Source organism: Stieleria marina (genome assembly GCA_007741555.1).
In the GTDB taxonomy this organism is placed as follows: Bacteria; Planctomycetota; Planctomycetia; order Pirellulales; family Pirellulaceae; genus K23-9.
Genome location: CP036526.1, coordinates 1153429 through 1268771 on the forward strand (window position 1 = coordinate 1153429; position 115343 = coordinate 1268771).

The 115343-nt window shown below is 55.2% G+C and carries 78 protein-coding genes, 1 pseudogene and 1 riboswitch (2 of these 80 only partly in view); of the genes and pseudogenes, 37 read left to right on the plus strand and 42 right to left on the minus strand.

From position 1 onward, the window contains the following. The 3 genes from K239x_RS04140 to K239x_RS04150 form a co-directional block, all read right to left on the minus strand. On the minus strand, positions 1-353 hold the 5' portion of the coding sequence (locus K239x_RS04140; RefSeq protein WP_145416388.1) for a sensor histidine kinase. 1576 nt of this gene lie to the left of the window's left edge; 353 of the gene's 1929 nt are visible here — the first part of the coding sequence; its start codon is at positions 351-353; the stop codon falls past the left edge of the window. 85 nt (positions 354-438) lie between these two features. Further along, positions 439-1755: an ABC transporter substrate-binding protein gene (locus K239x_RS04145; protein ID WP_145416389.1), complete on the minus strand. Its 1317-nt coding sequence runs from the start codon at positions 1753-1755 to the stop codon at positions 439-441. Positions 1756-1819: 64 nt separating this feature from the next. Beyond that, entirely contained in the window at positions 1820-2404 is a 585-nt protein-coding gene (locus K239x_RS04150) for an HAD family hydrolase (protein WP_145416390.1), read from the minus strand. Positions 2405-2598: 194 nt separating this feature from the next. Here K239x_RS04150 and K239x_RS04155 point away from each other — a divergent pair, with 194 nt between their 5' ends. Then, positions 2599-4122, plus strand: a complete 1524-nt coding sequence (locus K239x_RS04155; RefSeq protein ID WP_419189651.1) for a pectate lyase — start codon at positions 2599-2601, stop codon at positions 4120-4122. 48 nt (positions 4123-4170) lie between these two features. Then, positions 4171-5622, plus strand: a complete 1452-nt coding sequence (locus tag K239x_RS04160; RefSeq protein WP_145416391.1) for an MSCRAMM family protein — start codon at positions 4171-4173, stop codon at positions 5620-5622. 172 nt (positions 5623-5794) lie between these two features. Here the strand turns inward: K239x_RS04160 and prmC are convergent, their stop codons facing one another. The 6 genes from prmC to rlmKL all read right to left on the minus strand — a co-directional run bounded on the left by prmC (position 5795) and on the right by rlmKL (position 14206). After that, positions 5795-6685: a peptide chain release factor N(5)-glutamine methyltransferase gene (gene prmC / locus K239x_RS04165; RefSeq protein ID WP_145416392.1), complete on the minus strand. Its 891-nt coding sequence runs from the start codon at positions 6683-6685 to the stop codon at positions 5795-5797. Positions 6686-6788: 103 nt separating this feature from the next. After that, on the minus strand, positions 6789-7868 hold the full coding sequence (prfA, locus tag K239x_RS04170; RefSeq protein WP_145416393.1) for a peptide chain release factor 1: 1080 nt from the start codon (positions 7866-7868) through the stop codon (positions 6789-6791). A 225-nt stretch (positions 7869-8093) separates the two neighbouring features. Continuing rightward, positions 8094-8342 (minus strand): 50S ribosomal protein L31, encoded by a 249-nt coding sequence (rpmE, locus tag K239x_RS04175; RefSeq protein WP_145416394.1) that lies wholly within the window; start codon positions 8340-8342, stop codon positions 8094-8096. A 237-nt stretch (positions 8343-8579) separates the two neighbouring features. Then, entirely contained in the window at positions 8580-11435 is a 2856-nt protein-coding gene (locus K239x_RS04180) for a M56 family metallopeptidase (RefSeq protein WP_145416395.1), read from the minus strand. After that, the gene (locus K239x_RS04185) at positions 11432-11821 is read right to left on the minus strand and encodes a BlaI/MecI/CopY family transcriptional regulator (protein ID WP_419189652.1); all 390 of its coding nucleotides are present in this window, start codon (positions 11819-11821) and stop codon (positions 11432-11434) included. The genes K239x_RS04180 and K239x_RS04185 overlap by 4 nt, the downstream gene beginning before the upstream one ends. Positions 11822-11938: 117 nt before the next feature. Then, positions 11939-14206: a bifunctional 23S rRNA (guanine(2069)-N(7))-methyltransferase RlmK/23S rRNA (guanine(2445)-N(2))-methyltransferase RlmL gene (gene rlmKL / locus K239x_RS04190; RefSeq protein ID WP_145416397.1), complete on the minus strand. Its 2268-nt coding sequence runs from the start codon at positions 14204-14206 to the stop codon at positions 11939-11941. Between the two features lie 283 nt (positions 14207-14489). On the opposite strand from rlmKL, the gene K239x_RS28245 reads away from it, so the two are divergent. The 4 genes from K239x_RS28245 (at position 14490) to K239x_RS04205 (ending at position 21510) form a co-directional block, all read left to right on the plus strand. After that, on the plus strand, positions 14490-14741 hold the full coding sequence (locus tag K239x_RS28245; protein WP_419189653.1) for a hypothetical protein: 252 nt from the start codon (positions 14490-14492) through the stop codon (positions 14739-14741). A 69-nt stretch (positions 14742-14810) separates the two neighbouring features. After that, positions 14811-15833 (plus strand): hypothetical protein, encoded by a 1023-nt coding sequence (locus tag K239x_RS04195; RefSeq protein ID WP_419189654.1) that lies wholly within the window; start codon positions 14811-14813, stop codon positions 15831-15833. 260 nt (positions 15834-16093) lie between these two features. Next, a complete protein-coding gene (locus K239x_RS04200; RefSeq protein WP_145416398.1) occupies positions 16094-19999 on the plus strand; it encodes a DUF4347 domain-containing protein in 3906 nt (1301 codons plus the stop codon). A 167-nt stretch (positions 20000-20166) separates the two neighbouring features. Then, complete coding sequence (locus K239x_RS04205; protein WP_145416399.1) at positions 20167-21510, plus strand: hypothetical protein; 1344 nt, start codon at positions 20167-20169, stop codon at positions 21508-21510. Positions 21511-21556: 46 nt separating this feature from the next. Here K239x_RS04205 and K239x_RS04210 read toward each other — a convergent pair whose 3' ends face one another. The 3 genes and pseudogenes from K239x_RS04210 to K239x_RS04220 all read right to left on the minus strand — a co-directional run bounded on the left by K239x_RS04210 (position 21557) and on the right by K239x_RS04220 (position 27811). Then, positions 21557-25201: a cytochrome c biogenesis protein gene (locus tag K239x_RS04210; RefSeq protein ID WP_145416400.1), complete on the minus strand. Its 3645-nt coding sequence runs from the start codon at positions 25199-25201 to the stop codon at positions 21557-21559. A 105-nt stretch (positions 25202-25306) separates the two neighbouring features. Continuing rightward, the gene (locus K239x_RS04215; RefSeq protein ID WP_419189655.1) at positions 25307-26323 is read right to left on the minus strand and encodes a hypothetical protein; all 1017 of its coding nucleotides are present in this window, start codon (positions 26321-26323) and stop codon (positions 25307-25309) included. Positions 26324-26689: 366 nt separating this feature from the next. Beyond that, positions 26690-27811: pseudogene (locus K239x_RS04220) on the minus strand (patatin-like phospholipase family protein). 451 nt (positions 27812-28262) lie between these two features. Here K239x_RS04220 and K239x_RS04225 point away from each other — a divergent pair. Both K239x_RS04225 and K239x_RS04230 read left to right on the plus strand, forming a co-directional pair. Then, a complete protein-coding gene (locus tag K239x_RS04225; protein ID WP_145416401.1) occupies positions 28263-28820 on the plus strand; it encodes an ECF-type sigma factor in 558 nt (185 codons plus the stop codon). Between the two features lie 174 nt (positions 28821-28994). Next, positions 28995-31430, plus strand: a complete 2436-nt coding sequence (locus tag K239x_RS04230) for a serine/threonine-protein kinase (protein WP_145416402.1) — start codon at positions 28995-28997, stop codon at positions 31428-31430. Between the two features lie 354 nt (positions 31431-31784). Here K239x_RS04230 and K239x_RS04235 read toward each other — a convergent pair whose 3' ends face one another. Beyond that, positions 31785-33584 carry a helix-turn-helix domain-containing protein gene (locus tag K239x_RS04235; RefSeq protein ID WP_145416403.1) on the minus strand — a complete coding sequence of 600 codons (1800 nt, stop codon included), beginning with the start codon at positions 33582-33584 and terminating at the stop codon, positions 31785-31787. A gap of 235 nt (positions 33585-33819) precedes the next feature. Further along, the gene (locus K239x_RS04240; RefSeq protein WP_145416404.1) at positions 33820-34515 is read right to left on the minus strand and encodes a RodZ family helix-turn-helix domain-containing protein; all 696 of its coding nucleotides are present in this window, start codon (positions 34513-34515) and stop codon (positions 33820-33822) included. Positions 34516-34814: 299 nt separating this feature from the next. Between K239x_RS04240 and K239x_RS04245 the strand changes: the two genes are divergently transcribed. The 7 genes from K239x_RS04245 (at position 34815) to K239x_RS04275 (ending at position 45213) form a co-directional block, all read left to right on the plus strand. Next, positions 34815-36317 carry a MotA/TolQ/ExbB proton channel family protein gene (locus K239x_RS04245; RefSeq protein WP_145416405.1) on the plus strand — a complete coding sequence of 501 codons (1503 nt, stop codon included), beginning with the start codon at positions 34815-34817 and terminating at the stop codon, positions 36315-36317. Further along, on the plus strand, positions 36314-38590 hold the full coding sequence (locus K239x_RS04250; RefSeq protein WP_145416406.1) for a RodZ family helix-turn-helix domain-containing protein: 2277 nt from the start codon (positions 36314-36316) through the stop codon (positions 38588-38590). Before K239x_RS04245 ends, K239x_RS04250 begins: the two co-directional genes overlap by 4 nt. Continuing rightward, positions 38587-39627, plus strand: a complete 1041-nt coding sequence (locus tag K239x_RS04255; RefSeq protein WP_145416407.1) for a hypothetical protein — start codon at positions 38587-38589, stop codon at positions 39625-39627. Before K239x_RS04250 ends, K239x_RS04255 begins: the two co-directional genes overlap by 4 nt. A gap of 451 nt (positions 39628-40078) precedes the next feature. After that, positions 40079-41488, plus strand: a complete 1410-nt coding sequence (locus K239x_RS04260) for an arylsulfatase (protein WP_145416408.1) — start codon at positions 40079-40081, stop codon at positions 41486-41488. Between the two features lie 47 nt (positions 41489-41535). Continuing rightward, positions 41536-41739: a hypothetical protein gene (locus K239x_RS04265; RefSeq protein WP_145416409.1), complete on the plus strand. Its 204-nt coding sequence runs from the start codon at positions 41536-41538 to the stop codon at positions 41737-41739. 58 nt (positions 41740-41797) lie between these two features. Continuing rightward, on the plus strand, positions 41798-44110 hold the full coding sequence (locus tag K239x_RS04270; RefSeq protein WP_145416410.1) for a hypothetical protein: 2313 nt from the start codon (positions 41798-41800) through the stop codon (positions 44108-44110). Between the two features lie 188 nt (positions 44111-44298). Further along, the gene (locus K239x_RS04275) at positions 44299-45213 is read left to right on the plus strand and encodes an endonuclease/exonuclease/phosphatase family protein (RefSeq protein ID WP_145416411.1); all 915 of its coding nucleotides are present in this window, start codon (positions 44299-44301) and stop codon (positions 45211-45213) included. 13 nt (positions 45214-45226) lie between these two features. Here K239x_RS04275 and K239x_RS04280 read toward each other — a convergent pair whose 3' ends face one another. The 4 genes from K239x_RS04280 to K239x_RS04295 form a co-directional block, all read right to left on the minus strand. After that, a complete protein-coding gene (locus K239x_RS04280; RefSeq protein WP_419190049.1) occupies positions 45227-47917 on the minus strand; it encodes a prenyltransferase/squalene oxidase repeat-containing protein in 2691 nt (896 codons plus the stop codon). Positions 47918-48026: 109 nt separating this feature from the next. Then, the gene (locus K239x_RS04285; RefSeq protein ID WP_145416413.1) at positions 48027-48449 is read right to left on the minus strand and encodes an ExbD/TolR family protein; all 423 of its coding nucleotides are present in this window, start codon (positions 48447-48449) and stop codon (positions 48027-48029) included. A gap of 2 nt (positions 48450-48451) precedes the next feature. Continuing rightward, positions 48452-49453 carry a MotA/TolQ/ExbB proton channel family protein gene (locus K239x_RS04290; RefSeq protein WP_419189656.1) on the minus strand — a complete coding sequence of 334 codons (1002 nt, stop codon included), beginning with the start codon at positions 49451-49453 and terminating at the stop codon, positions 48452-48454. Between the two features lie 77 nt (positions 49454-49530). Then, positions 49531-52872, minus strand: a complete 3342-nt coding sequence (locus K239x_RS04295; protein ID WP_145416414.1) for a tetratricopeptide repeat protein — start codon at positions 52870-52872, stop codon at positions 49531-49533. A gap of 518 nt (positions 52873-53390) precedes the next feature. Between K239x_RS04295 and K239x_RS04300 the strand changes: the two genes are divergently transcribed. The 7 genes from K239x_RS04300 (at position 53391) to K239x_RS04330 (ending at position 61603) form a co-directional block, all read left to right on the plus strand. Beyond that, positions 53391-54380, plus strand: coding sequence for an NAD-dependent epimerase/dehydratase family protein (locus K239x_RS04300; protein WP_145416415.1), 990 nt, complete (start codon positions 53391-53393; stop codon positions 54378-54380). A 473-nt stretch (positions 54381-54853) separates the two neighbouring features. Next, positions 54854-55186 (plus strand): hypothetical protein, encoded by a 333-nt coding sequence (locus K239x_RS28250; protein WP_419189657.1) that lies wholly within the window; start codon positions 54854-54856, stop codon positions 55184-55186. A 113-nt stretch (positions 55187-55299) separates the two neighbouring features. Further along, a complete protein-coding gene (locus tag K239x_RS04310) occupies positions 55300-56460 on the plus strand; it encodes a hypothetical protein (RefSeq protein ID WP_145416416.1) in 1161 nt (386 codons plus the stop codon). 456 nt (positions 56461-56916) lie between these two features. After that, a complete protein-coding gene (locus tag K239x_RS04315) occupies positions 56917-57945 on the plus strand; it encodes a DUF1559 domain-containing protein (protein WP_145422138.1) in 1029 nt (342 codons plus the stop codon). Between the two features lie 53 nt (positions 57946-57998). Continuing rightward, the gene (locus K239x_RS04320; RefSeq protein ID WP_145416417.1) at positions 57999-58448 is read left to right on the plus strand and encodes a hypothetical protein; all 450 of its coding nucleotides are present in this window, start codon (positions 57999-58001) and stop codon (positions 58446-58448) included. Beyond that, complete coding sequence (locus tag K239x_RS04325; RefSeq protein ID WP_145416418.1) at positions 58445-59803, plus strand: outer membrane protein assembly factor BamB family protein; 1359 nt, start codon at positions 58445-58447, stop codon at positions 59801-59803. The genes K239x_RS04320 and K239x_RS04325 overlap by 4 nt, the downstream gene beginning before the upstream one ends. 87 nt (positions 59804-59890) lie before the next feature. After that, complete coding sequence (locus tag K239x_RS04330) at positions 59891-61603, plus strand: Kelch repeat-containing protein (protein ID WP_145416419.1); 1713 nt, start codon at positions 59891-59893, stop codon at positions 61601-61603. A 92-nt stretch (positions 61604-61695) separates the two neighbouring features. Here the strand turns inward: K239x_RS04330 and K239x_RS04335 are convergent, their stop codons facing one another. The 3 genes from K239x_RS04335 to kdsB form a co-directional block, all read right to left on the minus strand. Further along, positions 61696-62196, minus strand: coding sequence for a DUF1844 domain-containing protein (locus K239x_RS04335; RefSeq protein WP_145416420.1), 501 nt, complete (start codon positions 62194-62196; stop codon positions 61696-61698). A gap of 117 nt (positions 62197-62313) precedes the next feature. Next, positions 62314-63957, minus strand: coding sequence for a CTP synthase (locus K239x_RS04340; RefSeq protein ID WP_145416421.1), 1644 nt, complete (start codon positions 63955-63957; stop codon positions 62314-62316). Positions 63958-64143: 186 nt separating this feature from the next. Continuing rightward, positions 64144-64917: a 3-deoxy-manno-octulosonate cytidylyltransferase gene (gene kdsB, locus K239x_RS04345; protein WP_145416422.1), complete on the minus strand. Its 774-nt coding sequence runs from the start codon at positions 64915-64917 to the stop codon at positions 64144-64146. A gap of 96 nt (positions 64918-65013) precedes the next feature. Next, a riboswitch (cobalamin riboswitch) is annotated at positions 65014-65263 on the plus strand. A gap of 121 nt (positions 65264-65384) precedes the next feature. On the opposite strand from kdsB, the gene K239x_RS04350 reads away from it, so the two are divergent. Further along, positions 65385-66302 (plus strand): DUF1559 domain-containing protein, encoded by a 918-nt coding sequence (locus K239x_RS04350; protein WP_145416423.1) that lies wholly within the window; start codon positions 65385-65387, stop codon positions 66300-66302. 49 nt (positions 66303-66351) lie between these two features. Next, positions 66352-72378, plus strand: coding sequence for a DUF4465 domain-containing protein (locus tag K239x_RS04355; RefSeq protein ID WP_145416424.1), 6027 nt, complete (start codon positions 66352-66354; stop codon positions 72376-72378). Positions 72379-72399: 21 nt separating this feature from the next. Here K239x_RS04355 and K239x_RS28255 read toward each other — a convergent pair whose 3' ends face one another. Next, positions 72400-72591, minus strand: a complete 192-nt coding sequence (locus tag K239x_RS28255; RefSeq protein ID WP_419189658.1) for a Flp family type IVb pilin — start codon at positions 72589-72591, stop codon at positions 72400-72402. Positions 72592-72771: 180 nt separating this feature from the next. On the opposite strand from K239x_RS28255, the gene K239x_RS04365 reads away from it, so the two are divergent. Genes K239x_RS04365 through K239x_RS04380 form a run of 4 tightly spaced genes read left to right on the plus strand, consistent with a single transcriptional unit; the run spans position 72772 to position 77045 of the window. Then, a complete protein-coding gene (locus tag K239x_RS04365; RefSeq protein ID WP_145416425.1) occupies positions 72772-73008 on the plus strand; it encodes a hypothetical protein in 237 nt (78 codons plus the stop codon). 46 nt (positions 73009-73054) lie between these two features. Then, positions 73055-74824, plus strand: coding sequence for an ABC transporter permease (locus tag K239x_RS04370; protein WP_145422140.1), 1770 nt, complete (start codon positions 73055-73057; stop codon positions 74822-74824). Further along, positions 74821-76107 (plus strand): CNNM domain-containing protein, encoded by a 1287-nt coding sequence (locus K239x_RS04375; RefSeq protein WP_419189659.1) that lies wholly within the window; start codon positions 74821-74823, stop codon positions 76105-76107. The genes K239x_RS04370 and K239x_RS04375 overlap by 4 nt, the downstream gene beginning before the upstream one ends. Then, positions 76104-77045: a CNNM domain-containing protein gene (locus tag K239x_RS04380; RefSeq protein ID WP_145416426.1), complete on the plus strand. Its 942-nt coding sequence runs from the start codon at positions 76104-76106 to the stop codon at positions 77043-77045. Before K239x_RS04375 ends, K239x_RS04380 begins: the two co-directional genes overlap by 4 nt. Positions 77046-77133: 88 nt before the next feature. Here K239x_RS04380 and K239x_RS04385 read toward each other — a convergent pair whose 3' ends face one another. Together K239x_RS04385 and K239x_RS04390 are read right to left on the minus strand one after the other, a co-directional pair. Next, a complete protein-coding gene (locus K239x_RS04385; protein ID WP_145416427.1) occupies positions 77134-77421 on the minus strand; it encodes a hypothetical protein in 288 nt (95 codons plus the stop codon). 277 nt (positions 77422-77698) lie between these two features. Next, entirely contained in the window at positions 77699-78637 is a 939-nt protein-coding gene (locus K239x_RS04390; RefSeq protein ID WP_145416428.1) for a tetratricopeptide repeat protein, read from the minus strand. 155 nt (positions 78638-78792) lie between these two features. On the opposite strand from K239x_RS04390, the gene K239x_RS04395 reads away from it, so the two are divergent. Then, a complete protein-coding gene (locus K239x_RS04395; protein WP_145416429.1) occupies positions 78793-79212 on the plus strand; it encodes a hypothetical protein in 420 nt (139 codons plus the stop codon). 28 nt (positions 79213-79240) lie between these two features. On the opposite strand, the gene K239x_RS04400 is transcribed toward K239x_RS04395, so the two are convergent. From K239x_RS04400 to K239x_RS04440, 9 genes are all read right to left on the minus strand, one after another. Then, positions 79241-79747, minus strand: a complete 507-nt coding sequence (locus tag K239x_RS04400) for a Fur family transcriptional regulator (protein WP_145416430.1) — start codon at positions 79745-79747, stop codon at positions 79241-79243. Positions 79748-80058: 311 nt separating this feature from the next. Then, the gene (locus K239x_RS04405) at positions 80059-80373 is read right to left on the minus strand and encodes a flagellar biosynthesis anti-sigma factor FlgM (protein ID WP_145416431.1); all 315 of its coding nucleotides are present in this window, start codon (positions 80371-80373) and stop codon (positions 80059-80061) included. 533 nt (positions 80374-80906) lie between these two features. Next, positions 80907-83021 (minus strand): fused MFS/spermidine synthase, encoded by a 2115-nt coding sequence (locus K239x_RS04410; RefSeq protein ID WP_145416432.1) that lies wholly within the window; start codon positions 83019-83021, stop codon positions 80907-80909. A 162-nt stretch (positions 83022-83183) separates the two neighbouring features. Then, on the minus strand, positions 83184-84257 hold the full coding sequence (locus K239x_RS04415; RefSeq protein ID WP_145416433.1) for an EscU/YscU/HrcU family type III secretion system export apparatus switch protein: 1074 nt from the start codon (positions 84255-84257) through the stop codon (positions 83184-83186). 6 nt (positions 84258-84263) lie between these two features. Beyond that, a complete protein-coding gene (locus K239x_RS04420) occupies positions 84264-85052 on the minus strand; it encodes a flagellar biosynthetic protein FliR (protein WP_419189660.1) in 789 nt (262 codons plus the stop codon). After that, complete coding sequence (fliQ, locus tag K239x_RS04425; protein WP_145416434.1) at positions 85049-85312, minus strand: flagellar biosynthesis protein FliQ; 264 nt, start codon at positions 85310-85312, stop codon at positions 85049-85051. The genes K239x_RS04420 and fliQ overlap by 4 nt, the downstream gene beginning before the upstream one ends. A gap of 115 nt (positions 85313-85427) precedes the next feature. After that, the gene (gene fliP, locus K239x_RS04430) at positions 85428-86345 is read right to left on the minus strand and encodes a flagellar type III secretion system pore protein FliP (protein ID WP_419189661.1); all 918 of its coding nucleotides are present in this window, start codon (positions 86343-86345) and stop codon (positions 85428-85430) included. Positions 86346-86530: 185 nt separating this feature from the next. Continuing rightward, positions 86531-86995, minus strand: coding sequence for a DUF420 domain-containing protein (locus tag K239x_RS04435; RefSeq protein WP_145416436.1), 465 nt, complete (start codon positions 86993-86995; stop codon positions 86531-86533). Between the two features lie 5 nt (positions 86996-87000). Continuing rightward, positions 87001-87765, minus strand: a complete 765-nt coding sequence (locus K239x_RS04440) for a hypothetical protein (RefSeq protein WP_419189662.1) — start codon at positions 87763-87765, stop codon at positions 87001-87003. 115 nt (positions 87766-87880) lie between these two features. Here K239x_RS04440 and scpB point away from each other — a divergent pair, with 115 nt between their 5' ends. Continuing rightward, entirely contained in the window at positions 87881-89197 is a 1317-nt protein-coding gene (gene scpB, locus K239x_RS04445) for an SMC-Scp complex subunit ScpB (RefSeq protein ID WP_145416437.1), read from the plus strand. A gap of 29 nt (positions 89198-89226) precedes the next feature. On the opposite strand, the gene hemA is transcribed toward scpB, so the two are convergent. The 3 genes from hemA to K239x_RS04460 all read right to left on the minus strand — a co-directional run bounded on the left by hemA (position 89227) and on the right by K239x_RS04460 (position 94344). Beyond that, entirely contained in the window at positions 89227-90507 is a 1281-nt protein-coding gene (gene hemA, locus K239x_RS04450; RefSeq protein ID WP_145416438.1) for a glutamyl-tRNA reductase, read from the minus strand. Then, positions 90504-91433 carry a cytochrome c biogenesis protein CcsA gene (locus tag K239x_RS04455; RefSeq protein WP_145416439.1) on the minus strand — a complete coding sequence of 310 codons (930 nt, stop codon included), beginning with the start codon at positions 91431-91433 and terminating at the stop codon, positions 90504-90506. The genes hemA and K239x_RS04455 overlap by 4 nt, the downstream gene beginning before the upstream one ends. A 163-nt stretch (positions 91434-91596) precedes the next feature. Then, complete coding sequence (locus K239x_RS04460) at positions 91597-94344, minus strand: DNA internalization-related competence protein ComEC/Rec2 (RefSeq protein ID WP_419189663.1); 2748 nt, start codon at positions 94342-94344, stop codon at positions 91597-91599. A gap of 39 nt (positions 94345-94383) precedes the next feature. Here K239x_RS04460 and K239x_RS04465 point away from each other — a divergent pair, with 39 nt between their 5' ends. The 6 genes from K239x_RS04465 to K239x_RS04490 all read left to right on the plus strand — a co-directional run bounded on the left by K239x_RS04465 (position 94384) and on the right by K239x_RS04490 (position 106286). Beyond that, complete coding sequence (locus K239x_RS04465; RefSeq protein ID WP_419189664.1) at positions 94384-96423, plus strand: prolyl oligopeptidase family serine peptidase; 2040 nt, start codon at positions 94384-94386, stop codon at positions 96421-96423. A gap of 170 nt (positions 96424-96593) precedes the next feature. Beyond that, entirely contained in the window at positions 96594-99458 is a 2865-nt protein-coding gene (locus K239x_RS04470) for a DUF1592 domain-containing protein (RefSeq protein WP_419189665.1), read from the plus strand. An 85-nt stretch (positions 99459-99543) separates the two neighbouring features. Beyond that, positions 99544-100941, plus strand: coding sequence for a DUF1552 domain-containing protein (locus tag K239x_RS04475; RefSeq protein WP_145416442.1), 1398 nt, complete (start codon positions 99544-99546; stop codon positions 100939-100941). Between the two features lie 111 nt (positions 100942-101052). Beyond that, positions 101053-101847, plus strand: coding sequence for a TrkA C-terminal domain-containing protein (locus K239x_RS04480; protein ID WP_145416443.1), 795 nt, complete (start codon positions 101053-101055; stop codon positions 101845-101847). Between the two features lie 263 nt (positions 101848-102110). Beyond that, entirely contained in the window at positions 102111-102962 is an 852-nt protein-coding gene (locus K239x_RS04485; protein WP_145416444.1) for a sugar phosphate nucleotidyltransferase, read from the plus strand. A gap of 3 nt (positions 102963-102965) precedes the next feature. Next, the gene (locus K239x_RS04490; RefSeq protein WP_145416445.1) at positions 102966-106286 is read left to right on the plus strand and encodes a UTP--glucose-1-phosphate uridylyltransferase; all 3321 of its coding nucleotides are present in this window, start codon (positions 102966-102968) and stop codon (positions 106284-106286) included. Between the two features lie 35 nt (positions 106287-106321). Here K239x_RS04490 and K239x_RS04495 read toward each other — a convergent pair whose 3' ends face one another. The 5 genes from K239x_RS04495 to K239x_RS04515 all read right to left on the minus strand — a co-directional run bounded on the left by K239x_RS04495 (position 106322) and on the right by K239x_RS04515 (position 113055). After that, complete coding sequence (locus K239x_RS04495; protein WP_145416446.1) at positions 106322-109000, minus strand: hypothetical protein; 2679 nt, start codon at positions 108998-109000, stop codon at positions 106322-106324. A gap of 339 nt (positions 109001-109339) precedes the next feature. Next, on the minus strand, positions 109340-109762 hold the full coding sequence (locus K239x_RS04500) for a hypothetical protein (RefSeq protein ID WP_145416447.1): 423 nt from the start codon (positions 109760-109762) through the stop codon (positions 109340-109342). A gap of 239 nt (positions 109763-110001) precedes the next feature. Beyond that, positions 110002-110436, minus strand: a complete 435-nt coding sequence (locus K239x_RS04505; RefSeq protein ID WP_419189666.1) for a hypothetical protein — start codon at positions 110434-110436, stop codon at positions 110002-110004. A gap of 246 nt (positions 110437-110682) precedes the next feature. Next, positions 110683-111480, minus strand: a complete 798-nt coding sequence (gene trpA, locus K239x_RS04510; RefSeq protein ID WP_145416448.1) for a tryptophan synthase subunit alpha — start codon at positions 111478-111480, stop codon at positions 110683-110685. Between the two features lie 231 nt (positions 111481-111711). After that, the gene (locus tag K239x_RS04515) at positions 111712-113055 is read right to left on the minus strand and encodes a hypothetical protein (RefSeq protein ID WP_145416449.1); all 1344 of its coding nucleotides are present in this window, start codon (positions 113053-113055) and stop codon (positions 111712-111714) included. 99 nt (positions 113056-113154) lie between these two features. Here K239x_RS04515 and gpmI point away from each other — a divergent pair, with 99 nt between their 5' ends. After that, positions 113155-114750, plus strand: coding sequence for a 2,3-bisphosphoglycerate-independent phosphoglycerate mutase (gene gpmI, locus K239x_RS04520; RefSeq protein WP_145416450.1), 1596 nt, complete (start codon positions 113155-113157; stop codon positions 114748-114750). A 41-nt stretch (positions 114751-114791) separates the two neighbouring features. Here the strand turns inward: gpmI and K239x_RS04525 are convergent, their stop codons facing one another. Continuing rightward, positions 114792-115343, minus strand: the final stretch of a protein-coding gene (locus K239x_RS04525; RefSeq protein ID WP_419189667.1) for an HTTM domain-containing protein. Its footprint extends 723 nt past the window's final position; the window shows 552 of its 1275 coding nt (coding positions 724-1275); its start codon lies beyond the right edge, outside the window — the gene reads right to left on this strand; the stop codon is at positions 114792-114794.

The window sequence follows — 115343 nt, forward strand, 5'->3', positions numbered from 1 at the left end:
GATTGTTTCATCTCGCTAAGCGTCTGATGCAAACCAGTCGCGTTGGTTTGCTGATTGACGTTGTCGATTTGGGAAAGCAGGCTGCGCTGAAGTCCCAGGGCGGTTGTGAGCTGAGATTTATTGCCCGTGCTGAGATATTTTTCCGACCGTGCTTTGAGTTCTTGCACGTTCCGATCGAGTTCACCCACCTTGCTGAGAGTCTGTTCGGATCGCTCGTAGACGGCAAAGAACTTGATCAGTTTGGTCTGGCCAATCCACCCAATTGCTGTGCTCAAGACGCACAACGCGACGAGCCCGACGCAGGTGCGATAGATTCGCCGGCGCAGGGACGGCTGGTGGTTGTCGCCGAGCATGGGGGAAAGGCTCTTGTTAATACGGAGTGAAAAACGATAAGCGGTTGATAAGGATTATCGGTCAGATAGTCAGATGTTTACGACGCTATCCCGACAAGAAATCGTTCCAGCGAAGCAAGCTGTGTTCGTACGTGTTCATCACGGTGTTCCATACCGCAATGTTGCTAAATCGACGTTTGTAAGATCCTCCATCGCGAATACTTCCTTCCGTGACCGCGGTTTCGCCAGACGTTCCCGGAAGGTCCTCGGATGCGGGTTTACCCTGATACCAATAATCCCACTCGGCTGGACTCAGCTCACTCTTGGACCGTTGGGGATTGGAAATGTAATAACCCTGGCGGGCGATGAATGCGCCGGGCCAGCCCGAGAGCCACCAATTCATGTATTCATATGCGGTGTCTTTTGTATCACCGTCCGTCGCAGACGAAAGGCACATCACGCCGTGCCAAGCCCGATAGCCTTCGCGCGGTGATGCGTAAACACAATCGATGCCCTGTTCACGCAGCTGAAAGACAGCAGGCGAAAACATGCTTGCGATGGTTGTCTCCCCTCGTTGCATCATTTTGACGGACGCTGGAACGCTGCTCCAAACGCCGCGAAAGTGGCCTTCACGTCGCATTTTCAGCAAGACCGTGAAGAGTTGATCCAGCTCTGCTTTGGTAATGTCACCGATGTCTGCGAACTTCATTAGGCCCTTTGCTTGGACGGCCAGTGCGAGGTCAAACAGCCCGATGGTTGGTTCGTTGACAATGGCAACTTTCCCGTGCTGCGTTTCATCCAGTAGCCATCCCCAGCTTTCGGATTCGTAGGGGGTTCCGCGTGGGATCACGTCCGCGTTGTAGCCAAACGAATCTACATTGTGGACGTAGGGAAGAAAGCTAACTCGCTTGGTTTCTTCGTTGCCCAATTGGTCCTTTTCTTGAACATACAAAATTCGATTAGGCGCGTCGCCCGCGCCTAGTTTGGCGTCCGGTGAAAGTCTGCCCGTTTTTGTCAGTTCGTTGATCTCCGACCAGTACCGGATGCGTGTGGTGTCGATCGACTGAATGGCTCCTGCTTGCCAGAGCACGCGGATGCTGTTGGACCATTGCTCGTACAGGTCAAACGATGCGGGTTGTGTCGACGCCTGATGAAGCACTTCTGCACTTCCGCCAGGTGAAAACTGGAGCTCGATTCCCAGGTCTGACTGAGCTCGCTGGCGAAGTTCTTCTTGGAGTGTCACGTGCGTGCCCAGCACACGTAGCACGCGGCGTTTCTTTACCAGTACAGTCGGCGCCTCGGCCGCCGGTGCGTTTTGTTTGGTCGCAGCGAGTCCGGTTGCAATGAGGCCCGTCGTAGCGAGCGACGACGTGATAGCGGTCGTCGATCTCTGCAGTGCTTCGCGACGATTGATTTTCTGCATCGCATCTTGCCTGGGAAAAAGTTTCTATCGACAGAGTGGGCTGCCAGTGCGGTGGGAACGGAGTTTAGCTTTGCGAGTGATCGATGCGAACGTCAACGTAATCCATGCTTGCCGCTGTGGCTGCTTGAAAACCGAGCGGCGAATCTTCGTAAACCAGGCAAGTGTCGGGGGCAACACCCAGACGCCGGGCTGCTTCGAGAAAAACGTCGGGTTCGGGTTTATGTAGCTGAGTGTCTTCTGCTGCAACGATCGCATCAAATAGCTGCGTCAATCCAATGATCTCCAATTGAGCCAAAACGACTTCGCGTTCACTGCCCGACGCAACCGCCATGGGCATTTCACCAGCGTAGTCTTTGGCGATCTGGCAAATGTCCGCTCGCGGCTCCAGTTGGCTGATATGGTTCATGAAAGCGGCCTCTTTTTCCGCGGCGACTGCGACGGAATCGATGCTGATGCCATGATCCTTGGACAGAATCGTCACGATTTTTTGTGTCCGCATTCCTCCCATCGCATAAAACCGCTCTTCGGTAAACTTGATGCCGTAGCGGTCCATGGTTTCGCGCCAGGCAAGAAAGTGCAAAGGCATCGAGTCGGTCAACGTACCGTCGCAATCAAAAATTAGCCCGCCGTATTGATCTCGTAGTTCCACTGTGGGGTCCAATGTCGATTAAGTTAAGTTAAATGATTCGAGTGAAGGATCATTGTTTGACAGGGGGCTGCTTTTGTGAAGTTTGGCCAGTCGTATATCACCCGCTGATTTTTTGCGGGTCTGTTTCAATGAGCCATTTTTTAGTGAGCCGTTTTCCAGTGAACGATTCGATGACCTGCAGGAACCCCCGCAAAATGAACTGCCCAGCCCAGTGGAAGATCCAGTGGAAGATTCTGTTCGCTGCCGTTTTGGCTGGAGTGTCAGTCACTCTTCACGCCGATGACAGCCCCCGAGTAAAAGAGTTGACGGTCGCCAAAAAAACGCTTGCCTCTGCCACGCAGTTTATGCGTGATCGCGTATCGGTTCACGGTGGGTACTCGTGGTTTTCCAGTGCGGATGGAAAATTAAGCCATGGCGAAGGTGTCGCCGGGCCCGAGCGTGTCTGGGTTCAGCCTCCTGGTGCGCCAGCAGTCGCAATGGCAATGTTAAAAGCTTATCGGGCGACAGGTGATCCCATTCATTTGCAGGCTGCCAGAGATGCGGGAGACGTGTTGATTGGTGGCCAGTTGCGCAGCGGTGGCTGGGGGTATTCCATCGAACTGGACGAAGAGGCTCGCAAGAAGATCCCGTACCGCGTTGGTCCAAATGGCGGGCGCGATAAGATTTTGCCTCATCAATGGCCTGGCGGGTGGGGAGTCTGGAAGACTCGTAAGTACAAGACAAACCGAACATTGATCGATGACGATACCACTCCGTCGGTGATTCGTTTTTTGGCTTCCCTTGATCAATCGCTTGAATTCAAGGACGCCGAAGTTCACGAAGCGGTCATGTACGCGCTGCGGTCGGTCATGGGATCACAGTATCCGATCGGTGCCTGGGGCCATAACTACGATCGCTTTCCACTGGAATCTCCCAGCAAAACTCACTATCCGATTGTGAAAGCATCGTACCCCGATCGTTGGACCAAGAAATCGCAGAACGATTTTACTGGTTGTTACATGCTGAATGATCGTCAAACGATGAACATGATCGAAACGATGATGCTGTGCGCAAAGATCTACAACGACGATCGTTTTTGGTATAGCGCGAAACAAGGTGGCGAATTTCTGATTCTGGCTCAGATGCCGGATCCACAACCTGCTTGGGCTCAGCAGTACAACCACATCATGCATCCCGTTTGGGATCGCAAGTTTGAACCGCCTGCGATCACCGGCGGTGAATCCCAAGATGCGATGCGGACTTTGATCCGACTTTACCGCGAAACGAAAGATAAAAAATTCTTAGAGCCGATCCCGCGAGCGTTGGCGTATTTGAAAACATGCTTGCGTGACGATGGAAAACTTGCACGCTACTACGAACTAAAAACCAATCGGCCTCTCTACTTTGATAAGGCTTACCAAATCACTTATGACGATGCCGACATGCCTGATCACTACGGGTTTATTCGGGAGTCGCAGTTGGATGAAATTGAGCGAGACTATTTGGCTGTGCTGAACGATCCCGACGCTCCGATTCAGTTCCAGTCAAATGCAGCCATTCGCGCTGCTGCGACGAAAGCAATGCAAACCCAAAACGACGACGGTGCTTGGCTGGAAAAAGGATTCGTACGCAATCAGGATGGCAAAAAAGTCATTCCACCCGAAGGTGTTGTTTCGTCACAAACCTATATCGACAACGTGGACGCAATTTGCGAACTGATACGTTTATTGAAAGAGTGATGTAGACCGACAGATTGGCTTGCCTGAGGCACGATGAGGAGGAATGAAGTGGATAAACGATCGGTTTTCGGATTGGTGTTGGGTTTTCTGAGTGTGCTCTCCCCTGCCCCGTTTTTAACTCAACTGCGTGGTCAGCCTGCAGGCAACAAAGGCGCGGCCGTTTTTTACGAGCCGATCACGGTCATCGGCTCGGCAACGAACGCGGATGGTGAACCGATCGAGGACGCAACGATCTATCTGGCCAGCGTGCGATTTCGACAACAATTGCTTGGCGAGACGACCACTGATGCTCAGGGCAACTATCGTTTCGCGAACGTCAGTCTGCCTGTGCAGCAGTCTGATCGTCGCGGCAGCGAAGATTATGGTGTGTTTGAAGTTTTCGGGGCGGCCAAGGGATACAGCACCACTTGGCGTGGTCAGCGTTGGTACTATCCGGATCGACGTCTTGGAGTCGGCGAACGCGACAATCCCACGGAGTTCGTGGGGGGCCAGCCTATTCGCCAAGATCTGATTTTCCGAACGCCAGCGAAACTGAGCGGACGTGTCATTGATGAAGATGGCGTCCCTATCGCGGGAACAAGGGTCGTTTTGTTCAATGCCCAATCGGTCTCAGTTGATGGGTACGACGGCGAAGTGGAAGGCGACACATACGTCGGGAGCGAAGACTTTACGGCGCTGTATCTTTCTCGCGTGATTCCCGCGGACATGCGGATGCGGACGACTGATCGTGAAGGACGATTTGCTTTCGACAATGCGAGAGCCGAGACGCACTACCGCATGTACGTTACGCCGCCAGGGTTTGCCAAACGGCAGGTCTATGCAGCGACGTCAGAACCAAGGAACGTTGCACATTTGGGGCGTGCAATTTTGTTTGACGGCATGACGATTGAGTTTCGCAAAAGGCAGCGAAGTCGGATCACGGTTCTCTACGACGATACGGGGAAGCCGGCCAAAAACGTTTTCGTCAATGTCTCGGGTGATGACGCTCATCAATCGGAAACGACGGACGCGAACGGCCAGATCGAAGTGCTTCTTCCCCCAGGCGAGTACAAAGTCGGTTATCGCACTGAGTATGGGACACCATACTATTCACGGCACGCGAGAGAAGGCAGAATCGTTCATCGGATCAGTGGAGATACCAATGGCAACCCGCTAACGATCCGGTTGGAACGCGTAGCGACACTCCAGATTACGGTCCTGAGTGATCCGACTGGCAGGCCACTCGAAGGTGTCGACATTTGGGTCAAAGGTGGTGACTACACCGGCAGTTACGCTTGGCGAAGTTGGAAGCCGCCCAATATTTCGTCCGTCGAACGGCCTCGCACGGATGCCGACGGGCAGATACAACTCTTTTTGCTCGCAGGAGTTTACCGAATTGGGGCAGGCGACCAGTTCGCACCTGTCAGGCACCAAATCGATACGAAGGGCAGCGAAGTGCAATTGCAAGCTGGGCAGAGCCAAGCCATCACGCTGAAATTGAAGCGTCGCGGCGCGCGTTGAAAATGCAAACAGGCAGCAGGTGCAATTCCCCGTGCCGCTGGCAATCTCTTGTGCCGCCGGCAATGTTTCGTGCCGTCCACTTACGGTTTCTTGACCAAGCCGGTGCTTGATAAAGCCCGTGCTCGTTAAAGCCCGGGGGATTTTCACGAGCGAGCGGCAAAGCGGAGTCTGCTTAGTGCTTTCGAGCGATTGAGAGAATCCGCTTATGACCCGCGAGGTCTTTGATGAAACGCAGGTCTTCGAGCTCCGAAATTTGGCCGACCAGTTCGGCGCAGGCTTCCGCGATCATCGGGCTTAGTTCGATGATCAGCCGGCCGCCGGGATTGAGCCGATCGTACGATTCCCCTAGCAAACGCTTGATGATTTCGGTTCCGTCGGGACCCGATACCAGAGCTTGGCGCGGCTCAAAATCGCGAACGCTGGGTAGGAGATCTTCGTATTCAGCTTCGCTGACGTACGGTGGGTTGCTGCAGATGATGTCGAACTTTGCGGGCGATTGGACTTCAGCCAGCAAGTCGCTTTCGATGAAGCGAATTCGTGAATCGACTTTGTGTTTTTCGGCGTTCCAGGTTGCGATTTTCAGTGCTTCGCTGCTTTGATCGATCGCCGTAAATTGGGCGTTGGGCAACGCGACGGCCAAAGCGATCGCGATTGCACCGCTGCCTGTGCCTACGTCAGCGATCTGTAGCGGCGCATCGGTTTTGTTGATCAACTTGGCGCAATCGAGTGCTTCGATGACCAAGTGTTCGGTTTCGGGACGCGGGATCAAGACGTGTTCGGTCACGCGAAACTTCAGCGAGTAAAATTCTTTGTAGCCGACCAGTTGGGCCACCGGCATGCCCTCGCCGCGGCGGCGAACCATTTCGCGGAAAGCGACCTTTTCTTCTTCGGTGGGAATTTCAGCAAACGAGGTATAGAGCTGGATTCGTTCGCAGTCTCTGGCATGCGCCAGTAGCACTTCGGCGTCGAGTCGGGCCGACGGGCTGCCGCGTTTCTTGAAGAAATCCGTCGTCCACTCCAACAGTCGCAAGACTGTCCACGCTTCTTCCTCGGTGTCGGACATGGTGTTGGTAAGCAAGGTAGATGGTAGTGGATCTTGCCAATGATCCGTCGGTGCAAGGATCTTTGGCAAGATCCACTACGGCAAGAATCGAAGTCGCGATTCGTTAGTCGACCATGTCGCCGCGAAGTTGATCGCGATCGTATTCGATCAAGGCATCAGTCACGGCTTGAACATCGCCGGTGATGATTTGATCAAGTTTGTAAAGCGTCAGGTTGATGCGGTGATCGGTCAGACGGTTTTGCGGAAAGTTGTAGGTGCGAATCCGTTGGCTGCGATCACCCGATCCAATCAAGCCTTTGCGTTGTTCGGCCTGCTTGGCGGCTTCTTCTTCGCGTTTCTTTTCGTAGATACGAGCCTTGAGTACCCGCAGTGCTTTGGCCAAGTTTTTGTGTTGGCTCTTTTCGTCTTGGCATTGCACCACGATTCCGGTTTCGTGGTGAGTCAGTCGGCATGCGGAGTCGGTTTTGTTGACGTGTTGTCCGCCCGGTCCGGATGCTCCGTAAAAGTCTTTTCGATAGTCGTCAGGTTTCAGGTCAATTTCGATGTCTTCGGGTTCCGGCATGACCGCGACGGTGGCCGCGGACGTATGGACGCGGCCCTGGGTCTCCGTTTCGGGCACACGTTGCACGCGGTGTCCGCCCGATTCGTAGGCCAAGTCGCGGTAGACGCTTTCGCCTTCGAGTGTCAGCGTGATTTCCTTGAAACCACCCATCTCGGTGGCGTTCATGTCCATTATCTCTGTCTTCCAGCCTTTGGCTTCGGCGTACCGCCGGTACATCTCAAACAAGTCGCGGGCAAACAAAGCGGCTTCGTCGCCGCCCGCACCGGCTCGGATTTCCATCACGCAACGAGTTCGGTGGCTGTCTTCGCCGCCAACGGTCAGTGAAAGTAGGTCTTCCCAAAGCGTTTCGCGTTGTTCGCGAAGTTCGGCCATTTCGGCTTCGGCCATGTCGCGTTCTTCGGAATCATCCGCGGCTTCGGCCATCTCCTGGCAACCGTGGATCTCGTCGGTTAGCCGTTTGAATTCGCGATACTTGGTCGCGACTTTGGCTAGTCCGCCGTGCTCGCGCGCAGTCGCGCTCATCCGCGCCCCGTCTGCCAAGACTTCGGGGTTGGACATGTCGCTTTCAAGCTTCTCGAAACGAGAGAGCTTTTCTTCCAGGGTATCGCGAATGGTGCTCATAGTGCTTGAAGTTTACCGGTCGCGGGAGAGATGTCACAGTAGCCCGTGTACTTTCGTAGTCACGCGACGTCGCTGGCGGGCATTGGGTCTATCAGTCGACGTCGTTTGAAGATCAGTCAAAGCGACTGACGTTGCTTTTGTTCCGCCAGCGGCGCCGCGGGACTACTAAAAAAGCCGCATGGGGGTTTCCCATGCGGCTGATTCGTTTGCGAAGAAATGAGAGCGCTACTTGCTCTTCTTCTTGGCTGGTTTTTTCTTTTGAAGGCTGCCGTAGGTACCAGCGGCGAACTTCTTTTGGAACTTATCAATACGACCGGCCGTGTCAACAAACTTCAGTTTGCCGGTGTAGAACGGGTGGCAGTCGTTACAAATATCGATTCGCAGCTCGTCTTTGACGCTGCGAGTTTGAAACGTGTTGCCACAACCGCAGGTCACGGTCGTGTCTTGGTAATTCGGGTGGATTCCCTCTTTCATCGGTCTTATCTCTTAAGTCTGGGGGGTATTGTCGGCTGGCAAAGTACAGCCTCCCGGGCCACGAAAGATACGCTAAATAGCGTGTTTTGGACAAGGCCTACGGGCCGTTTTCGCTTGAATCAGGCGTTTTTGCGGTCTGAGCGTCTGTCCCAAGGGACCGCACTGGCGGAAATCGGGGAATCAATCGCCATTTGATCAAGTCTTCGCGTCCCTTTAATTGGGGTTCAGGGTGCTTTGTTATGGCAGTTCTAGCAGCATGTCAGTTGGCAGATTTCTTAGGACGTTCAAAGGCGTGAACGATTCGTTGGTTGGGATATTGTCCGAATGTTCGCTATCGCCCGAAACGTTGTTCCCGATCGACCAGCCATAGTCTTTGGAAATCCTTGACTCGGAGTGAATCAAATTCCAATTGCGTGCTTGCTCCGTGAATCGACCGTGAGCGTCCGTCGTGGCGGTGAGAGATCGTCTACTGGTCCCGTTGTGAAACGCAATTGTTTTTCCCGCGACTGGTTTTCCCTGGCGGTCCCGGACCAATCCGCTGACGACTTGTTTGGGCGTGAAATAGAACGTCGGCAGTGTGAAGTCGGCACCGTCGGGAATCTCAATCATGGGCATGCGCGGATAGTCGTAGTCTTTGTAAAACGAGCGATCCGAACCCATTGATGTGACCTGCCGGATCGCTTTGCCCGGAGCGACGTAAAGCTCGAACCGGCCATCAGCATCCGTTTTTGTGGTTGAGCCGTTTAGAGGACTGCGCAAGCAATTCAAAAAGACCCGAGCCCCCGCAACCGGTTGCTTCGAATCACTCGTCAGCACTTCGCCGCGCACTTTGACGGCGGGCACTGTGGAAATGGTGAGCTGCAGTTCTTCGTTTTCCTTGACCGTCATCATCCGATCGGCCACTGGGTGCATCGGTAGTTTATTATCCCAGTACATTATGCAGTGGATTTTCTGTGCAGCAAACGCGTGGATATGAAATTCACCTTTGTCGTTGAGTTCGACTTTGGCCATCCCTTTTCCACCGCCATCAAAATGAACGCCGCGAATGAAAACCGTTTGACCCGCGATCTGATCAGGATGATCGTAGACAACGTTGCCGCGAATCGAACCGACTGGAGACAACCGAAGCTCCTGGCTGGTTTTGCGCACATAAAATTTCTGTTGTCCAAACTTATCAGACTGCACGATGACGTGGTCAAAATGCGTTTGTTGAAAGCTGGTCAGGGTCGCTTCGCCGTTGTGATTGGTGCGTACCGAAAGTGACTCAACCCATGATGCGGGGATCGGCGCTGAGAACATCGACTTCCCTTCGATCATCTCGCCACGAGGGCCTTGCTGCATTCGTAAGACATCCATCGACTCCGGGTAAACCATTGCTCCTGCTACAGGCAGGCCCTCTGGGCTTAACACACGTACGGCTACTTTGTCGCCTTTGGGCAGTCTAATGTCGGCATTGGCAATCGAAGTTGAGTCTCCGAACACGGGAGACATTGCAATCGATTGGTTTGAATCTTGCCCGCCGGAGATCCATGTCATGAAATACTCAAACGAAGTGTCTTGGCTAGGGTAAGTGATTGAGAATTCGCCGAGACGATTGGCGGTCTCTTGGATTGATCTGGTTTTACCGTTGTCGAACCAGTTGTGAAGGATTCTGGCTCCTGCGATGGTTTCGCCTTGTTCATTCAAGACGCGACCACTGAGCGTTTTCTCTTTGGGCGCCTGGCTAACCGTTTCAACCACAGGTTTAGGGTTTGCAGCCGGGACTTCCAGCGTTTCGACAGGCGATTTACCGTCTGGTGTCGATGGCAACGGTTGGTTTTTCGGCGTCTGAGGAGCGAGTTCTGCCGATTGTGGAGGAGTTGATTGTGTAGGCTCCGTGTCTTGAATGGTTGCGTCGGGATTTTCAGGCGATGATGTGACCGGCGGATCGGCGGCACGTACAACACTGAGGGCAATACACGAGCAGAGCGTGACCGCGATCGCTAGCATCGTGAAGTTGCGACTGAGCGGCTGGCGGTTTTGCTGGGGATTCATGACGCTGCGAATTCGATTTTCGATGGGTTTTCGATTGGCCATGGCAACACCGACGCACTGCCGTGGGACCGGACAGTAGGTGGCGACCGCATGCAGAAGCCCGTGGGCGTATTGGTGCGGGGCAAACCCGCCACGAAGCACCAAGTCGTCGCAGGCTTGTTCGCGATTTACTGCGCACTGATGGACGACAATCCAGTGCAAAGGGTGAAACCAGAAAAATGCTCGCGACAATTCAGCGATCAAATGCCAGAGAGGGTCACGGCGTGATAGGTGTCCCAGTTCGTGCAACACGATTGCATCGCGTGCGTTTGAATCAAGCTGCATGGCCGATTGCGGAAGCACGATTCGCTTCTTCCAGATTCCCACTGCCATCGGCATGATCTCGCGTTCCACCAAGGCGACTGTTGCGCCTTGGTCTTCTAATTGACGACTCGCCGATTTCGTCAAGATACGTGCACAATCGCCAGGGCTTAAATGTGTTGGTCGCAGCGAGAAAAGCCAGGTTGCCGATCCGATCAAACGCAGCAGACATGTTGCGACGCCCAGTAGCCAAAGGATGATCAACGTCGTTTTCCAATTCACGTTTGCAGTTCGTCGTGTTGGCTCCAGTTGTGTGGCGGTCAGCAGGGATCCAGATTTTGCCTGCACGTTCGCGTTCGAGTTTGCAGGCACAGGGATTTTGAACGACGCTTTGAAATCGTTGGCCAATGTCTCGCGGTGAAAATCGACGTCGGCTGTGACATCGTCGTGTGCGATCGGCTGCGGATTTCCGCTGAATACGCGTAGGGTTTCGGCCTTGCCAGAGGCCATCAAGACACGCGGAACGGGCGCGATCGTCCATGGTTGCAGTGTCAAAAGCAACACTGGCAACGTCAGCAAGCCGATCTGCCCGGTCGTATACCACGCATGTTTCATCGTTGCGCTACGGTGTCGTAGTAGCCAGCCGACGACGAAAATCAGCATCATCAGGATCGTGCCGCATAGTGTGAATTCGATGATCCACATTGCCCATGCACTTGTCGCGTCGCCAACGGTTTCGTTGTTGAGTGTCCACTTCATGACTGTGTCTCCTCATCGCGCAGGCGGTTGATCAGTGACTCCAGATGTTCGACATCGTCCTCGGTTAGTTTGCTACCTGGTCGATCCAAATGAGTCGCCAACGCGGATCCGATGGAGCCTTCGAAGAACGTTTCCAAGACATCACGTAGGGCTTTGACGCCTGCGACCGACTTGGATTGTTTGGCCAGATACACAAATTCGCGGCCAGACTTTTCGCGTTTTAAGTGGCCTTTTTCGGTCAAGATTGCCAGCATCCGGCGGACTGCCATCGGAGTCGGGCTGCCATCAAGCCGCTCGCAGATCTCGTGTACGGTTGCTTTCTTGAGCGAAAAGATAATCGACATGATCTGCCGCTCTCGTCGCGACAGCGTCGCCAAGTTAGTCATCGTGCGTCCCCGTGAAGGCCGTGCAAAACAGAAAACCATTACCGCTAAGAATTTAGCGGCAAGGGTTTCGTCAGTGCAAGAGGTAAACGCTAAGAAATGAGCGCAAAGGTTTTGCGGCTATTTCACAATCCGCCAGCAACGGTGGATGCGTTTATTGCGAAAATCCTCGGGGACGGTCTGCTTGCTGATCTCGTGGATTTGGGTGGCGGGGACCGATTCGGGGGCGAATTTGAAACGCCTGAAGTTGTTGGAAAAGAACACGATTCCGCCTTTGCGTACCAATGGCATCAGCTGATTGAGCAACGGAACACAATCGGTTTGGACGTTCCAGTCTTCTTCGGTTCGCTTGCTGTTGGAAAACGTTGGCGGATCCAGCAAAACGACATCGTACATTTCGCCCGGCTGGTGTTCGCCGATGAACTGCGTGACGTCGGCGGCGATGTAGCGATGTTCTTCACCCACGAAACCATTCAGTTTCATATTTCGTTGTGCCCAAGCCAGATAGTTTTTGGACAAGTCGACGGTGGTCGTTCGGCGGGCGCCCCCGGCGGCGGCATAGACGCTGAATGATCCCGTGTAAGCGAATAGATTCAAGAAGCTCTTCTTTTCACTCGCATCACGAACCATCTGCCGGGTGACGCGATGATCCAAAAAGAAACCGGTGTCGACATAGTCGCTTGGATTGATCAGAAATTTTAAGCCACCTTCGTTGATGATGTACTCGGTGCGTTGTTGGTCGACTTTTTCGTGTTGCGTCGATCCCCGTTGCCGCGCGCGTGTTTTCATGTACACGTTTTCTTGAGGGATCTCCAAGGTCTCGCCAGCTGTCTTTGCCATCAGTTCCAGCCAACTGGCGTGCTGCGACGGGTCGCGTTCGTGCGGCCGTTCGTATTCGGTGATATGTAAGTAGTTTTCGTAGCGATCGACCACCAGCGGGATTTCTGGCACGTCGCGTTCGTAAAGCCGAAAGCAAGTGATGCCACGCTTTGTGGGCCACTTGCGCAGGTGACGGGCTCGGTTGGTAAGTCTGGCTTTGAACAGGTCCGCTTGATGGAGAGCTTTGTCGTCCAAGTGGCCAAACGCGGCCGAGCCGACGGCGTGCACATAAGGCTTGGCTTTTGGTTTGACCGCGACTTTTACGTTTGCTTCGTTTTCGTCTGAGTCGTCAGTGGCTTTGACCGTCGATTCGACTAGCGGTTTGGGGCCGTGGAACTGGTAGTACGTGCATTCGATGCGGCCGTTGTAAAGTTTGCGACGGCGATCGGCTTGGCGGCCCATCGTTTTTTCGAACATCGGGTAGGCGGTCAAAAAGTAGTGTGACCACGTTGGCAAGTGACGCAGGACTTCGGGAATGCTGCGGTAGAGTTCGTCTAATTCCCAATCACGGTTTTCTTGTCCGGTGTAGACATTGCGGCCACTGATACGTCGACCGTAAGGCGGGTTGGTGATCAAGCATCCAAAGCGTCGTTTGCTGGTGACGTTCTCCATCGAAGCGTCTTGGAAATGAATGTCGTCGGCGACACCAGCACGCGCCGCATTGTCACGAGCAGCGCGTAGCACGCGGTAGTCGACGTCGCTGCCGATGATGCGTTCTTCGAGTGCAGGCAGTTCGGCGCTCTTGGCTGCTTCGCGCGCCGATTGCCAGATCTCGTCAGGAAACGACGGCCAGGATTCCGCGGCAAAATCACGGATCAAACCCGGAGCCATATTGCGACCGATCCGAGCGGCTTCGATCGGAATGGTTCCACTACCACAGAACGGGTCGATGAGCGGTTTGCCAGCACGCCAAAAACTGAGCAACACCATCGCCGCCGCGAGGGTTTCCTTCAGCGGTGCGGCGGAGATGTCCGTTCGATAACCGCGGCGATGAAGACTGCGGCCGGTCGTGTCCATCGTCAGCGTGGCGGTGTCTTTCAACAGCGCGATGTCGATCTTTTGTTCCGCACCGGTTTCGGGAAGTGTCGTGGTGTTGTGATCTCGCTGCAGCGCGTCAACGATCGCGCGTTTGACAGTTCGCTGGACGGCGGGCACGCTGGTCAGCTGCGATTTGACACTGCGGCCGGTGACCGGAAACGCAGCGTCGGCGGGCAGGATCTCGCTCCAGTTCAGTTCTTTGATCGTGTCAAAGAGGGCATCGAAATCGGGTGCGGGAAACTCGGCAATGCGGATCAGCACGCGGTCGGCTGTGCGTAGCCAGAGATTGGCGAGGCAGATCGTTTCATGGTCGCCACGAAAGTGAACGCGGCCGGATTCGCCGATCGTAGCTTCGATATTCAGAGCGGCTAGCTCACGCTTGACGACGGCTTCCAGCCCAAAGGCACAAGCGGCTATGAGATCGAATTTGGGAAGATCGGATTGGGGGGTGGGCACGAAGAGTTTTGGCATGATGGGGGTGGATGGTCCTCCGTGAGGTTAGCAAAAGCGAGACAAATACCGTAGTCCCGCGGTGCTGCGATTTCGCTTTGCACTGCGTTTGGGGGCTGCCGGGGGCAACTGGCGAAGAAGCTGTGAGTCCTGCGAGGTGGTTCGTCGGTTGCTGGGCTGGTTGCTGGGCTGTTTGCTGGCAGAATCGAATCGGCGCTGCCCTGAAGGCTTGGTTTTTGTAGTCTTGGCACCACCTGAGCGGCAATTCGCTTTCTTTTAACCAACCAACTTTGGAATCTACAGCGTGTTTTTTAAACCAAAGCCCAACTTGAGCGACGGCGAAAAGGCGCGCATCGAGTTTCATTTGCAGACCATCGCCGAAGCCATCGGCGCCGAACGGTTGACGCTTCCTGTGCTCGATCGCGAAGCGTTTTTGAGCAAATCGACGCCGCAAGAGATCATTCAGTTGGCCGGCGAACATTTGTCGTACGACGTCAATGCGATTCAGGTCACACCTGTCTTGCAGCAAGCCGGCCAGTGTGGCGGCGGCGGCTGAGGGGGCGGATCTTGCGAAGGTCCCGGCGGTCTGCCGGGCACATACGATGCACGAAGTCGCAGCATTAACTTGGAGGGCGATCTCCAAAGTGACCCGCAGTTGGTCGCGGCTGCTCTGGTCAATGGCGTGGTGAACGACCTGCTCTACCAAAGTCAGTTTGAACTTCCGCACTATCCCGAGTGGGTGGACTTGGCAGTCATTGCGACGGGACTGGGGACTTTGCGAAGCGGCATCGCGTTCGTCAAGAAGACTGGTCTGCATTGGGATTCGACCCAGTGGGGAGCGGCACCGCGACCGTTTCTGAATATCCCTTCGCTGGCATACGCCAACGCGATGGCTGCTTGGGTGCGAAGTGATTCGGCACCGTCATGGGCAAGCGATCTAAATAGCGAAATCAAACGTCCGATGCGGGTGGCACTGAAGTATCTGAACAAAACAAAGGATTCGTTTTTTCAAATATCGACCGCGTCGCAGGCAATCACGTCGATCGACCAAACCGATTGGTGGAAACGTTCTCGCAATGCTATGCCGTCGACCCAGGTGATCGCATTGGGGCGATTGATCGGCGACGCTGACCTGCCGAGCGACCAAGAGTCATCCCTCGTGCAGTCGTTGCGCAGCAACAACCGTGCGATTGTGTTGCACTCGATCGCGGCGGCCGAACGGATGCGAGTCGATTCCGACGTTGTTGCGGACGAACTACGTTCGTTGGTCAATGATCGCGACGACGAAGTGCGAGCCAAATCACTGTGCGCCGTGACTTCGTTGGGCAAACTAGACGATTCAACGATCCAGTCGACTGACGAGATGCTGGATAGTCATTTTAAGCACAACGTGTTCGCGGCCATCTACGCGCTGAGCACTTTGGATTCGATTCCCGAGTTCATTATGCCATCGGTACAACGTGCCTTTATGCGGGCCTTGAAATCTTGTGACTACGAGTTCGTCGGTTTGTTTGCGGCGGCGTACAACCATTGGTTTGATGACCCCCGTTCGCGGGTCGAAACCTTCTTGCAGGATTCACCTGAGCTGATGCCAATTGCGATCGACGCGATCGAAGGTGCTCCCAAAGAGACCGTCGCGATCGGATAATGGATTCGTGGCGACATACGATCCCGCCAGGCTTTGGCGGGATCTCTTGGCCAAATCGGGGACATGCTGAACATTCGCTGCCGTTAACTTCAGTGTCAAGCGAGGCGAATATGGACTTAACGCGGTGATATTCGCCGTAAAATCGTGGTTAGATCAATTTGCTGCTGCGGACCGCCTTCTTTTTTGAACGCGTGAATCGAACCCGATTACACTTCTACGCACGAAAATTGCCAAGTCAATCGCACGTAGAGAGGTCCGAAATGTTGAGTTCACGTCGGAGTGGATTAAAAGTTGCCAAATCACACGAGCAGTCAAATCGACGCCGCCGTGACCTGAGACGCCGTGATTTAAATTGGAGCCTAGCTTCTCTGGAACAGCGGATCATGTTGGCGGCCGATTGTGGTGCAGTGGCTTGTGAAGTGGCATCCCATTCCACTGGCCAGCAGAGTGCGACCGGTCAGAGCGTGGCCAGCCAAGCGGATGCGACGCCACAAGCCACGACGTCCGCGTCCCAGGTTGTCTTCATCGACGCAGCCGTTGACGACATCGATCATTTGGTTGCCGGGCTGAATGACGGGCACGAGCTAATTCTGCTGGGCGCAGACCAAAGTGGGCTCAGCCAGATCACCGACGCATTGTCTCAGCGGACCAACGTCAGCAGTGTTCACATCATCGCTCACGGCCAGTCCGGGCAAATCCAACTTGGCAATGGTGTCGTCGATCAAAGTGTCGTTCAGCAGCACGCCGGTCAAATCCAAAGCTGGTCCCGGGCGTTGACGTCCGATGCGGACATCTTGATTTACGGTTGTGAAACGGCCGCCGATGCGAGCGGTTTGGGGTTGATCCAGCAGATCGCTCAGCTCAGCGGAGCCGATGTTGCTGCGTCGACGGACAAGACCGGCGCTGCTAGCGACGGTGCTGACTGGGATTTGGAACGTCAAGTCGGATCCATTGAAGCGGGTTTGGCATTTGATTTTGCAACACGCAATTCCTATCAGTCCGTGATGCCGATCACGATTCGCGCGGCCGGCCAGACGGGCCAAGAGCAAATGTTGCTGCAGATCGATGGTGCAACGGTTGCCACGTTCAACAACGTTGGTGGTGATGCGTCGAATCGAAATTTTCAAACGTTCACCTACGGCGTTGACGGAGTCAGTGCGGATGATGTCCGTGTCCTGTTTACCAACGACGCCTACGATCCGGCCAACGGAATCGACCGCAATTTGATCGTCGACAGCATCAATATCGATGGCGTCACTTTCGAAACGGAAGCCGACAACGTGTTCTCCAGTGGCGTATGGGTTTCGGATGTTGGATTCGTCGATGGATTCCAAAACAGTGAAACTCTGGCGGGCAATGGGTACTTTCAGTATGCCAGTGGCGATACGCCGCCTCAGGAAGGGGCTTTCGCGATCATCAATGAAATTCACTACAACCCAGGGCCCGATGGCGTGGTGGATGGGGATGCGGAGTTCATTGAACTGTACAACCCTGGCGATCAGGACTTTGATCTCTCGGGGGTCTCGTTCACTGGTTTTGACCTGACGTTTGCCGAAGGAACGACTCTGGCGGCAGGACAATATGCGATCGTCGCTCCGTCGATATCGCTGGCACAGTCCACTTGGGGCGTCACCCCGATCGCCGAGTTTGCTGATGGTGGCATTTCCGGTGGAGGCGAGACCATTCAGTTGATCGCAGCCGACGGTGTCACGGTGATCGATGAAGTGACTTACACGGATGACGCGCCTTGGCCGGGGGCACCTGACGGAAACGGACCTTCGTTGGAACTGGTCAATCCATCCTTCGACAATAATGATTCCAGTAGCTGGCGTGCGTCAAATACCGATCCTACGCCAGCGGCGCAAAATTCGGTCTTTAGCGACGGCGTGATTTCCGATGTGACGAACATCACGTTGACGCCCGGAAAGCCGCAGCCCAATCAAGCATTCACGATTTCGGTGACGATCCCTGATGCATCGTTTGCAACGCTAACTTTCAAGGTCATGTTTGGCGAAGACCAGACAGTTCAGATGACGAACTCGGGTGGTGATGTTTGGCAAGCCACGGTTCCAGGCCAAGAAGCGGGAACTCTGGTTCGCTACCGAATCGATTCGGATGTAGCGACCGCTCCGTTTGAAGGCGACACCATTAATTATCTGGGCGTCGTCGTTGACGATCCGGATCTGGCAAACAACTCCTTGCCCGTATTTCAGTGGTTTGTCGATCCCGCTCAGTTCGATGAATTGATGACGGATCTGTTTGAAACGAATACCAAAATCCCAACCGTGATCGCGTTTGGTGATCAAGTGATTGACAATGCTGAGGTGCGTATTCGTGGTAGTGCTTCGCGGTTCTTTGACAAGAAAGGATTCAAGATTGAACTGCCCAAAGGTTACGAGCTAGATCTGGGCGATAACGCAACGCAGCCCGTCGACGAGTTCGGATTGGTGGCGGACTTCGCCGATTGGTCCGTCACGAGCGCTCAGATCTCGTGGGAGATTTTCAATGCAGAAACGGAGTCGCAAACGTCCACGTTCTTTACACGCGTCGAACAAAATGGTGATTTCTACGGCAACTACCGTTTCCAAGAGTTGTACGACGGCACTTGGCGTGATGCGAATGGATTTGGAGATGAAGGAGCCGAGTTCTATCAAGCCGAAGATGGCGCCTTCCAAAGCAACAATGGCTTTGACAAGAAAGAGCCGGGCGATGAAGACCTTACCAACATCAATGCTCTGCGTGAGATCGTAAATTCGGAGTCGTCAGCGGAAAAAACGCAGTGGGTCTACGACAACGTGGATATCCCTGCGACGATCAACCATATGGCCCTCGGTTCGCTGATGAGGCACTACGATCAGTCGGCGCACAACTTTTACGTTGGCCGCGATGCTGATACGGGACGCTGGTCACTCGTTGAATGGGACTTGGATTTGACGTGGCGTGATTCTTATGATTTCGGCGGCGGGCTTCCGCTGACCACTCCCGAAGCGATCGGCAATGCGTTCTTGGATTCCGTTTGGGAAATCCCAGAAATACAAGACATGTATTGGCAGCGACTGCAAACACTGGTTGATACGTATCTGTCGACCGATTACCTGATCAATCGCCGCGCCGAATTGGTGGCCGAAATCGGTGAAACCAACTCCGATTTGGAATTGGAAGCCTGGGGACGCGACAATATTTTTCGGTCGGACTACTTCGTCAACGATTGGCAACAAAACATTGATCTGAGACGCAGTGTTTTTGCTGAAGAATCACGCTTGCCGGGCAATTCGGTTGATGCTCCCAGCATTGTCATCAACGAATTGCACTACAACCCGGCCGGTGATGACGCAGAGTTCTTGGAGCTCTACAACGCTTCGAGCCAAGCTGTAGATCTGTCGGGCTGGAGTATCGACGGAGTCGATCTAGCGATCGCACCTGGGACAGTGATCCTGGCGGGTGACTTCATGGTCTTTACTGACAACGACGCTCAATTCCGTGCTCAAACCGAAGGCAATATTGTTGTCGGTCGCCAATACGATGGCGGACTCAGTGGCGGTGGCGAAGCGATCACATTGCTGGACGAAAATGCGAATGTGATCGACCAAGTTTCTTATGACGATTCAAGTCCTTGGCCGACGGAACCCGATGGCGATGGATTTACATTGGCCCTGCGGGATCCCAGTTTGGACAACAGTGATGCATCGAATTGGGCAGCCAGCCAACAGCTCGGTGGCACGCCGAACGCTAGCAATGGTTTGACATCCGAGACGACTCAAATCTCCATCTTTGCCACGGGAACGACCGCCAGTGAGATTATCGAACTCGAAATCGCGGGTGTGGTCGTTGCGACCTATGACTTGGGCGACAACGGCACGGTGATTGGAGACTACGCGGCTCGCAATTACATTGAACTGGTCTACCAGAGCGAAGGAGCGGTGGCGGCAGCGGACATTCGCGTGAATTTTGTCAATGATTTCTTTGATAGCGAAAACGGGATTGATTCCAATGTGCGAATCGACCGGATCGAAATCGATGGGGATGATTACCAGACCGAAGCACCCTCGGTTTTCTCCAGCGGCACTTGGTTGTCAGGCGTGGGAATTACACCTGGTTTTCGGCTGAGTGAAATTTTGCATGCAAACGGCTACTTCCAGTTTGATGCGATCCAGCCAATCGGTTAGTCGATTTGTTGCTAAGAATTGCGTGTTGATAGCAATTGCCGATGGGTTCGTCATTTCAAACGACCTATCGGCGAGTTGGCTCGTGAATCTAGGATGCGAAGGAACATTCTGCGTCGCAGAACGGATGCCCATTCGACTGCGAAACTGACCGCGAGAAAGGATTCTCGATGCATGAACGGACGGAGCGAGCGATAGCTCGGTTGTTGTTCGTTTTCTGCTGCGCGATTCCGACTTTTTTTACGTTCGCGATCGTCTTTGTTTCTTGGACGCCGTGGTATCACAATCGGCAATTGGCGGAGATCCAAGCCAGGTTGTCGCGCGAGACTGGCTTGGTGGTCACGGTCGACGATTTCGAGCAGATATCGCCCTACCGAATGTGCCTGCACCGAGTTTGCATCCACGAACCCGAAACCAATTTGGAAGTGGCAAAGGTCGAACGAATCACGTGGATCTGCGAAGACGAACGGATTGGAGTTCGGATCGAAAAGCCAGAGCTACAGTCACCCCAGCTGGCGCATGCCTGGCAGTTGGTGCACGACCGTTTCTTGTGCCGCCCGAAACTGACAAAAGTGCCGGTGAAGATCACTGCAAATGATCTGACGATTCACAGCGAGACGGGGTCGATGTCGATGTCAGATCTGTTAATGTGGATCAAGCCGAGACCTCATTCCGTCGAGGCCACATTGCAGTGTTTGACGCCGGGCCGCAATCGTTTTCCGGTCAATGTCACAGCCATACGTGATCGCAGTACCGACAAGCCCAAGACGCGGTGGACGTTGGAGACTGGCCCCACTGCCCTGCCCTGCTCTGCACTGGCCGGGTACTTGCCGCTGTTAAAACGCTTGGGATCGGATGCTGAATTCACCGGAAAACTCACCTGGGAATCGGAGTTCAGTGGTGGATGGTCGGTGGACTTGGGCGGAGCAAGGTTCAGCTCCATCGACCTAGGAAGTGTCTTTGAGGACCTGCCGCATTCCATTCGTGGCAAGGCCGACTTGGTGCTGGATCGTTGCCAGATCGTTCCGGGGCAATCCGTCAACTTGTCCGGCACGGTTCGGTCAACGAAGGGATGGATCCGATCGTCGCTGCTCAGTGCGATGGAAAATGAACTTGGCTTTGTGGTCGATCAACAGGCAGTGCAAAATCCGTCGGGAGAGGTGTTCTACGAACTGATGGCTTTGCACTTTCAGATGAACGGTTGGGACCTCAGTCTGCGAGGCGCTTGCAATAAAGAGAAGTTCTACGAATTCGTACGTCAGGACATCGCTCTGTATGGTCCGCGTCGCGAATTGGCACTATCGGATGGTCGCAGCATCGCAGCGATCCGCCTGGCCCATGCCATTGCTCCGCAGCACAGCGAAGTCGTACCGATCTCCAAGCAGACAGCGGGATTGGTGGAACTGTTCGTACCGCCTAGCCAGCCGGTTGCTCCAAACGAAGCAGGCGGACCGCCATCAGGAAACGTTCGAGCCGCTCACTGGTCCGATGGCCAGCCGATCGAACATCGATAGCTAGGCTCTGGTGCTTCGTTCGCCGATGGGGCGAAGCCCGGCAAACCTAGGCAGCAGGTGTGGGTGGTTTTCGACTGAACGCCATGCCAGCGATGATAAACGCCAATTGGCTGACGACGAAGACCGTTAACCAGAACAACACTCCGGACGTGAATCCGTAGCTGTGTTTTCCGATGCCTAGTTCATTGGTGCCGAACCAGCTCCATGCCGTGACGATATTGCCGCCGATGGCCAGTACCGAAAAACCGCGTGCCTTGACCATTCCATCCCAGCGAGCGTGGAGCATCAGGGCGTTCCAAATGACAATCAGCAGAGCACCGTTTTCTTTCGGGTCCCACCCCCAGAAACGTCCCCAGCTATCGTCCGCCCAAAGTCCGCCCAAGAGCGTGCCGACAAAGCTGAAGAGGATTCCGAAACACGCCGTGCCGTAACAGCAACGATAGAGTTGTCGCTGCGTCGCCTCTTTGGCGCCGATCCAGTTGGTCAGCAGATAGCCGATCCCAAAGAATCCGGCGACCAGCGTGGCGACGTATCCGAGCGAGACGCTGATCACGTGCGTGGTCAACCAAAACTGCGTGTCTAAAACGGCTTCCAAAACAGGCATCGTATCGCCCGTGTTCAGGCTCAGTCCGTACGCCACCAACAATGTCAGCGTGCCTGCGACGGCAGCCAATAGATTGCCTAGTCCGCGTCGGTAAATTGATTCGATGATCAATCCAAAACCGACGGCGGCCCAGCCGATAAACACGGCCGAAGAGTAAATGTTGATCACCGGGGCACGCTGAGTAATCATGATTCGACACGCGATCGCAATCGTGTGAATCACGAATGTGATGACAAGCATTCCCCAGATCGCGCGTCGCAATCTTGGTAGGCCCGTCGCTAGATACACCAGCCCTAACACAAAAGTGGCCAGGTACAAAAACATGGCTTGTCCGGTAGGCCATTTGGTTTGCATCCAGCGTTCCAGAGAGACCAATCGCGGTTGGTAGCCAGGAATCGCATAGCTTTGCACGGCTCCCAAATGATCGGTGACAGCTTTATTGAACGCGACTGGATCATTGTCTCCATAGGCGCTGATCATTTTGCCAAACGTTTTCACTCCGGGCCGAGTACTATCGTCCGAACCACCGCCTTGGATGCTGGCTTTGGCATCGTCGAAGAACGCAGGGCCAAATGCGGACCACTGCGGATTGTCGACCACGTCTTTGGCGACTTCGGCTGTCGGTGGAATGATATTGGGCGAACGCATCTGCTTGAGGGCTTCAAGACGCTTTTCTAGCTCTTGAATCATGAACACCTGAGCTTGCTCGCGACTAATTTGTGGAGGCAAGTTTTCGGGGACGGCTTCGGGAAGCGGTAATTGAAACGATGCCGACGCGAGGGTGTAGTTGCGTGTCCGGAGATCAAGTTCGATCAGTTTCTTTTCTTTGAAAGAACGCTCCGCATTGTCTTTGCCACCGGCGGCTTTGATCAATTTGTCGACGCGTTGCCAGTTTTCGCCAATGTCATTCAATGAATACAGTTTGGTCTTGTGAGCTGAAACGCCCAGCTCCGAACGGACCTCTTCGGCATCAATCCGAAACATCGGGACGTAACGAATTTTGGGTTCGTCGATCGCAACTTCCATCAACCACTGCATGGCAGAGATCTTCTTGGCGTCTTCACCGATTCGCGTTTTGAAACCGTCTGGCACGCCGTCCAGTGGGAGCGTTTCTTTGTTGCTCATGGCTTTGAGCGTTTGTCGCGCGTAGGCGTCAAGCGGCATCACACGACCACCGAATTGCACGGGGATGGCGCCCGCTGTTGCGAAGTCAAATTCCGCGCCGGCGTCCTTGGTTTTGCCCGCATCGTCTTTGTCTGCTGGCTGCTCGGTTTGTTTGTCTGTCGGGGTCGGGCCGACAATGCCGTAAGAAGTTGCTTTCCAAGGCTGAAGCATCCCCAACGCAATTAAGCTGTACACAGCGACGGAGGCGTAGACCGGCAATGGCGGCTGATGGGGAGTCAGCTGCTTGGCCATTTCGCGTTCGCGGCGGCTAAGGAATCGCTGTAGAGTGCCGAAGAAGTGAACCAGCATGCCCAAGGCTGTGATGCTACAAGCGACATAGGGAATCAGCCAACCGGAGTTGCGAACCACTTGCAAACTGGTCCACTCTTTGCCGTTGGGAAGCGATTCGTAGCTGGACTGAAAATACGTCTCGCCGCGGAAACGCAGCGGGTTATTCATCCAAACTCGTTCACGACGATCTTCGCCGCTGACGGGATCGACGATTCGGATAAACGACGAGTAATCGCGCGGCGTGTCGGTACCGCTGTAGGTGACCCGCCTGACGTCTTCCAACTGTACCCAGTACGGTTTGACTTCGCGGTGATATCTCAGGCCAACTTTGTATTCTTTGTCATTCGCCGTGATCTTGTCGTAGTCGTCGGGGGTTTTGGGGTTCAGTGTCAACGCTGCGTTGTCCGACAGCCATTGGCTGACCAAGTGCGTTCCGAGCGAATCGTCGGTGCCTTTGCCAAAGAGTTCGATGTACGCCGAAACGACGTTGATGCTGCTTTCGGCGCCGCCGCTTTTACGCTGTTCGGTCGCTTCAACTTCTAGCCCCAGTCCCTGCGTTGCAAGGTTTTCTTTGCCGGGGCGTTTCAGCTGCGAATTTTCGAGGAAGCGAACAACGGCGACATCGACGGGAAGCGACGGATCCGAAATCTTGTTTTTGTCGTTCGCGGCCTGTCGAAGACGACTGCCTGGTACAGCAACGACAATATCTTCGTCGCCGACCGTATTGATAAAGGTGAGTTCCACTTCATCCAAGTTGATCAGAGCGTTACTGGACTGGCCTTCAACCAGACTGAGACGCTGTTCCAACTGGCGGTCGCCAAAGACAAATTGACCGAACATGAGCAAAGCAACACCGAGGTGCAGCAAGACATTGCCGCCTTGTTTGGCGAAGATCAGCAAACAGCCAGCGAGCAAAATCACACCCGCGCCCAGGCCTTTGGAGAGCTGCCAGACGATTCGCAATCCTGGGTCACCGATGCGATAATCGTTGACGACCGTGTAGATCAATAGGCCCGTCAGAATCACTGTGAGGACGATGCTGGTCGTTCGTAGTAATCGATGTTTTGCCGATAGACAGGCGAGCACTGATGCGACGGCGCCAACACCCATGGCAACTTGGCAGCATCGCCAAAGTCCGCTGTAGCCGAGCCACTCCGGCGGATTGCCTTGCAGTCCATCACTGCTGTGGCCGGTCGACACGATCAATGCGGCAACCAACACGCCAAGCGCGATCAGGCAGATGCCGGCGGCCAAACGTGTTCCACCGGCGTGTACGCGAAAACGCGTCGCTTTGGCCGCGACCAAATTGACCATCAGCATCAGGCCGATCAGGGCGCCGCCGGGGAACGGAATCCGCAGCCGCAGCGGTTTGTCGTGAGGAAAAAATGCTTGCGGGAAAAAATCGTCGACGTGCATCATCGCGATCCACGAAGTGAAATACCTTTGTTTCACCTCGAACATGTTCATTTCGTCTTGCGCGAGCGTGCCCACCAGCACGATCACCAGCGAAAAGGCAAACAGCGCGACCGTCAGTTTCAGTGAAGCCAAGGTCCCGATGATTCCCGAACTAATCGAAAGAGATTCTTCCGGGCGAGCATCGTCGGCGTAGGGAGTGGTTGACGCAGTAGCCATGATTATTGCTTTTAAGAATTTGTTGTTGTTCCGCCTGTAGGCGGTTCACTGAGGTGGCGACCGCTTAAAGCCGGGGCACCGTCGATGCTTCATTATTGCCGAACGTCAAAATTTTAGGGATTCTAAAAATTCGACCATCGCGTCGTTTTGGTCGGACACCGTCGCAGCGGGGCCCGTCATTTTGACAAACATGCTGAATCCACCTTCAAGCGGGACGATCGTGGCGTCGATTGCGTCCCCTTCGTCGGCTTTCTCGCCGGTCAGGACGTAGCGTTTGGCGTCGCGGCCGGCGACTTTTACTTCTTGGGCATCGGCCATCGCTTGGTCGACGACGTCGTCAGGAACCTGCCCTTGTCGAATCTGGCCGATCCATCTCGCCACATTGGCTCGCAAATCACCGCCGGCCTGCATGACGGTAATGACGGCTTCAGTGTCTTCGGGACCGACGTTGAACGCAGCCAAACGCATCATGCTCTTTTTGCCGTCGCGCCAGCCTTCGGGAGTGTCAAACTTCAAACGGGAGTCCGCTTTGGGGGCGGCTGTTTCTTTGGCGGGCGAAGTGGATGGCGGTCCACCTGACATGGGGCCACCAGCCATTGAGCCGCTCATGGGCCCGCGTGCGAACGGAGGTGCCATCGAATTGGACGCTTTGGAAGGATCTCCGAGCATATCGACCCAGACAGATTGCCCATCCGCACTGGCGACGTCGATGGAGTCGCCTCCGGCCCATTTGTCTTCGGAAGACTCCAGGCCCAACTGCCCTCGCCAGCGATTGACGTTCATGGCGACATATTTGTCCCAGTCGTCTTGCTTGGAGAGTTTTGAAATACTGATGTCGAGTTGTTTGCCGGGGACCATCACGTCGATCGACGCATAGCGAAACGGTTTTTCGCCGCCACGCCGCCAGCCGTCTGGAAGTTCGGCGAGGTCGGGTTTGCCTGCGGAGAACTCAATCGATTTGACGAATGTCTCAAATGCTTTGTCAATCGTTGCAATGGACTCTTCTGGACCAGTGACTTTGAAGAACCAAACTTGGTCGTCTTTGGGGACCATCGCGGCCAACATTCGGTCTTTGCCAGGGAGCAATTGTTCAGGCACTTTGGTCGGTACACTGTAGGTCACGATCGGATCTGTCTTTTGACAGCCGACGAATGAGGTCAGAACGAGTGCAAGGCACCCAAGGTAGACACGGTGAGACATACAAACCTGGTATAGAGCAGACAAAGCGAATCCTTCGATCGCGGCATGCAACGGGACTGCCATGTCGTTTCGGGGCAACTTGGCTGGTTGCGTGGGGGGACCGCGTTTTCCAACTCTCCAGTATAAACGCTTGGCACTGGGTCTTCGTACCCGCCTAATTTCCCCCGTGACAGCTTGCCACGGGGAAAAGTGCCGTCAAATCACCCTGTGATGGTTAGGGCAAGTGGCGTTTGTCCACGAGTTCAGGATCGGAATCCTTCCAGATTTGCTGCTCGCAGCAACGATTTGCTACGCAGGGCGAAACGCGACATGGCTGGGCTGAACTCGCTGGAGCGTTTCGGTGCAATAAGACGACAAGGTTGCATCCGCCACCTCGAATCCGTGGCGAGACAGCAGGCTAAACTCGTTGTGAGTGAGCCGTCGCAGAGTGGTTTCGATGCCGGCTACTTCGCGAACTTCGTCGTCCGACAAAGTGGATTGACCGTTCAAATTGTTGCGTGAGTACACGCGTTTCGTGTTCAGCCCCAGTCGCAGGTACGCACCGCTGCCTGGGTTTTGTTTGAAGTAGTCCATCAGCATTTGCGCTCGCAAGCTGCGAACTTGGTCCGTTGCCACGTCGACCAATCGCATCGAAGCAGCCAAGTAACCCGGCCGCCATCTGGATTGACGAGTTTCGTTGGAAAGCGGTCGCGAGGCATCGCACACGATCAAAAAGTCTGTGCCCTCTCGCAAACCGTCGCCTGGTTTGAACAACGATTCGACGCCCAAATTGCCATACACACCGCCATCCCAAAGGTGCATCCGTTTGTACTTGGGGGCAATCGACTGCCATTGGTCGTCTTGATACTCGCTCCACTGGTAGTCACGCAACTTGGCGATCAGTGGGCCAATCAATCCGGGCACGCCAGCGGATGCGGCCAAAGCATGTGACAAACGAAAATCCGGATCATTGACGTATTTGGTCTGGTAGTCGCCCATTTCGTCGCGCTGGAACCGCCAGTTTTTGCCCGTTTGATAACAGGTCGCGTTGATGATCTAGCGCGGCGAAATCGGCAAATCAGCAGCTTGCCGGTAATCTTCCATTGCCGCTCCAGTTCGTTGCCCAGCACGCCGGCTCGCCCAGAGGCCAATCGCCACGGGAGCATCGACGACTTGATCGCATACATTCGTTGCAGATTTTTGGTCGTCAACATTGAGTGGATTTGCTGCACGATGTCGTGCAAGAATTCCGCACTTCCAAGCCAACGGTTGCCAGAGGACGCAAAGACGAGCCCGGCCGCCAAACTGCCACCCGAGACGCTGGAGATGATCTTCTACTTTGCTCAATGAGTCTTGGCGTGCCATCCGAGCCAACACACCCAAGTGAAACACGGTGGCACAAATGCCGTCGCCCGAAAATGCCAGTGCGATCTCAAGGTGTCACTTTGAATGGTTTGATCGATGCACTGCAAGCAAGTCACGGCACGTGTACTAGCGTTACAATCGACAATCACGAGCCGAATATTGAAAACAGCTTGGATGCGAGATGCCAGCATTCAATGCGACCTGAAAACGAGCGTTTTTCTTCGGCATCCATTCAAAATCATTGGGTGACAAACCAACCCGATCGCCAGCGATGGCAATGTTTTGGATTGGGCCTGTGAGTGCGTTGGGGATTCGCAGGGAATTCGCTGTACCGCAGCGAGGTGGCAGACGCGAATGGTTGGCGAGACGTATTGGAAACCCGAGGAATGCATCGTCGTTTGTTTTGGTGGCGTCCGGTTCGCAGGCTGTTGGTTGTTCGCAGTGACAACGCGGAGGTTCGTCGTTTCGACTATGCTGAAAGATCGGACGGTTTTGGTGGACCTATGCTGGGCATCCTATGAGCGAGCGAGATGACGTTACGCAAGTTTTAAATTCGCTTGAGAGTCGCGAGCACGAATCGGCAGACCTGCTGCCGTTGGTGTACCGGGAATTGCGTCGTTTGGCAGCCGATCGTTTGCGTAATGAACGGGCTGGGCAGACCCTGCAAGCGACAGCGCTGGTGCACGAAGCTTATTTACGTTTGGTCGATACCGAGCACCAACAAAGATGGGATTCTCGCCACCATTTCTTTGCAGCGGCGGCCGAATCGATGAGGCGAATCTTGATCGACAACGCCCGGCGTAAACAAACCGTCAAACATGGTGGTCAATGGACACGAAGTGATTTTGACGCCAATCAGATCGAAACGCCCGATGCTGAAATTGACTTGCTTTCGCTCGACGAAGCACTCGACCGACTTCAAGCAGAAGAACCCGACGCAGCGTTGCTGGTCAAGTTGCGATATTTCTCGGGTCTGACGGTCTCGCAGGCGGCGGAAGTCTTGGATGTGTCCACGCGTTCAGCCGAACGTTTATGGACGTTCGCTCGGGCATGGTTGTTTCAATCGATGGAATAGGCCGATCAAACCGTGCGTTGAACGATCCGGATCCGGTGTTAGTCCCAGTGTCCCGGTTCGTGGTCAATGACCTGTAGTCCTGTATCAAAAATTCTTGGCGGACCGTCAGGGATTCTCTCGCATTGGGTTCTGTGCGACAGATTCCACTCCGCCAGCAGGTATGATGCATCCGCTATGAACGAACGCGAAATTTTTACGATAGCACTCGAAAAGGCAACTCAAACCGCTCGGCGCGAGTACTTGGATCAAGTCTGTGGTGACGATCACGCTTTGCGTCAGCGCGTCGAAGATTTGTTACGTGCCGCGTCAGAGGTGGGTGAGTTTTTGGAAAACGATCCGCCGGGATTGGTCCTGACGGTTTGCAGCGATAGCCCACGCGTCTTCGGAGAGTCGCTTAGCGATTTGTCGCTTGATTTTCTAACGCCCAGTAACAAGCCAGGTTGCTTGGGAACGCTGGGGCAATACGAAGTCGTTGGTTTGGTTGGTCGGGGAGGATGCGGGCTGGTTTTTAGAGCGTACGACACCAGGCTTAATCGTATCGTTGCCATCAAAGTCATGGCTCCGGAGCTTGCCACAAATCCCACTGCGGTCAAACGCTTCTTGAGGGAGGCACAAGCTGCGGCCGCGGTGCGGCATGAACATGTCGTTACCATCCACGCGATCGAAGAAACCAGTCATCCACCGCTTATCGTCATGGAATACGTGGACGGGGTCTCCTTGAAAGACAGAGTGGACAGCGACGGTGAATTGGAGTTATCGGAAATCCTGCGAATTGGAAAACAGATTGCGTTAGGGTTGGTGGCCGCGCACGAGCAGGGGTTGGTTCACCGCGATATCAAGCCAGCGAATATCTTGCTGGAGAGCGGCGTCAACCGTGTTCAGATCACTGACTTTGGACTCGCTCGGGCGACCGATGATATCGGAATGACGCAGACGGGCATGATCGCTGGCACACCGCAATACATGTCGCCTGAGCAAAGCCTTGGAAACGCGATCGATTCGCGGAGCGATTTATTCAGTCTGGGAAGCGTTCTGTATACGTTGTGTACCGGCCGGCCCGCTTTTCGCGCGGATTCAACCGTTGCCACGCTCCGCCGAGTCTGCGACGACGTGCCGCGTTCGATTCGATCGGTGAATCCCGCGATTCCCGAATGGATGGAACAGATCGTGATGCGGTTGATGGCCAAGTCGCCCGACGATCGCTTTCAATCGGCGTCTGAAGTCGCGGAGTTATTGAACGACTGCATCGTCAATGATCGGGGCACGAACGCGAAGTTTGATTTTCCCGAGACAAACTCGGTGCCGTTTTTCTCCAGAGTCTCGACCAACGTTTCCACGTTCCGCGATTCCTGGTTCGTGCCGCTGGTCGCTTTGCAAATTTTGGGAATGGTGGTCGCTTTGCCGATGGCGTTGATCAACATCGAATCGATCGTCGTGACAGGGATTGTATTTGGCTTGGTCGTAGGCACTGCGGTCACCCTTTCGGCCTGGATGTCGGGATTGCGTTGGACGAGCATCGCATTTGGAGCGTCGTCGATCGTGTTTACATTGCTGCTGGCGTTCATCATCAAACTGTTTAGTCTTCGACCCTCTGATGTCGGTCCAATCGTGACTTTGATAACGCTGTTTGTTTTTGCAGCAGTTCCCTGGGGAGTCGTTGAGATCCGGCGGTTTTGGGCGAATCAGCGGGTGGGCACAAGAAGGCAGCTATCTGTTTTCCGGCCCCAGTCGTTTCTGGCGATCTATGCGTTGCAGCTGATTGCGATTGGGGCGGCATGCGTTGCGGCGACTTTGGAAGTTGAATCCGTCATCGCATCTGCACTCTTAGCGGGGTTGCTAATCGGCAGTGTGCTGTCTGTGTTTGCACTCAAAACGGGCCAGCATGTTGAGAGTCAGATCTTTGCTCTGTCGGCTCCTGTTTTTACGGTTTTTCTTAGCTTCGTCGTCTCGCTGTTCGACTGGAATACGCTGCATCACTATTTGCCGGACGCTGTTTGGATCGCGACGGCGATCTTTGTCTATGGCGCGATCGTGATTCCAATTGGGCTGATTGGATTCGCCAAAGAGCTTGACTTGTGGTCATCGAAGCAGAAGCCATATCGATTTCAAATTCGCACCGGATTGATTGCGACAGCGATCATCGCAGTCGCGTTTGCTGGCGCGCAACCTTGCCTAGCGTTTGGCGGCCTTTGCTACGCTGCGGGTGTGCTGTTTGCTCTGGCATTGGTTTCGATAGCGGCCATGGTTGGGTATCGAATCTACCTGAGTGACCAGCCCAAGCGGATTCCACGTTTGGCGACTTTGGGCACCGCGGCATTGGTTCTTCAAGTGGGCTTGATGGGATTGGTCGCCGCCTACGACCGAACGACGGATTATGGCTTTGTCCGAATTCGAACGGATGTGCCCGTCAAGCTTGTGGGGGTTCACGTGCCCAGTCAGAGAAGTTTTTTCAGCAACACGCTCGATGATGGTTCTGTATTTATGAACGTGATGAGCGGCGAAGTGCGACTGAGTGTCAGAGACCGACCGGATTTGACGGTGGTTCCTTCGACAGGCGTGCTGAGCCGAAACAAGCCACTGGAGGTTCGAATCGTGCCGGTTGAACCCTGATCATTTCAGCCCCGCGTCGAGTCACGGATGACTGCCAACTGGAGGTCGCGACCAAAATTGCTTTTGCGAGTCAGGTCTGATCGGCACACCAGCAGAGTAGCTGAGGCCACCAAACGCCAGGCAAGGTTGCGCATAAATATTCGCAGTGAACACTTGTCTCTAACCAAGCACTAGCTTTCGGGCTCAGCGATGGCCCCGCAGATAAACCCGCCAAAGTCAGAAAGTTGGCGCCCGGCCAACGCATGCAGATCAACCGTTGCCAGCAGCACTTGCCGACGCGTCGCGACTAGCTTTTGCCAGCGGACGCGTGTGCCGAAATTTGTTGCAGCGATCAGGCGTAGGCCGATACGTTGGCTACGACCAGCCCATCAAAGAAATCAATGCATCGGTCAGAGAACTGACGGGAGCAGATGGTTCGGTGTAAGTCCACATGTTGCGGATCAAGTCCGTCATCAGCATTCCGCCCAAACTCATCACGGCGATAATGCTCAGCAATGCCAAGCACTGCAGCAGGTTGAATGGAACTTCGTAGGTTCCGACGCCGCCAGCCGCTGCGATCGCAGAACTTCTGCGTGCGGAAGTGGTGTCCAGTCCGACAGGTGCGTCTTCGTCGACAGCCTCGGCGTCCATCGCTTCGGCTTCGTCGCCAAATCCTCCAGCGTCGTCCGTTGCAAACGCGTCGCCGACGGGAGCTTCTGCGTCGTCGAATTCAACCGCTTCGCCGATGGCTTCGGAATCTTCGACTTCGATTACCTGCGAACCGCTCTCGAAGTCGGCTTCGAGTCCGATTCCCGAAGGTGAAAGCTGGAATTCTTCGTCGGCTTGGAAGTCGACCATCGATCCGCTGGCGTCCGAACCCGCTTCGCCGACGTCCGAACCGTCAGCCAGTTCAGCGCCCAAGTCCAGAGCCGAAATGCTGCTGCCAGCCAAATCCAATGGCTCGCTTTCAAGCGACAAGCCACTGTCTGACGGGCTCATCAAGTTAATGCCACTATCGCCCGCCACGGAGATGTCGACACCGGAGCTGTCGATAACTAGATCATCGTCGTCATCGGCAATGACCAGGTCGTCATCGTCATCCAGTGCGTCGTCCAGTCCGCCCAAGACGTCGTCACCCAAGCTACTGCCTAGTCCGGATGACACGAGGAGATTGGCGCTGTCGCCGGAGATCAAACCGCTGCCACCGCTTTCGGCACTCAATAAATCAAGTTCGCTGAGCACATCGCCGGAGCTGTGTATTCCGCTTGCACTGGCCATGCCGGAACCTGAAAGCGGTCCGTTCAGTTCGTCCATTAGCTCCAAGCTGCTGGCGCCTGATCGCGAAGCGTTGGAATCCGAAAGCACGTCGCTGGCCAATGCGTCCATGCTGCTGTCGTCGTCGCCCAGGACCAGTTCGCCACTATCGTCATCGGGAACGACGCCGGTAAAGCTCAGGTCACCGGCGTCGCCCTTCGCCATGTCTTCGGGTTCGGCGCCCAGGTCAAGGCTGCCGGATGAATCCGCCATCGGGACGGAGCTCTTTTTGGCCGCGATCACCGGACCGGTGCTGCCGTCTTTGACTTCCAAGGACAGATCGATTTCGTCACTTGAATCGTGCAGTAAGGCTGGTTCGTCAATCTGAAGAATTTTTGAATCGATCTCTTGCAGTCCATCGTCGTCATCGATGGCAAAATCGTCTTCGCCTGCAAGCGGCGGTGTAGCGGTGCCCTTGCCAGAACTGTCGGACAATCCGCTGCTGCTGGGGACAAGCGACACATCGCTTCCGTCACCCAAGTCGGCAACCAGATTGACGTCGCTGCCATCGGTGGTTGATTTGGGGACCGCGCCGCCGATGCCCAAATCGCTACTGGCCAAATCCAAGTCGCTTTCGCCCTGGCCTAATTTGGAATCGTCGCCGCCGATAATGCTGCTGCCACCTTGGGAGATGGCCGAGCCGACTTCATTTTCGCTGATCAGAAGTCCGGAGCCGAATCCCGAGTCGGCACCGCTTGCGCCCAATTCGTCAGCAAGTCGGTCGATTTCGTTTTCGGGGAATTTCCAGCTGGCTCCGTCACGAAAGCCACGAATCTCTCCCTGACTTCGCATGTCTACCAACTTTTCAGTCGGGATGCCAAGTTTCTGGGCAGCTTCTTCGAGCGATAGGTAATCAGCCATTTCTCGTGATCGACTCCGATGGTCCTGCAGCGGCGTTCATGAGACGCCGGCTCAGCAAGAGTGTTGTGACATTAGTTGATAAGGGTGGCGGAACGATTACTGCGGAGCAGAGTTTTCTGCCAAACGATTGCATCGCGTCTTGGTAAAACCGTTTTCGTTTCGCCATGCGATGTATCGAAATTCACGCTGTGTTTCACGCAAACGACACGCTGCAAATCAACTCGCTGCTGCAGTGTCACCGTCGGCCCATCTCTCGTATATCATCGGGCAACGGCGACGTAGCATTGAGCTGCAACGCAAAGTCGGCGTCAATTGGCCGGCTGCTAACCAGCCGGATCGTTCCGGAACTATCAATATGATACACAGCCATCCACGATTTACCGGTATGAACTAGCGTAATTGTCTGACTTCCCGAACCGTCAGAGCTTGTGAAACCGATCATCTCGCCGGCGGCGCCCACACGAGCGATAGGACTGGTTTTACCCGTAAAAACCGGGGAAACCGAAGCCGCAGGTGTGTTCAAGCCAGCTTGGGCGACTACGGAAGACGCATTCGCCCGCGTGACAGGGGACCGGACGGGGGTGTTTTTGGTGTTCGGGGTGCCACCTAGCCAGGTAGCCGGAGCGTCCGACGCTAAATGGCTGGGCGATCGGTTGGACGGTGGGAAATTGGCTGGTGGGAAACTGGCCGGTGGGAGATTGCCGAACTGACTGGGGGTGTCGCTGGGCGTGTCGCTGGGCCGGTTGGCGAAGTCGCTGGTTGCATCGAATCGCTGCGACTCAGGTTGCGTCGGCGGTGTTTGGCTGTCTACCTGTGTGGCCATTGCGACTACCAGCACAGCCGCTAATCCCACGACGTGTTTCGGGCTTTGACCCAAGCGGACAAAAATCGAGAGTCGTTTGGGGGCGGAGCGCCGGATTGTCGTAGGCATTGATTCGTTCTTTCCACGCAGCGTCGAGTGGCGTTGATTTCTAGGGCCTTCTATACACACGCGATCCTACGAAGGACGAGCGAACAATCGCAAGGTAAAAACCTCGTTCCCGGCCACCTCACGAAGCAGCTTTGCTTTCAATGACCGAATGTGAGAATTTGACGATTAAGTCAAGTTCGCCGGTCGTAACGGTCGATCTGGTGATCTGCGGCTGTCTGTCGGCAATCAGGTTGCAGACGCTGCGCCAAATCTGAAGCAACGAGTTTTGAAGTATATAGGCCGCACCTAAAAGGTTCGACATGGTCAGTGGAAACGACGAACACTCCTCGGCAATCCCATCGGACAGCAATCACGCCGTTGGCGGTTCTTTGAAAAAGAACCCTTGGGCACTCAGTGACGACGCCTCGGGAAATTCGCTGCAAAGTGATTCCGTAGACGACAACGTCGTGTCGCAAGCCGGCAGTCTTGGTGGCGGTCTCTTGCCCCTCGTCGCCGGCGGCGTCGTGTCGATCTTGTTTTATGGCATTGTGCACGTCGTCCCGTGGCAACCACTGGAGCGGTACTTCTTGGGTCACCCGGTCGCTATCGCTGCGACCATTTTGTTTTGGGTTGCGACCGCGATCCTGTTGTTCAAATGGTGGTACGTCAATCAGCAGTGGAATTATCTGCACGCGATTCGTGACCGCGATTTGATCCCTCCGCAGTCGGATTCGACTCCGGCTGACAAATGGATCGCCGACAACGACGCTGGTTTCGTGGCACGTCGTTGGATGGCAACCATCGCGGCACTTCCCGCAGCCAGTCGCGCCAGCCAGTTAGTCCATCGCATCGAAGAATTGTTAACCAGGCAATCGCAACGCGGCACGTCCAAACACCTCGCCGATGACCTTCGCGAACTCTCAGGACGCGATGCCGATGCGGCTCACGATTCACTTGGCTTGGTTCGGATCATTGTCTGGGCCATTCCGATGCTCGGTTTTTTGGGCACGGTGATCGGGATCACGCAAACGCTTGGTGGTTTGGACTTTACCGATGGTACCGGCGCCGTGGATCGACTCAAAAGCGGGTTGTATGTCGCGTTTGATACGACCGCACTGGGATTGGTGCTGTCAGTCCTGGCGATCTTTATTCAGTTTCCAATCGAACGCAGCGAACAGCAGTTGTTGGCCACGATCGATCATCGCGTAGGTCACCTGATTTCGGCTTGTCTGCCCAGCGATGATGCTGTCGACAATCAAGTTTCGTTGGTCGCCGATTTGTGCAGCGGCATTAAAGCGGCCGTCGCGGAATCACTGGCGTCGCAAGCATCGCTTTGGCAAAAGACGATCGATGAAGCACACCAGACTTGGCAGGAAGTGCAATCTAACAACGCGAACCTGATTGCCGAAGCATTCCAAGGGACGCTGGCACCGGCGCTAAAGTCTCACGCTAGTGTGATGGCGCAATCCTCGGCGGTGACAACGACGACGCTGCAAAAGCAGACACAGCTTTGGGAGCAAACGATGACGACCAACGCGGCCGCGCTTGCGAACCATCATCAAAAAATGATCAAGCAGTGCGAACAGCTCGCCAGCGTTTCGACTCAGTCCAAAGCCATCACCACCTTGCAGCAGTCACTCGATACCAACTTGGAACGACTAGACGCCACTAACCGCGGCATCGATCGCAGTGTGGCGGCCGCAGCCGGTGAAGGCATGGCAGACGCGATGCGAACTTTGGCGCGAGCCGTGGACATTCTTTCGGCCCAGATGCCGGATGGAAAAAACGCAGCCAACCAAATTGTTCAAAGGCGTGCCGCATGAGTTCGCGACGCCGCAAAGCACTCTCGCCGTCGCTCTTTCCGTTTCTAGCTGTGTTGGTTTGCACGCTGGGCACGCTGATATTGCTGCTTGCGCTCGTTTCGCAAAACGCCGCAACCGCAGCGACTCAACAGGCCGAAGCGAAGCAAGCTGCCGAGTCAAAGTTGGCGGAAAAGACCGAGCCCGTTGTGCCACGCATGTCCGGAACCACGGCTGCTTCGTTGATCGCCGAAGAAGCGTTTCGCGTTGAGCAATTGGTTTCGTTTCGCGCCGAGCAAACTGCCGACATGGAACGCCGCCGAGATCAGCTGGGTCAGGTCGAATCGCACATGCAGCGTATCAAGGCAGAACTGAAACAGCTTAGTGATCAAGCCGACATTGCCACCGGCGAAACAGTGGCTTCGGAAGTCGATTCTGCGGAGCTAGAACGATTGCGGGCCAAGGAAAAAGCGGAGTCCGAGTCATTGGCGAAACTTACCGCAGACGGCACAGCCAAGGCGCCTCTGGTGGCATTGATTCCGCACAAAGGTCCCAATGGCACGGATCGACGACCGGTGTACTTGGAGTGTACTGCCGAGGGGCTGACGATTTGGCCCGAAGGTTCCAAGCTAACATCGACTCACTTGGAGGAGTCTGTCAGCGGAGCAAATCCGCTGGACGAAGCTTTGAAAGTGGTTCGCAACCATGTGATGCAAAACTACGGCGATGCGGTCCCACCGTATCCACTGTTGGTTGTTCGGCCCGATGGCATTGATACCTACGCGGCGGCCCGAATCGCCCTGCAAGACTGGGACGATCAGTTTGGCTACGAATTGGTTCCTGACGATGTCAATTTGGCTTACGGAACACCGGATCCATCTCTCAAGAAACGCGTCGACGAAGCGATTCGTGCGGCGGTCATCGATCAGCACGGTATGCGGGCGCTTGCTCAACGTGCCAAAAGTGGATTCGGACGCAGTCGGTACGGGCAAAGCGGGGCCATCGAAAGCAACAAGCGTTACCCGCGTCTGTCGGCCGCCGACATGGACCGCCGTGGTCGTTCGAGCGGGTTCAATGACCATCGCGATTTTAGTTCCAACGGTTCACTTTCCAGCGGCCGCTCGGGATCCCACTTTGGAGACAATCAAGGTAGTTCTGGGGCCGATATCGCAGAAGCTTTGGATCGTCGATTGCGTGAAGCAGCCGGCGAGCTTCAAGACGGAACCGGGATTAGTCAGAATCCTTACGCTGGCAGCAACGGACTTTCGCAGTCGCAATCTTCGTCCAGCACTCTTGGTGGTGATCAATCTGCCACGAATCAAAGCACGCAAAACCAGTCTGCTCGCAATCAAGCCACGCTGAATCCAGAAGCTGGTACTGCACTGGCTGCTTTGGGCGACCACATGCCCGAATCCTACCGTCGCGATGGCGTGCGGCCCAACCAGTTCGTCGACCCCAACACCGCGCGTGATGGAATGCTGAAACGACAGCCCAATCCATTCTCCTTGGGGGATGGACCGCAAAACGATCTGGCGGGCGGGCCGTCCGCGGATCAACCTAACGGTGCTCCGTCGAATCAGCAGTCACCCAGTGGCGGTGCTGAAGCTCCTTCTGACTTGGCGATGCTTCCGCCATCACATCAGGGAACGCCATCAAACAACTTTCGGATGCCGCCCTCCGCGTCGACTTCAAATCAGTCCATACCGAACCAGCCAGCTCCTGGGGGCGCGATGGGTGAATCCGGTGCCAATGCCTCGCAGCCGTCACTTTCGATGAATGATTCGGCGAAGCCATCGTTTGATGAATTGGCCCGCCAAGCAGAAATGGCGCAGCGAGCAGCTGAACAAGCCGCTGCCCAAGGATCGATGGATTCGCAAAATCAAAACCGAAATCAATCAGCCACTCGCGAGATGGCTACTCCCGATCGACAGCAGTGGGCATTGCCACGAAGCGTCGCGGCGTCGCGCGGCAATTCGATTGTGCGTACCATTCGCGTGCAGTGTTTCCCCGGGCGACTTGTTTTGGTTGCATCGGCACGCGGTGGTGCAACGGAAATGTTTGGCCTGGCCGACGACGATATGAATCGAGCAACGATCGAACTTGCCAGCGCGGTTCGCGATCGCATCGAACGCTGGGGAGCTGCACTTCCTGGTGGTCGCTGGCAGCCAAGGTTGGATGTCGAAGTCATGTCGGGCGGCGAAGACCGCTACTACCAGCTTCAGCGACTGATGTCTGATAGCGGAGTCGACGTCGTCGGCCGCCGCAGTGAAACATCGTCGACGGGAGGTTCCCAATGAGTCGTCGCAGAAGATCCACCCTGGAAATGGGACACGATTCCTTTTTGGATATCGTCGCGAATCTGGTCGGCATCTTGATCATCTTGGTGGTCATTTTGGGCACGCAGTCCCAAGCCGTGCTTCAGAGTGTCCAAGATACTCAAGAAGAGGAGCAAGCCGATGCGCCGGAGGCAACGTTTGCCACCGAGCAGCAGTTGACGGCCTTGGCATCGCACACGATGCGCGCCCAAGCTGCCCAAGCGGACTCGAATCGTTTCGAGAAGAAAATTCTTCTGATGGATGACGAACTGGAGGCTCGCAAACGGCAACGCGGCATGCTGCTGGATCTCCTTGCCCAGGCCAAGCTGGCGTACGAAGACATTAAGAAAAAATCGGACGCGGACAAGACACGAATTGCCGCGCAGCAAGCCGAAGTGCAATCGCTGATGAGCCGTATTTCGGATATTTCTGCGAAACGAAATCGTCTGGAAAGCGAAAAACAACCTGTCGTTGCGGTCGAACATTTGCCCACGCCCATGGCGAAGACGGTGTTTGGCGAGGAATTGCATTTTCGTTTGAAAGGGAATCGTCTCTCGTTGGTGCCGGTTGAAAAGCTGCTTGTAGAAATACGGCGTGACTTCGCACGTGCAGCCGCAGGACCACGCGATGGCAGAATCGATGCAGCGGTGGGACCCGTTCGCGGCTATGTGGCGAGATACATCATGGACAAACAACGCAAAATGGTTTCCAACGGTCGCGGTGTTTCGCCCGGGACGCAAATTCAATTAGTGCGAATGAAAGTGGAACCTTTGTCGGAGCCCTACGGTGAGCCGATTGAATCGGTGCTCAGCGGTGGCCAGATGCTGGACGTTGAACTTGCGGGGCGAAAACCTAATGCAACAACGATTACCGTATGGGTCTATCCGGACAGTTTTGCGGCATTCCGTCGCTTGAAAGAGCATCTCTACGCCAAAGGCTTTGCGACCGCGGCAAGGCCGTTGCCAATGGATCGGAGCATTACCGGCGGTCCTCAAGGCAGTCGTAGCGCCGCGCAGTAATCGTCGCAGCAGGTTGTAACGACAGCACGATTGTCGTCGCAGCGCGGCATCGAAGCCGTTGGCTATTTGTGCAACAGTGAAGATGCTTTCAGGGCTTTTCGTTGAAAGCATATTGGCCTAGTGGTTTGGTCTTGGCCCTGCGGAATGCAAGTTTGGTCAGTTCAAATTTGGTGTGTGCAAAGGGCGAAGGTTGCAGATTCTAGCCAGTATCGGTTCTCCAAATTGCAATCGTCATGTTATTGATTTAGTTGGGGGCTGATGGATTCCAGGTGCGGATCCTATCCGTCCGAATCGATGGATAGCCCCGTGGTGTGGGGGCCGATTATGACTGCATACTGTCATCGAAACCGAACTCGTTCGCTTTTCTCAGGTCGGCAAGACCTGCCGGACGCCAATGGTTAGAATTGATGGACTTCGATTTTCTAGTCTTATGACCCCACCAGCGACTTCCATGCTTCGATCTATCGCTCTGCTCACGTTGACGGCCTTTGTTTTGGCGGGACAAGCTGACGCCGCCCAACCCAACATCGTTTACATCTTGCTTGACGACGCCGGCTATGGTGACCTGTCTTGCTACGGGCAGCAAAAGTTTAAGACGCCCAATATCGACCGGATTGCCGCCGAGGGCATGAAGTTCACTGATCACTACAGCGGAAGTACTGTCTGTGCGCCGACCCGCTGTTCGTTGCTGACCGGCCTGCACACGGGGCACACGTTTGTACGCGGAAATCGCGAAGTCAAACCCGAAGGCCAAGCGGCCATGCCAGCGGAGATCATCACGATCCCGCGCCTGCTGCGTGACGCTGGCTACAAGACCGGTGCGTTCGGAAAATGGGGGCTTGGGTCGCCAGGTTCGACAAGTGATCCGGTGGAGCATTTTGACGAATTCTACGGCTACAACTGCCAGCGTGAAGCGCACAACTACTACCCCGATCACTTGTGGCACAACGCAGAACGAGTCCCCATGGATGGCAAGACTTATTCGGCAACCTTGATTCACGAGCAAGCCATTGGGTTCATTCGTGACAACAAAGATGGGCCCTTCTTTGCGTTTTTGCCCACACCGATTCCACACGCGGCGATGCACGCACCGGAAGAATTCAATCAGCCGTTTCGTAAGAAGTTTGCTCAGTTTGAGGACACTATCGGGAAATACAGCGGGCCTGAAGTCAAAAATCCCATCGCAGCCTTTGCCGGGATGATGACGTTGGTGGATCAGCAGGTCGGCGAAGTCTTGGACGTGCTGGAGGAACTTGGCATTGCTGACAATACCTTGGTGATGTTGACCAGTGACAATGGGCCACACAAAGAAGGCGGCCATGATCCAGTGTTTTTCGACAGCAACGGACCGCTGCAGGGTTTCAAGCGAGACCTTTACGAAGGTGGGATTCGGGCGCCGTTGTTGGCACGTTGGCCCGGAACGATCAAGCCAGGAACTGTCTCGGACCACGTTTCGGCTCACTGGGATATGTTGCCCACGTTCTGTGCGTTGGCGGGAGTGAAAGTGCCGGCCAAAACAGACGGCATTTCGATGGTTCCGACGCTCATGAGCGATCCTCAAAATCAACCTGCCCATCAATATCTCTACTGGGAGTTTTATGAACGTGGCGGCAAGCGTGCTGTCCGTTTCGGCGACTGGAAAGCCGTGCAGTTGAACTTGAACAAGGATCCCAACGCACCGATTCAGCTGTATCACCTGCCCAGTGACGTGGCAGAATCCAACGACGTGGCGGCGAAGCACCCAAAGCTGGTTGAGAAAGCGAAGTCGTTTTTCAAAGACGCCCACGTGCCTTCACAGTTCTGGAAATTTGGCCGACCGCAAAAGAAGCAAAAGAACGCCAAGCAGAAGTCCGCAGCGTAACCGCGCGGCAATTTTTCTTTTGACCCGTTCTGCAGAATAGAAAACCCATGTTCGCTAGTCATCTCTTGGGGCTTACCCTGCTCGTCGCCACCGCTAGTTTTGTGCTGGGGGTGTTCGTGGCGTACGCGGTATGGGGATACCGTTCCTTTGAAGTCCAAGACCTAGAAGCGTCAATCACCGCTTCGCGGGCTAAAGCGGTTCGATTGCGTGAAGAACAATCACGGTTGCACGCTCGACTACAGGAAGCGTAAACGCGCTTCGTTTGTCGTACTTCTCTCTTCAATATCCTGCCAAGCTGGGATCGATCTTATGACGCTCCAACGACTCTACGATTCGCTGACGCCGCTGGGTTTCTACTCTCTCATCGTTGGCGTCGCCTTTCTGTTGGGCGCGTTTTTGGGCTGGTGTTTGTGGTGGAGAAAGTCGCGGCAGCTTCGACAGACACAGGAGCTTTGCAAAGCAGCGGATGCTGAAGTGGATGGTTTGCGTTCCGCCAATCACGAGCTCACTGCCAGAGTTCAGCAAGCCGCGCGGCAGTCCGAACAGGCACTCAAAGCCAAAAGCGTCAACCAACATGAACGGGTGAGCCAGGTTGGATTGCAGGACAATACCCAGACAAAAAACATGGCTTGGGTGCCATTAGACGCATCGGCAGCACTGGAGCCGTTGACGTTTGTTGACAACGACGAACCCAATTCGGATTGGTCCAGCGTGGACGGAGTCGACGAGCGACTATCGGCGGAATTGAAGTTGATGGGCGTGCGAAATGAGCAGCAACTCCAAGAGTTGACGCCGCAACAACGCCGACTCTTCGATGCCAAGTTGGCTCGCAAGCAGCTGCGTTGGACTTGGAAAGATGACGAACCGCAATCGCAATTGCCACAAGAAGGTGCTGGACTTGCCGCTGCCCAGATGGGCTGTGATACGGCGAGCGGTGAGGGGCCAAGCGGTAGTGCGATGAGCGGAGCTGGGGTGGCAGGAACTGGGTTGGCAGGGGCCGGAATCGCTGCTGGCGTCGTCGCAGCGGTCGGGTTGTCCCATTCCGGCCAGTCGGATCACGGTCAGCAGGGTGCTTCGGCTGATGACAAACCTGAAAGCGCTTCTTCGACCAGTTCTGCGACAACAGCAGTCGGTGCGACACCGTTCGCATCATCAACAGCCGCTGTATCTTGGTTTGCCAATTCATTCTTGTCCGGAAGCAACCGGCTTCAGCGTCCGCCACACGTTTCATCTGCACGGGCAGCTGCACCGGCACAGCCGGCTGTGAGCAGCGTTGGCTCGTCAGCTGTTTCTGGCGTCACGTCTTCGCCTGAGTCTGACGAGGTTGCGGAAGTTCAATCGGCAGATGATCAACCGGATTTGAGCGATGACGAACTAAAGCATCTGGTCGCATCGTTGAACCTGTCAGACACCACGGATCCGGCAACCGATTGGCGAACGGTCACGGACATTGATCCGCTGTTGGCCGCTGAACTAGAGCGTTTGGAGATTCAAAACTGCGATCAGTTGAGCGGACTGAAGGATGACGGCCGAAAGCGTCTGCAGCAGTATCTCGATTCGCGAGGGATCCAAGCGGACATTGATCAAGTTATTTCGCAGGCTTCTTCGGAAACAAGCTGGCCACCTGAAACAAAAATTGCAGGTTTTTCTTCGGGCACGGGAATGACTGACGCGGGAATGTCGACCTCTGAATCTTCGGGCATGCAAACGCCAGCCGCGCAGATGTCCGCTAACGACGGACACACGACGCAGCGGCTATCTGACTTGGTTGCCGACGCTCCCAATGAAATGCCGGTCTTTGCAACCGAAGTGCCTCGCGTCAAAGATGATTTGACTTTGCTGGACGGGATAAATTCCATCGAAGCTGAAGAGCTGCATCGAATGGGGATTCACAATTTTGATCAGCTGCACGATTTGTCCAGCGACGATCGGCACCGTTTGAAGGCATGGTTTCGCCGCCGCGGATGGTACTTGGACATGGACCAGTGGCGTATCGCGTCGGAGGGCAACACATTGAACCCGACTTTGGAAGAGATCCAAAAGAAAGCCTTCGAGGTTTACCAGCACCGCGAGCGCGCGGGTCGACACGGAGCGGAAAACACCGACTGGGAACAGGCTGAATGGTCACTACGCGGCAATCCAATTTTTGACTACGGGGTTCCTCATCACGTTGACTATTTCGTCGAAACGGTGGATGGAATTACGCCCGCGGCGTGCGATGAACTGTACCGAATGGGGCTCTACAACATGCAGGAGATCCAGGCGTTGGATATTCATTCGCGTCGCTTATTGACTCGCTGGTTTGCTGGGCCGCGATTCAAGGTGGATTTGACCGCAGCTTTCGGTTGGCTCAGTTCGCTGGAGACGGTCCCCCACGAAAAAGATTTTGGGTTCGTGTTTTCGCAACGGCCAGATCATGTTGACGACCTTTCGGATATCAACGGTGTCGGGCCTGCAACGGAACGAGACCTAAATCGAATTGGGATTTATCATTTCAGCCAAGTGGCACAGTGGAGTGATTCCAACGTGCAGGCTATTCGCGAAACACTGAATCTGGGCGACCGAATTGAGAAAGACATGTGGGTCGTTCAGGCACAACGACTGTCAAACCATCAAGGTTAGCGATCCCACCCGTGGATCCGTGCTAAGAATTCAGCAGTTTTTCCAAGGACGCCAGTGTGACTGAGAACCGATCGAGAGAGGTCGACGCAGGCCCGGGTAACACATCACGTTCGGCAGCGAGTTTGAAATTCGTCGGATTTTTAAAGCGACGACTCATAACGGTTTCGCTGCTATTGATTTGTGTTTTGATGATGACGACCATCGCGACTTTGTTTTCGCGGGTCAATTGGCTGGCCGATCTATGTGCCAATCTGCGTGTTCAACAAATGATCGCGCTGGTGCCGTTGACCATTGTCGTTGTGCTTTTTCGGCGTTGGAGTTGGTTCGCGATTTGCATGGTATTGGTGGCAGTGCACGTGCCGGCATTTCGGACCGCTTGGAAAGTTCCTCCTGCCGGTGGCGTCCAGGGATCCAAAATTGTCGTGATGACAGCGAATGTTTGGACGCCAAATTCACAGCACGAATTGATTGTTCAGCAAATTCGTGACGCCGACCCCGACGTTTTCACAGTTCTGGAATTGGGGACGCCTCTAAAGCTCCGCTTAGAAAAGGAACTGGCGGCTCTGTATCCTCATCAGTTTGCGTTTCCGCAAGACGACGGGAATTTTGGAATTGGGCTGTATTCCAAGCATCCCTTGGAGGGCACAACTTCATTTGCGTTGAACAACGATAGAGTTTTGTCGCTTGCCGCGACGGTGATGGTTGATTCGCGTAGGTACCGTGTGTTTGCTACCCATCCATTGCCGCCGAAAGATGCGAGCAATTTTCAGAGCCGCAATACCCACTTGGACCAGCTTGCCGCGAAAGTTCGTTTGCAACAGGAGTCAGACGACGACGTGTCCGTGATCATCATGGGGGATCTTAATTTGACCCCTTGGTCACCGCTGTTTGACCGGTTTCAGGCGGATACGCAGACACATCGAGCGAGTTGTGGCAACGGGATCACACCGACTTGGTATGCCCACGCTGATGCTTCTTTTCCGTTTGGTTTAGTACTGGATCACGTTTTAACCAGTGATGATCTTCGTTGCGATTCGTACCGCGTCGGACCTGCGATTGGCTCGGATCACCGCGCCGTAATCGTCAGTTTGTCAGGCCAGTAGTTTCGCGAAAGCGTTACTCGGCGGTGTCTTCGTAGATTGGCAGGTGCCGATAGTAAACTTCCAGATTTAGCAGGTTCATGGTGGTGACGTACAAGCGACCTGCATGCGGACTCCAGCGGTCGGGGACGGGGCCACGCGGGTCCCAGCTTCCTGCTTGCTGGCCAGTTTTGATTTGCCCCTGCAGCAACATCGGATTGAGGTAGCTGTTCCATTTTTTCCAGTGGTCGCCTCCCATATGAAACATGACTTGGGTGGCATAGTACCAGTAGTAGCCGTCTCGTTTAGGCGCGAGGTTGGTTCCTAGCTGAGGCGGGGACTCCAGCAAGTAGTCCGCTGCGGAGATCATCGCCGGATTATCGCGACGCCAGCCTGAATACATTCGCATCAACATCCCAACGGCCGTCATGGTCGGTGTTGGATAGCGACCGTGACGTTGTCGGTCCGTGTCCGGTGCGTAGGGGTTGTAACGATATCGGTCGGGACGATCCTTGTTTTGCTGGGCCAAATCCAGCCAAGTGTTGATGCCGTCGTACGTGCTGCGTGGAACTTTCAGGCCCGCTAGTTCACCACTTTTGAGTGACATCATCATCCATCCACTGACGCTGGTGTCACTGCTGACCTGGGGCGTGTAACGCCATCCACCACGCTGGCGATGCTGAGTGGCGATGATGTATTTGAGCGCGTCTTGTGCCGCACCCCGCAGTTCGCGGTCTTGTGTCATTCCATACGCTTCGCTCATTGCCAGAGCTGCGATTCCGTGAGAATACAACGCGACATTGCGGTCGCTTTCGGGGGTCTCGCTGCGATACAAGTTGCCGTTGCTACGCTGGTTGTCCATCAAAAACTTCAAGCCGCGTGAAACGGTATCGGCGTGCTGGTGTTCTAGATGGGTGTAGCCTGCCCCCTGGAACGCCAGCAGGCAAAGTCCGGTCGCGGCGGTATCGCTTCGCAAAAAGACTTCGTCGCCGTGGCCTTGGAGCGACCAGCTACCATCTTCTTTTTGAGTGCTGGCGAGATACGTCAAACCCAGTTCGATGGCCTCTTCGGTTGCAGGTCCTGCCATCCCGGCCGGAGCCGCTGCGGACGCACCTTTGGTCCGCAACACGCGGCGATTGAAAGATTCGACCGCGGCGATCTTGGTTCCGACGGCCGTTGCCGGGCCGCCGACTTTGCGGCGTGGGCGTTGTGCTTGGCTCATTTCAAACGCCGCTATCTCAGGCAGTTCGTCCGATGCGGTCACACCGGGCGACTGGCTGATCATGTCGGCCAATCCGATCGGACCTTCGTCAGCCATGATGTCCAATGCTAGTCCCGCCGATCCTGCATCAACGGGGTTTGACAGGTCTGCCCCGCCCTGCCCTGCTGCGTCTTCATCACGCGCGATGTCCATGATGCCCATGCGATCGGAAACGGAGTCGCTGCGGGCGGTTCCTGCTGTTCCGTTCGACGACGCAGCCATTGCATCTGCAGCAGTCGGAGCCCCGGCGGGGGCAAATCCGCGTCCCCGATCGGCGCGACCGCTGCGACCGGGAGACCGTCGTGATTCGCCTGCTTGAACGTTGGGCGCGCCTGCTCTCGCCGCGAAATCTTTACGCGAATACTCGGCACCGCCTACTGCGGAAGCGTCGCCGTTTTGAGTCGTGATCGATGGAGTTGTTCCCGTTGCGATCTGAGCCCCGACGGTCGCGCTGCTTCGTGTCATCGGAGTATCAACCGGCGAAAGTTGCCGTGTTGCGTCGACGGATTCACGGGCAATCGAAATGCTAGGGGGAGCCGGAGCTGAGCCTGCTGGCCGATTCATGTCACGCCCGAATCGTTGGCGTTGTCGCCGAGTCAGTCCTGCGTCACCGATCACTGGCATGGCTTGGCTGCGGTCGCGAGCAGCCGCGGAAAGCCTGGGGGAGAGATCCGATGGGTTGTCGCTGGGCATCGGCGCGACCGACGCCATCTCGGGACGTGGCGGGGCGCGACGGGCCGCCGAACGCTTTGGCTGCTGATTAGACACCTGCCGTTCGCTGGGGCTGTCGGTCGCTTGCTGTGTCGCTTGTGGATTTAGCTCTGGCACGTCGATCGGCTTGGCGATGGGGCGTGCCTGATTGTTTGGCGAGTCGCGTCGCGCCAGCTTGCCTGGCGAATCGGACGGCATCGGTTTTGCTGGCGTGAACTCCTCACGCTTCATCAGCATCTTCTTCATCGGTCGCGGCGGATCGATTTCTCGCGGTTTGGGCATCTCCAGTTTTGGTTCGCTGCGTTGGACCGGTGGTAACTGGCGTTGTTCGCGCGGGATGACTCGCGAAGCGGTTTGTGTGTCCACCGGTTTTGACCAGTCGGGGGTCTGACGCTGCTCTTGGGGGGCGCGAAACAGATGCTCGGGGACAGTTTTGCGGACAGGTGATCGCTCGGGTTTTTCGCCTTTGGATACGTGTGGCATGAACGTCGAAAAGATCACGACATTGACGGCAAGAATCAGCAACAGCAGGTGTAGGCAGACACTGAACAGCAGTCCCAGCTGCGCTGATTTTTGAACAAACTTGGATGCCACCCGTCGCAAGGCAACCGCCATCGCGAGGGCCAGCAGCGGGACGGCAATCGCGTAGGTCGTTGCGTTGTAAAGCAATCGTGGATCGTCGAACGACAGCTTGTAAGTGACTAGGTAAAGCGTCAATCCAGTCAGCGCCGCGAGCGAAATATCCAGCGGCCACATGCGATCGGATTCGATCGGTGTGCTGTCTGGACGTCGATAGTAGCGGCGTGAGCTCACTGGATCGGTTCTGTTCTCGGTTCGGTTGCGGAGCGGGGTAGCTTGCGGAGTGTTAGCTTGCGGGGCCTTCTTGGGTCGTGACGCTGTAGTCACTGATGCCCGTCCGGTTGCAAACATCCATCACGGACACCACAGGTTGAAACGTGGATGATTGGTCAGCACGGATAACGGCAGTTTGATTGGTTGGGTTTTCGGCGACCGCAACACGCAGCAGGCGTTCAAGCTCCGTCAGTTCGATTTCCTTTCCGCCCAGGTAGATGATGCCTTGTGAATCGATGTCGACAACAATCTCGCGAGGTTTGCCAGTCATCGGAACGGCGCTGGTCGCTTCTGGCAAAACAATGTTCAAGCGACGTTCCTCTTCCTCAAACTCGCTGGTGACCAGAAAGAAAATGAGCAGCAAGAACACGACATCGATCAACGGTGTCAGGCTAAGCGTACCGGCAGCGGTAGAACGTTTGACTTGAACGGCCATGGCTATTCTGTCTTTGCTCCGCGGGCTTGTTGGCTGGTCGCGGACGTTCGCGGTGGCGGAGCAGGCGGGGGCGATGGAGGGTCGACGGTGTTGCCCAGCGGCGCTCCGTTGGCGACGGCTGTGATGCCGCCTTCCATGGCGTGCATGGAACCGTCGACGTCCATCCGTTGTCGGCCAGTGAATCTAGCCAAACCGGGCGCCAGGTCAAACGCCAGTTGTTCGATTTGATGAAACAGTTTGATGACGCGATTTTCCAAATACTGAGCCAATATCGCCGCAGGTATCGCGACGATCAGTCCAGCCAAAGTCGTTACCAATGCCGTGTAGATGCCTTCAGAAAGTTGCTCGCTGCGGCTGCGATCGGCTGTCAGTGTGGTTGATTCGTGAAACGCGACAATCATTCCCCAAACAGTCCCCAAAAGACCCATGAGTGGCGTTGCAGCAGCGGCCAAGTTCAGCCAGCGAATGGTTGATGAATAACGATCGGCTTCTCGTTGAACGGTGTCGGCAGCGGTTCGTTCGATTTCGGCCAGCGGCTGACCGGTACGCAGCATCATCGCGCCAAACACTCGTGCGGCGGGCGATGGATTGTTCAAGCAGGCTTCGTAAGCGATCGCGGGATTGAACTTGTGAATCGGTTCGGTCAAATCTTCCAGTTCTTCGGCAAGTCGTTTGGGCAAGACTTTGTTTTGCCGCAGCGATACCAAACGTTCGACCGCCAAGGTGACAACCAAGAGGCTCATCAAGCCAATCGGGATCATGAACTTGCCTCCACTGGCGATCAGCGAGAGCAAGTCGATGCGGCTCCGCGCGGGCGCTACTGCTTCGGTGCCCGGTTCGCCCTGGTCGTTCATGATGGCCTGGATGTCGGCTGCATCAATACTTTGAGCGTCTTCTTCTTGGGACCAAGTCCAAGAAGCATTGACCGACTCGAATGCGATGATTGCCAGCACTGCTAGCAGCAGAGCGGATCGCAGCGAGTAGTAGAAAGGTTTTTGTTGCACGGGTTTGTCAAACAATGGTTGGACGACCTGGGTATCGCTTAGGTGACGATTAGGAAGACTTGGTTGGCTGAGTGGGGCTATTTCAAAGCGGCCATGCGCTCTTTCGCTTTCGCCATCAGTTCGTGGTCTGCGTGTTTGTCGATCACGTACTGAAAAAACTTTTTGGCAATCTCGCGAGACTTGTTGCGACTGTCGTTTGATCGAGCTTGTTGCATCATCAGTTCGCTACACCGTCCTGCCTCGAAGCCACTTTTGGCTTGCCAGTTTTTGATTTGTTTGGGCGCTTTTTCGGCGCCAAACCCAAACATGACACGCTGGAACTCGGGGATGGCTTTGTCGAACTGTTTTCGGCCAAAATAAACCTCACCCATCATGAATCGGGATCGGGCGGCTGTTTCGTCACGGTACTTCTCTGCGACTTGGCTAAAATACTGCATCGCGCGATCTGGTTGATCCTTTTGCTGGTAAGCAAAACCGATTTCGTAAAACAGTTTTGGTAAGTATCGCGTCGCTGGAAAGCGTGCTTTCAGTTCGTCGTACCAATCGATTGATTCGTCCCACTTTTTCAGTTGCGCGGCACTTTGCCCGCCGTGGAAAAGAATCAATTCGCGGACCTGGCGTTCGGCGGAATCGCGAATCGATTTTGCATTGTCGTCATTTAACTGAATGCGTTTTCGTGCGATTTGATATCTCTTGAGCGCCTGTGCGTAATCTGGTTTGCGAAATTCGCATTCGCCCGCCATCATCATCCCATCGAGGGACAGTTTTCCGTTGGGTTCGTTTTCGGTTTGTTTCTTGAATGCGTCTGCCGCTTGGTTGAACTGTTCGGACTTGAACAGTGACCATCCCAGCCGGTAGTACGACTTTTCGATCAGGCCTTTATCTTTTGACTTGTTCGCAGCAACCGTGAATTGCTTGGCAGCGTCTTTCCAGTTCTCGGCCGCATAGTTTTTCTGACCGATGAAATAGGCCGCTTCGCCAGTGACGCTTGCATCGGGGAACTTCTTAACCAAATCGGCAAACGTCGCGCCGGCTTTTTCTTCATCGCCGGCTTCTCGTAGCGACCAGCCCAGTTCGTAGAGGACTTTGTCCATCGACGGATACTTGGGAACTTGGTCGACGAGCTGTTGCAGGCGGGCTGCCGCGCGTTTTGGCTTGTCTTGTTTCTGGTCGATCAACGCCAGTTCGTATAAAGCGTGCCCCAGATTGTCGTCCTTCGGCTTGTAGGTCAAGAATTCGGTGAGATCTTCGGCGGCGGATTCAAAATCACCCGCGTGTCGACGAGAGATCCCGCGTGCCAACAACGCTTCGTCGCGGATAGGATGTTTGGGGTAATTTCTCAGTACCTCATCCAGCGGTTTCATCGCTTGGCTGTGCTGGTCGCTTTGCATCAGTGACCAGCCTTTGCCATACAGCGCGTAGGGCACTAGTCCTGGATCGACTCTTGAATCGATGATTTGTCCGTACAGCTTGATTGCGCCAGCGTGATCCGCCGCTTCGCTTGCCAGCTGAGCCAGTTTGTAACGAGCTTGATCAGCCATGCGTGAATCTTTGCCTCGCCGGACCAATGCTTCCCACGCCTGCTTGGCGTCCTTCTGTTTACCGGCGGACATCAATGCAGTGCCGGAAAGCAGTTCTGCTTCCTGAGCACGTGGCCACTTCGGGTCGACTTCGGTAACGCGTGCGAACGCCAACGCCGCCTCGCTGTGCATCTTTGACATCAGGTAAGCCTGGCCAATCAGCATCTGCGCTTCGGCCTTCTGTTCGGGCTGCGTCAGTGTTTTGTATTCACTTTTGAGGAGCGCGATCGTATCGTCCGATTTCTTGGCGGAATTGGACGCCAAAGCAGCTCGCAACACCCAGAGCGGACGCTGCATGTTGTCACCGTCGGATTTGCGATTAAGCAGTTGGCGGTATGCTTTCGATGCTTGGGTTGCATTGCCGGTCAGAAGGTTGCCTTCGGCGGCGATGAACTGCACGTCGGGTACCAACTGATCCTTTGGGAACTCGGTCAGGAACTTCTGCGACAGCTCGAGTGCTTTCTTGGCTTGGTTGGTTTGCAAAGCAGAGAACGCAGCGTTGTAGAGTGCACGCGGTGCCAGCGGATCCTTGGGGGCATCGCGATAGACTGATTCAGCGATCGCTACCGAATCGGAAATTTGTGTGGGATCCATGGCCATGGCTTCTGCCAAATCAAGCTTCAGTTCCGTCGCGTAGTCGCCCTTCGCACCTGCATCAATCTGCTTTTTGGCCGTGCTGATCGCTTTGGCCGCGGCGCCTTTGGAGATCAAGATCCGGGTCAACCAGTGTGAAGCTTCGGTCGCAGTTTCGGGATTGTTTTGTTTCAGCACTTCCTCGAAACGGGCAGCGGCTTTGTCTAAGTCACCGCTGCGGTACATGCTTTGCGCTGACGCCAGGATTGCCGTGCCGGCGTACTCGGAATCGGGGAAGTCTTTCTTCAGGCGATCGTAGTTTTTGGCCGCATCGCCTGGGCGGTCTGCTTGGACCATCGCAAAAGCTTGGCGAAAGATCGCGTAACTCTTGTCGTCGTCATTGTCAGCGGATTTGATCGCCGCATCGAATGACTTGATTGCCGCGGGATAGTCCTTGCGAAAGATCATGACGTCACCGCTCCGCAAATGGACGTCGGTGACGAGCCCATCATCGGCACAGCTGCTTAACAACTGTTGAAACGATGCGAGCGCCTTGTCGAACTGTTCGATTTCTTCGTGAGCGATTCCGCGTGCGTACAATGCGTCGCACCTCAGCGGCGACTCTTTGGCATTGGGCAATGCAATCAGCTTGTTGTAAAAATCGATTGCCTTTTTTCGATCGCCCAACCCATACGCCGCTTCGCCGCTGTAGAAAAACGCGCGATCGAGAAACTGGCTTTTGGGTTTTTCTTTTTGAAGCTTCTCGTAAGCTGCGATCGACGCCTTCAATCGATCTTTGTCTCGATTGGGACCTTCTCCGGCGGATGCGTACCAGCACCAGCCTTGGTTCGCCAAACTCTCTTCACGAAGTTCAAACTTTTTGTTTTTCAGTGCTCGTTCAAATGATTTTGCGGCGGCGACGTAGTCCGGCGTGTCTTGCTGCATGTAGCAAACGCCCTGATAGTGGGCTGCTTTGGGTGCCAAGTCGTCGTTGGCGTATTTGGACAAAAACTCTTTCCACGCTTCGATCGCTAAATCAAACGCGCCGTTGGTTTGGAAGTTGGCAGCGTCGGCATATGCGGCAATGGATTCTTCGGTGGACTCTTCGGCGCTGGCTGTCGATAAGTACGACGTCGGTAGGCTTGCGAACAAGGCGATTGCCAGTACCGTCGACAAACTCACTGGCTGGCAGAGAGCCGATTGCCAGGACGACCGCCGAAACAACGAAACCACTAGGTGGTCTACGACTTGATGGAAACGTCTCACGAATTATCTCTGAACGAGCTGGAAAAGTAGGGCACGGAATGTTGGAATTGATCGGGCAGGTGCAAGCTGCCCTGGTACCTTACGGCAAAGCAAATAGTTTAGCCGTGTCATGCAAAAATCGATAGTTCGACGCATAGATTGCCCAGTCCCTAAATTCGCTATCCAGTGCGTTGTGAACCAATTAGTACTGTGACGAATAAGGGACCCCGCGGTCTTCTGTCATCCGCTGCGTCCCGGACGAAGCGGTTCGGCCCCAACAGGTCAGGTTCAAATTGGCCAGGTTCAAACAAACCAGTCCAGCCGCACGTGGCGAATTGTCCGTGTGGGGGCCCAGCGGCGTGAAAATGCTCCTTTTTGAACTCAATTGGCTGTGCTTGCGTAGGACACGCCTCGGTTGTGATGCTCGGTTAACAAAATTGGGTTTACTCTGTGCAGGCAGGGTGCTTCCGAAGGTTTGCCTATCTTTCAACCTTTCCAAGTCATCCGCCCGATCCTCTTTCATTTATTTGTAGGCCAGCGTGAGTTCTATAACTTGTCTCGTTACCGGCGGAGCCGGATTCATTGGGTCGCACCTCACGGAGCGTCTGTTGGAACAAGGTCACCGAGTGATTGTGGTGGACGATCTTTCGACGGGACGAAAAGAGAATCTCGATGGAGTGATTAGTGATCCGAATTTGGAATTCATCGAAGGCTCTGTCGAGGAAAAATCGCTGGTTCACGAACTAGTCGATCGCGCTGATCGTGTTTATCACTTGGCCGCCGCGGTGGGTGTGGCTTTGATCGCCAAGCATCCCATCGAAACCATCGAACGCAATGTCTATCCGACTCAGCTGATTTTGAATCGGCTGGGCGAACGAGCCGAGCGCGGCGATTTGGTCCCCTGTTTCATCGCCAGCACGAGCGAGGTCTACGGCAAGAACCCCAAGGAGATTTGGGAGGAAGAAGACGATCTTGTCTTTGGCGCCACGACCAAACCGCGGTGGAGTTACGGCGTGTCCAAGGCCATCGACGAATTCTTGGCACTGGCGTTTTACAAAGAGAAAAAACTACCGGCTGTCGTGGGGCGATTCTTCAACGTCGTCGGTCCTCGTCAGACAGGTGCGTACGGAATGGTGTTGCCGCGATTCGTCGAAGCGGCCATGGGGGGTGGTGAAATTACGGTGCATGATGACGGCCACCAAGTGCGTTGTTTTGCGCACGTCGATGACGTGGTCGACGCTGTGATGCGATTGGTTGATAAATCGGATGCTGCGGGGCGTGTCTACAACATTGGGAGTGACAAACCCGTTTCGATTCTGGAGCTTGCTGAAAAGGTGATCGCCCGCGTGAACCCCGACGCGACCATCAAATTTCAAACGTATGCGGACGCGTACGACGAATCATTTGAGGATATTCGTCGACGGGTGCCTTGCCTGGACCGAATCGCAGCTACCATCGGCTGGACGCCAACAAGCGATCTTGATGCGATCATTGACGCCGTCGAAAAACACAATCGCGCGGCGATCTAACGCAGCGTCTCGCCCGGCGCAGTTTCGGGGGTAGCCGCTCATTGGTCGCGATCCCTTCACGCACGATCTAGCTGTCTGAAGGATCTCCGGTGGCGACCACACTGAATTTCAGCTTCACCATGATCTACGGATTGGCCAACGCCAGGGATCCATTGTGTTGTTGGAAAGGTTGATCGATTGTAGCTATCCAGTTTGAATCGTGGCACTATCATGTGGGTTGAAGACCACGGAATCAGACGCGGCCGCGGAACTTGTTGTTTTGTCCGTCGAGCTGTGGAGGGTCCTATCGAGAAAAGTTGAGATCAATTTTGGCCAAGAAAAAGCGCATCCCGCATAAATTCCTTCCCTGGATCGACGCTCGCAAGCGATTCAAGCTCTCCGATGCGCACATTCAGATGGCACGCGAATTGGGGCTCAGTCCCAAGCGGTTTAGTCGTTATGCGGATCGGACCAAAGAGCCTTGGAAGCTGCCATTGTCGGAGTTCATCGAATCGCTGTACGTGAAGCAGTTTGGTAAAGAGCGTCCCGACGAAGTCCATAAAATGGAAGATATTGCGGCAGCTCACGTAGAAAAACGCGCTGCACGAAAAGCGGAAAACCTGCTGGAAAAGAATAACCAGGCTGCAGAAGAAGAGCCTGCGAGCACCGAAACGGTGAGTGAAGAGACCAGCACTTCTGAAGCCGACATCAAAACCGAAGCCAGTGAAACGGACGCCAGTGCGGCAGGGACCGAAGTCCCTGAATCGAACGCCGCAGAGGCTGCGGCAGCAGTGAACTCGAGCCAGGATCAAGCTGCATCAGAATGATGAGAGTTTTGGGAACAGCGTAAGTTCGGTTTTTTGCTGCCGGAGCATCGTGGATCTGCGACAATACTCTGTCTGGAAGACTGGCTAGTGTTGTCCTCTCATTGGATCCATCGATGAGTAGTTGTTTCATTGAATCTCTGTGTGTGCGAACTGTTGTCTTTTCGCTGTTCCTGTTCAGCACGCTTCCGGATTGTTTCGCTAGTGATCCGACGGCAGCGTCTCAACAACCTCGTGATCCCCTGGCGATCGAGTTGTTGCAGATGGATTTGGATGCCGCCAAGTCCATCCTGAATCGTCACGACCTGGATGATAATGATTCGATTAGCAAAACCGAACTAGAGCGACTGGGCTGGGAGTACGACCAGCTTGAGCGTTTTGACCTGAATCGTAGCGGCGACCTGCAGTACATCGAAATTGCAATGAAGCTGGGCGATAAGCGGATTGATGACGGAATTGTGCAGATGGATGACACGCTGGCTCGGCGGTACACAGCACAGTACGACGCAAATCGCGATGGCAAACTGAGTCTGGACGAACTGCAGAAAAATACGTTTACCGATCAGTTGGCTGCATTTGATCGCGATAATGACGGGGAATTGAGCTCCCAGGAACTGATCCTTGGCCTGGCGTTTGAAAGACGATTTCGCGATGAGTTGGGCATCAAGGGTTGTGATCAGGGCGGCGCGATGAAATTGATCAATCGCGGCGATCAGAATGGAGACAAGCGGATCGACGCTGATGAACTGCAGGCGGCCGGACTGGCGGACAAGGTCATGAAGTTTGATCGAAACGACGATGCAGAGCTGTCCGTTTCCGAGCTAGCGGAGTGTTTGGCTTCGCGGCGTAAAGACTTGGGCCTGACTCCATCGGATCAACTTCGTGCGCGAGCCATGCTGCGTCAGTTCGATTCGGATCGAGACGGGGCGATTGTCGCTGCGGAACTGCCGGCTTCGATCCTGCAGTCTCCCATTGGCCAAGCTGATAGCAGCGGCGACGGGAAGATATCCGAGCGAGAACTGGAGCGTCATTTCGGCAAGGTTCGAAGGGAGCTCGGATTTGATGACGATGATGCAGGCCGCGCTCGCATCCTGATTCAGCGCAACGACGTTGATGGAAACCAGCGACTCTCTAAGTCGGAAATGACTAGCAGCGGAGCGGACCGAAACAGTCCGCTGTCACCGACCAAGTTGGTTGGAATGGACGACAACAAAGACGGCGAAATCGAATGGCGTGAATTAGCAAGGGCACTGAGTTCGGCCAAACGGAGTCAGTGACCGTCAGTTCAGTAAGTGAAAAAGTTGCGCGCCTGGGCGATCGAAGTCTGCCTTGTGGACTTGCATGAAAATTCGACTTTATGCGATTAGCCCCTTGCGGACTGCGTCGTAGAATATACCTTGTTGACAACGATTCGCATTAACAGTGTGCTCGTTCAGCGAAGCAAGCAATCGGCCCCGGGACATGGTTCCCCTTTCTTTCGGCCTCATAGCCAGCCACGCTCAGCCGCGACTTTTCTTCGGAAGTTAGCTGTGTATTGGGTGGGAATTCTTCCAGGTAAGAGCTTCACTTGCCCCCAATTCACTTTGTGGACTTTCGTAGCGCTGCGGCAAAGTAGCTACAGATTTCGCGAAGCAAGCGACGGTTCGACAGTTTGTCGGTGCCTTTAGCCAGCCACGCAATGGACGGAAACGATCGTGAGTTTCCGATTACGTGACCCTAGAGGAGGACTACGAATGTTGTTTTACAAATTTGCATGCACTGACAGAGCGTCTCAGTCATCGCACCGCCGCGGATTTACGTTGGTGGAATTGCTGGTCGTGATCGCGATCATTGGAATCTTGGTCGGTTTGCTTTTGCCAGCTGTTCAATCGGCAAGAGAAGCCGCCCGTCGGATGAGCTGTTCCAACAATCAGAAGCAATGCGCGTTGGCATTACAAAACTACCACTCGACGTTCAAGCGATTTCCGGGCATCGGAACACAGTCGGAGTCGGCGTTTTCGGTGCTCGCGCAAATCCTGCCCTACGCAGAAAATTCGCAGCTGACAAACCTGATCGACTTCGAGAGTCCGATCTACCACGGCGGCTACTTTTCGCGTTCGATTCACCCGAACAACGAAAAAGCAGCCGGCACACTGGTGCCAATGTTTCGTTGTCCTAGTGATCCGCAAGACGACCGTTTTAGCGAATTTGATTGTGATGCCAGCGCGGGACAGTTCTATCGAGGTACGAACATGACCGTGTCGACGGGTTCGGGGCGTGACGATGCTTGGGACATGCGTAGCAAGACGGACGGTCTGTTCTACTACGGTTCTCGTTCACGGTTTCGAGACATTCTGGACGGCACCAGCCACACCGTCGTGATGGCGGAAACTCTGCTGGGCGACGGCGCAACCCACACGACTCGGCCTGTGCGAGATGATGCGGCCGTTGCTTGGGTCGGGCACGGAGCAGCGACTAACCCGAATGTCGAATCACTGACTGAGGGCCCCGTTTGGGGTTGGTATGGATACCGCGGTTACGCCTGGATATCGGGTAAATCCTATTCCAGCACGTTCAATACCTATCTGCCGCCCAACCCCAAGCACCCCGATGTTTGCCAGCTTGCTTACGGTTGGTTTTCGTCACGCAGCCACCACAGCGGCGGCGTGAATGTGGCGTTGGCTGATGGCAGTGTTCGCTTTGTTACCGAGTCTGTGAACTTGGATTTATGGCAACGCGCCGGAGCGATCGCGGATCTCGAAGTCGCTGATGGAGAGCTGTAATGCGGGAGAAAAACAAGAAGCAATCTGCAGGGGCTGGCCGCTCTGCAGTTGCCATGGCTGTTGGGCTTTTGCTGGCGGGATTGTTAAGCGGATGTGGTTCGGCGGAAGGTCCCCAGGTACAGCGCGTTGCCGTCCACGGCAAAGTAACGCTTGACGGAAAGCCACTCCAAGCAGCCGCGATCGTCTTTCATCAGGAGCAGACATCCGATGACGGATCAGCGATGGTAACGCACGGGATGGTCCAGGATGGGGCCTACCGAATCGATGTCCAAAACGGTCCAGCGGTTGGACTCGCTCGCGTCGAATTCCGCCCCAAGCCTCTCAGTCGTGAAGAAGTGGAAGCTGCGATGGATGAATCCATGAAAGGAAGTCGTCGGCGTGTTCGACCAAGCACCGTTGTCGACATTCCGCAAAAGTACAGTGCGAAGGCGACTCAACTGCGTGTTCAGCTGGCCGACGGCACCGAGAATCAACAGGACTTTCAATTGGATTCCAAGCGATGAACATCAGTCAGAAAAAGTTGGCGCGCCGGCGTGGTGTTTCTCTGCGCGATCCAAGGCGATTGTGCAGCGTATCGCTGTTGGCGTTGTGCATTGCTGTTTGCGGGCAGGCTAACGTTCGCGGCCAGGAGACGGTGGCTAGTTGGTCTGCGTTTCAGAACGGTGGTCATCTGGAGGTTTCGTTGGATGCTCTGGCAACTCGGTGGTCTCCAGACAAAAACATTGCCTGGATATCGCCCATCGAGGGCTATGGTCAATCGACACCGGTCATCGCCGACGGGCAAATTTATGTCACTTCGGTAAGCGGTGCTGAGCGGCAAAAGTACCACTTGGCTGCTTTCGGTCTAAGCGATGGCGAAAAGATCTGGCAGCGTGATTTCGATAATCCAACCGTCGCCAAGAACACTCCGATGACCAGCCGAGCGGCACCGTCACCGATAGCGGACTCGGGCGGGTGCATTGCGTTCTTTGAAGGGGGCGTGGTCGTCTCGTTGAACCAAGACGGCGAGATGAGATGGAGCCGCAACTTGGTGGTCGACTACGGACCCATTGAAGCAAGGCACGGATTGTCTGCTTCGCTGGAGCAAGATGAGCAACGTGTGTTTGTCTGGATCGAACGCTCGGATTCGCCGTACCTGTTGGCTCTGGACAAAACGAGCGGGGAGAATTTGTGGAAGGTTGACGGGTTGGGTTCGACCAGTTGGTCTTCGCCCCGATTGATTCCCACTTCGCAGGGCGACCATTTGGTTTGCAGTGCCAGCGGCAAGATTGTTGGCATCGAACCGAAAACCGGTCGTCGGCTCTGGGAATTCACGGACATTGCTGCGAACACGTCCTGTACGCCGGTCCCAGCTGGCTTGGGCCGCTTTTTGATCGGAGCTTCGGACGGTCGCGGCGAAGAGGCAAGCGGAGCAGGCGCCAGGCACAATGGCGTTGTCGAAATCAAGCACGATGGCGAAAAATACTCGGCGTCCTATCGGTGGAATGCCCAGAAAGCGACCAGCAGTTTTGGGAGCCCGATTGTCGCGTTGGATGCGGCCTGGATCGTCAACCGAACCGGAGTTCTCTATCAGTTGGATCTGGAAACTGGCAAGCGGCTAGCCATCAATCGGACGAGTGCCGGCGGCATCTGGGCGACGCCCTTGGTCGCCGGGAAGCACCTGTACCTTTTTGGTTCCAAAGGGACAACAGCCGTGATTTCGCTCGAAGACGGCAAGGAGGTTACGGCCAATCGGCTCTGGGATTCCGGCAACGGAGATTCGGCATCGGGCGGAGTACTTTACGCGGCTGCGGCAGTTGGGCCGTATCTGATTTTACGTCGTGGCGATCGGCTTTACGCCGTAAAAAACTTGCCTTGATTCAAACCTCCATTCACGACACCCATGCGGCGACGTCGCCTGTGACCTCGCCTTTTCATATTACTTAACCTCTCGAGAGACTTTCCAATGCGATGCTTCGTAAACCGGATGTTGTCCGTTTGTTCTCTGTTCCTGATTGCGACGCCCGTCATCGCTCATTTTCCGTGGATGGCGATCGGCGAAGACGGCAAGGCTTTGTACTATTTCGGTGAAACACCTGCCGATCGAACTTACAAACTTCCGCCGAGCATTTTGAAAGCGAAGGCGAACTGCATTACCGACAAAGGCGGCGTGAGTGCGCTAAGTCTGACGCCTCTTGAACAGAAGGATTTTGTCGGAATGCACTCCGAACAGTTAGTTCCCACGACGGCGATATTGACTTCGCAAGTGACCTACGGAGTCTATCACGGCACGCGATTGGAGTACTTTACTCAGCACTGCGGAGGCAAGTTACCGACGCGTTCGGAGGAGTCGGCCGAGCTTGCCAAGAAATTGGATTTGCACGCGGTGTTGACCGACACGGATTCGGGCGTCGATGTGGCTGTCGTTTGGAAAGGAAAGCCACTGGCCGATACCGACGTGACTTTGTACGGCCAAGAGGGGCACGAAGTCGGGAAGGTCAAGACGAACGAGAGCGGCAAAGTTTCCTTCACGGACGCACAGGTCGAAGAAGGCTTGAATGGAATCTTGGTCGGTCACACCGTCAGCGGGCAGACCGGCACGTTGGGCGACCAAACGTATGAGTCCGTTTCTCACTATCTAACCGCGACGTTCGTCGACCCCGAAGACTTTGAAGCGAAGAAAGCCGACGCAGCAATGAAGCCCGCGTCCGACCCACAGTCGCCAAGCATTTTGGTAGATGCGGAACGGTTTCCAGCGATTCCCCAGGGAGTGACAAGCTTTGGTGCCGCTGTGACGGGTGATGCGTTGTTCGTTTACGGTGGTCACTCGGGCGGGGCTCATTCGTATTACGCCGAGGCCCAGGGAAAGGAGCTTTGGAAGCTGGATCTGAAGAATCCGAAGTCGTGGAAATCGTTAGGCGAAGGGCCAGGGGCAAAGGGGCCGGGACAGAAGGGGGCGGGACTGCAGGGGTTGGCGATGGTCACGCACGGTGGCAAGCTCTACCGGATTGGTGGATTCAATGCCAAAAATTCGGAGGGCGAAGACAAAGACCTTTGGTCGCAAGACTCGGTCGCCCGCTACGATCCAGCAACCAATCAATGGGAGTCGTTGCCGCCGCTTCCCGAACCAAGGTCTTCCTTCGACGCGGCGGTATTGGGCGACAAGATTTATGTTGTCGGAGGTTGGTCGATGCAAGGTGATTCGGATTCACAATGGCTGGATACGGCGCATGTTTTGGACTTGTCGGCACCTACTCTGAAATGGAAAGCGTTGGCAAAGCCACCGTTCGTCCGTCGGGCTTTGTCTGTCGCAGCGCACAACGGCAAGATCTATGCGATTGGCGGAATGCAAAGCGAAGGTGGTCCGTCAAAGCGAACTGATGTCTACGATCCTCAGACGAACACGTGGTCGCAGGGCCCAGAGTTGATCGGCGAACCGATGGACGGTTTTGGCAGTTCGTCGTTTGCGACGGGCGGAAAACTGTACGCGACAACCTACAGTGGTTTTTTGCAGAGTCTGTCCGCAGACGGAAAGTCTTGGCAGAAGCTGGCAGAGTTAGATAGCGACCGTTTCTTCCATCGCTTGTTGCCGCTATCGTCGAACCAGCTTTTGGTCGTGGGCGGAGCCAGCATGTCCTCGGGCAAATTCGAGGAAGTCGAAGTGATCACGATCCCGTAGGCGAAAGCTGATGTGAAGCCGGTCTGAGAAGGCATCGCCAGTGCGATATGTCGATCGGGCGCTCTGTGTTGGAAACGCAGGGCGCTGGATTGTTAAGCCTTTACGCTGACGAATGCCATGCGGAGGGCGTGCAACGCTTCGCCTAGCATTTTGGTTTCGTCTTCGGTGGTGTTGCCTTTGGTTTTCTCGCCCAGCATCTCGATCGTATCGATGTAGTGCTTGGCGAATGGCTTGTTGATTTCGGGTTTGCCGGTCGCAGGGTTGGGCATTTGCCCCAGACAAGCCATTGCCTGAGTGAACAACATCGACAGTAGGACTTCCAGCGACGCTGGTGGGGGAGATTGCGAAGGATCGCCAGCGGGCGGTTCGCTCTGCTCAGTGACTTCCGCATCCTTGTCAGCGGCTTTGTCCATGGGAACAAAGTCGTCCGTGGAATCTGACTTGGCGGAATCAGTCTGGGCCGAATCCGTTTGGGAGGAATCGGCTTTGGCTTGAGCGGCCTGCTCTTTTTCCTTAGCGACTTGTTCTTTCCAGTCAGTGTCCACGACGATCTTTTGGTCGTCGTCAGATTGGGGTTTATCGGAATCAGTCATGGTGCTGTCTATTGCTTGGTGGTTCCGGCAGTGCCAGACGGAATGCTGTTTGTAGAGAGGTTCAAGAGAGTTGGTAGAGTCACGATCGGATCGGTGACGTGTCTTTCGCGAAAACCATTATGACTTTGCTTCGCTGGCTTGTTCGCTTTCGATACGATTTTTGCGACGCTCAATCGATGCTTCGACAAAACCTGCGAACAACGGATGTGCCTTCAGCGGTTTACTTTTGAATTCGGGGTGAAACTGTGCGGCGACGAACCAAGGATGATCCGGTATTTCGATGATTTCGACCAACGAATCATCAGGGCTGGTGCCTGCGAAACGCATCCCGTGAGCTTCGTATTGTTGGCGATACTGGTTGTTAAATTCGTAGCGGTGGCGATGACGTTCGTCGACTTCTTCCACGCCGTAAGCTTTGCCAGAAATACTGTGCCGATCCAATTTAGTTGGCTGGCTGCCCAGTCGCATCGTGCCACCCATCTGCGTCACGTTTTGCTGTTCGTCTAGCAAACAGATGACGGGATGCTTGGTGTCTTTGTCAAACTCACTGCTGTGTGCGCTCGTCAAACCCATCGCATTGCGACCGTATTCGATCACGGCACACTGCATGCCAAGGCAAATGCCAAAGAATGGAATGCCACGCTCGCGGGCAAAGCGAATCGCTTGCACTTTGCCTTCGATGCCTCGTTCACCAAACCCACCCGGAACCAAGATGCCGTGGTAACCGCTTAGCAACCGTTCGGCGCCTTCGCGTTCGATGTCGGCACTTTGCACCCGACCGATGCGAATTTGTGCTTGGTGGTGCATGCCTGCGTGATCGATCGATTCGTAAATCGACTTGTACGCGTCTTTGTGTTCGGCGTATTTGCCGACGACGGCGATCGAAATTTCGTGGCGTGGGTTGCGCAGTCGATGCAGCAAGTCTGCCCAGGGCGAAATGTCCAACGGTTTGGCCGCGGTCAGTTCAAGCTTTTTGACGACCAGTTCGTCCAGCTTGTTGTCGACCAGCGAGATCGGGACTTCGTAGATTGAAAAGTCTTTGTCTTTTTCTTCGATGACGGCTTCGACCGGCACGTTGCAAAACAAGGCGATCTTTTCGCGATCGTCACGACTGATTGAGTGTTCGCAGCGACAAATCAGAATGTCCGGCTGGATACCGATTTGACGCATTTGGCCGACGCTATGCTGCGTCGGTTTGGTTTTCAGTTCGTCGGCGGCTTTCAAGTACGGCACCAGTGTCAGGTGCATGTAAAGGACATTTTCGCGTCCAACGTCTTGGCCAAATTGTCGAATGGCTTCCAAGAACGGCAAGCTTTCGATGTCACCGACCGTGCCACCGATTTCGGTGATGACGACGTCGACGTTGTCACCGCCCATTCGTTTGATGGACGACTTGATTTCGTTGGTGATGTGCGGAATGACTTGGACGGTATTGCCCAGGAAATGGCCCTGGCGTTCTTTTTCGATTACGGACAGGTAGATCTGTCCGGTCGTGTAATTGCAGTCACGCGTCAATTCGCCCGACGTGAATCGTTCGTAGTGGCCCAAGTCCAGATCGGTCTCGGACCCGTCGTCGAGCACGTAGACTTCGCCGTGCTGGTAGGGGCTCATCGTGCCGGGATCAACGTTGATGTACGGATCCAGTTTCTGCATCCGGACGCTGAGGCCGCGTTGTTCGAGCAGCATTCCGAGAGAGGCGGCCGTCAGGCCTTTGCCGAGCGAGCTAACGACGCCGCCGGTTACAAAGATGTGTTTGGTCATGGAAGTGGATGATACCAACCCAGAGATTTTACGAAAGCCGCATTCTAATTTGAAGCGATTCGTCGCGTATTTAATTGGGGTCTAGTCAGAGGCCCGTCGGGGCGTTCGCGGCGCGTCGTTGTGCTTTTGCGAATTCTTGGGGCTACAGCGGCGAGGGCAGGTTCGGGGGGTTGCCGAGGAATCAGGCTATTTTGACGTTGCCAGTCGATCGATGAATGCGTCCAGATCGGCTTGAGTGTCGATCCCCGGGGTGGCCGATTCGACTCGTGCGACGGCGATTGTTTTGCCGGCTTCGATGGCGCGAAGCTGCTCCAAGCGTTCGGATTGCTCGATTTGGCTGGGCGGCTGAGCGGCGAACCAACTCAGGAATTCGCGTCGGTACGCGTACAGCCCTAGGTGATGCCAGAAAATCGGGGGTTCGGCGGCCAGCACTTCGTCGGTGACACCATCGCGGACGTGCGGTACGACGCTACGGCTGAAGTAAACCGCCCTGCCCTGCCCTGCTGAGTTTTTATTTAACGCCAACACAATTTTGACGACGGATGGATCGTCTAACAGCGCTGGGTTGCGAATGGGCGTGCCGACCGTGGACATGTCCGCCTGGGGGGCATCGATCAACGCTTGAGCGACCAGGTCGATTGCGGCCGGCGAGATTTCTGGTTCGTCGCCTTGCACGTTCACGAACACGTCCACATTGGGCATTGCCGCGGCGACTTCGGCGATCCGGTCGGTGCCGCTGGGACAATCGGGGTTCGTCATGATCCAGCGACCGCCAAACGATTCGACTTCATCAGCAATTCGTTGGTCATCAACGGCCACGATCACGCCGCTAGCGACGTCTGATGCGGAGGCGGCATCGAAGGTGTGTTGAAGGACTGATTTGCTGCCGGCGCGTCGCAGCAGTTTTTCGGGCAAACGTGTCGAAGCGAGTCGGGCGGGAATGACGATTTGGCAATGCATGAACGTGAATTTAGCACGGAACGAACGCTTTGAAAGGCAAGGTGCTTGAATCGCTTTGCAAAGCGTTTGACAGTTTTATAAAGCCGACCTAGTCTCTGTCCCAACGATGCGTGGTGATGCGAGCAGATGGACCTTGGTTTGCCGCAGAAAAGGGAACTCCGGTGAGACTCCGGGACGGCCCAGCCGCTGTGTCTGATGAAAAGGACGGCTAGAATTTTCGGCCGCCTTTGTCCCAACGCTTAATCTTTTTGCCATTGTTTGCGTGATCACTGCGGTCGCGCGAGCGAGAAGGCGAGCGAAGGGAATCATCAGTAGTCAGAAGACCTACCGCGTTTATCGGACACTTCGTGACCTTCTAGGGTGAGGTCAGTGTCGCAAACCGAGTCGCTATGAAGGCGATGTCGCGCGGATTCAATTGCGCTTAGGTTTTTTCGATTGTCGCTGATCGCTTTGTCGAGGCAGAACGAATGCGCAAATTGTTTGCGAATCGGACAATAGAGCTGCGCGCCGTGACGGAAGTGTCGGATCGCCGGTGCTGCGAGACAGCAGCCGTTGCGAATCAATTGGCACTGCCCGATCGAACTGACTTTGCTGCGCACCGAAACCAACGTGCTGCGTTCACGCTGGTCGAACTGCTTGTCGTGATTGCGATCATTGGAATCTTGGTCGGATTGTTGTTGCCGGCCGTGCAGGCGGCACGCGAAGCCGCGCGGCGAATGAGCTGCCAAAACAATGTCCGGCAAATCGGACTGGCGCTTCATAACTATCACGCGACCTATCGAAAACTACCGCCCGGTGGAATCGAAGTTCGTCCGGAAGTGCCCGACGGGCATCAGTTTGCTTGGTCAGCGATGGTATTGCCGTTCATGGAAGAGACGGCTGTTTATCAGCAAATCGATTTTAGCTATGCATTCGATGCACCTGAAAATGAAGCGGCGGCAGGCCGTGTCATCGAACCGTTTCTCTGTCCCAGTACATCACGCAGCAGTCCACTCAATAGCGGCCGCGGCGCGACGGACTATGGGGGCATCTATGGCGAAAGAATCGCGAGCCGCAATTTCCCGCCGCGAGGCGTGATGATCCATGACCGACCGATTCGTTTTCGTGACATCACCGACGGGCTGTCGCGAACAGTCATGATCGCCGAGGACGCAAATTTTCCAGATGGCCAATGGATCAACGCCAGAAACCTTTTCGATCAGGCGTTTCCGATTAACAAAGCGCCGCCGTTTGAAAATGACATTCGCAGTCAACACATCGGTGGCGCGATGGTCTTGTTTGCTGACGGATCGGTTTCGTTTTTAACGGAGCAAATGGATTTGCAATTGCTGGCCGCCATATGTACTCGCAACGGCAACGAAAAAATGCCTGACTTAGATCGATAACGACGCTCGAACGAACCCAAGAAATCAACTTTTGATACACACAACTAATATGACGCCCTCAATCAAACGACGCACACTGACTAAACGCCGCTTACATAGCGAGACGCTTGAAACACGACACTTATTGGCCGGCCCCTACGCTCCCGCAGCAGGACAGGTCGGCTCCAGCGCAATCGCTCATGACGACGTGTCGTTCGTCGCTTGGGCATCGCGAGTCGAAGATTACACTGTCGGCAGCGACGTTGAGATCGAATTTCAGACCCAGGCCAACGCTCTGGGGCCTGCGCAAGGGAGTTCGCCGGGGATCGTCTCGCTGGGCCGCGGCGGTACGTTGACGTTGGCCTTTGACGCACCGATCCGCAACGGTTTGGGGGCGGATTTTGCTGTGTTCGAAAACAGTTTTAGCGATACGTTTCTGGAACTTGGCTACGTCGAAGTTTCATCCGACGGCGTGAACTTTTTTCGCTTTGAGAGTGATTCGCAAACGCCCGCCGCTGTCGGCGCTTTCGGCAGTGTGGATCCGACCGACATCAATAACTTGGCCGGAAAATACCGAGCTGGGTTTGGGACGCCGTTTGACTTGGCAGAACTTGTTGGCAGCAGTTCCTTGCTTGATACCACGCGGGTAACGCATGTGCGGTTGGTTGACGTCGTGGGCGATGGAAGTGCGCTTGATGCAAGCGGCGATGTGATTTTTGATCCGTTTGCCACGGTTGGCAGCGCTGGTCTGGACGTCGATGCGGTTGGGGTCATTCATCAATCACTGTCGCAAACACAAGTGGCTGGATTTGAGGATGTCGGGGCATCTCTGGCCGCATCGTCGTCCTTCAGCGGTCCGGCGTCCGGCGGTACAACGGCGCCAGGCCAATTTGGCGGCACGACGACGACTGGCACATTCGTGTCCGAGACACTGGCCCTGAACAATTCGCACAACGATCAATTTGGGTCATGGACCGGATTTGCTTACAGCAACGTGTCAGACAATACGACGGCTGGATTTCTGAACCAGTACGGTTCGTTTGCCGGTGGCGGCGCGTCAGGGTCATCGACTTTTGCGTTGGGTTTTGCCGATGTGAATGGGAGTTCACAGCTTCCAACGATTAGGCGTGCGTCGACGGATCTGCGCACGCTGCAATCGCTGGCCGTCACCAACTCCACGTACGCTGCCTTGTCGATGGCACAGGGCGATCAGTTTGCCAGAAAGTTCGGCGGTGATAGCGGCAACGATCCCGACTACTTGTTGTTGACGATTGACGGCAAAGACGCCGCGGGTACCTCGGTCGGTACCGTCGAGTTTTACTTGGCCGACTTTCGATTCGCCGACAATTCGATGGACTACATCGTTGATCAATGGACGGAAGTGGATCTGACTGCGATCGCCGGCGCCAGGTCACTTGTCTTCGATATTGATTCAAGCGATGTGGGGGCGTTTGGAGTCAACACGCCCGCGTACTTTGCATTGGACGACATCACGTTTGCAAAACCAGTCCTGCCGATCGACATTGCCGATCATTCCGTGAGTGAATCCGATGGCGACGCCGCGACGACGGTTCGCATCAGTCGCGCTGACCTGGATACGACGCAGCCAATCGTGGTTTCGCTGGCGTCACTGGATTCGACGATCGCATCGATTCCGTCCACGGTCACGATTGCCGCGGGGCAGTCGTTCGTCGAATTTTCCATCGACGTTGTGAATGACGAATTGTCGGGGGCGGACAGGACAATCACGATCGAAGCGTCAGCGGATGGATTTGTGACGGGAAGCGAGCAGCTAACGATCGTCGAAGATGATGCGTTGACGTTGAGCGTTTCGTTGTCTGCCGCATCGGTTGCCGAAGGCGGCACATTTGATCTGACCGTCAGCCGAAACTCGGCCGACCTTTCGACGGCGCAGGTCGTGCAGCTAAGTGACAGCCAGGCAAATCTGTTGGACTTGCCAGAGAGCGTTACCATTGCGATCGGGCAATCGACCCAGGCGATCACGGTCACGGCGATCGAAGATCAAAACGATCGAGCGGACCAGGCAGTGACGATCACCGCAACGGCGGACGGTTACGTCGGCGGGCAGTCTGACCTGACAGTAAATGACAATGATGTCGCAGCGGTTCGCATCGAATACCTAGGTGCGGGATTGAGCGAATCGATGGCACCGCACACGATTGGCTTAGAGGATGTCGGTGCGACGCTTTCGAACGAATCGTCGTACAACGGCGGGGCGTTGCCTGAAGGCTTCGCTAGCGGCGGGGTGACGTTTGATACTGTCGCTCCGGATTCGTTTGGTGGTTGGGCGTACTCGAACACGACTGACACGACGACACCAGGTTTTACCAATCAGTACAGTGCGGTGACGGGCGAGGGCGCCGGCCAAAGTGATACGTATGCGGTCGGTGTGGCTTTCGGTGTGCCTCGGGTCATGCGATCGCCCACGAGCAATCGATTCGAGTCGATTCAAATTACAAACACGACGTACGCTGCCTTGTCCATGCAAATGGGTGATTCGTTTGCCAAGAAATTTGGCGGTGAAGATGGCAGCGACGAAGACTTCTTTGTGCTCACGATCACTGGTCGAGACGGGCAGTTGCAAGAATCGGGAAGCATCGAATTTTACTTGGCCGACTACCGGTCAGATGACAGTGCATCGGACTACATTGTGGACCAGTGGACGACAGTGGATCTGACGGGGCTTCCGGAGCAAACCGTTGCTCTTGAGTTCAGTTTGTCGTCGTCGGACGTCGGCCAATTTGGCATGAACACCCCCGCCTACTTCGCGGTCGACAACCTGCAGCTGGCGAGCAATTTTGCTCCTGCCATTTCAGTGATTCGCAACACGGAAGACACAAGCAGTCCGCTGACGGTGACGCTTTCATCGGACGATCACAGTGAGCTGGTATTGCCGACGACCGCAACGATTCCAGTTGGTCAGTCGTCGATCGAAGTGCCGCTCGAAGTTCGCGATGACTCTTTGGTCGATGGAGACCAAACGGTCCAGCTACTAGTCGAGGCAACTGGCTTTGCTGGATCAGGTGTGGCTCTGTCGGTCGCCGATGACGATGCTGCCACGCTAACGCTGACCGCGCTGACCAGCGAGGTTGATGAAATGGGCGGGGCTGGCCGGTTTTTGGTTCATCGAAATGCCGGTGATATCAGTAGCGAACTGTCACTCACGCTGACAGCGGATGAAGGAAATCGCATCAGCTTTGATGCCGATGTTGTCATTCCCGCTGGCAGCCGATCGATCGAAGTTCCGTTTGTCGCGGTTGATAATGACGAAATGGGATCCGACGTCGATGTGGTTGTCGAAGCCACGGCGGCAGGATTTGCTGGTGGACAAGCGACGGTCAAAGTACTCAACGACGATTTTCCATCCGCCGCGCTGACGTTGTCGCTGGACGCGTCGACGCTGAGCGAACTGGATGCGCCAAGGACGGTTGCGTTTGAAGACATCGGCGCGGCAATTGCCGACGCATCGTTCTACAACGGTGCCGATCTGGCGGGCGGGTTCAGTTCCAATGGGCACTCATTCAACAACTCCTACAACTCTGATTTCGGAAGCTGGGGCGGATGGTCTGTGTCCAAAACAACGGATCAAACGACGGTCGGTTTTGCGAATCAGTACAGCGCCGTTGCAGGTGGCGGTGCCAGCCAGAGTGAAAGCTATGCCGTCGCATCGGCGTTTTCCGGCGGAACGGCCCCGTCGATCACTCGGGATCAAACCGAATCGGGCGATACGTTTGTGTCGATGATGGTGACCAACACAACGTACGCTGCTTTGTCGATGCGGGACGGGGATTCGTTTGCCAAACAGTTTGGCGGCGAGACGGGCGACGATCCTGATTTCTTTTTGCTTTCGATCGAAGGTGTTGATACCGACGGTCAGTCAATCGGCACTGTCGATTTTTATCTCGCCGACTATCGCTTTGACGACAACAGCCAGGACTACATCGTTGACACATGGACCTCCGTCGATCTTTCATCGCTGGCCGATGCGGTGGAGTTGCAGTTTTCGCTCAGTTCGTCTGACGTCGGCGATTTTGGCATGAACACGCCGGCGTATTTCGCTGTTGATCAGATCGTTGTCTCGGACACTCCCAGTGACGTGATCACTGCGACGGTAACCCGCAACGATCGCGACTTGAGCGAGGAGCTTGTCGTTCAGATTGAGAGTGCCCATTCATCAGCAGCGCGGATTCCCACTGCGGTGACCATTCCTGCGGGTAGCGCGTCGACTACGTTTGAGATTTTGGCGGTCGACGATGCCGTCTTTGATGGCGCGCAGCAGTCGGTGATTTCGGTTTCCACCGGTGCTCACATTGGCGATCAGCAAAGTGTGACAATTACCGACGATGAAACGCCAGTGCTGACGCTGTCTGCGTCCGACAGCGAACTGTTTGAATCGAGTGAATCTACCAGCACACAGCTGTTGATCCACCGCAACACGGCAAACCTTGCGATCCCTTTGGTGGTTGATCTGTCGGTTGTCGGCGATGCATCAAGTGACGCCGTTCAGTTTCCCTCGCAAGTCACGATCCCGGCGGGAGCCAGGACTGTCGTCGTGAATATCAGTGCCAGCGACAACGTGCTGGCGCAGGGTGACCAAACAGTGCAGATGAGCGCAAACGCAGATGGTTTTGCGGCAGGAGCGGTGACAGTGTCAGTCATCGACGATGAATCCACTGAGCTGATTGTCGAGCAGACCGATGATTCGACGGTTGTGGGGGCGCCCGGTCAAAGCGACAGTTTGCTGGTGCGATTGGCAGCGATGCCGGCATCCGATGTCGTGATTGAAGTGTCGTCGGGATCGTCGAAAGTTCGACTAAGTGAGAGCCAACTGCGATTCAGTCCTGAAACATGGAATGTGCCGCAAACAATTGATGTAACCAACCGTTTTGATTTTGAAGTCGAAGACGCGTTTGCGACGGAGATTGTTCTGTCAGTGGCGGCAGAGCTTTCGGATTCGACGTTTGCCAGTTTAGAAACTGTCAGTGTGCCGGTTGCGGTCACCGATTTTCAGCCTGCTGCGGTGCAAGTCATCGAGCGTGATTCGTCGATACGGTTGGTCGACGCAGACACTCAAATCGAATTGGATCGGGCAACACTGCGTGACGGATTTGCACTGACTGGCAATGACATGGCGCAGACTGTGACAATCGATCGGCTTGTCCAGGCGGGCGGTTTCATTACCGTCGACCTGGCAGGGGGCGATGATACGGTCATCATTCGAGGCGATCGGTTTACTTCGCTCGATGGCGGTGCGGGCTATGACCGTTTGGTGATCGATACAGAAATTGGCCATGTGGACTTGGTTCGTTTGCTGGCCAATCGTGCGGTAGGGTTCGAGGAAATCGTCGTTCAAGGTACGGCGTCTAATGAGATCGCTTTGGATTCGGAAACGATTTTGTCGTTGGCCGATGACGCCAATTCTTTGCTGGTACGACTGGCATCGACACAACGTTTAAGTGTTGTTGGTCAAGCAGTCGCGCTGCCGCCGCAAGTCATCGATGGTCAGTTCACGCAGTCTATTCAGATTGGTGATGCCGTCTTGAACGTGGTCAGCCAAACGCCGCACCGCAATGTTCTGGATGTCTTCGATGTGGACCAAAGCGGGCAAGTCACGCCGGCGGATATTTTGGCGGTGATCGAACGAATTTCCTCTGGCCCGTCAACGCTGGCCAGCTTGGATTCGGTCGAGGACTTTGACGGACACTACGTGGATGTATCTGGCGACGGGTTGCTGACACCTGCGGATATTTTGGAAGTCATCAACTACTTGGCAGAGCAAGCGTCCAGTACGAACCCGAGCAGTCTGCCGCAGGGCGAAGGTTTTTCCACCGACCTGATTGCGAAACGACAATTTGAGAACGTCGATGACGTTGGTTCAGTTCAAGGGAGTTCGACATTTTCGCTGTCGACGTTCTCGCTGAATGCAGGTCTGGGGGACGCTCAATCAGCTGACGCGATGATTGTCGCCGGGACTGGTCAGACCCGCAGTGAAGTCGCACTGGAAGAAGAAATGAACGCGGAAGAGATCGCGTCGGTGGACTTGGTTTTTGCGGAATTGGAGATGCTTAGCAAGTAGGTGCCAAGTGTGAGCCTGGTGCTAATTGAAGGCGCCGGCGATGGCGTTGCCCGAGTCTTCAAAGCTCTGGATCGTTTGAGCTGCCATGAATTGCACCGAACCAACAGCGACGGCGATGATCAGTCCGAGCATGACAGCATATTCGACTGCGGTCGGACCATCTTCCTCGCGGAGGAATTCGATGATTGCGTTTCGAGTGCGTCGTAGGGACATAAGAGTTGGAAGAGCGACTGCTCTCAGAGAGGAGTACGAAAGTTTCTTCGGTTAAAGGAAACCTACATTGCTCTGGGCCAGTGAGTTGTACGAAAGCGCTGCGAGGCGCGGGGGTTTGGTCCCGGGTGGTTTGTATCGTGCGGATTATGCGTGTGTTACGGTTTAGGAACGAACCCGGGCATGGGATTGTCCCGACTTTGGGATGCCAAACCGTCTGATTCGGCGGTGTCGCAGCATTGTCGGGAACACCACCGTTATCACCAAACAGGTCGAGTCTTGCGGGCCAAAACGTCGTTTGTCGCGTTGTACTGGGGGAGTGATTGGCCGCAGGCGGTTGTCTGGACCGCGATTTTGTGCCGAAAAGCCAGCGTTGCGGCGCGGCACGTTGTGATGCTTCAGGCGTCGGCTTACTCTTAACCAATCAAATCTACGTTATTTCTCTATTCTGATACCGTTGCAAACCATGCTAGGTCCGGTTTTTAACCGCGAAGCGGTCGTTGTGCCCAAGCGTACAAAGACCTATCTGATGCGAGGCGTTTATGTCCTCGCACTTCTGCTTTTGCTCTGTACGGGCTATCTCGTTCTGGACGGGGCTCGATCGTTGGCGACGGCGTCCGATTCGGCCCGATTCGGCGGCTGGATGTTTACGTTGCTTGCCCCGCTGCAGCTGCTGGTGCTTAGCAGTTTGGCGGCGGTCGGAGCTGCCAGTAGCGTGGCCCAGGAAAAAGATCGCCGCACGCTACTGTTGCTGCTGTTGACTCGGTTGTCGGGATTCGAGGTGGTCGTTGGAAAACTCTTCGCCACGCTGCTGGCGCCCATGTCGATGCTGCTTTGCGGGCTGCCGTTGTTCTTGGTCCTGCCATTGTTGGGCGGAGTGTCGCCCCAGCAAGTCGCGGGCGTTTTTGCCGTTACGGGGGCAACGGTCTTTTTGGCAGGAGCCATTGGCACCGTCGTCGGTATGTGGCGAGAAAAGACTTTTCAGTCCATCGCCATGACGGTGCTGTTATTGTTGACGATCGTTGGGTTGGGAGAAGTTGCTGCGTCGGTGCTGCCTCTGTCGGAAGCGACGCTGTTGGCAGTCAGCCCGGCGCGAGCTCTGTTCGCTGCTGCGTCACCGTTGGCCAGTTTAAGCAGCGTGACGGCAACGGGCGTCGCTCTTTACATCGTCTTGGCATTGGGACTTTCACTGGTCGTTTTGGTGATTGGTGTCCAGCGGGTTCGTGTTTGGAATCCGTCGCGCGAAGTTCGGTTGAAAGCTCCTGAACCAGAAACCTCCGATGAAGTCGACGTGAATGTGGCACCCGAAAGCTGGAAAGTACGGGCACCTCGGCGAGTTTGGAACAATCCGATCCTTTGGCGAGAAATCTGCACTTGGGCGTACGGTCGCAAAATCGTTTTGATTCGCGTTGCGTTTGGACTTTTGTTCTTGGTGATTACCGCAGCGGTCTATTTCCAAATTCAAACCGGTGTGGCAATGGAGCCTGCCGGACGGATTGGCCGCGCTCTACCATCGGTGACCATTCCTGTCGCAGCGATCGGTGTGATTTCGCTGGTGCTGGTCAACGCGTTGGCCGTCAATGCGGTCACGGGCGAACGCGATGGATTGGCGTTGGACTTGCTGTTGGTGACCGATTTGAGTCCTCGAGAATTTGTTTTTGGCAAACTGCTGGGCGTACTTTATGTTGCCAAGGAAATGATCCTGTTGCCGGTGTTATTGATCATCTACCTAGCTGCCAGCAATGTGATGACCATTGAAAATGCGGTCTATGCGATTGTCGGCGCGTTGATGTTGCATTTCTTTGTGGCCATGCTGGGCGTGCACTCAGGGCTCAATCACGTTGCCGGCCGAGCCGCGACATTGGCCAGCCTGGGGACCGTGTTCTTTCTCTGTGTGGGCATTGCGATTTGCATGACAATCATGGTCAGTTTTCGTGGTGCGTTTCAGCTGCAGTTGGCCCCGTTCCTGGTGATGATCTTGGGGGGAGGCGCCGCTTTGTTTGCTTCGCTGGGGTGGCGAAATCCGTCATCCGCGATTTTTGCAGCTTCATTCATGCTGCCCTTGATTACGTTTTACGCGATCACACAGTTTTTGTTGCAGACAGATCATTTGTTGGTCGTCTTTCCGCTGGTCGTTGGATATGGATTTACGACTGCTGCGATGATGATCCCGGCGCTCAGCGAGTTTGATGTTTCGCTGGAGCGTGATCGTGGTGCCGACGGAGATACTGCTTGAACGAGCTGGTTGGAGCCTGGCCATGGTTCGTCGCGATGGGCGTGCTGATTTTGCTGAGCGCGTTTTTCAGTGGTAGTGAAGCCGCCCTTTTTTCTCTCTCCACACGGAGTCGCCGCCAGTTAGCACGAAGCGGTGCTGGAGGTCGGCTAGCGCACGGATTGTTGCGTGATCCGGAGCAACTGTTGTCGGCAATTCTGTTTTGGAATTTGCTGATCAACATGACTTACTTTGCCATCGCCACGATTGTGGGGTCGCGATTGGAAAGTGATGCCAGCGGCGGAAATTCGGCGGCGTGGATCTTTACCGTGGTCACGCTGCTGACCATTATTTTCTTCAGCGAGATGTTGCCAAAAAGCGTAGCCGTTCTGATGCCGGTGCGGTTTTCGATTCTTGTCGGGCCGCCGCTGCTATTGGCGGTACGTTTGGTAGGCCCCTTCTTGCCGTTGGTGAACGCAACCAACCAATTGGCGAAGCGATTGATCTGGCCGACGTTTGAGCCAGAGTCGGATATTGAGCTGCGAGATATCGCGCGTGCAATCGATTTGGGCACCGATGACGCCGAGCTTCAGCAGCGCGACCGGATTGTGTTTCATGGGCTGGTCGAAATGGCTGAAATGCGGGTGTCGGAAATCATGCGTCCTCGCTCGACGCTTCAGTTTACGACTTTGCCGGTGGATCGCGGCGTTTTCAGTGAAAGCACCACGCCTGGCGGTTATCTGATGGTGACCGATGACGATCAAAAAACGATTACGGCAACGATCGGTATGCGGCTTTTGCGACCTAGCCAAGTCGATCACTTGGGTGACGCAATCGAAGAAGTCATCTACACGCCCTGGTCGGCGCCGGTGTCACAGGTCTGGCATCGATTGGATCAAGAAGACTTGAGCATCGCGGTTGTGGTCAACGAGTTTGGCGAAGTCGTCGGTGCGGTTTCGGTCGATGACATATTGAGACGGGTTTTGGCTCCACGTCGCAACCGAGATGACGAAGATGTTCAGGCGATGACCATCCAGCCGCTGGGCGTGGATCACTACCGCGTGATGGGATCCGCGGCGCTAAGAGAGTTGGCGAAGCGGTTGGCGATCGATTTGCCCGACGAAACCATTGCAACGGTTGCCGGATTTATCCAACGTCAAACCGAACGATTTCCGCGGCTTGGCGATACTGCCACACTTGATCGATTTACATTGACGGTCGTGCAGCAGGACGACGACGTGACTTGGATCGAAGTGACCAGCAGCGATGAATCTCAAAGCGATTCGCAGCAGGAGACGTCGACATGATGTTTGCCGTGTTGCTATTCGTCGTTGGTCTGTGTTTGAGCGCTTTTTTTAGCGGAACCGAAACAGGGTTGTATCGCGTTTCGCGAACGCGTCTGGTGCTAGATGGACTGAGCGGTTCGCGTGCTGCGAAAGGTTTAGTCTGGCTGCTAAACCATCCTGCCATTTTCGTGGCCACGATGCTGGTCGGAAATAACGTTGCCAACTACTTGGCCAGTTTCGCAATTGTGACCGGCGTAGCGGTGTTGTTTCACTCAAATGCGACTGCTGAATTGATCGGCCCCATTTTGATGACACCGATCGTGTTCGTCTTAGGCGAATTGCTTCCCAAGAGTCTTTTTTACCATGCTCCGTATCGGTTGCTGATGGCGGCGCGACCGTTTGTGTTAATAGCAGCCGTGTTGTTTGCGCCGATATCGATGGTGCTGGGGCTGTTGGGGAATCTGTTGCGGTTGATCACGGGGCAAACACCGTTTCGGCTTCGGTTGGCGATGGCGCGAGGCGAATTGGATCAAGTGCTCCAGGCGGGCGAAGAGGCTGGCATCTTGGTGGCCGGCCAGCGTTCGTTGGCTCAAAAGCTGTTCGAAGTTGGTAATCAGCCAGCCGTCATGTTTGGTGTTCAGCCCGATCGACTGCCGATTATCGATGCACCCGTCGACGTGGTAGCTGCGTCGCATCAAGCCCGTCGGCGGAATCATCCCATTGTTTTGGTGCGGCGAAGTGGGCGATTGATCGGCTACTTGCGATATGCCGATTTGTGTCTGGCCGAGCCGTTGTCGACACCACGAAACGTGATTCGTGGGCGTGTAGATGATCGCCATCTGAAGACACTGTTGCGTTTGTATGACGCTGCCAGTGATGTGGCAATTCTGTTTGATGATGGCGGTGAGATGCGTTACGTCGTTACGCGTCGCCAGCTTTTACAAGCACTCGTGAAATAGCGATTTGTGAAGTCACCAACGGCACAATGGCAGATCGAGAGGCTGATGTTTCAGGGGAGGTGCCGTTTGAATGGGCATCCGTGCGGCGTCAATCGCGAGCGTAGCCGAGGCTTTGAATCACGGTCAGCATTTCATCACAGGTGATGTAGCGACGGTGGTGCTGAAGTTTGTATTGGTCGATGGCGACGGCCAGTTCATGGCCGGCGGTCGAGAGGCCCACATGTGAGCTTCCGAATTGCCGCCGTTCACCCGAAGCGTCGACTGGTCGCCCTTCACGGCGATCAACAAATGGTTTGCTAGCAGCTTGTCCAGGCCCGACCACGAAGGGAGTGGCTGAGGTAGTGCTGCTCTGCGAAGGAAGGCTTGATGATGACATCGGCTCGCTCTGCGAATAGGTAGTTTCTGGGGTCACGCCGAGGATCAAATGTCCTCTCCGCCGGGCCAGAAAAACGCACTGACTTGGAAACGGGGACCACAGCTTGATTGAACCCTACGTCACGTCAGCGGAGGGAGCACGAAAAAATCTTGACTTTCTTTGCGACGTCGTGACGGAAAACCCGAGACGTAGGTAGCAGAATTGGCACGGCCCGAACGATTCGTCAAGTCAATCGATTTGATCGTTAAAACCGTAAATGCCCGGACGCGAGCCGACCTCAGCGACGTTGGATTTCGGTGATGCTGCTGGCTGGCTGAATGTGTCCGGCAACATGCTGTGGCTGATTCTCCAGTTGCTCAATCCAACGACCGTCGCGAACCGCGATGGGATCGATTTTCATGGCGACATCCACCGATTCGCGAGCGGATTGGATATCGCCCGCATCCAGGCACAAGGCCGCGATTTGAAGGTGAGCTTCGGCGTTGGATGGGTCTCGGGTCGCTGCGGACGCAAAGCATCGACGGGCTTCATCGTGTTGCCCAAGCTGACGCATTGCAATTCCGCGAAGCATGTCCACGCGGGGAGGAATTTCGATTCCGCCCAGTCCTTCCTGCAACCGGTCCAGCGTCGCGAGCAGACGATCGTAGCGACCTTGGACTCGGTAGATTTCTGCCGCTTGCATTTGGACATCGGGAAAATCAGGCTGCAAAGCAAGGGCTCGATGATAAGCCGCCAAGGCTTGAACGTTGTTGGACTGTGAACGCAGGCAGTCCCCGCGCAACGCCCAGACTTCGGCCGAATAGCGATCGGCTTCTAAGGCAACCAGGCTTTGCTGGTTGGCTTCCTCGACCCGGCCTACGTCGAAGTACATTCGACCCAGACGCTGAACCAGCTTGGGATCATTTCCGCTCAAGCGAACGGCGTTCTCCATGTGTTTGATTGCCGGTTCGGGCTGTTCGCGTTGCCAGAACGATTCAGCCAATCCGCGATGGGCTCGGTCGTCACTGCTGGAAAGTTCCAACGCATCGGAGAATAGATTTTCGGCGTTGGTCCAATCGCCGTTGTGCATTGCCTGCAGCCCCTGCCGCGACATTCGACGTGCCGCGATGGACTGGCGGCTTTCGCCAATCCGGCTGATTGCGCGGCAGCCCAATTGGCTGATCAAAATGACCAGCAATGCGAGCGTCAGAACGGACGAGAAGCGGGACGTTACCATGCTATTTCAATAGCAAAGTAGAGTCCCTCGCTGCAACTTCAGTGGTTTGCTCTAAGCTAGCAGTTGTCACGTTTTTGGAGCGTCGGTTTGCAGAAGTTCCCGGAATGTGATAGCAAGTGTGGTTTCCCTGGAACTCCCAAACTGACGAGACGAATGTGCCGGCTACTTTTGAATCTTTTGGCATCAAGTTCCTTTATCCCGACAACTGGACGGCAGCGGAGCGGAGCGAAGATGAAGGCGACACCGGCGTCACGCTGGAGATGCCCAGTGGTGGGTTCTTTTCGATCGAACTGGAGGACGAGGGGCTGTCTGAAGCAGAGGTCATCGAACGCGTGCGAGCCGCCATCGCGGAAGAATTCGGTACCGTCGAAGTGAGCGACGTGACGCTTGACGGAGCCGGTGAAAACGAGAAGGCCGTCGAGATGGGGTTTTACTATCTCGATTTGCTCGTTGTTTCGCGATTGGTGTTGATCAATGCAGTCGCCGAAACGCTGATCATTCAGATGCAGGCTGAAAGCCGAGACTTTGATCAGAACGAAGCCGTTTTTGCTGCCATCTTGCAACAGCTGCGTTAGCAAGTCTGGCGAGCTCAGTCGCCCCGCATCAGACCAAGTCTTGTTTGCGTTTGGTCCGTCTGCTTTTGGTGCAATCGCGGCAGATGCCTTTGACGATAAAACGATGCGCTGAAACGCGGAATCCTTCGGCGGCGGCGACTTTATCCCGCAAGGCTAACAGTTCGTCACTTTGGAATTCGATCAGCTGTCGGCAACGGGTGCAGTACAGATGGTCGTGCTGTGGATAGCCATAGTCAAAGTCATAGACCGTTCGACCATCCAGTTGGAAGCAAAACAGCAAGCCGGCTTCGACAAACTCATTGAGCGTTCGGTAGACCGTCGCGGCGCTGACGTAGTTGCTTTCGCCTTTGCGAGGCAAACGTTCCATCAACTCGTCTGCGTCAAAGTGATCGTGGGCTCGAAACACCTCTTCGATCAGAAATTTGCGTTGTGTCGTTTGTCTTAAGCCACGCGACTGAAGGTACTCTTCAAACCGCTCCTGCGGTGACAATGCGACTTCGACAGGAGTAAGTGGTTGTGGTCGAGCGGAAGACAACGCAAAGTACCGTTCAAACGAAAAGGAAAAGCCAGGACACTGCCACCAAAGAGTGTCGCAGCGTACAGTCGGCAACTAGCTGTGCCAGTGACTGGTATTCTAACCGAAAGAGTGGTTTAGACGACCCACGAAGACAGTGAATCCTGGAGCCAATCGCTGAGCCAATTTCTGCGGCGACCGCTCGATCGCCGGTTGCCACGACGAATCGTGGCATCTTTGCATTGGCTGACGTCTCTCGACTGCGTGGACCGCAGTCGAGAGACGTGCTCGTTCGGGGATGGCTGTGAGGCGAACTCGCAGCCGTGTCGCGATTAAGCGTACTGATCGAGCATGCGTTCGAGCGCTGCGTCCAGTTTCTCGGGAGTCTCGTAGACGCCGTCAGCGATTTGCCGCCGGATATCCGCGACGCGGTCGATGCGGATTTCTCCGCCGCCAGCGATCGCACCGGAATCTTGAAGGCGATTGACGCCGACGGCAGCCGACGAAAGGTCTAGTTCGTCAGCGGGTTGAGCCATCCGGTTGGATTCAGCTGGCTTCGCCGATTCGGCGGGCTGCTGGGGGGCAGTACGTTCGACTCCGGCAGTGTTTTGAGTGGTTGAAACTCGAAACGGTCCGTAAATTTGCATATTGATTAGCTCCCAGGAGGGACGGGTGTCTTCCAATCAACGCAGCGAAACCCAAGCGTTTGGGCATATTCCTGGCTGCGAAACATTGGATGCGGTAGCGCAATTGATGACCGGGCCAGCGATATCAATCCTTCCTGAATTAATACAAATTGACCATTTCCGCATCGGTCGTCAGCGCCGCAATCCTTGTCCCAGGATGCAATCCGTAAGCGATAAAGAGACTTTTATCAGCGCGAGCGGACGGAAACATTCAGTTTATCGTCATCCCCAGGCACCAACTTCAGCCTGAATGTCGCGAAAACGCACATGCAGCCCAGAATTCGGGATCAATGGCGAGGTTAGCAAACGCGTGAAACAGACGGCAAGGTCGATTCGGAACGCCGAAAGAATGGTTCTGACTTGGATTTTTCGACGTATGCCGGGCACCCAAGCAGAGATGCAAGCAAAACCGGACAAAAATGCCCCTTTTCGCTCGACTTTTTACCAGCGACCACCAAACGCGATTTAGACAGCTGGCGTTTGATGCCAACTCGCTACCACAACCGCAGCACGCTGACCAAGTTGTGGCGTTGGTCGGTCCAGAATGGTGCGTCGTCTAGTTCCGACTTAGTCGCCTGTTCGGCGGTGGCCAGCGATTCGTGTTGCCACAGTGTGTGGTCGGCGTGGGTGATTAACATCCAAGTCGAATGTTTGGTCCCAAGTGCTTGGTCTCCGCCAGCGCGAACGACTTTGCTGGACATGCCGGCGTGCTTGGCCAAGTTGTGGACCAGTGGCACGAGGTCTAAGTGGTTGTTGGAAACGTGGACCGCTAACACGCCCTTTTCGGCCAAACGCTGTTTGTACAGTTCCACTGCTTCGATGGTCAGCAAGTGGGCGGGAATCGCGTCGCTACTGAAAGCGTCCAGAACCAATACATCGAACTTGTCGTCCGTCATTCGCTCCAAAACCAAGCGGCCGTCGCCTAGGTGATTGCGGATGGTTGACGGGCAGTCCTTCATGAATGTGAAGTGTTTGTTGGCGATATCGACGACGGCGGGGTTGATTTCAATCATGTCAAATTCATCCTGCGCCCGACCGTACGTTGCCAGAACACCGCAACCGAGTCCGACGACACAGGTCCGCAGGTTGTCGTCGGTTTCATGCAAGGCAACGATCGTGCGACCGATCCCACTTTGTTGACCATAGTAGGTCGTGGGCTGGTTGGCATATTCGCCCAGTCGCTGCATGCCGTGGATGGTATTGCCGTGGACCAACGAGATCCCCACTTCGTCTTGCTCGACACGCAGCACACCGAAAAAGTTGCGTTCCGATGCGATGGTTTTCTCGTTGCTGTTGACCGATACCGCAATCAGCGGAGCGATCATCAGGATCACCGCAGCGATGCTCAAACGACGAGCTGCTGACCAATCGTAGCGAGTTTCGCTCCAACCCTGGCAGACAAAGAAAAGCAAAAAAGTCAGCGCGGTCACCAGCGAAAGCGTGAACGGCAACTCTGCAAACGAACTCAAGAACATCGGGCAAAAGACCGCCACGATCAGACCGCCAATGGCGCCGCCGGCCGACAGCAATGCGTAGTACTGCGTCAGCAGTTCGCTGCGTGGTTTGACTCGCGCGACTTCGCCGTGACATAGCAGGCAAACGCCCAGCAACATCAACATGTAGCAGGACGCTTCGGCGATCAGTTGCACGCTGCTGGGGAGTAGGTCCTTGGTTTGAATCATAGCCAGTGTGATCAGCGTCGCAGCGGCAATCCACTTTGGTTTGTACCACTGAGGCGAATCGAAACAGACGATAAAGCTGACCAGATAAAGACTGAGCGGCAATACCCAGAGGAATGGGATCACGGCGACGTCTTGGCAGACGTGATTGGTGACGACCAGTAGCATCACCGAAGCGAGCGCGGGAAGAGCAACCCAGGTGCCGCGGTCAAGCCAGCTAGGCGAACGCTGCAGCGCGGAGGCGTCGTCGTCGGATTTGATTTCATCTTTGGATTTACTCGCAACTCGGAGCAAACCGATCGCGACGGTGCCTTGAACCAGGACAAAAGCACAGAACAGCAGCGACCAAACGATCGATTGATTGGTGACCGATAGGACCGGTTCGACCAGAAAGGGATAGCTTAGTAACGCCACCAGCGACCCGGCGTTGGAGAGTGCGTACAGCCGATAGACACGGTCGCTGTTGTCACGGTAGCTGAGCCACGCTTGGACAAGTGGACCCGTACTGGAAAGCACGAAGTACGGTAGACCGACGTGTATGCCCAGCATCCAAAGCAAATACAGAGTAGGCGATTCGTCGCCGATCGGTTTCCAGGCGTTGGACGGTTCAATGGGCAGCAGTAATGCGGCACTGCCGAGCAATAACAAGTGCAGCACACCTTGGACGGCAGGGCGAAAGAACGTCCGTAGTACGTGTGCGTAGAGATAGCCGGCGAACAGCAAGACTTGGAAAAACAACATGCACGTCGTCCACACCGCGGGCGTGCCACCGAACCACGGCAGGACGCATTTGCTGATAATCGGCTGGACTTGAAAAACCAGGAACGCGCCGATCAGAGTGGTTGCAGCAAACCAAAGGATCGATTGGTTTGAATGCTTTGCCGTTTGGCTACATTGTGTTTGTGCGGATTGTGCGGATTGATTGGCCACGATTGTTCCCGTCCTTATTTCCCAGTGCCTTCGATTCGCCAGCGATCAGAGCAGACGACGCGGAAAGATAGGTCATGAAAGGCAATCGAGAGCCAATTCGACACGTGTTTTCGATCCCGCAGTAAACGAAATCGGCAGCCAGTGGACTTGGGTGAAGCGAAATCAGCGACCTTGCCGGAGCAAGTTGGCAACGGAGACGTACTGGGTCGACGGGATTTCTTGGCCGACGTTGACGCTGCGAAACTGGTACTGAGCTAGCAGCGGCTGAGCGAAAGTAGGAACCTGTCGCTCGCGAACCACTCGGCGAATCGTTTCGCCTTCGACTCCATTGCCTTTCGCGACGACGACCGGCGCGGCCATGGTTCGCGGGTTGTAACGTAGCGCAACGGCGATGTCGGACCCATCGGTAATGACCAAGTCGGCCGCCGCTGCCGGATGACTGCCCTGCCCTGTCCTGTCGCTTGACGACGCAGGGATCCGTGTCGGTCGCGCTTGCTGAATCTGCTTGCGACGACTGGCAACCGCCGGGTCGCCTTCGGTTTCGCGGAGTTCCTCTCGCAGTTCTTCATCCGTCATCATCAATTCGCGTTCGTGTTTCCAACGTTGAAATCCATAATCGATGACGGCAAGGACAAACAACGAGCCCCCAATCCAGACGCAGATGCCAAGCAAGCAATCGAACAATGTTCTCGCGATTTGCGGAATCTGTAATCCAGGAAGATTCAGGATTTGGTCGCCATAGTGCAGCACGGCAGCGTAGGCGACACCCGCAACGATCAGGACTTTAAGCATGCCAAAGCCGAATCGAGCGAAACCCGCTACCGACCAAATGCGTTTGATGCCTGTCGCGGGGCTGATGTTCTGCATCGACGGGGCAAGCTTGTTGGGCAGAAGCAAGAATCCCGTCTGAGAAATGTTCACAAGCACACCGATCACCATCATGGCGATCAGCATTGGGACGACTGCGATGGCCAACCGTCCTCCGCCGCGGAGCAGGGTGTAATTCGCATCGTCGGCGCTGAAATCCGTGACCGTGACTTCAGACAGCCCGTCAGTGATCGCGCCGGCAAGGTGTTCTGCAGCATGCCCACCGAGTAGCCACAATGACGCCAGTGCGGCAAGTAACAGAACGGCCGAACTTAGATCGCCACTGCGTGCGACTCGGCCTTCCTCGCGAGCCTGTTGTCGGCGTCGCTCGGTGGGGGCGTGTTTCTTTTCGCTGCCGGATTCTGCCATTGCCGATTACCAAATCTCCGACAGTTTTTGGACAGCGACAGCCAGTTCTTCTTGGAAAATCAATCCCGCCGAACCGATCGTGATTGCGGTAACGACCAAGATCGCGAGAGCGTTGATGCTTAACCCGATCGCCAGCACATTGAGCTGCGGCAATGTCCGCGAGATCAGGCCGATCACCAAGTTACTGAGCAACAACGCGGCGATCACGGGCGCGGCGATCCGGAGCCCAGCGACCATGCCGGATGTCAACTGATCGATGACCAACGTCAGCATGGATTCGTTAAGAACCACAGTCCCAGGCGGCAAACGAGTGAAGCTATCTAGCAAGATATTCATGATCAAACGGTGACCACCAGCGGCGAACAGGATGGCAACGATCAGCAAACCAACCAGTCGCGCCAGAGCCGGCATCGACTGGCCGCTTTCGTCGGTCGTCGATGCCGCTTGGATCGCTCCGCTGGTGCTGGTGACTTCCGCCCCGACTTGGATGCCGGTGATGATCAGTTGGACGGTGGTGCCGATCAGCAATCCGATCAGCGCTTCGTGAACGACCGCGATCAAGACTTCCGCGATATGGCTGGAGTCGGGGATCTCCGTGGCGGTGTTGGCCGCGACTGTTGGCAGAATCAAAAACGTGATCGTCGCTGCGAGCAGGACCTGCATTTTGCGTTCGATCACAGCGGTCATGCTGGGAATCGCGACCAGCAATGCACCGATTCGCGTCATGACCAGCAAAGCCAAGATGAGATGGTCGACAAAAAATTGGTGGGACCAGTTCGACAGCGATTCGATCACGGCATGCCTGCGTTTTCAAACACATCGCGCGTGAAATCCACCATTCGCGACATCAACCATGGCATGCAGGCGACCAACGCGACGGCCATCGCAAGAATCTTGGGCACAAAGGCAACCGTTTGATCTTGGATCTGAGTCAGCGCCTGGAACAAACTGACTACCAAGCCAACGACCAGCCCAACGACCAACAAAGGGGCGGCGATCACGATGGCAGAGATCAATGCCGTGCGGCAAAGGTCCATGACGACAGTTGTATCCATAGTTTTCTGTAGTTGAGCCGGGGGAGGGTTTCTTGGTTGATGCAGATGGCGCCGGACCGACGATGCGATCCGTCGTCTTTCGGTGCGAATCGGCGAAGCTTTTAATGCAACACAGCTATCCGATCGGACCAAAGCTCTCCATCAGTGTTTTGACGACCAGCGTCCAACCGTCGACCAAAACAAAGAGCAGTAGTTTGAAGGGAAGCGAAATGGTGGCGGGCGGCAGCATCAGCATGCCCATGGAGATCGTGACACTGGCGACGACCAGATCGACGATCAAGAATGGCAGGTAAATTTGAAAGCCCATGAGAAACGCGACTTTCAGTTCGCTCAGGATGAATGCCGGTAGCAACACACGGATGGGGACGGCTTCGTAGCTGCTGGGGACCGGGCCGTCTGGATCCATGTACTGATAGAACAAAAAGATATCGTCGTCGTTGTGTGCCGTTTTGATTTGCCGCGACATGAATTTGCGGATCGGGAGCGACCCAATCTCGTACGCTTCGCCGAGCGACATTTCGACATCGGGATTGGTGTACGGCTCAATCGCGTCGTCGTAGACCTGCGTCCAGACGGGCGTCATCACAAACAAGGTCATGAACAGTGCGATGCTGGTCATGACTTGAGTCGGAGGCAACGATTGCAGTCCGATGGCTTGTTTCAGCAAACCCAGCACGATGATGATGCGGATGTAGCAAGTTGTCATCAGCAAGATGGCGGGCGCCATCGACAGCACCGTTAGCATCACGACGGACTGCAGCGATCCGGTCAAGCCTTCGGGGCTAGTCCACTGTTCGGGGCCGCCGCCAGGAAGTAGTCCGCCAAGGCTGTGTTCAGGGAGTTTGACGCTGGCGCGCTCAACGAGGGCGGGCTCGGTAGGCGTCGGCTGGGTATGCGCGGACTGGGTAAGCCCGGCTTGGGGACTGACTGCGGCGGGGTGTTCCCAGCTGGAGTCGGTGGGATCTTGCGCCGACGCGGGCGCAGCAAGGCTTGCACAAAGCGCTAGCAGCAGTAGGCAAATTAGACGGATCAAGTGGGGCCGCTCCATCGACGCGCGTCACTCGGATGAACTTCCCTTGGACTTTAGGGAAAGTTCCGAGATTTGCGAAAGATGGATCGCCAAGCGTTTTTGTCAACTTGCTGCGTCGGTCGACGGCCAACCGCTGAAAAACGCAGTCACAGCGACGAAGCCTGGCCGCTGTCGCTAGCAATAAAATGCTATGCCGTGTAAATCTGATACAGCATCAAATAAACGATCACGCCCGTCACACTGACATACATCCAGATCGGGTAGGCGTATTTGACCAGTCGTTTGTGGGCCAAAATACGCCCGGCTTTTGCTAGTAGAACCGCGCGGATAGCCAAGAACGGCACCGTGATTGCCAGCAAAATGTGTGTGATCAGGATCGTAAAGTAGACGTATCGCACGGCGTCCGAAGCGATCGCCGGGTCGCGGGGGAACGGTTTGTTGGCCGCCCCGGTGGATTGGTACAGAGCCAGTTTGTGAAGCAGGTAGAGTGCCAGAAAGGCTGCGCTGACGCCCAAGGCAATCAGCATCAATTTTTTGTGAGCCCGTACGCGACCAGTGCGGATTTTCCAGAATGCAGCGGCCAACAATCCTGTTGCGATCAGATTCAGCGTCGCGGTGGCGTGTGGAAGATTGTTGGAAAGGAATTCCCACATGGGATTTACTCGATTGATTCAGATGGAGTCGGGGCGTCGGAACGCAGTTTGTTCAGTTCGGCATCATTTGGATAGTCGCTGAGGGCTTCCAGCAATAGTGTCTGAGCCAATTCGCCGCGTTTGGCAGCTCGCATGTCAATGATTAGCTGGCGATATTGTCGCTGGAGTAGCCCGTCGATCTCTGCGGATAGCTCCTCGACCGGCATCTCTTTGTGGGCAAGTTCCATGACCATCGGAATCAGCACGTAGAGTTCACGAGTGGCCAACCGCTGAACGATCGGCCAGACCACCGCGGCGTGTTTGGGATGGTCGATGGACCATTTCCGCCAAAACGTGTCTTTATCGCCGTACATTTCCAATTGATCGACCAACAGTTGAGCATCGGCCGGGGTAGCGCCGCTAAGCCCTCGCGACAGATGAACCAAGTGCCAATCGTCGGGCTCGCCTTTGGGGGCATTGATCAACGCACTTTGACGAACATAGCTGGCAGCAGCCAACGCCGCGCTTTTCCGCCGAATGGGCGTGATTTGGATATGAAGAAGCGGGATTTCGTAAAAAGTGAAGCTGCGGCTTTTAAAATGCGAGGGCGAAAATTCGCGACCGGTGACGTGGCCTTGCGTGTAGACGACGAAAAAGATCAGCAGCGACAGCCCCAGTGTCGAAAAGACCACTACCCAAGTACGCAGCTTCTTGCCAGAGGTTGATCCGCTCCGCGAAGATCGTCCGGGGGGCGGCGTTTTTGCTGATGCGTTGGAAACCGATGTGGACACAGGGGCTAGCTTGGGGGATGTTCGTCAGCGAAAGCACTCAAATTCGTCAGCCAATTGGTGAAGATTACGTTGGCAGCTGAGTGGTGATACAGACCTACTTTAATGTAAGCGATTGATGGCAACTTGGTCGTCCACTTCGACTACGAACAGCACTTTAACGCGATGTCATCGTTTGTCATCGGGAGCACCGCTGCCAAGCTCTCGCAGTTCGGACAACGGTTTGTGCGAAAATGCGGCTCGAATCCATCGTCCTTATGCGGTGACTTGGGGCTCAGCGACTGCTTTATCTGCAACCAGCGGCCCCCGGCAATCCGTCATCCCGGGTGCAGCGGCGGAGCAATTGTGGCCCGACGACGAAGATTCTGCGGGGCTACGTCGTCAGCGTGCCGAAGCGGTATTGCTGATGTCCAAACTTCCGCTTAGCAATCGAAAATTGGCCCAATTGGCTCACTTGGCGGACGCCACTGAGGCTCGTACACTTGTCCGCGAGTTGAATCAGGTTTACGACGATCACCAGCGTGCTTTGCGAATCGAGTTGGTCGCTGGAGGATACCGAATGATGACCCGGCCGGCCTTGGCGCCTTGGCTGGTTCGTTTGGGACATTTGCCTCCAGCCATTAGGCTCTCATCGCCGATGATGGAAACGCTAGCAGTAGTCGCCTACCGACAGCCCGTCTCGCGAGTCAATGTGGAAGCGATTCGGGGGGTTGCGTGTGGCGAATTGTTGCGGCAACTGATGGAACGTGATTTGATTCGCATTGCCGGGCGTGCAGAAGAACTCGGACGCCCGTATCTTTACGGTACCACCAAACGTTTTTTGCAGATTTTCGGATTAGCAACCACCGACGCATTGCCACCAATTCAGTGGCACGCGTTGCAGGAAGACCAAGACGATGATTCGCAAACAGAAGATCCACCTCAAGAAGAACTGTCGACATCTACGAAGGAGTCTGACGTGAGCATTGCTGCCGCGCCGGTTGTCTTGGACGCCGAGTCTGAAATTTGTATCGTCAATCCCGTCCCCGCTGATTCCGATTCGGTGTCACAGGACCCTGCTGCCGTGATCGAAGATGAAGAGGACGATCTGTACGAAGGCACAGGCGACTTCGCTGACGACGACGAAGAAGACGATGATGACGAGTGGGATGACGACGATGATGACTGGGCAGAGGACGACGATGACGATGACGATGACGATGATGAAGACGACGACGATGATGACGCCGACGACTCAGATGACGATGACGGTCTCGAAGACGACGAGTGGGAGGAAGTCGACGACGAAGATAGCGACTTAGAAGAAGACGACGACGATGTCGAAACCGACGATGAAGAGTTCGACGACGAAGACGAAGAATGGGACGACGACGAAGATGAGGACGACGACTGGGACGACGAAGAAGAAGAAGAGGCCGATGACGACGGCGAGTAAATCGTTGTCGTCACGATCTTTTCAGAGCGTCAATCGTCGCCCAGTTTGAACAGCAAACGGATTGCTTCTAGCAGTCCGCGCTCGTGACCTTCCGCGGCATCGTCTCGCAAGGATGCCAGCGGTGGATGAAGTAGTTTATTGATCAGTCGATCAAACGATTTTTCAATCTCTTTGGCGACCGCAGGATCGACGTTCGACGAATTCAGTTTGCTGACCAGTCGCTGCAGTTCGTCTTGTTTCAATTCCTGGGCCTGCTCCCGAAGTCGTCTGACGATCGGGCCAGTTGCTCGGTGGTTCAGGTCTTTGATGAATTTGGCTGTTTCATCTTCGATAATCTGCAAAGCTTTGGGCCATTCTTTTTGACGCTCGCGCCGATTGCGTTCGCAGGCAGCTTGCAGGTCGTCGATCTGATACAAGTAAACGCTTGGCAAATCTCCAATCGAAGCATCGAAGTCGCGCGGAACCGCCAAGTCCAGGATCAGCATCAAACGGTTTTTACGCTGCAAATGGAGCGGCTCGAAATCAGCCTGCGTTAAGATCGGTTCGGTCGCCGAGGTGGTCCCGATTAGCAAATCGGATTGGACGATTCGCTGATGCAAATTGCCCCAGTCGTCTGACTCGATGCCGAAATTTTGGGCTAAATTGTCGGCTCTCTGTCGGCTGCGATTGATCACGCAGATGTTTTTTGCCCCGGCTTGTTGCAAATATCGCAGCGTTTCTTCGCCCATCTCGCCAGCGCCACAGATGACGACCTGTTTGTTCTTCAGCGAGTCGAATACTTCGGGAACAATTTCGCCAATCGCGACGCTTGGAACGCTGACGCGTCGGCGGTGAATCGCTGTTTCGCTTTGCACTCTTTTGGCGGCGCGGTTGGCCGCTTGAAAAACGCTGTGCGTCAGCGCGCCCGCCGATCCCAAATCGCAGGCCTGTTCGTAGGCCTGTTTGACTTGCGACAGAATCTGGGATTCGCCCAGCACCATCGAATCCAAGCTCGACGCAACCGTGAACAAGTGCTTCACGGCATCACTACCGCTCAGGTAGATCATTTGGTCGATGACTTCACTTGGCGATAGACTGTGCTGCTCCGCGATGAACTGAGCAACCGATTCGTGGTCCAGTTCGGTATTGTCACTGCTGGACGTGTAAAGTTCGACGCGATTGCAAGTGCTCAGCAGTACCAATTCGCTCCGTGGGAAACGGTCGCGAAAATCGCCCAGAGTTTTTTGAATTTGATCTGCTGAAAACGAAACGCGTTCGCGAAATTCGACCTCAGTATCGTGATAGCTGCATCCGATCATTTGGAGCGTCATGATTGCGACTCCACTGACGAAGGCGGCGAGACGGAGTCTGTTTCGATCAAGGATGGCGTCGACGTTGAAGTCTCGGTTTGCGCGGCTTGCTCTTTTTCGCTACCGTGAGATCCGGTTAACACGCTCGCCATGGCTAAGACCAGGAACCCCAGGCTGGCCAAGGTCAGGTAGACCGCTTTGCGTCCGCGGCTGGCGGGTTCGTAAAAGAACTCCAGACCCGTCGTGCCAAGCAACCACAAAAACAAAAGCGTGCTAAACAGGACGCCACCGTCCGTCCAGCCAACGTGTCCGAATCGATTGAGGTTCATCACGATGCCCGCCAAGACGCCGATCGCGACCGCGATGGTGCTGATAATCAAACACTTGCGGTTCATTCTGCCGAGTGTTTCCAGCGTCGGCAGTCGCAGCGCCGAGCCGGCTTTTTTGTGTTTTAGCCGCGAGGACTGGACCAGGTACATCACACCGGCCAAGAAGCCGAAAAGCACCGCACCGGCACCGACCAGCATGGCAAGTCCGTGGACTGTTCCCCAAACGCCGACTGCTTCGGAGCGAGAAAAGGGATCTTGATGGCGTAGGATTACCCCTAGCCAGATGGTGGCTAGAACGGCTGGCAAAAAGAAAAAGCTGATGATCGTGTCGGGGCGTCGCAGATACAAAACCAAGAAACAAACGGCCAATCCCAGGGCCAGCAAGTACGACCAATCTGACCAAGTCGCCAGTAAACCCACGTCTTTGCCTACGGGGCTCTCAGCCGCTTGAAGTGCTAAATAGCACACATGCGTGAACAACCCGATGGCCATCATTACGATGACCGCCAGCCCGCGACCTGGAATTCGACCCAATAGACGCAGCAGTTCCAGCACCAGCACAATCAAGTAGCTAGCGAAAAAACACGTCACAGAAATCTCGCGAAGGGTGGCGAGCATGGTGGGCAACGATTGGGGGAAAATGACTTCGTCAACAGCGCGAAAGTGTATCCGTCTTTGGCTTGCGGCAGAATCGCACTCACTTGAAGCAATCTGTTAGCAAGAACACTTCTGCGGTCCCATTGTAGTCTTCTGCCGGAGTAAGAAAACTCCTGCCCGCGGACTACCACGGTGCTTGTTTCCAGGTTCGGATCTCGATCTGACCCTGCGCATCGATGCGAACTCGCACGGCACCCTCCGTCGCCGTCACGTGAACTCCGCTGCCCGTCGTCGCCAGCATCTGAGCCACTTCGGGGCGTCGCGCACGGCGACCGCCGCTGACAACCGTTTCGCGAGGTCGTGCCCACTGCAAAACGGCTTCGGCGTTCATGGTCAAACTGCCATGATGAGGAGCCATCAAGACGCCGCCGGGGGCGGGGCGTGGTTGGTTGATCAGTGACTGCGTCCCAGGTGGTTCTAGGTCGCCCGGCAACAACAACGCCCCTTTGGCGATGCTCAGGACCAAGCTATTTGCGTTGTCGTTTCCACCGACACCGCCCAGGGGAGGATGCAAAATCCGGATCGGCAATTTGCCCGCGTCAAGCGTTTGTCCCGCGCTGGCTTCACGCACGCGGATCCGCGTTTCGGCGATCGCGGTTCGAACCGCATTGAGAGCACCTTTTTCGTTTTCGGCCAGCATTCCCGGTGGAGTGATAATTTCGCGAATCGCAAAGCGTTTGACGATTCCCGGTAGCGCGTTGTAGTGATCCGAATCGGCATGCGAAAGGAAAACGCCGTCCAGTTCGGTGATTCCCAACGACCAAAGTGTTTCGTCGATGTCACGACTGCTGCCGGTGTCGTTACCCAGCCGACCGCAATCGTAGAGCCAGGACTCGTCACCCAGCCGCAGTACGACACAGGTGCCATGACCGACGTCAATGAACGTTGCTTCCATGGTTCCGGTGGGTAACTCGGCAGGTGTCGTGGCGGTCCACCAAGCAATGCAGCCCCAAACCACAATCCACGATCGGCGCAGCCACTTCACCCGGTGGCTCTGGCGCCAATACAGCGATGCGGCCAATGCTATGTAAAAGAACGCGACCCAGTACCAGTTGGGCGACGGCAACCAAGCATGGCCATACGGAACGCTGGCGGCCAAGGAAATGATCTGCTGCATCAACCACAGAAAAGCCGAACAAACTGTTCCACACATTCCCCCGAGCGTTGACGAGATCAACCCCAGAAATACAGTGCCGACACCCGACGCGAGCGCGAACACCAGCAGCGGCGAAAGCAATACGTTTGTCGCGACGCTAATTGGCGAAACGACGTGAAAGTGGTACCAAACCAGCGGGATGCTGGTCGCGGTAACACAGGCGCTCATCCAAGTCATCTGTGCCAGCATGCCGATCCCGACGCGTCCGTAGCGAACGATCGGAGTCCGCGAACTATCGGCAAGCTGGTTTAGACGCTCTTCTTTCTCCAATGCCTGGTCGATCGCCGGCGCGGAAGATGAACGCCGCAGTCGTCGTCCGCACAGCAACAATGTCGCGACCGCCAAAAACGAAAGTTGAACTCCGACCGCGCTGACGTTCATCGGGTTCCAGTAGATCAGTACCAGCGCTGCCAGTGCCAGCGTATTGATCGGCTGACTCGGCCGTTGCAGCCAGATCGCAATCAGCAGCGCCGCCACCAGCAACGCGGCTCGCATGACCGGCGGGCGACCTCCCGTAATCGCGACATACGCCACGCACACGCTTAGGATCCATCCGATCTCCAGCGACTGGGGAAGTCGAACGAGCATCGCCGCCAACTTGGCCAGCATCACAATGATCGCCAGATGCAATCCGCTGACCGAAAGCAAGTGCGCCGTTCCCGTCACCAGCAGCAAATCGCGAGTGTCGCTGTCGACAAAATCACGCTGCCCGATCACCAACGCGATCGCAAGTGGTCCAGTCGTTTCGGTCGTGTGCTGGAGAAGCAGGGACCGGCTTGTGTCGGCAAACGAGGCGACCCAGCGGTTGGGAGACAGCGTTGTCCGCAGATTGTTTGGCGTTTGGATCACGACGATTTGATCAGGCGAATCCACATCGACTCGCGCGTGCAGTTGCCGACGTTGGTAGATCGGTCTTAGGTCACGTTCCCCTGGATTGGTTGGCGATGGAAACGCGCGAAGCGATCCGTAAAGTTCCAAGGCGTCGCCGGGGCGAAAGGAAGTCAGTTTGCCTTCGACGACTACCAGGACACGCCCGCTGGCTTCGACATATCGTTGCCCGGATCGCAACTCGGTAACGCGAGCTTCAAATTGTGTTTGCCAAGGTGAAAGCACCCGACGGCTCGGGATCTCTGCTAACGGATTGCGGCGAAGCACAACAGGACGATCGACTTGTACTCGCAGAATCGCTGGTTGCGGAATCTCGCTCGCGGCACTCAGAATCGTCCCGGAATAATAATCGGTGGCAAAATTGGCTTGCCTTGCCATAAACAGCGGCAGGCAGATCGCTGCGGCGAGGAGCCAGTTTTTGGAATGCTTGCTCTTGGCTAGCCAAAATGCCAGAGACGTGAACGCCAGCGCCGGCAGCCAGAACCGAAAGAGGGCTCCATCGGGAAGACAGGACCCTAGCAACACGCCGACAACGGCAAACACCGCAACAAAAACAAGTGGGATCTGATGAATCAGGCGATTCAATCGCGGACGCACTGGGGCAGCGCGAAGATCACTTTGGTAGTCGACGTGACTCCGTTCGCTGCCCACCGAGTGCCCCTTGATCGCATCTGACGCTAGATTGTTGGTTTGCCGACGCAGGCAGTTATAACCATTGCCAGTGCCTGCATCAAAATTCAACTCTGACGACTCCCCAAAATGAGTATTTTCATGAGCCAACAGCTCACTCTGACGCGCACTTGTCTGGCCATGTTCTTTGCTTGCCAAATTTGCCCTCTCCTTGCGCAGGATGCTCCGCAACTTAAAATGAAATACCCCGCTACCAAGACCGTTGATGTTGTTGATGACTATTTTGGCAACCAAGTCAGTGACCCGTACCGTTGGTTAGAAGACACTGAGAGCGACGAAACCGCCGCTTGGATAGCCGCTCAAAACAAAGTCACGCAGTCGTACTTGGAATCGTTGCCGCAGCGTGAAGAGATGCGCGCGCGGTTGGAGAAGCTCTGGAACTACGAGCGTTTTGGTCTGCCGCGACGTCGCGGCGAAACGTATTTTTACTCGCACAACGACGGTCTGCAGGATCAGAGCGTGCTCTACAAGGCCGCCAGTCTGGACGCCGAACGAGAAGTGCTGATCGATCCCAATACACTTAGCGAAGATGGAACGGTCGCACTCTCAGGGACCGTCACGACCGAAGACGGCAAGTTGATGGCGTACGCGTTGGCCGATGGCGGCAGTGACTGGCGAACCTGGAAAGTGCGAGACGTCGCGACCGGCAAAGATTTGGACGACGTGATCAAGTGGGTCAAATTTAGCAGCATCGCTTGGAAACCCGATGGCAGCGGTTTCTTCTATTCTCGCTATGCCGCCCCGGTCGAAGGCGAAGAACTGTTGGCGACCAACGAAAATCAAAAGATGTACTTTCATGTCATCGGAACGGATCAGAGTGCTGATCCGCTGGTGCTTGAAAAACCCGACCATCCCAAATGGGGCTTTGGCGGCAGTGTGACCGACGATGGACGATACCTCGTCATCCAAAACTGGAAAGGGAGCGAACCCAAGGCGCAGATTTTCTTAAAAGACTTGCGTCGTGATGACTCGCCCATCCAAGAATTGATCATGGGTTTTGATGCCGAATACGAATGGATCGGATCGATCGACGACACCTTGTACTTTGTCACCGACAACGAAGCACCCAAGCGACGTTTGGTTGCGGTCGACGTCAATCAACCCGGCCGCGAACATTGGAAAGAAGTTGTCTCGGAATCCAATGACGTGATCGAATCGGTCAGTTTGTTTGACGAGACTTTCTACGTCATCGCACTCAAGGATGCTCGCGGAAAAGTCACACGCCACAATCTAGACGGCAGCTTGATTGACGAATTGCCACTGCCGGGCGTTGGCAGCGTCGGCGGTTTCGGCGGCCGACAAGATGCCACGGAAACGTTCTTCAGTTTCACCAATTACGTGACGCCCGCATCGATCTATCGCTTGGACTTGACCAGCGGCGATGTCAGTCTTTGGCGGCAGCCAGACGTGGCGTTTAACGTGGATGAATTTGTGACCGAACAGATTTTTGCATCCAGCAAAGATGGGACGAAAGTGCCGATCATTGTGACGCGGCGGAAGTCGACGAAGTTGGACGGCACCAATCAAACGCTGCTTTACGCGTACGGAGGGTTCAACATTTCGCTGACACCATCGTTCTCGCCAGCGATTGCGGCTTGGATCGATGCGGGAGGCGTCTACGCGGTCGCCAACTTGCGCGGCGGAGGCGAATACGGCCGCCAGTGGCACGAAGACGGGATGCGGCTGAAAAAGCAAAACGTTTTCGACGATTTCATCGCATCAGCCGAACACCTGATCTCACAGGGCTATACCAAGCCCAACTTGTTGGGCGTGCGCGGCGGCAGCAACGGCGGTCTTTTGATTGGCGCTGTGATGACGCAGCGACCGGACCTGTTCGGTGCCTGTTTGCCAGCGGTGGGCGTGATGGACATGCTGCGATACCACAAGTTCACGATTGGCTGGGCTTGGGCCACGGAATTTGGCAGCAGTGATGAAGAGGACCAGATCAAAAACCTGTTGTCGTATTCGCCGCTGCACAACCTGAAAGTTGGCACGTGCTATCCAGCGACGATGGTTTCCACGGCCGACCGCGACGACCGTGTCGTGCCCGGGCACAGTTTTAAATTCGCCGCTGCCTTGCAAGCCGCCCAAAGCTGCGAGAGCCCAACCTTGATCCGAATCGAAACCCGAGCGGGCCACGGAGCCGGAACACCCGTCAGCAAAAAGATCGACGAGTACGCCGATCTTTGGGCGTTCCTGATGGCTAATTTGAAATAGTCCTCCAGCGTGGAATGGCCATTTCTTTAACCTTCTGAAGGTGCGAAGGGTGACGGCGAGCAAAGGTCCGTTAGGTTCGGAAGGGTGGTTGTCTTGATCGGATAGTGCGTCGGCTATACTGCAGGTCCCACCTTGCCTACCTGCCGCTGCTCTGCGAGAAACCAACCGACGTGAATAATCGATCTTTCGACAGTGGTAGTCTGCGCGCCTATGGTTGGGTCCCATTCAGCGTGCAAATGTTCATCGCATTGACTCTGTCTGGTCAGGCATTGGGCCAACCGGGCGAAAAACAAAACGCATCAACGCAAAGCGAATTAACCCAGCGCGAGTCGGCGTTCGCCTCGCTGCAGGCGATCAAAGCTGACGGTGCGAAAACCTCCAAGTATCTTCACGCAGTGGACCAGTTGCCGGAGGCCTCGCTTGAATCGGATTCGCCCGAGACTCCCCCGCAAGCAAAACTGGAGGTCTTCACTCGCGATGTCCTGCCGATCCTGATGCACGCCTGCGTGGATTGCCATGGAGCCGACGCTCAGGAAGGCAACATCCGGGTCGACACGTTGGATCCAAATCTCTTGCAAGGCAAAGACGTGGATTGGTGGTTGGAGATTTTGGCAGTGCTCAGCAACGGCGAGATGCCTCCGCCGGACGCCAGCGAGTTGACGAACAAGGATCGCAGCAAAGTAGTTGACTGGCTATCGAGCGCAATTCAAACAGCTTCGATTCTACGGCGCGCGACGGGAGGGCATACTTCGTTTCGCCGTCTGACTCGCTACGAATACAACTATGCGATGCAGGATCTATTGGGTTTGCCATGGAACTTTGCCAAAGACTTGCCGCCCGATGCGCACTCAGATGACGGGTTTCAAAACAGTTCCGAAATGCTGCACATGTCCGTGCAGCAATTGGAAACCTATCGCCAACTCGCTCGCACTTCTTTGCGTCGGGCAACGATGCCCAGCACCAGTTCGGGAAAACGGCCGCCAGTGATTCGCTGGGGAATCTCAATGGAGGAAGCAGCCAACCGCGAGTGGCCCAAACAAACGAAGCAACTTGACGAGATCAAAAAGAAGTTCGCCGACGACCCAGAGAAACAAAAGCAGGAGATTGATCGCCTCCAAGCGAGTTTTAAAACGCCGCCCAATGGTCCCCATTACCGTGAGCTATCGAGCGGTCGCATCGCGCCGGCGAAGTGGGCTTACAACGGCGCACACTACGCCTTCGCTCCGTTGGAGAACGCCTTCGCTGCGTCGGAGAATGAGAATATTGCACAGCGGAATAAAAACTCGCAGCAGGATGCTGTTGGTTCGGATGATGCTTTGCAACTGCCCGAGTCCTTTGATCATGTGGCCGTGATCCCATCGGGGCGCCGTCAGTACTTGACCGTTGAATTGGGCGATCAAGTTCCTAGTGCAGGCACGATGCGGGTTCGTGTTCGCGCGTCACGAGTGTCCGCCGATCCACTGCGTGTGCCCAGTTTGCAGCTGCAATTTGGTTTTCAAGCCAGCAATGAAGGCCGCGCGGTCGTCCGTGTCAGCGATGCCGATACGCCCATCAACGCAGACTCCGACGCCCCGCAAATCTATCAGTGGGAATTTCCCCTGGGAGAAATCTACCCGCGCAATTCATTTCGCACGGTATCCAAGATGGGGGATCTGCCGAGCCCGTCGGAATACATTCGGTTGGTCAACAGTTCGGTCCCGCAGGGTGGCCACGGCGCGATTCAAATCGATTACGTGGAAGTCACAGCGCCGCTCTACGAATCGTGGCCAACCCAGTCGCATCAGACGCTCTTTTTTGAAAGTAAAATCCAGGACGACGAAGCGACCTACGCCCGTGAAATCTTGACGGCCTTTCTGTCAAAAGCCTGGCGCCGCAAAGTCAGCTCGGCAGAAGTTGATGCCAAAGTCGAACTCTTCGATGTGATGCGCTCGGAATGTGAAAGTTTCGAGGACACGATGGTCGAGGCTCTTGCGACGGTGCTTTCGTCTCCGCATTTTCTGTACGTCATCACCGAAGACTCCGAAGATAGTTCGCTGCTGTTGGGCCACGATTTGGCAATGCGTTTGTCATTGTTTTTGTGGAGTAGCGTTCCTGATCAATTGCTGTTGGATTTGGCGGATAGCGGCGAACTGTGCGACACGGAAGTTTTGCTTCAACAAGTCGATCGAATGCTAGCCGACCCGCGATCAGAGCGGTTTGCCAAGCACTATGTTCACCAGTGGCTCGACATGCAGTTGCTGGATTTTCTGGCCGTGGACAAGAACACGGATCCATTGCTGAAAGAAGCGATGCAAGCGGAGCCGATCGAGTTTTTTCAAGAGATGGTGCGAAGTGATTCCAGCGTCTTGGATTTTATTCATGCCGACTACGCAATGGTCAATGAACGACTCGCTCGGCACTATGGTTGGTCCGATGTGCGTGGAAACCAGTTTCGCCGGATAAATCTGGACGCCAGCAAGCGTCGCGGCGGATTGTTGACTCAGGCCGGTGTGCTCGCAATGAACTCCAACGGCAAAGATTCACACCCGCTCAAACGCGGTGTCTGGTTGTTGCGATGTTTGCTCAATGATCCTCCGCCCCCGCCTCCGCCAGCTGTGCCAGAAATCGATTTGGCAGATCCTGAAATTGCAAAGCTGTCACTGAAAGAGCAGATCGAAGACCATCGTAATCATGCTGCCTGTATGTCATGTCATGCAAAGATTGACCCGTGGGGTATCGCGTTCGAGAACTACGACGCATTGGGGCAATGGCGTGATCGCGTGAATGGAAAGCCCGTCGATGCCGCTAGCTTGTTGTTCAACAATCAAGAGCTTGATGGTGTCGATGGGCTGAAACGATTTTTGCTAAAGAACCGACAGGATCAATTCGTTCGCGCCATGGTTCACAAAATCGCGACTTACGCATTGGGCCGGCCGATGAAGTTTACCGATCATGCCAAAATCGACCAAGTTACGGCCAGTGTTCGCAAGCAGGGCGATGGATTGGCAACCACGATCAAGGCGCTTGTGACCAGCGATTTGTTTCGAACAAAATAGGAAGAGTACGGATTGATGACAGGGTTGCGCGACGCGACCTTCAAGGCAGAAATCCCAATCAAGTATCGAAGTTGCATCGAATATTATGAATCTAAACTCACTTGATCGACGTCGATTTCTTCGTGGCACGGGAGTAGCGTTGGCTCTCCCGCTGTTCGAGTCATTCTTAATGCCGTCCGCTAGCGCGAACACGCTCAAGAGCAAGCCAAAGCGGTTAGCGTGCGTGTACTTTCCAGATGGTGTGCCAATGCCGCTCCCGGAGGACCCAGCCTACAAAGACTGGTCCTGGTTTCCGCATGGAAACGGCAGCGACTATACGTTTTCGAAATGTGGCGAAGTCTTCGCTCCGGTTCGTGATGACCTGACCATTCTTTCGGGGTTTTCGCATCCATCGTCGCGAAAGGTGCACGGCCATTCCAATTCCGATCAATTTCTGACCGCTGCTGCCACCGGATCCCACGGTCCCTATGCCAATACGATCTCGCTGGACCAAATTTATGCAGCCCAGGTTGGCGATCAGACTCGTTTTGCATCGATGGTGATGTCGACCGATGGCGGCACGGGAACTCCGCGCGGAACTCATACGCTTTCGTTTGATCGAAATGGGCGAGCGATTCCGGCAGAACACCGACCCAAGCGAGTGTTTGACATGCTTTTTGTCAAAGGCGACGGTGACGCGGCCCGCCGACTGGCACTAAGTAAAAGTGCTCTGGATGATCTGTTGGCGGATGCGAAATCGCTACGGCGCAAGCTGGCATTGTCGGATCAAAAGAGTTTAGATGAGTACTTGGAATCAGTTCGCCAAGCGGAAATGAAAGTCGAAAAAGCCAAACGCTGGATCGACACTCCGTTGCCAACTGTCGAATCGGATCATCTCAATTTGGAATTGACTGCCGATGAACCGCGGGAATATGTCCAAACGATTTTCGAACTGTTGTACTTGGCCTTCAAGACCGACTCGACTCGTGTGGCGACCTACCAGATCGGCCGTGAAAATGGATTTGGCATCAGTGACCATCTGGCGCGGGCCGTCGGTTTGAATTTGGCGCATTCGCTTTCACACGACACCAAGAAACCCGATGGCTGGAAGAATTTCGGCACGTATTGCCGTTTTCTGAACGAGGAGTTTGCACGTCTCACCAGCAAGCTCAAGGCGACGCCGGAACCTGCTGGCGAAGGCACCATGTTGGACAACACGCTGCTGTTGTTCGGATCGGCATCCAGTGCGTTTCACCTGTCGCGTAACTACCCGTTGGTACTAGCAGGCGGCAAGAACATGGGATTCAAGCACGGTCAATACATCAACAACGCGGGATCCAAGCGACAAGGCGGTGCCTGGGACGGAGGTCGTGAACCGTGGCAACAAGAAGCCGCCAAAGAGGACAAACCATTGTCAAACGTCTTCGTCACTATGCTTCAGCAGCTCGGCGTCCAAACTGAGACCTTCGCCGACAGCACCGGAACCGTATCGGAGTTGCTGTAGCGAGGGCCGGTGCCGTTTTGCGAGATGCAACGCTGGCTTTCGACCGAAATGAAAGTGGCGTAAGCTGGCGGTAGGTTTTTATTTCGTTTGTGTCTTTGGTAGTCTCTGCTGATGATCCCAGTCATTTCTCTTTTGGTGACGCTTGGGTTGTCGCTCTTGGTGACTCGGATAGGCTCGGTCGCTTTGACGCTGACCGGCATGGCTCGCGAGGTCGCCCGATTTCAGGCGAGGTCAGCCTACAGCGGTTGTGGTTACACGACTCGTGAAGCCGAGCAATCTTTGGCCCACCCGGTTCGTCGTCAAATTGTGATGACGCTGATGTTGCTGGGGAACCTCGGCGTCGCGGCAGTCGCTGGTACGGTGGTGGTGTCGCTTACCGCGAACTTGCAGGGGCAAAATCTGTTGCCCGCAATTTGCTTGCTGTTTGGCGGGCTGTTGGTTTTAGGAATTGTTGCGCAAAGCAAATGGATTGAGGACCAGTTGAATGTCGTCATCCAATGGTCTCTGAAGAAATGGACGAAGGTAGACACCCGTGACTATGTTTCGCTGTTGCAATTGACAACCGACTACGCCGTGACGGAATTGAGTGTCAGCCCCAATGACTGGCTGGCAAAGAAAACGCTGATCGAACTGCGTTTGCCGGCCGAAGGAGTGCTGGTGTTGGGGATTCGCCGGCGAGAAGGAGACTACCTAGGGGCACCGCATGCGACGACCGAGATCCGAGCCTTTGATACCGTCGTGCTGTACGGCCCGATCGGCCGCATTAAAGAATTGGACGAACGACGGTCAGGGCGACGCGGCGACAAGGCTCACCAGTCAGCGAAGGCCGAGCACCACGAAAAACAACTGCAAACGGATGATGCGGAGCCAGCGGCCAAGACCAAGGTGGTGAGTGAAAGCCTCTGAGTGGTTGAGTCGCTGAGTGTTTCAGCCGCGCATTGGGACGCGAGGCTCCGGTCTGAAGCTCCGGCGTTGAAAGCCATTCGTTAGAATCGGCAAATTCGTTACGTGCCACTCTCCAGCGTTTAACCTTCTGCAGTGGCAAAGCGGGATGGTCCTGCACCGACTTTTGCATGATTATGCTGCGATGATCTTGTACTCCTTTTCTTTCGATACCGATCCGTCCGCTGATCGAATTCGCTTCTGACTCTCAATAGACTGTTTTCGCTATGCAAGTTCGCAAAGCCGTGATCACCGCGGCCGGTCCCAATCAAAACCGATTGCCGCTTCAACAGTTGGTTTGCCGCAAGGGCGAAGACAAAACCGCGTTGCAGCTGATCGTCGAAGAAACGATTGATGCCGGCATCGAAGAAATCTGCGTCGTGATTAAGCCTGGCGATGAGGACGCTTACCGAAACGCTGCTGGCAGTCATTTAGGGAGCTTGCAGTTCGTGGAGCAGCCGGAGCCAAAGGGATACGCCGATGCGATTTATCGAGCCAAGGATTTTGTCGGCGACGAACCATTCATGCACCTGGTCGGTGACCACCTGTATCTAAGCAGTTCGGATGTTCCCTGCGCAAAACAGCTCGTTTCGATTGCGTCGGAGCACGATTGCAGCGTGTCGGCCGTGCAAGCGACGCGCGAAAACAAACTGCCCTATTTCGGGATCATCAGTGGCAGTCATGTGCCGCGTCATGAAGGCGTATACGAAATTGATCGCGTCGTCGAAAAGCCGACGCCTACGTTTGCCGAACAAGAGCTGGTCACGCCCGGCCTTAGGGCGGGACACTACCTTGGTTTCTTTGGTATCCATGTGCTGGCCAACGATGTGATGACTGTGATTGGGGAGCTGTTGGACCAGCCATCGGAAAAGCCGCCCACGCTCTCCGACGCGCTTTGGCAACTGACCAAGCGACAGAAGTACCTTGCTTACGAAGTCCAGGGAACGCGTTACAACCTGGGTGTTCAGTACGGGCTGCTGATCGCTCAGCTAGCGATCGGGCTTTCAGGTCGGCATCGCGATTTGATTTTGACGGAAATGGTTGACCTGCTGGCCAACCGATCCGAGGTGGCGAGCTGATCTATGAATCCTCTCATCGAAATCATTACTTCGTCAGACGATGCGACTCGAGATCAATCTCTCGAATCGGTCTGCCGCGACGCCAGTTTGAACGAACTACTTTCGCATATCGAACAAGTTGATCAATTCAGGCGCAGCGAGCGGAATCTTTATTTTCGCGTGCGGGCGTTGTTCTTCTTGGCGGCCATTTATCGCTACCACTTGCCGGCGCGTTTAAAGTCCGACCAAACCGGGCTCATTCCTTTTGATGGCTACGAGCATCTGCTTTCACGGCGGTTCTCTGAAGCCATCGATCGATTTGTAGCAGAACAGCAGTCCGGTGGTCCCACCTTTGGTCTTGCTAGCGCTTTGGCACAGGCCTATCACGAATTGGGATTTCAGACGCTGGCCGATCAAGTGCGCCGCAGCGTGCGCACGGTTCGCGGCAATCAATGGATGTTTCGCCTGGGGCACCCCGCGGACCATCCGCTGCGAATTCGACCTGAATTGCTAAAGGCGGATGCACAAAGCGGCGTCATGCCGATGCTGCGAGAGTCGACGGCCGTTCGGATGGATTTTTCACACAGCGCCTGGAGTGACATTTTCTTTCTGGGCATGGATTTTCCGGAAGGTGCACGCGTGCTGAACGTCTCGGTGGATCTGGGCGTACAAGGCCGCGACGATCACACCAGTCCGCCGATCGAAACGTACTTGCGCGTGATCGACGAACCCGTGCTACGACTGGCCAGCGTTGACCTGTTGGCCAAGACAGAGGTGCAGTCGATTGCTGACATGTTCGACTTTGCTCGGGATTATTTGGGGCTGTTGAAAGCCGCCGTGATCGCCGCAGGCATCGTGCCGCCGGGACTTGAAGGCTGTCGCCAATCGATGGGCGAACTGCTGGAACGAATCGTAGGGCCCGGCAAAGGATTGGAGTTGGTCAGTTCGATTAACGATATCCCCAAAGGTTCACGGTTGGCGGTATCGACGAATCTGCTCGGTTCGTTGATTTCGATCTTGATGCGTGCCACCGGACAGGTGCAGTCGCTGACCGGGCCGTTGACCGAAAACGATCGCCGATTGGTGGCCGCGCGCGCGATTCTGGGCGAGTGGCTAGGCGGAAGTGGTGGTGGATGGCAAGATTCCGGAGGCGTCTGGCCAGGAATCAAGCTGATCTGTGGAACGACGGCTAGCGAAGGTGATCCCGAATACGGAATCAGCCGCGGCCGATTGATGCCAGTGCATCACGTCTTGGGCGAATCCGACGCGTCCAGCGAAACACGACAAAAAATCCAAGACTCGCTAGTGTTGGTTCACGGTGGGATGGCTCAAAACGTCGGGCCGATTTTGGAGATGGTAACCGAACACTACTTGCTGCGCAGTGAACGCGAATGGGCGGGGCGCACCGAAGCCATGCAGATCCTGGACGATGTCGTTCAGGCCATTAAAGACGGTGACGTCAAACGCATCGGCGAAGTCACCACGCGGAACTTCGAGGGGCCGCTACAGACGATCATCCCCTGGGCTACCAATCGATTCACGGATCAATTGATCGAAAAGTGCCGAACGAAATACTCCGACCAGTTCTGGGGATTTTGGATGCTGGGTGGAATGGCTGGCGGTGGCATGGGATTTATTTTCGATCCCGCCATCAAAGCCGAAGCCCAGCAGTGGCTTGGCAAGACAATGGTCGCGCTCAAACGCGATATGCAAACCGCCCTGCCCTTCGCGATGGATCCTGTGGTCTACGATTTTTCGATCAATGATCAAGGCACCAGTGCTGAGCTGCGGATCGGTGAATCGGCAAAGATGCCGGATCGATATTACGCATTGGTGCTGCCAGATTTGTTGCGCACCCCGCTGCGTGATCTTTCCAGCGGAACACGAAACGAACTTCAGCGTATCGGTCAGCGCTGTCGTGATCTTGGCAGTGACAATGTGACAGCAGGGTTGTTGTTGGATAGCGTTCTGCCTAGCAGCGATGGTGAAGACGCTCAGGCCAGTTCGTTGCACCAAACGCTACAGGAAAACGGCTTTGATCGTCATCAACACGAACAGATCAGAACAGATCTGCGGAGTGGCCGAATCGGGCTCGCACAGAATCGACTATCGGGTAACACGGAGGTAGCCGACGTGCGCCCCAGCGATGTGATCGATACTCGTGGCGGGATCGCTGCGAAGTACGCCGATCTGGGTGCCGCAGCGATTCGTGACGGGCAAGTCGCCGTGGTGACGCTGGCAGCCGGCGTCGGCAGTCGTTGGACGGAAGGAGCCGGCGTTTGCAAAGCACTTCACCCGTTTGCCAAATTCGCTGGTCGGCACCGCAGTTTTTTGGAAGTGCACTTGGCCAAAAATCGTGCGGTCACCCAAAAACATGGTGGTTCGATTCCCCATGTCTTTACGACCAGCTACCTGACGGATGCCCCGATTCGTGATCATCTCCAACGTTTGGATAACTATGGTTTTGACGGATCGCTAAACGTATCGACAGGACGTAGTGTGGGCCTGCGGATGGTTCCGATGGTTCGCGATCTGCGTTTTCTGTGGGAAGAAACTGCTCAGCAGGTGTTGGACGAACAGCAGCAAAAGGTGCGCGAAAGTGGTCGCGCAGCACTGATGAATTGGGCCAGGACGTCAGGGGAAGGCAACGACTACACTGACAACGTGACCAGTCAGTGCATGCATCCGGTGGGACACTGGTACGAGATCCCCAATTTGCTTCGCAACGGATTGCTGGCGGACATGTTGGATCAGCAGAGTTCGCTGAAGTATCTGATGTTGCACAACATCGACACGTTAGGCGCCAACGTCGAAGCGGGGTTGTTGGGACGACACATTGACGGCGGTAACGCGTTGTCGTTTGAAGTGATTGGTCGTCGTCTGGAAGACCGTGGCGGCGGATTGGCGCTGGTTAATGGACGCCCACGATTGGTCGAAGGTCTTGCGATGCCGAACGAACAAGCCGAATTCGGGTTGACGTTCTACAATTCGATGACGACTTGGATCGAAATTGATGCGTTGTTGTCGTCCTTTGGGCTGTCGCGCGAAGACCTAAAGAACGCGACAAAAGTTGACGCAGCAGTGCGGACCATGGCGTCGCGACTTCCGACCTACATCACACTCAAGGAAGTCAAAAAGCGTTGGGGCCACGCGCAAGAGGACGTGTATCCGGTCGCTCAGTTTGAAAAACTTTGGGGCGACATGACCGCGCTGCCAGAGATTGACTGTCGGTTCTTTGTTACCGAGATGAATCGTGGCCAACAGCTCAAGGCTCAGGCACAGCTGGATCCATGGAAGCGAGATGGATCGGCTGACTACATCGATTCGTTATGTGCTTGGCAGTAGACGATCGCGGCGTCGCGGAGGGCGCCGCACTGCGACTACAGCGTGCCACCTTGAGTGCGAACCGCGGCTGGGGCGGCAATGATCTCGAACTGGATTGCGGACTGCCCGTACTTTTCGACGCCGACGTCTTCCATTGTCAGTTGTAGACGGTATTTGCCGGGGGCGAGTTTGGTTGGCAGACTCATTTGGTAAGCGACGAAGTAGTCCCGTAGCACATTGCGAGAGATCTGTTTGTCGGCTGGCAAGGGTTGAGCGATCATCTTTTCGCCCGCTTCGTTGTAGACGTCGTAACTGCCTTTTAAGTGCGTCTCGAATCCAGCGTCAATTTTGCGGACTGCAAAATTTTCGACTTCGCAATACAAAATCACAGGCTGGCCAGGCGTGAATTGGCGGCTCGGAAACGGCTTGATCTGACCATACGCTTCGATCTCGGTGCAGAATTCCAAACTTCGCACTTCAAGTGCTGTCGCAGCGGCCGACAAGTGCATCGTTGCTTGACGAAGCTTCGGCAGAGCCGATGAGAAACGTCTGCCTGCGACCGGGTGACCATTGGGATCGACGATCGTATGGAGACCTTCCAGTTGATTGCGCAAGAACTGTTGCTCTTCATTGCTAAGCCCTTTCAGATCCTTCAGTGCGGCTTCATGGTTGCCGGCCAAAACCATCAAGTGACGAGCCATGATCTGCCGTCGATTGTTTTCCGCGGGCGTTTCCGCTTTGTCCGGATCGGTCAGTCTTGCTAGGAGTGCGTCGTATAGCTGTTTGTCCGTCATCGCTTGGGGCGAGGTAGTCTTTTGTGCGGCAGCCAGCGAACCAGTGGCCGTCGGCGTACTCTGTTTGGATACGGCTGGCGAAACCGGTACCGTCAATGTCGCATCAGCTACTTCGGTTTTTACGATTGAGACAGGTGACTCCAGCGACACATCGGGCTCTTTGGTGATGTGCTTTGCGGAGTTGACGTTTGGTAGTTCAATGCTGCTTCGATGAATGTCCGCGGTGTCGGTCTGGCCGACGGTTTGTGATCCGCCACTTTGCGGCATGTCGCTGGGCACCAAAATTGATTTGGGAAGCATGCGGTCGTCCGGCTTGATTTGCTGATGCGAAGCGACCTGCCGCACGGTGTTCTTGCGTGAAGTGTCTTCGCTTACGATGTCATCATTCTGGAGTCGTTCGATCAAGTCGTCTGGACTAGGTAGCCCGACTCTGGAGACGCGAAATTGTTCGCGGTGCAATTCATGGGGCAGGACATTGAGTTCTTTGGACAGCGATGAAAACGCCAGGCTCTCGCTGGCCCGTTCGACCGCCTTTCGTTCACTAAGTTTGTTGGCGGATGCGACGGACGTGTCTGTTTTGCCTTTTTGGGTGGTGGTCGTTTTGGCAGCGATTTTCGGCTCGACCACTTGAGGAAAAGGCGGCAGCACCCACTGGGTGTTCCGACGGGCGGCTGCTTCAGCCACTTTCGGCTGGGGTTTCGTTGGAAGAGCTGGCAGAAGAAACGATCCTTCGGATGACTTCACTGATTCGGCCACAGCGACCGGCGAAGGCTGTTTGCTTGGTTGGCTCGGTTGGATTGATCGTGGTTCGGGCGACTGCGGTTGGGGGCGACTAGCGTTGGCGGAAGGCTGCGGAGACTTTGAAAAGACGACTTCCGGCATTTGAGGGTAGCGCGAGCCATCAGTAGCTGGGAGTTCCAGTTGATTTTGATCACTAGCCTTTCGTGTCGGCGCGACCAAATCGGATACCTGAATGTCTCGCAGTACCGAGCGACGTTTTGTTTGCTTGGCAGGTTCGATCTGATTGACAGAGCTGGGCTGCTTGGCGGCGAGTTGCTGTGTTTTTGGAGTGGAGCCAGATCGCCCGGACCCGATTCGATTGGGGGCTGTTTCGGAACGCGTCTTTTTCAGTGGTGAGAGTTCTGGTAGTTGGTCGAGTGCGGAGAGCAATTGTTGGTTGACTGAATCGGGCTGCGCGGTTGCGTCTGCATTTTTGGACAGGTTGGCAATCAGTCGCTGCATCGCCCGTTTGCGAACGTCGGCAGGAAGCTCACTGAATCGAGTTTTGCGTGTTGGCTTGATCTCCGTCGTTGTTGCTTTGGCCTTCGCGAGCGTTCTTGTCGTTGAGGCTTGAGGTTTTGGTTCTTCAGGCTGCTTGTTTTGTGATCGTTGCGTGGCTGGTTGCGACGATTGAGCTGCTTGCTTGGCCCGCGTTTTCATGCGGTTGGCAGCCAGAAGTGCTTCGACAGCATCTGAACGTTGAGGCTGTCGTGCAGCAGCGGGGGCTCGCATAGCAGCGGATTCATCGCTGGGTTGCTTTGCGACTGTCTGGCGTTGAACAACCGATTTAGCGACCGCAAAGGGATCTTGAGAGCTCTGCTTGGCTGTCGTCGGTGTCGCAACGGTTTGCGAATTGGCCAAGCGTGTCTTGACGCTATTTGACTTTGGCGGCGTAACGGAGTTTTGCGGCAGAGTGATCGACGTCTTGTCGTTCGTCGCCTGCGCGTTGTCTGGCGTTTGCGTGGGGATTGATACTGCCAGGCGCTGCGGTAGCTCTTTTACGTTTGATTGCCGGATCGAGAGATCTTCGGTCAGTTGAATCTGTTGCCTTTGCGGCGCAGTCCCCCGGCAACCGAGCGTCATCGTTACCACGATCAGTGAACATACGACTGGTGACCAGCGTGAAGCGTGCATCCGTGCTTCCCAAATTCTTCGTAGCATTTTGATGAAATCCCTCTGCGTGCGATGAACAACCTTCTGTGATTGATTCAAACGCGTGGATGTAGCAACGCCATGGAAATACTCTGTCGAACATCCGTCGCGACGGATCGACCACCCAAATTCAAGACGCGTCAGTGTTGGTTACGAAAAAACGCGGGCGACAAGCAACGCCAAAGTGCGGGTGAACAAAAATTGATGGACAAGTTGTCAGGAGTTTTGCCCGTCAAACAGGCTGCTGACGGCAAAAGAAATTGACGCAAAAAGCTCTGTTGCAACGCGGTGCAGCAATGCTAGCGTGAAGAATTGCCCGTCGTGAAACCGTGGAAACGACGGTTCGGGTCACGATTCGCGTTGGGAAAAGTCGGGGGTGTCGACTGCGTATGCTTCGATTTCAAATGGGTTTTCGCGATATCCGTCTCGGCCGCGAGCGTACAAGTAGGCGGATGCAGCCAAGTAGGCGGGGACAAACAGAGGGCCCCAGCGTTCATATTGTTTGACATGAACCGCTTCGTGCCGTCGTGTGACATCAAGGGCGACCGCATGAACGCCAAACACCACATGGCCAAACGTCATTGCCATCGCGGGCATCGGCATCCGGCCCAGTGCTTTTTCGATCCTCGGCCCAAAGATTTCGACGACTCCATCGATGCGTTGGAATCGTCCGCCCAAGATCAGACCGATCGCGATTCCTGCAATCGTATACGGCGACGCCCAAACATAGGCCAAGCACCGAAGGATCCACTTGAGCGGTGAGAGCTTCATTGCGCCGCGGGCCAGAGGGAACTGTCGATTAGAAAACTAGCCGAGCTTGCGGAGCGGAGTGCTCGTCAGCCTGGGCGGCAGATCGACCAGCTCGCATGAAAGTTTGATGCCAATCGATCGCTTGCAATCATGGTATCAAAAAAGGGTGGCTACCAGGACAAAGCGTCTTGGAGTCCACCCTGAAAAAGATGTCATTGCCATTGCTGGAAAGCAAAGTCAGCGGCCTTCAATGGCTTCGCTTAGGCGTCCAGCGCGTCGGCGTTTTCTTCTGATTCGTCTTCGCATCCGCTGGCGTCGTAGTCGCAGTCTGCATCGAACTCATCGGACTGAAACATGTCAGCTTGCTCTTCGGTCAACCGCACGTAACCCATCGATCGGAGCACTTCCAGGACTTCGCTGCAAGTTGGGAACATGCGACCGGAGTTGTGTTTGTAATCGTCCATGGCACGCATGAAATCAATTTCGTCTTGGTTGTAGTCACGTTCGCAAGTGGTCGGGTCGATGTGACGACGACGCTGCTTCTTGCGGCGAGGGCTTTTCATGACGCCCGTGTCCAACGCTTCTGGATTGCCTTCTCGACGCTCGTCCCGGCGACGGTCCATGGTGACGGCGGTATCGACATCGATTTGGGTTTCGGTGGCAGTAGCTTTATTCGATGGATTGGACGATGCCATAATATGATTCCTTAGCGGAGAGCGGAGCCGACCTGCCCGTGCGAAAGTTTGCGGGCGGCTCAGATTGAAAGGGTGCTGTGCGTTGGGCCAAAAAAACATAGCACGCGTTTTCGCTAAAGTTCGCCGACTACGGTCACTTTTCTGCCTAGAAAAGCTGTACGGATTGGTAAAGAGGTCCGTCTGTATCGGTCGCAACACTTGGCCGAGTGATCGGCCGTGTCAAAGAAGTGTTTTGGGAAAAATCGATCAAGCGTTGTCGATTGCTTGGCGTAGTTCACCAACGAATGACTTCACGTTTTCGGTTGCCTCGGCCGCATCCTTTGCCGCTGCGATTCGTCGCACGACCGCGGAGCCGACAATCAAGCCATCGGAAACGGGGGCCAGTTTTGCGGCGGTCTCGGGGCCGCTGATTCCAAAACCGATGCAGATCGGCAGGTCCGTTTGCGAACGCAGCCACTGGACGTTGTCAGTCAGGTCCTTGGGGAGTTCGACTCGCTCGCCAGTAATTCCGGTGACCGAAACGTAGTACAAGAAACCCGAAGAAGAGTTTGCGATCTGGACTTGTCGTTCACGTGGTGTCGTCGGCGTAACGAGCTGGATCAAACTAAAGTCAGCATCGCGACAGACCTGGGCGAATTCGTCGGCTTCTTCGACCAACAGATCCGGCACGATCGCGCCTGCATAGCCGGCGGCCTTGGCTTGCTGCACATACTGCTTCAGGCCCGTGCGAAAGATGATTGCGTAGCTGACCATCGTGACCAGTGGCATGCCATCGGCCGGGAGTTTTGCTCCCATGTCAAACACATGCTGCAACCGAAACCCATTGTCCAAAGCTCGCTGATACGAAGCTTGAATTGTCGGGCCATCGGCGATCGGATCGCTATACGGGACTCCGACTTCGCACAAATTCGCTCCCGCCGATCCGATCTCTTTCAAGATGGCTTGGGTGGTTTCGATATTCGGGTCGCCTGCCGTCAGAAACGGCATCAGTGCCTTGGTGTTCTTTGAACGGAGATCAGCAAAGAGTTTGTCGACAGCAGACATCGAATATCAATTTTCCGGCAGATAGATCAGTTGCAGATAGATCATCGGAGCAAACGGCCGGGTAATCAACGCCGGATCGGGCTCCTAAGCAGGCTCATCGGGAGCGCACCTTACGAAGTCGCATCAGTCTATCGATGGGCGAAACGAAAACCAAGCCGCCCAAAGATCACGCAGCGATTCACGCCGAAGGAGTTACCTGAAACGGCAGGTCGAAAACGCCTAAATCCGAAACTAGCGACCCGAGTCGCGGATCGCATTTTCGACTGCCGTCGCGATTAAGAACCATTGAAACAACTGCCCCATGGTGAACGTGTCGATTTGGGGGATTGTCAGACTGACTGATGGACAGATCGTCGCGCAGGCGGTTGGTGCCTGAAGTTCACGCTCGTTTGCTATCTCTGCCACGACGTCGTCGCCGAACCAAACTTGCCGAGTGAGTGGAGCATCGGTCCGCGTTGATAGAACCTTCAGGTCGACGACGAGCGTATCGGTCGACAGCAGCGGGCGGCGATGATTGTCTTGCGGGCAAACGCGAGTCTGGAATCGCTCTTGCTGGATCTTGCCACCCGTCGTCGTGACGAGCCGTTCGTACCAATGTCCAAACGATTCGAGAGCCAAACACGGCACGTTGAAGACACGCTGGACCAGGCCCAGGTTCGACCTGGATTGTCGGCAGGCAGCGACATACTGAAGGACGATGTTTTGATCGGCCGGAGTATTCAGAAAGTGCTCTTTGATTTCATGCGCGCCGCCAAGCAGTCGCATGCAATCGAGTCCAAGCATCGCCGCTGGCAGATGGTTGGCCAGTGCCAACGGGTTGAGCGTCAAAGCATCATCGCCGGCGTCGAAAATTTCGTGGCACCCAATTGACCGAGCGAGTGTATCCAGCCAGTTGCCAGGCTTTGCAAACGGGATCAAAAACCGCGGTAGCAGCGCGTCGGACTGCTGACGCAACTGACTGTGCAACGTGTCCAGCAAATGCGGGAGGACTTTGGGCACGTAGCTGGCGTTGTCGTCTTCGTTGATCACAACAAGGGCGAACGCGTTGGGCGCCGATTCGCAGGTTGGCGTCGACAGGCGATGCAACAGAGAGTTGAGCGAATCAATGTCGTCGGTGTCGCCAGCAAAATAAATGCGCGGGCGACTTCCGCGTTCTGCTCGAGTCAGTTCGTTGTGCATCGGGTCGCAACAGGCCCTGAAGATTGCTCGCGTTGCTGCCAACGACGAACTGTCACCAACCACGACCACTGCGTCGATCTGGTCCTGCATGCTGTTGGCGATCCGAAACACTCTTCCCAGAGGCGACGTTTCACGATGTGATTGGTATTCGCCATGCAAACGTTCGGGAAGCGTCAGCAACGTGGGTTGCGTTTGGTTGGTTTGCCACGATTCGCGGATCTGCTCCAGCGAACCGCGCAGCGCATCGATCGGCGCTAGAGCAGTGACAGGGAGATTCGTCTGTTGGAAACGCGGAAGTGAAATGTGGTTGTGCTCTCTGGCGAGGTTTCGAGGAGGTGGTTTAAAAGACGTGGCTGAGAGGACCGGTTGAGCTGGATGGTAACGGATTTTGGCCAAAGCACCCACCGTTCCGACGTCGATTGGCGTGCGTTAGGATTGGGGATGAATTGACTGGCTGTTCCCTGATTCTGTTCCCTGATTGTTGAGATCTGTGTCGTGACCGAAGTCCGCAAAAAACCTGTTGTATTGATCGTCCGTGACGGTTGGGGCGAGAACCCACACAGCGAATGGGATCACGCAAACGCTGTGCACCTGGCCAACACTCCCGTGTCGGATCGGTTGATGGACAAGTATCCCAACGTGTTGATCAAAACCTCTGGCGAAGATGTTGGGTTGCCTGCGGGGGTCATGGGCAACAGCGAAGTTGGCCACCAAAACATTGGAGCCGGGCGAATTGTGGACCAGGAAGTCATGCGAATCACCCGGGCGATCCGCGACAAGTCCTTCTTTGAAAACAAGGTTTTGCAAGAAGCCGTCGCCCACGTCAAAGCCAGTGGCGGCACACTTCACCTGCTGGGACTGATGTCCGATGGCCGAGTTCACAGTGATTTGAATCACGCGCTGGCGATTGTCGATTTGGTCAAACAGAGTGGTCTGAAAAAATTCGCGATCCACGCCATCACCGACGGTCGTGACACGTCGCCAACAGGCGGTATCAACTACGTGGGGCAGATTCAAGAAAAATTGGACTCGGCTGGTGTCGGCCGCGTCGCCAGCGTGATCGGTCGCTTCTATGCAATGGATCGTGATTTTCGTTGGGAACGTGTCGAAGCCGCGTACAACATGATGACACGAGGAGCCGATCGTTCCGCAGCGTCGGCTTCTGAGGCAATCCAGGCATACTACGACGCACCTAGCGATTCCAATCGGACGGGCGATGAGTTCATCACGGCAACCAGCATTGAACCAACGGAATCGGGACTGGTTAAAGATGGCGACGCAATCATTTTCTTGAATTATCGCGGCGACCGCACGCGTGAGATCACCAAGGCGTTTGTACTTCCCGATGACCAGTGGGCTGAAATCGAAGGTGGCGGTTTCGACCGCGGCGAGAAAATCAAAGACCTGTATTTTGCAACAATGACCGGGTACGAAACGGGATTGCCAGTCAACGTTATCTTTGAAAAACGTGCCAAGATGCCGTCGATCTTAGGCGACTATGTCAGCAGTTTGGGGCTGAATCAGTTTCGCTGTGCGGAGACCGAAAAGTATCCCCACGTGACGTTCTTTTTTAATGACTACCGCGACGATGCGTTTCCCCACGAACAACATGGCATGGCGGCATCTCCTCGCGACGTGCCGACTTACGACCAAAAACCTGAGATGGCCGCTGCGGAGATCACGGAGAAAGTACTAGCGGAAATCGAAGCGGGTACGGCTCATATGATCATCGTGAACTTTGCCAACGGGGACATGGTTGGGCACACCGGAGTCGTCAAGGCGGCTGTCAGTGCGGTGGAAACCGTGGATGCCTGTGTCGGCAAGATCGTCGATGCAACCCTGGCCAAAGGTGGATCGTTGGTGGTGACAGCTGACCATGGCAACTGCGAACAGATGATCGACCCTGTGACCGGCGGCCCGCACACGGCACACACGACCTACGATGTTCCGTTGATCGTTGTCGAAGAAGGCATCGAAGGCAAAAAGCTTCGCCCCGGTGGTCGCCTGGCTGACATTGCACCGACGATGTTGGACCTGATGGGCTTGGACAAACCGTCAGAGATGACGGGCGAATCGTTGCTACAAGTCTAGCGCGGCCGACGTCGATTTGGCATCGAATTGGAAAAACAGGATCATTCCTGTTCGTCGGTTCGTTGCTTTTTTGCCTTTTGGCGACGTTCCGCGTAGCGTTTGATTTTTGCTTCGCGACGTTTGAGACGCGTTACGCGTTCGCGGTATTTGGCTTCGCGTTCTTTGACCAGGGCGTGACGCGATTTCAGTTTCGCATACTTGGCACGGATTTTTTTCTCCGCCTGTTTCAGCTTTTGCGCTCTCAAGTCCTGGTCTTGATGGATGCCACTGCCTGGTCCCAGGTCGGCGACTAAGTTGTCGATCTCCTCTTGTTCCTTTTGATCATCGATCGGATCGTCGACAGGGTCGTCCCCGAATCCGGTCAGCCAAGTTGGTTCGATGAAGATCATGTTGGCCGCGACCATCATCAAACCAAACGTTGCCATCCCCAGGAACAAAGCGATGCCGCCATGAACGGCGATCGCCAATCCCAGCACGATCGGCCGAGTCAACCGGGGCCAAATCAACGCGCAATAGAACACTTCCCAAAACAGGGTGATGTTGGAGAGTGCGGCGATGATTCGCGGATACGCCCCCAGCCACGTCATGTCGAT

What these genes read in the sequence shown, in the direction of transcription:
- K239x_RS04145 (WP_145416389.1), bottom strand. Translation starts at nt 1,755, where the DNA reads ATGCAGAAAATCAATCGTCGCGAAGCACTGCAGAGATCGACGACCGCT.
- K239x_RS04155 (WP_419189651.1), top strand. Translation starts at nt 2,599, where the DNA reads ATGAACTGCCCAGCCCAGTGGAAGATCCAGTGGAAGATTCTGTTCGCT.
- prmC (WP_145416392.1), bottom strand. Translation starts at nt 6,685, where the DNA reads ATGTCCGACACCGAGGAAGAAGCGTGGACAGTCTTGCGACTGTTGGAG.
- prfA (WP_145416393.1), bottom strand. Translation starts at nt 7,868, where the DNA reads ATGAGCACCATTCGCGATACCCTGGAAGAAAAGCTCTCTCGTTTCGAG.
- rpmE (WP_145416394.1), bottom strand. Translation starts at nt 8,342, where the DNA reads ATGAAAGAGGGAATCCACCCGAATTACCAAGACACGACCGTGACCTGC.
- K239x_RS04180 (WP_145416395.1), bottom strand. Translation starts at nt 11,435, where the DNA reads ATGAAGTGGACACTCAACAACGAAACCGTTGGCGACGCGACAAGTGCA.
- K239x_RS04185 (WP_419189652.1), bottom strand. Translation starts at nt 11,821, where the DNA reads ATGACTAACTTGGCGACGCTGTCGCGACGAGAGCGGCAGATCATGTCG.
- rlmKL (WP_145416397.1), bottom strand. Translation starts at nt 14,206, where the DNA reads ATGCCAAAACTCTTCGTGCCCACCCCCCAATCCGATCTTCCCAAATTC.
- K239x_RS04200 (WP_145416398.1), top strand. Translation starts at nt 16,094, where the DNA reads ATGTTGAGTTCACGTCGGAGTGGATTAAAAGTTGCCAAATCACACGAG.
- K239x_RS04205 (WP_145416399.1), top strand. Translation starts at nt 20,167, where the DNA reads ATGCATGAACGGACGGAGCGAGCGATAGCTCGGTTGTTGTTCGTTTTC.
- K239x_RS04210 (WP_145416400.1), bottom strand. Translation starts at nt 25,201, where the DNA reads ATGGCTACTGCGTCAACCACTCCCTACGCCGACGATGCTCGCCCGGAA.
- K239x_RS04225 (WP_145416401.1), top strand. Translation starts at nt 28,263, where the DNA reads ATGAGCGAGCGAGATGACGTTACGCAAGTTTTAAATTCGCTTGAGAGT.
- K239x_RS04230 (WP_145416402.1), top strand. Translation starts at nt 28,995, where the DNA reads ATGAACGAACGCGAAATTTTTACGATAGCACTCGAAAAGGCAACTCAA.
- K239x_RS04235 (WP_145416403.1), bottom strand. Translation starts at nt 33,584, where the DNA reads ATGGCTGATTACCTATCGCTCGAAGAAGCTGCCCAGAAACTTGGCATC.
- K239x_RS04240 (WP_145416404.1), bottom strand. Translation starts at nt 34,515, where the DNA reads ATGCCTACGACAATCCGGCGCTCCGCCCCCAAACGACTCTCGATTTTT.
- K239x_RS04245 (WP_145416405.1), top strand. Translation starts at nt 34,815, where the DNA reads ATGGTCAGTGGAAACGACGAACACTCCTCGGCAATCCCATCGGACAGC.
- K239x_RS04250 (WP_145416406.1), top strand. Translation starts at nt 36,314, where the DNA reads ATGAGTTCGCGACGCCGCAAAGCACTCTCGCCGTCGCTCTTTCCGTTT.
- K239x_RS04255 (WP_145416407.1), top strand. Translation starts at nt 38,587, where the DNA reads ATGAGTCGTCGCAGAAGATCCACCCTGGAAATGGGACACGATTCCTTT.
- K239x_RS04260 (WP_145416408.1), top strand. Translation starts at nt 40,079, where the DNA reads ATGCTTCGATCTATCGCTCTGCTCACGTTGACGGCCTTTGTTTTGGCG.
- K239x_RS04265 (WP_145416409.1), top strand. Translation starts at nt 41,536, where the DNA reads ATGTTCGCTAGTCATCTCTTGGGGCTTACCCTGCTCGTCGCCACCGCT.
- K239x_RS04270 (WP_145416410.1), top strand. Translation starts at nt 41,798, where the DNA reads ATGACGCTCCAACGACTCTACGATTCGCTGACGCCGCTGGGTTTCTAC.
- K239x_RS04275 (WP_145416411.1), top strand. Translation starts at nt 44,299, where the DNA reads ATGATGACGACCATCGCGACTTTGTTTTCGCGGGTCAATTGGCTGGCC.
- K239x_RS04280 (WP_419190049.1), bottom strand. Translation starts at nt 47,917, where the DNA reads ATGTGGCCGCTGGATATTTCGCTCGCGGCGCTGACTGGATTGACGCTT.
- K239x_RS04285 (WP_145416413.1), bottom strand. Translation starts at nt 48,449, where the DNA reads ATGGCCGTTCAAGTCAAACGTTCTACCGCTGCCGGTACGCTTAGCCTG.
- K239x_RS04310 (WP_145416416.1), top strand. Translation starts at nt 55,300, where the DNA reads ATGAGTAGTTGTTTCATTGAATCTCTGTGTGTGCGAACTGTTGTCTTT.
- K239x_RS04315 (WP_145422138.1), top strand. Translation starts at nt 56,917, where the DNA reads ATGTTGTTTTACAAATTTGCATGCACTGACAGAGCGTCTCAGTCATCG.
- K239x_RS04320 (WP_145416417.1), top strand. Translation starts at nt 57,999, where the DNA reads ATGGCTGTTGGGCTTTTGCTGGCGGGATTGTTAAGCGGATGTGGTTCG.
- K239x_RS04325 (WP_145416418.1), top strand. Translation starts at nt 58,445, where the DNA reads ATGAACATCAGTCAGAAAAAGTTGGCGCGCCGGCGTGGTGTTTCTCTG.
- K239x_RS04330 (WP_145416419.1), top strand. Translation starts at nt 59,891, where the DNA reads ATGCGATGCTTCGTAAACCGGATGTTGTCCGTTTGTTCTCTGTTCCTG.
- K239x_RS04335 (WP_145416420.1), bottom strand. Translation starts at nt 62,196, where the DNA reads ATGACTGATTCCGATAAACCCCAATCTGACGACGACCAAAAGATCGTC.
- K239x_RS04340 (WP_145416421.1), bottom strand. Translation starts at nt 63,957, where the DNA reads ATGACCAAACACATCTTTGTAACCGGCGGCGTCGTTAGCTCGCTCGGC.
- kdsB (WP_145416422.1), bottom strand. Translation starts at nt 64,917, where the DNA reads ATGCATTGCCAAATCGTCATTCCCGCCCGACTCGCTTCGACACGTTTG.
- K239x_RS04350 (WP_145416423.1), top strand. Translation starts at nt 65,385, where the DNA reads ATGCGCAAATTGTTTGCGAATCGGACAATAGAGCTGCGCGCCGTGACG.
- K239x_RS04355 (WP_145416424.1), top strand. Translation starts at nt 66,352, where the DNA reads ATGACGCCCTCAATCAAACGACGCACACTGACTAAACGCCGCTTACAT.
- K239x_RS28255 (WP_419189658.1), bottom strand. Translation starts at nt 72,591, where the DNA reads ATGTCCCTACGACGCACTCGAAACGCAATCATCGAATTCCTCCGCGAG.
- K239x_RS04365 (WP_145416425.1), top strand. Translation starts at nt 72,772, where the DNA reads ATGGGATTGTCCCGACTTTGGGATGCCAAACCGTCTGATTCGGCGGTG.
- K239x_RS04370 (WP_145422140.1), top strand. Translation starts at nt 73,055, where the DNA reads ATGCTAGGTCCGGTTTTTAACCGCGAAGCGGTCGTTGTGCCCAAGCGT.
- K239x_RS04380 (WP_145416426.1), top strand. Translation starts at nt 76,104, where the DNA reads ATGATGTTTGCCGTGTTGCTATTCGTCGTTGGTCTGTGTTTGAGCGCT.
- K239x_RS04385 (WP_145416427.1), bottom strand. Translation starts at nt 77,421, where the DNA reads ATGTCATCATCAAGCCTTCCTTCGCAGAGCAGCACTACCTCAGCCACT.
- K239x_RS04390 (WP_145416428.1), bottom strand. Translation starts at nt 78,637, where the DNA reads ATGGTAACGTCCCGCTTCTCGTCCGTTCTGACGCTCGCATTGCTGGTC.
- K239x_RS04405 (WP_145416431.1), bottom strand. Translation starts at nt 80,373, where the DNA reads ATGCAAATTTACGGACCGTTTCGAGTTTCAACCACTCAAAACACTGCC.
- K239x_RS04415 (WP_145416433.1), bottom strand. Translation starts at nt 84,257, where the DNA reads ATGGCAGAATCCGGCAGCGAAAAGAAACACGCCCCCACCGAGCGACGC.
- fliQ (WP_145416434.1), bottom strand. Translation starts at nt 85,312, where the DNA reads ATGGATACAACTGTCGTCATGGACCTTTGCCGCACGGCATTGATCTCT.
- K239x_RS04435 (WP_145416436.1), bottom strand. Translation starts at nt 86,995, where the DNA reads ATGTGGGAATTCCTTTCCAACAATCTTCCACACGCCACCGCGACGCTG.
- scpB (WP_145416437.1), top strand. Translation starts at nt 87,881, where the DNA reads ATGGCAACTTGGTCGTCCACTTCGACTACGAACAGCACTTTAACGCGA.
- hemA (WP_145416438.1), bottom strand. Translation starts at nt 90,507, where the DNA reads ATGACGCTCCAAATGATCGGATGCAGCTATCACGATACTGAGGTCGAA.
- K239x_RS04455 (WP_145416439.1), bottom strand. Translation starts at nt 91,433, where the DNA reads ATGCTCGCCACCCTTCGCGAGATTTCTGTGACGTGTTTTTTCGCTAGC.
- K239x_RS04465 (WP_419189664.1), top strand. Translation starts at nt 94,384, where the DNA reads ATGAAATACCCCGCTACCAAGACCGTTGATGTTGTTGATGACTATTTT.
- K239x_RS04475 (WP_145416442.1), top strand. Translation starts at nt 99,544, where the DNA reads ATGAATCTAAACTCACTTGATCGACGTCGATTTCTTCGTGGCACGGGA.
- K239x_RS04480 (WP_145416443.1), top strand. Translation starts at nt 101,053, where the DNA reads ATGATCCCAGTCATTTCTCTTTTGGTGACGCTTGGGTTGTCGCTCTTG.
- K239x_RS04485 (WP_145416444.1), top strand. Translation starts at nt 102,111, where the DNA reads ATGCAAGTTCGCAAAGCCGTGATCACCGCGGCCGGTCCCAATCAAAAC.
- K239x_RS04490 (WP_145416445.1), top strand. Translation starts at nt 102,966, where the DNA reads ATGAATCCTCTCATCGAAATCATTACTTCGTCAGACGATGCGACTCGA.
- K239x_RS04495 (WP_145416446.1), bottom strand. Translation starts at nt 109,000, where the DNA reads ATGCTACGAAGAATTTGGGAAGCACGGATGCACGCTTCACGCTGGTCA.
- K239x_RS04500 (WP_145416447.1), bottom strand. Translation starts at nt 109,762, where the DNA reads ATGAAGCTCTCACCGCTCAAGTGGATCCTTCGGTGCTTGGCCTATGTT.
- K239x_RS04505 (WP_419189666.1), bottom strand. Translation starts at nt 110,436, where the DNA reads ATGGCATCGTCCAATCCATCGAATAAAGCTACTGCCACCGAAACCCAA.
- trpA (WP_145416448.1), bottom strand. Translation starts at nt 111,480, where the DNA reads ATGTCTGCTGTCGACAAACTCTTTGCTGATCTCCGTTCAAAGAACACC.